This window comes from Pseudomonas sp. F-14 TE3482 (assembly GCF_053629455.1).
The window spans coordinates 4,203,067-4,318,409 of sequence record NZ_JBRJII010000001.1; the positions used below are offsets into that span (position 1 = coordinate 4,203,067).

Annotated in this window: 84 protein-coding genes and 7 pseudogenes (2 of these 91 only partly in view); 40 read left to right on the top strand and 51 right to left on the bottom strand. The window is 58.0% G+C overall.

What is annotated here, in order from left to right:
• The 4 genes from AB7M26_RS19050 to AB7M26_RS19065 all read left to right on the top strand — a co-directional run.
• Nucleotides 1–19: the 3' portion of a TonB-dependent siderophore receptor gene (locus AB7M26_RS19050; RefSeq protein ID WP_123494994.1), read on the top strand. The gene continues 2,210 nt to the left of window position 1, outside the view; only the last 19 of its 2,229 coding nucleotides appear in the window; its start codon lies off the left edge, out of view; its stop codon occupies nucleotides 17–19.
• 89 nt (nucleotides 20–108) lie between these two features.
• On the top strand, nucleotides 109–420 hold the full coding sequence (locus AB7M26_RS19055; protein ID WP_123494993.1) for a hypothetical protein: 312 nt from the start codon (nucleotides 109–111) through the stop codon (nucleotides 418–420).
• Nucleotides 420–1,967, top strand: a complete 1,548-nt coding sequence (locus tag AB7M26_RS19060) for a PepSY-associated TM helix domain-containing protein (RefSeq protein WP_123494991.1) — start codon at nucleotides 420–422, stop codon at nucleotides 1,965–1,967. The genes AB7M26_RS19055 and AB7M26_RS19060 overlap by 1 nt, the downstream gene beginning before the upstream one ends.
• Nucleotides 1,960–2,271: a DUF3325 family protein gene (locus AB7M26_RS19065; RefSeq protein WP_123494990.1), complete on the top strand. Its 312-nt coding sequence runs from the start codon at nucleotides 1,960–1,962 to the stop codon at nucleotides 2,269–2,271. The genes AB7M26_RS19060 and AB7M26_RS19065 overlap by 8 nt, the downstream gene beginning before the upstream one ends.
• 49 nt (nucleotides 2,272–2,320) lie before the next feature.
• Here the strand turns inward: AB7M26_RS19065 and AB7M26_RS19070 are convergent, their stop codons facing one another.
• From AB7M26_RS19070 to AB7M26_RS19095, 6 genes are read right to left on the bottom strand one after another with little or no spacing between them, the layout of a single operon-like run.
• On the bottom strand, nucleotides 2,321–6,952 hold the full coding sequence (locus AB7M26_RS19070) for a non-ribosomal peptide synthetase (RefSeq protein WP_123494989.1): 4,632 nt from the start codon (nucleotides 6,950–6,952) through the stop codon (nucleotides 2,321–2,323).
• 57 nt (nucleotides 6,953–7,009) lie between these two features.
• Nucleotides 7,010–8,065, bottom strand: coding sequence for a TauD/TfdA family dioxygenase (locus AB7M26_RS19075; protein WP_007895666.1), 1,056 nt, complete (start codon nucleotides 8,063–8,065; stop codon nucleotides 7,010–7,012).
• A 3-nt stretch (nucleotides 8,066–8,068) separates the two neighbouring features.
• Entirely contained in the window at nucleotides 8,069–12,835 is a 4,767-nt protein-coding gene (locus tag AB7M26_RS19080; protein ID WP_429385758.1) for an amino acid adenylation domain-containing protein, read from the bottom strand.
• A gap of 23 nt (nucleotides 12,836–12,858) precedes the next feature.
• Complete coding sequence (locus tag AB7M26_RS19085) at nucleotides 12,859–15,975, bottom strand: non-ribosomal peptide synthetase (RefSeq protein WP_123494987.1); 3,117 nt, start codon at nucleotides 15,973–15,975, stop codon at nucleotides 12,859–12,861.
• Nucleotides 15,976–15,983: 8 nt separating this feature from the next.
• Entirely contained in the window at nucleotides 15,984–24,914 is an 8,931-nt protein-coding gene (locus tag AB7M26_RS19090) for a non-ribosomal peptide synthetase (RefSeq protein WP_123494986.1), read from the bottom strand.
• Nucleotide 24,915: 1 nt separating this feature from the next.
• The gene (locus tag AB7M26_RS19095; protein ID WP_123494985.1) at nucleotides 24,916–25,902 is read right to left on the bottom strand and encodes a TauD/TfdA family dioxygenase; all 987 of its coding nucleotides are present in this window, start codon (nucleotides 25,900–25,902) and stop codon (nucleotides 24,916–24,918) included.
• 200 nt (nucleotides 25,903–26,102) lie between these two features.
• On the opposite strand from AB7M26_RS19095, the gene AB7M26_RS19100 reads away from it, so the two are divergent.
• From AB7M26_RS19100 to AB7M26_RS19120, 5 genes are all read left to right on the top strand, one after another.
• Complete coding sequence (locus AB7M26_RS19100; protein ID WP_007895672.1) at nucleotides 26,103–26,318, top strand: MbtH family protein; 216 nt, start codon at nucleotides 26,103–26,105, stop codon at nucleotides 26,316–26,318.
• A 26-nt stretch (nucleotides 26,319–26,344) separates the two neighbouring features.
• Entirely contained in the window at nucleotides 26,345–27,763 is a 1,419-nt protein-coding gene (locus AB7M26_RS19105; RefSeq protein ID WP_123494984.1) for a diaminobutyrate--2-oxoglutarate transaminase, read from the top strand.
• An 841-nt stretch (nucleotides 27,764–28,604) separates the two neighbouring features.
• Complete coding sequence (locus tag AB7M26_RS19110) at nucleotides 28,605–29,225, top strand: TetR/AcrR family transcriptional regulator (RefSeq protein WP_123494982.1); 621 nt, start codon at nucleotides 28,605–28,607, stop codon at nucleotides 29,223–29,225.
• A 488-nt stretch (nucleotides 29,226–29,713) separates the two neighbouring features.
• Nucleotides 29,714–30,253 (top strand): thioesterase family protein, encoded by a 540-nt coding sequence (locus tag AB7M26_RS19115; protein ID WP_368731956.1) that lies wholly within the window; start codon nucleotides 29,714–29,716, stop codon nucleotides 30,251–30,253.
• Nucleotides 30,254–30,305: 52 nt separating this feature from the next.
• Complete coding sequence (locus AB7M26_RS19120; protein WP_123494981.1) at nucleotides 30,306–31,577, top strand: OmpP1/FadL family transporter; 1,272 nt, start codon at nucleotides 30,306–30,308, stop codon at nucleotides 31,575–31,577.
• Nucleotides 31,578–31,634: 57 nt separating this feature from the next.
• Here the strand turns inward: AB7M26_RS19120 and AB7M26_RS19125 are convergent, their stop codons facing one another.
• Entirely contained in the window at nucleotides 31,635–32,420 is a 786-nt protein-coding gene (locus AB7M26_RS19125; protein WP_123494980.1) for an SDR family NAD(P)-dependent oxidoreductase, read from the bottom strand.
• 74 nt (nucleotides 32,421–32,494) lie between these two features.
• Nucleotides 32,495–33,958, bottom strand: coding sequence for an efflux transporter outer membrane subunit (locus AB7M26_RS19130; RefSeq protein ID WP_123494979.1), 1,464 nt, complete (start codon nucleotides 33,956–33,958; stop codon nucleotides 32,495–32,497).
• A gap of 218 nt (nucleotides 33,959–34,176) precedes the next feature.
• On the opposite strand from AB7M26_RS19130, the gene AB7M26_RS19135 reads away from it, so the two are divergent.
• The 4 genes and pseudogenes from AB7M26_RS19135 to AB7M26_RS19150 all read left to right on the top strand — a co-directional run.
• Nucleotides 34,177–35,286, top strand: coding sequence for an efflux RND transporter periplasmic adaptor subunit (locus AB7M26_RS19135; RefSeq protein ID WP_123494978.1), 1,110 nt, complete (start codon nucleotides 34,177–34,179; stop codon nucleotides 35,284–35,286).
• Nucleotides 35,283–38,363: an efflux RND transporter permease subunit gene (locus tag AB7M26_RS19140; protein ID WP_123494977.1), complete on the top strand. Its 3,081-nt coding sequence runs from the start codon at nucleotides 35,283–35,285 to the stop codon at nucleotides 38,361–38,363. Before AB7M26_RS19135 ends, AB7M26_RS19140 begins: the two co-directional genes overlap by 4 nt.
• Nucleotides 38,364–38,402: 39 nt before the next feature.
• Nucleotides 38,403–38,747, top strand: a pseudogene (locus tag AB7M26_RS19145) (beta-ketoacyl synthase N-terminal-like domain-containing protein); the annotation flags it as partial.
• A 39-nt stretch (nucleotides 38,748–38,786) separates the two neighbouring features.
• Nucleotides 38,787–38,953: pseudogene (locus AB7M26_RS19150) on the top strand (ExbD/TolR family protein); the annotation flags it as partial.
• A 172-nt stretch (nucleotides 38,954–39,125) separates the two neighbouring features.
• Here AB7M26_RS19150 and AB7M26_RS19155 read toward each other — a convergent pair.
• Together AB7M26_RS19155 and AB7M26_RS19160 are read right to left on the bottom strand one after the other, a co-directional pair.
• Nucleotides 39,126–39,341: a hypothetical protein gene (locus AB7M26_RS19155; RefSeq protein WP_123494975.1), complete on the bottom strand. Its 216-nt coding sequence runs from the start codon at nucleotides 39,339–39,341 to the stop codon at nucleotides 39,126–39,128.
• A 132-nt stretch (nucleotides 39,342–39,473) separates the two neighbouring features.
• Entirely contained in the window at nucleotides 39,474–40,355 is an 882-nt protein-coding gene (locus AB7M26_RS19160; RefSeq protein ID WP_123494974.1) for an EamA family transporter, read from the bottom strand.
• Nucleotides 40,356–40,471: 116 nt separating this feature from the next.
• Between AB7M26_RS19160 and AB7M26_RS19165 the strand changes: the two genes are divergently transcribed.
• Nucleotides 40,472–41,299, top strand: coding sequence for an AraC family transcriptional regulator (locus tag AB7M26_RS19165; RefSeq protein ID WP_123494973.1), 828 nt, complete (start codon nucleotides 40,472–40,474; stop codon nucleotides 41,297–41,299).
• 337 nt (nucleotides 41,300–41,636) lie between these two features.
• Here the strand turns inward: AB7M26_RS19165 and AB7M26_RS19170 are convergent.
• The 6 genes and pseudogenes from AB7M26_RS19170 to AB7M26_RS19195 all read right to left on the bottom strand — a co-directional run.
• A pseudogene (locus AB7M26_RS19170) lies at nucleotides 41,637–41,735 on the bottom strand (methyltransferase domain-containing protein); the annotation flags it as partial.
• 56 nt (nucleotides 41,736–41,791) lie between these two features.
• Entirely contained in the window at nucleotides 41,792–42,730 is a 939-nt protein-coding gene (locus AB7M26_RS19175; protein WP_123494972.1) for a carbohydrate kinase family protein, read from the bottom strand.
• Nucleotides 42,731–42,857: 127 nt separating this feature from the next.
• Nucleotides 42,858–43,496, bottom strand: a complete 639-nt coding sequence (locus AB7M26_RS19180; protein WP_008145810.1) for a nucleoside/nucleotide kinase family protein — start codon at nucleotides 43,494–43,496, stop codon at nucleotides 42,858–42,860.
• 190 nt (nucleotides 43,497–43,686) lie between these two features.
• Nucleotides 43,687–44,613, bottom strand: coding sequence for an ABC transporter substrate-binding protein (locus AB7M26_RS19185; RefSeq protein ID WP_123494971.1), 927 nt, complete (start codon nucleotides 44,611–44,613; stop codon nucleotides 43,687–43,689).
• 43 nt (nucleotides 44,614–44,656) lie between these two features.
• Nucleotides 44,657–45,679, bottom strand: a complete 1,023-nt coding sequence (locus AB7M26_RS19190) for an ABC transporter permease subunit (RefSeq protein ID WP_123494970.1) — start codon at nucleotides 45,677–45,679, stop codon at nucleotides 44,657–44,659.
• The gene (locus AB7M26_RS19195) at nucleotides 45,676–47,235 is read right to left on the bottom strand and encodes a sugar ABC transporter ATP-binding protein (protein WP_123494969.1); all 1,560 of its coding nucleotides are present in this window, start codon (nucleotides 47,233–47,235) and stop codon (nucleotides 45,676–45,678) included. Before AB7M26_RS19195 ends, AB7M26_RS19190 begins: the two co-directional genes overlap by 4 nt.
• 517 nt (nucleotides 47,236–47,752) lie before the next feature.
• Between AB7M26_RS19195 and AB7M26_RS19200 the strand changes: the two genes are divergently transcribed.
• The 3 genes from AB7M26_RS19200 to AB7M26_RS19210 all read left to right on the top strand — a co-directional run bounded on the left by AB7M26_RS19200 (nucleotide 47,753) and on the right by AB7M26_RS19210 (nucleotide 52,300).
• Nucleotides 47,753–48,763: a LacI family DNA-binding transcriptional regulator gene (locus AB7M26_RS19200; RefSeq protein WP_008073818.1), complete on the top strand. Its 1,011-nt coding sequence runs from the start codon at nucleotides 47,753–47,755 to the stop codon at nucleotides 48,761–48,763.
• A 414-nt stretch (nucleotides 48,764–49,177) separates the two neighbouring features.
• Nucleotides 49,178–50,842: a glucose-6-phosphate isomerase gene (pgi, locus tag AB7M26_RS19205; RefSeq protein ID WP_123494968.1), complete on the top strand. Its 1,665-nt coding sequence runs from the start codon at nucleotides 49,178–49,180 to the stop codon at nucleotides 50,840–50,842.
• 231 nt (nucleotides 50,843–51,073) lie between these two features.
• Nucleotides 51,074–52,300, top strand: a complete 1,227-nt coding sequence (locus tag AB7M26_RS19210; protein ID WP_123494967.1) for a maltoporin — start codon at nucleotides 51,074–51,076, stop codon at nucleotides 52,298–52,300.
• 327 nt (nucleotides 52,301–52,627) lie between these two features.
• Here AB7M26_RS19210 and AB7M26_RS19215 read toward each other — a convergent pair whose 3' ends face one another.
• Nucleotides 52,628–53,551 (bottom strand): LysR family transcriptional regulator, encoded by a 924-nt coding sequence (locus AB7M26_RS19215; RefSeq protein WP_123494966.1) that lies wholly within the window; start codon nucleotides 53,549–53,551, stop codon nucleotides 52,628–52,630.
• A gap of 271 nt (nucleotides 53,552–53,822) precedes the next feature.
• Between AB7M26_RS19215 and AB7M26_RS19220 the strand changes: the two genes are divergently transcribed.
• Together AB7M26_RS19220 and AB7M26_RS19225 are read left to right on the top strand one after the other, a co-directional pair.
• The gene (locus AB7M26_RS19220; RefSeq protein WP_123494964.1) at nucleotides 53,823–54,383 is read left to right on the top strand and encodes an ester cyclase; all 561 of its coding nucleotides are present in this window, start codon (nucleotides 53,823–53,825) and stop codon (nucleotides 54,381–54,383) included.
• Between the two features lie 13 nt (nucleotides 54,384–54,396).
• Complete coding sequence (locus tag AB7M26_RS19225; protein WP_123494963.1) at nucleotides 54,397–55,434, top strand: polysaccharide deacetylase family protein; 1,038 nt, start codon at nucleotides 54,397–54,399, stop codon at nucleotides 55,432–55,434.
• A gap of 3 nt (nucleotides 55,435–55,437) precedes the next feature.
• Here AB7M26_RS19225 and AB7M26_RS19230 read toward each other — a convergent pair.
• Nucleotides 55,438–55,693: pseudogene (locus AB7M26_RS19230) on the bottom strand (beta-propeller fold lactonase family protein); the annotation flags it as partial.
• A gap of 31 nt (nucleotides 55,694–55,724) precedes the next feature.
• Nucleotides 55,725–56,099 (bottom strand): winged helix-turn-helix transcriptional regulator, encoded by a 375-nt coding sequence (locus AB7M26_RS19235; RefSeq protein WP_123494962.1) that lies wholly within the window; start codon nucleotides 56,097–56,099, stop codon nucleotides 55,725–55,727.
• A gap of 102 nt (nucleotides 56,100–56,201) precedes the next feature.
• On the opposite strand from AB7M26_RS19235, the gene AB7M26_RS19240 reads away from it, so the two are divergent.
• Nucleotides 56,202–57,320, top strand: coding sequence for an NADH:flavin oxidoreductase (locus AB7M26_RS19240; RefSeq protein WP_123494961.1), 1,119 nt, complete (start codon nucleotides 56,202–56,204; stop codon nucleotides 57,318–57,320).
• A 476-nt stretch (nucleotides 57,321–57,796) separates the two neighbouring features.
• Here the strand turns inward: AB7M26_RS19240 and AB7M26_RS19245 are convergent, their stop codons facing one another.
• The 19 genes and pseudogenes from AB7M26_RS19245 to AB7M26_RS19335 all read right to left on the bottom strand — a co-directional run bounded on the left by AB7M26_RS19245 (nucleotide 57,797) and on the right by AB7M26_RS19335 (nucleotide 80,018).
• Entirely contained in the window at nucleotides 57,797–58,957 is a 1,161-nt protein-coding gene (locus AB7M26_RS19245; protein WP_123494960.1) for an alginate O-acetyltransferase AlgX-related protein, read from the bottom strand.
• Nucleotides 58,957–60,366 carry an MBOAT family O-acyltransferase gene (locus tag AB7M26_RS19250; RefSeq protein ID WP_123494959.1) on the bottom strand — a complete coding sequence of 470 codons (1,410 nt, stop codon included), beginning with the start codon at nucleotides 60,364–60,366 and terminating at the stop codon, nucleotides 58,957–58,959. The genes AB7M26_RS19245 and AB7M26_RS19250 overlap by 1 nt, the downstream gene beginning before the upstream one ends.
• Before the next feature lie 18 nt (nucleotides 60,367–60,384).
• On the bottom strand, nucleotides 60,385–61,059 hold the full coding sequence (locus AB7M26_RS19255) for an alginate O-acetyltransferase AlgF (protein WP_123494958.1): 675 nt from the start codon (nucleotides 61,057–61,059) through the stop codon (nucleotides 60,385–60,387).
• On the bottom strand, nucleotides 61,056–61,724 hold the full coding sequence (locus AB7M26_RS19260; protein ID WP_095631972.1) for an SGNH/GDSL hydrolase family protein: 669 nt from the start codon (nucleotides 61,722–61,724) through the stop codon (nucleotides 61,056–61,058). The genes AB7M26_RS19255 and AB7M26_RS19260 overlap by 4 nt, the downstream gene beginning before the upstream one ends.
• A 17-nt stretch (nucleotides 61,725–61,741) precedes the next feature.
• Complete coding sequence (locus tag AB7M26_RS19265; RefSeq protein ID WP_429376168.1) at nucleotides 61,742–65,602, bottom strand: cellulose biosynthesis protein BcsC; 3,861 nt, start codon at nucleotides 65,600–65,602, stop codon at nucleotides 61,742–61,744.
• Entirely contained in the window at nucleotides 65,578–66,819 is a 1,242-nt protein-coding gene (gene bcsZ / locus AB7M26_RS19270) for a cellulose synthase complex periplasmic endoglucanase BcsZ (protein ID WP_123494956.1), read from the bottom strand. The genes AB7M26_RS19265 and bcsZ overlap by 25 nt, the downstream gene beginning before the upstream one ends.
• Nucleotides 66,820–66,826: 7 nt before the next feature.
• Nucleotides 66,827–69,085, bottom strand: coding sequence for a cellulose biosynthesis cyclic di-GMP-binding regulatory protein BcsB (gene bcsB / locus AB7M26_RS19275; RefSeq protein ID WP_123494955.1), 2,259 nt, complete (start codon nucleotides 69,083–69,085; stop codon nucleotides 66,827–66,829).
• Nucleotides 69,086–69,126: 41 nt separating this feature from the next.
• Nucleotides 69,127–71,358, bottom strand: coding sequence for a UDP-forming cellulose synthase catalytic subunit (bcsA, locus tag AB7M26_RS19280; RefSeq protein WP_123494953.1), 2,232 nt, complete (start codon nucleotides 71,356–71,358; stop codon nucleotides 69,127–69,129).
• Complete coding sequence (gene bcsQ, locus AB7M26_RS19285; protein WP_429385769.1) at nucleotides 71,355–72,485, bottom strand: cellulose biosynthesis protein BcsQ; 1,131 nt, start codon at nucleotides 72,483–72,485, stop codon at nucleotides 71,355–71,357. Before bcsQ ends, bcsA begins: the two co-directional genes overlap by 4 nt.
• Before the next feature lie 584 nt (nucleotides 72,486–73,069).
• Nucleotides 73,070–73,288, bottom strand: coding sequence for a hypothetical protein (locus tag AB7M26_RS19290; protein WP_123494950.1), 219 nt, complete (start codon nucleotides 73,286–73,288; stop codon nucleotides 73,070–73,072).
• A 332-nt stretch (nucleotides 73,289–73,620) separates the two neighbouring features.
• Nucleotides 73,621–74,997: an NfeD family protein gene (locus tag AB7M26_RS19295; RefSeq protein WP_123494949.1), complete on the bottom strand. Its 1,377-nt coding sequence runs from the start codon at nucleotides 74,995–74,997 to the stop codon at nucleotides 73,621–73,623.
• Nucleotides 74,998–75,284: 287 nt separating this feature from the next.
• On the bottom strand, nucleotides 75,285–75,629 hold the full coding sequence (locus AB7M26_RS19300) for a cupin domain-containing protein (protein WP_123494948.1): 345 nt from the start codon (nucleotides 75,627–75,629) through the stop codon (nucleotides 75,285–75,287).
• A gap of 34 nt (nucleotides 75,630–75,663) precedes the next feature.
• A pseudogene (locus AB7M26_RS19305) lies at nucleotides 75,664–75,887 on the bottom strand (RHS repeat-associated core domain-containing protein); the annotation flags it as partial.
• Nucleotides 75,888–75,907: 20 nt separating this feature from the next.
• Nucleotides 75,908–77,197 (bottom strand): OprD family porin, encoded by a 1,290-nt coding sequence (locus AB7M26_RS19310; RefSeq protein WP_123494947.1) that lies wholly within the window; start codon nucleotides 77,195–77,197, stop codon nucleotides 75,908–75,910.
• Nucleotides 77,198–77,332: 135 nt separating this feature from the next.
• A complete protein-coding gene (locus AB7M26_RS19315; protein WP_123494945.1) occupies nucleotides 77,333–78,337 on the bottom strand; it encodes an MBL fold metallo-hydrolase in 1,005 nt (334 codons plus the stop codon).
• A gap of 71 nt (nucleotides 78,338–78,408) precedes the next feature.
• Nucleotides 78,409–79,062 carry a hydrolase gene (locus AB7M26_RS19320; protein ID WP_008075462.1) on the bottom strand — a complete coding sequence of 218 codons (654 nt, stop codon included), beginning with the start codon at nucleotides 79,060–79,062 and terminating at the stop codon, nucleotides 78,409–78,411.
• Between the two features lie 357 nt (nucleotides 79,063–79,419).
• Nucleotides 79,420–79,551: a response regulator gene (locus AB7M26_RS19325; RefSeq protein ID WP_259698672.1), complete on the bottom strand. Its 132-nt coding sequence runs from the start codon at nucleotides 79,549–79,551 to the stop codon at nucleotides 79,420–79,422.
• Nucleotides 79,532–79,852: a response regulator transcription factor gene (locus AB7M26_RS19330; protein ID WP_429385773.1), complete on the bottom strand. Its 321-nt coding sequence runs from the start codon at nucleotides 79,850–79,852 to the stop codon at nucleotides 79,532–79,534. The genes AB7M26_RS19325 and AB7M26_RS19330 overlap by 20 nt, the downstream gene beginning before the upstream one ends.
• Nucleotides 79,734–80,018 carry a response regulator transcription factor gene (locus tag AB7M26_RS19335; protein WP_259698670.1) on the bottom strand — a complete coding sequence of 95 codons (285 nt, stop codon included), beginning with the start codon at nucleotides 80,016–80,018 and terminating at the stop codon, nucleotides 79,734–79,736. The genes AB7M26_RS19330 and AB7M26_RS19335 overlap by 119 nt, the downstream gene beginning before the upstream one ends.
• A 121-nt stretch (nucleotides 80,019–80,139) precedes the next feature.
• Between AB7M26_RS19335 and AB7M26_RS19340 the strand changes: the two genes are divergently transcribed.
• A complete protein-coding gene (locus AB7M26_RS19340; protein ID WP_008075467.1) occupies nucleotides 80,140–80,838 on the top strand; it encodes a hypothetical protein in 699 nt (232 codons plus the stop codon).
• Between the two features lie 360 nt (nucleotides 80,839–81,198).
• Entirely contained in the window at nucleotides 81,199–81,978 is a 780-nt protein-coding gene (locus AB7M26_RS19345; protein WP_123494944.1) for an SDR family NAD(P)-dependent oxidoreductase, read from the top strand.
• 229 nt (nucleotides 81,979–82,207) lie between these two features.
• Here the strand turns inward: AB7M26_RS19345 and AB7M26_RS19350 are convergent, their stop codons facing one another.
• A complete protein-coding gene (locus AB7M26_RS19350) occupies nucleotides 82,208–82,822 on the bottom strand; it encodes an alpha/beta fold hydrolase (RefSeq protein ID WP_123494943.1) in 615 nt (204 codons plus the stop codon).
• A 165-nt stretch (nucleotides 82,823–82,987) separates the two neighbouring features.
• Between AB7M26_RS19350 and AB7M26_RS19355 the strand changes: the two are divergent.
• Nucleotides 82,988–83,197, top strand: a pseudogene (locus AB7M26_RS19355) (IS66 family transposase); the annotation flags it as partial.
• Nucleotides 83,198–83,235: 38 nt separating this feature from the next.
• Here the strand turns inward: AB7M26_RS19355 and AB7M26_RS19360 are convergent.
• Nucleotides 83,236–83,718, bottom strand: coding sequence for a GNAT family N-acetyltransferase (locus AB7M26_RS19360; RefSeq protein WP_032830703.1), 483 nt, complete (start codon nucleotides 83,716–83,718; stop codon nucleotides 83,236–83,238).
• Nucleotides 83,719–84,062: 344 nt separating this feature from the next.
• On the bottom strand, nucleotides 84,063–84,452 hold the full coding sequence (locus tag AB7M26_RS19365; protein WP_123494942.1) for a MerR family transcriptional regulator: 390 nt from the start codon (nucleotides 84,450–84,452) through the stop codon (nucleotides 84,063–84,065).
• Nucleotides 84,453–84,526: 74 nt separating this feature from the next.
• Between AB7M26_RS19365 and AB7M26_RS19370 the strand changes: the two genes are divergently transcribed.
• Entirely contained in the window at nucleotides 84,527–85,606 is a 1,080-nt protein-coding gene (locus AB7M26_RS19370; RefSeq protein ID WP_429385776.1) for an SDR family oxidoreductase, read from the top strand.
• A gap of 167 nt (nucleotides 85,607–85,773) precedes the next feature.
• On the top strand, nucleotides 85,774–86,673 hold the full coding sequence (locus AB7M26_RS19375; RefSeq protein WP_123494940.1) for a DMT family transporter: 900 nt from the start codon (nucleotides 85,774–85,776) through the stop codon (nucleotides 86,671–86,673).
• A gap of 117 nt (nucleotides 86,674–86,790) precedes the next feature.
• Here the strand turns inward: AB7M26_RS19375 and AB7M26_RS19380 are convergent, their stop codons facing one another.
• Nucleotides 86,791–89,214 carry a spermidine synthase gene (locus AB7M26_RS19380; protein WP_429385778.1) on the bottom strand — a complete coding sequence of 808 codons (2,424 nt, stop codon included), beginning with the start codon at nucleotides 89,212–89,214 and terminating at the stop codon, nucleotides 86,791–86,793.
• Nucleotides 89,215–89,216: 2 nt separating this feature from the next.
• Nucleotides 89,217–89,960 carry a protein-L-isoaspartate(D-aspartate) O-methyltransferase gene (locus AB7M26_RS19385; RefSeq protein ID WP_429385780.1) on the bottom strand — a complete coding sequence of 248 codons (744 nt, stop codon included), beginning with the start codon at nucleotides 89,958–89,960 and terminating at the stop codon, nucleotides 89,217–89,219.
• 468 nt (nucleotides 89,961–90,428) lie between these two features.
• Here AB7M26_RS19385 and AB7M26_RS19390 point away from each other — a divergent pair, with 468 nt between their 5' ends.
• The 5 genes from AB7M26_RS19390 to AB7M26_RS19410 all read left to right on the top strand — a co-directional run bounded on the left by AB7M26_RS19390 (nucleotide 90,429) and on the right by AB7M26_RS19410 (nucleotide 92,750).
• Nucleotides 90,429–90,902 (top strand): carboxymuconolactone decarboxylase family protein, encoded by a 474-nt coding sequence (locus AB7M26_RS19390; protein ID WP_123494938.1) that lies wholly within the window; start codon nucleotides 90,429–90,431, stop codon nucleotides 90,900–90,902.
• Between the two features lie 46 nt (nucleotides 90,903–90,948).
• Nucleotides 90,949–91,038 carry a MerR family DNA-binding transcriptional regulator gene (locus tag AB7M26_RS19395; protein ID WP_429385782.1) on the top strand — a complete coding sequence of 30 codons (90 nt, stop codon included), beginning with the start codon at nucleotides 90,949–90,951 and terminating at the stop codon, nucleotides 91,036–91,038.
• 51 nt (nucleotides 91,039–91,089) lie between these two features.
• Nucleotides 91,090–91,326 (top strand): MerR family DNA-binding protein, encoded by a 237-nt coding sequence (locus tag AB7M26_RS19400; protein ID WP_429385784.1) that lies wholly within the window; start codon nucleotides 91,090–91,092, stop codon nucleotides 91,324–91,326.
• Nucleotides 91,327–91,364: 38 nt separating this feature from the next.
• A complete protein-coding gene (locus AB7M26_RS19405; protein WP_123494935.1) occupies nucleotides 91,365–91,934 on the top strand; it encodes a hypothetical protein in 570 nt (189 codons plus the stop codon).
• Nucleotides 91,935–92,084: 150 nt separating this feature from the next.
• Nucleotides 92,085–92,750, top strand: a complete 666-nt coding sequence (locus tag AB7M26_RS19410; protein ID WP_429385786.1) for a hypothetical protein — start codon at nucleotides 92,085–92,087, stop codon at nucleotides 92,748–92,750.
• Between the two features lie 359 nt (nucleotides 92,751–93,109).
• Here AB7M26_RS19410 and AB7M26_RS19415 read toward each other — a convergent pair whose 3' ends face one another.
• Both AB7M26_RS19415 and AB7M26_RS19420 read right to left on the bottom strand, forming a co-directional pair.
• Entirely contained in the window at nucleotides 93,110–93,289 is a 180-nt protein-coding gene (locus AB7M26_RS19415; protein WP_259698667.1) for a hypothetical protein, read from the bottom strand.
• A gap of 86 nt (nucleotides 93,290–93,375) precedes the next feature.
• A complete protein-coding gene (locus tag AB7M26_RS19420) occupies nucleotides 93,376–94,245 on the bottom strand; it encodes a LysR family transcriptional regulator (RefSeq protein WP_123494933.1) in 870 nt (289 codons plus the stop codon).
• A gap of 143 nt (nucleotides 94,246–94,388) precedes the next feature.
• Between AB7M26_RS19420 and AB7M26_RS19425 the strand changes: the two genes are divergently transcribed.
• Together AB7M26_RS19425 and AB7M26_RS19430 are read left to right on the top strand one after the other, a co-directional pair.
• Nucleotides 94,389–95,243 carry a hypothetical protein gene (locus AB7M26_RS19425; protein ID WP_259698666.1) on the top strand — a complete coding sequence of 285 codons (855 nt, stop codon included), beginning with the start codon at nucleotides 94,389–94,391 and terminating at the stop codon, nucleotides 95,241–95,243.
• Between the two features lie 270 nt (nucleotides 95,244–95,513).
• The gene (locus AB7M26_RS19430; RefSeq protein ID WP_123494932.1) at nucleotides 95,514–96,281 is read left to right on the top strand and encodes a sulfite exporter TauE/SafE family protein; all 768 of its coding nucleotides are present in this window, start codon (nucleotides 95,514–95,516) and stop codon (nucleotides 96,279–96,281) included.
• Nucleotides 96,282–96,832: 551 nt separating this feature from the next.
• Here AB7M26_RS19430 and AB7M26_RS19435 read toward each other — a convergent pair.
• Nucleotides 96,833–98,270, bottom strand: a pseudogene (locus AB7M26_RS19435) (IS1182 family transposase).
• A gap of 244 nt (nucleotides 98,271–98,514) precedes the next feature.
• Here AB7M26_RS19435 and AB7M26_RS19440 point away from each other — a divergent pair.
• A complete protein-coding gene (locus tag AB7M26_RS19440; RefSeq protein WP_185022077.1) occupies nucleotides 98,515–98,835 on the top strand; it encodes a hypothetical protein in 321 nt (106 codons plus the stop codon).
• 366 nt (nucleotides 98,836–99,201) lie between these two features.
• A complete protein-coding gene (locus AB7M26_RS19445) occupies nucleotides 99,202–100,569 on the top strand; it encodes a tetratricopeptide repeat protein (RefSeq protein WP_185022075.1) in 1,368 nt (455 codons plus the stop codon).
• 869 nt (nucleotides 100,570–101,438) lie between these two features.
• On the opposite strand, the gene AB7M26_RS19450 is transcribed toward AB7M26_RS19445, so the two are convergent.
• Nucleotides 101,439–102,572 (bottom strand): aminotransferase class V-fold PLP-dependent enzyme, encoded by a 1,134-nt coding sequence (locus tag AB7M26_RS19450; protein ID WP_123494930.1) that lies wholly within the window; start codon nucleotides 102,570–102,572, stop codon nucleotides 101,439–101,441.
• 219 nt (nucleotides 102,573–102,791) lie between these two features.
• Nucleotides 102,792–103,652, bottom strand: coding sequence for a LysR family transcriptional regulator (locus tag AB7M26_RS19455; protein WP_123494929.1), 861 nt, complete (start codon nucleotides 103,650–103,652; stop codon nucleotides 102,792–102,794).
• 191 nt (nucleotides 103,653–103,843) lie between these two features.
• Here AB7M26_RS19455 and AB7M26_RS19460 point away from each other — a divergent pair, with 191 nt between their 5' ends.
• Nucleotides 103,844–105,370, top strand: coding sequence for an MFS transporter (locus AB7M26_RS19460; RefSeq protein ID WP_123494927.1), 1,527 nt, complete (start codon nucleotides 103,844–103,846; stop codon nucleotides 105,368–105,370).
• A 244-nt stretch (nucleotides 105,371–105,614) separates the two neighbouring features.
• Here AB7M26_RS19460 and AB7M26_RS19465 read toward each other — a convergent pair whose 3' ends face one another.
• The gene (locus tag AB7M26_RS19465; protein WP_429385790.1) at nucleotides 105,615–106,037 is read right to left on the bottom strand and encodes a hypothetical protein; all 423 of its coding nucleotides are present in this window, start codon (nucleotides 106,035–106,037) and stop codon (nucleotides 105,615–105,617) included.
• Between the two features lie 1,274 nt (nucleotides 106,038–107,311).
• On the opposite strand from AB7M26_RS19465, the gene AB7M26_RS19470 reads away from it, so the two are divergent.
• Nucleotides 107,312–108,076, top strand: coding sequence for a tetratricopeptide repeat protein (locus AB7M26_RS19470; protein WP_123494924.1), 765 nt, complete (start codon nucleotides 107,312–107,314; stop codon nucleotides 108,074–108,076).
• 248 nt (nucleotides 108,077–108,324) lie between these two features.
• Here the strand turns inward: AB7M26_RS19470 and AB7M26_RS19475 are convergent, their stop codons facing one another.
• Entirely contained in the window at nucleotides 108,325–109,014 is a 690-nt protein-coding gene (locus AB7M26_RS19475; protein WP_123494923.1) for an SOS response-associated peptidase family protein, read from the bottom strand.
• A 430-nt stretch (nucleotides 109,015–109,444) separates the two neighbouring features.
• Here AB7M26_RS19475 and gabP point away from each other — a divergent pair, with 430 nt between their 5' ends.
• From gabP to AB7M26_RS19495, 4 genes are all read left to right on the top strand, one after another.
• Nucleotides 109,445–110,851 (top strand): GABA permease, encoded by a 1,407-nt coding sequence (gene gabP, locus AB7M26_RS19480; protein ID WP_123494922.1) that lies wholly within the window; start codon nucleotides 109,445–109,447, stop codon nucleotides 110,849–110,851.
• Between the two features lie 112 nt (nucleotides 110,852–110,963).
• Nucleotides 110,964–112,055, top strand: coding sequence for a choline metabolism transcriptional regulator GbdR (gene gbdR / locus AB7M26_RS19485; RefSeq protein ID WP_123494921.1), 1,092 nt, complete (start codon nucleotides 110,964–110,966; stop codon nucleotides 112,053–112,055).
• Nucleotides 112,056–112,292: 237 nt separating this feature from the next.
• Nucleotides 112,293–113,390 (top strand): carboxynorspermidine decarboxylase, encoded by a 1,098-nt coding sequence (gene nspC, locus AB7M26_RS19490; RefSeq protein WP_123495401.1) that lies wholly within the window; start codon nucleotides 112,293–112,295, stop codon nucleotides 113,388–113,390.
• A gap of 27 nt (nucleotides 113,391–113,417) precedes the next feature.
• Nucleotides 113,418–114,653: a saccharopine dehydrogenase family protein gene (locus tag AB7M26_RS19495; RefSeq protein ID WP_033036557.1), complete on the top strand. Its 1,236-nt coding sequence runs from the start codon at nucleotides 113,418–113,420 to the stop codon at nucleotides 114,651–114,653.
• Nucleotides 114,654–114,774: 121 nt separating this feature from the next.
• Here the strand turns inward: AB7M26_RS19495 and AB7M26_RS19500 are convergent, their stop codons facing one another.
• Nucleotides 114,775–115,343, bottom strand: the 3' portion of a protein-coding gene (locus tag AB7M26_RS19500) for a TetR/AcrR family transcriptional regulator (protein ID WP_123494919.1). It continues 85 nt past the right edge of the window; the window shows 569 of its 654 coding nt (coding positions 86–654); the start codon falls outside the window, past its right edge — the gene reads right to left on this strand; its stop codon occupies nucleotides 114,775–114,777.

Below are 115,343 nucleotides of genomic sequence, written 5' to 3' on the forward strand. Positions count from 1 at the left end.
ATTGCGCGCCAAGTTCTGATCGGGACGGCCTGAAACAAGCTCGGCATACTTCGGTATGCCGGGCTTTTGTCGTTATCGGGCAGTTACATGAGTGGTCAAGGAGGGTGGGTGAGGCATCGATCTGTAAAACAGAACAAAAAGCCGCTGGATCGACAGCGAGCGGTGTGGCTGGTGCTGGCTTTGTTGATCGGCTATCTGTTCATCTGGGCACTGACGACTCTGTCGGGGCTGAGTCTGTTGCAGCTGGGCCTGCAGCGAAGTGAAGCGGTGCTGATCAGTACGATGGCGGGTTTTGTGATCTACCCGTTGTTGGTGCTCTGGTTATTCTGCGCCCGACGCGCAAGGCGCAATGGCGTGCTGGTGGCTGGCGCATCGATGCTGTTGCTCGGGATGGTTCATTATCTGGTGGGAGGAACCTGATGTTCGACAGTGCTCGTCAGTCCATGCTGTGGCTGCACCGGTTCATCGGGGTCGGTTTTTCCGGGCTGTTATTGATTGCTTTTTTCATGGGCAGCCTGGCGGTGTATGACCGTGAGCTGGACAGCTGGATGCTGCCGCAAACCCGTCTGGCGCCTACCGATGCGCCGATATCCCTGGACCGGCGCGTGGTGCCTCATGTCGCGGGCTTGAGCGAGGGCAAACCGCTCATGCAGTGGTACGTCGAATTGCCCGATGCGCGTCGACCGCTGCTGCGTTTTCAAGCCTGGCCCCTTGAGGGCGATGGCTACAGTCGATTTCTCGCTCCGACGGGTGATCAGGTCTTGCCTGAAGCCGGCAGTCGCGGCGGTGATTTTTTCTATCGACTGCATTACACCTTGAACATAACCACCTGGAGCGCCGGTGCCCGCTTGCTCGGTCTGGCGGCCATGTTGGGGTTGATGGCGTTGATTGTCGGCGTTTGCATCCATGCCCGACTGTTCCAGGATCTGTTTACCTTGCGCGTCGACAAGTCGCCAAGGCGCTTACTGGACCTTCACAACCTCACGGGGGTTTTCGCCCTGCCTTTTCATTTCGTCATCATGCTGACCGGCTTGCTGATTCTGTTCCCGCTGTATTTGCCTGCCAGCGTCCTGGCGGTGTATCAGCAGCAGGCCGATCAGTTCGGTGCCGAAGCCAGCGCGGCGTATCGCCGGGAAGCTTCAGGCAAGCCGGGGCTTCTGGCGTCGCTCGATCAGATGATGGAGCAAGCCCGATTGCACTGGGGTAACGGCGAGCCTACGTTCGTCAGGGTCTGGCACCCGGGGGACGCCAATGCCTACGTTGAGATCAGTCGCTCTGCCGGTGACCGTCTAAGCAAGGATGAGCAGACCTTGTATTTCGACGGTGCCAGCGCCAGCCTGCTGCACGAATCTCGATTGCCTGCCGCCGCCGGGACCTTCAAGTTTCTGGCGGGTTTGCATGTCACACACTTTCAGCAGCCATGGTTGCGTGCCTTGTATTTTCTCGCCGGTTTGAGTGGTTGCGTGATGCTGGGCAGCGGTCTGCTGTACTGGCTGGAGAAGCGCCGCCTGCAAAGCGCCAATGGGCAGTGGGGCGTGGCGTCGATGACGCTGTTTACCAGCGCACTGATCACCGGGATGCCGCTGGCCACCTTGGCCATGCTCGTCGCCAATCGCTGGCTGCCGGTCGAACTGAGCGCGCGAGCCGATTGGGAAATTCAGGTGTTCTACGGGGCCTGGCTGTTGGCGACTGCGCATGCCGCGCAGGCTGTCTGGCGCTCGCCGCAACGACGCGCGCCGTGGGCGATGCACTGTCTGGCGATCAGTGTGTTGGCAGTGCTGGCGGTGATCTCCAATGCCTGGAGCACCGGCGATCATCCATGGCAAGCCATCAAGCAAGGCTACACGGCGGTGGCGGGGGTGGACCTGGCGCTGTTAGCGGTTGCGCTGCTTGCGGCACGCATTGGCTGGCGTTTGCGCAGTCGCGCTGGCGTAGTGGTTGCGCTCGGTGAGGTGAAGAATGGCTGATGGATTGTCGAGCCTGATGGTGTTGATCTTGCAGGGGGTGGGGCTTAGCACGCTAGCGCTGAGTCAGATCGTTCATTGGCGCAAGGTCATGGTGGGTGAACCATTCCCCGGACCCCGAGCGTTGCGCTGGGCTGCGCTACTGGCGTTGACCCTGGGGTTGGTGTTGAGCCAGGCCGTTCTGGGTGTCGCCATGGGCACGGTCTTCTGGTTTTTGGCGCTGGTGCCTTGCGGCATGGTCGTGACGCTGCTGCTGTGCTGGCGTGGTTCGTGGCTACGCGGGTTGGGGCGCTTGTTCAGGGCTTGAGGCCTTGCGCAAGTTGGCAGGCCCCGGGCCATTCCCCGGGGCCTGTTATTCAGCCAGCCACCGCTTTGGCGTAACGGCTCAAGACATTGGCCAGATCAGCCAGTATCGGGTTCAGGAACACCAGGTGAGCGGGGATTTTCGTGCCCCACTGTTCCTGTAGCCGAGCGCACAACAACACTGCCTTGAGCGAGCTGCCACCGGCTTCGAAGAAGTTTGCCTGCTCGTCCAGATCGGTGTGTTCAAGCACCTCCTGCAAGGCGTCGAAAACCTGCGTTCGGGCGTCCGCCAGAGGCTCGACCTGTGGCCGGTTCATCGGTTTGAGCTGCTGCAACAGCGTTTCGAAGGACGGCGATGTCTGGCCCAGGACGGTATCGATCAAGGCGCGGAAATCTTCGCTCAACGCCACGATGCTGTCGTGCTCGAACAGATCGGTGCTGTAGGTGAACGTCGCGATCAGCCCTTGCTCACGCTCGCTGATGTCCAGCATCAGGTCAAAGAGGGTACTGCGCTTGCCATTGTCTTCCCTGACCGGCTCGATCCTCAAATCGCCAAACTCGGAGGAGGTAAGAATGCGTTCGCGATGCAGATCGAACATTACCTGGACCAACGGCGCACTGTGTTGTTGAGCACTGGGCAGTGCTTGCAGCAGTTGTTCGAACGGTAGGTCCTGATTGGCGTGAGCCGTCAGCAGGTTGTCCCGGACCTGTTTGAGTACATTGTCGAATCCCGGGTTGCCCGCCAGGTCCGTACGCAAGGCCAGGGTATTGACGAAGAAACCGATCAAGCCCTCCAGCTCCTGGCGATGGCGATTGGCGATAGGAATGCCGATCCGTATGGCCTGCTGCGCGCTATGGCCGGCCAGCAGCACGTTGAACACGGCCAGCAGCGTCATGAACAGGGTCGCGCCCTGTTCCCGGCTGTAGGCGTGCAGCGCTTGCGTGATCTCCAGGCCCAGTTCGAAAGTGTATTCAGCACCCCGATGACTGGGCAGCGCCGGACGCAGCAACATGCAAGGCAGTTGCAAGAGCGTTCGGTCGGCGCCCAGGTGTTGCAGCCAGAAATCCAGTTGCGGCTTGAGCACGTCGTGATTGAGTTCACGGCGTTGCCATTGGGCGAAGTCCGCGTACTGCAAGGTTTGCCCGATCAAGGGCGAAGGCTGCCCTTTGCTCAATGCGGTGTAGAGCTGGGTCAATTCACGGGTGAACACACGCATCGACCAGCCATCGAAGACGATGTGGTGCAAGGTCAGCCAAAGTACATGCTCCTGGGCAGACAGCCGAACCAGGCCTGCGCGGATCAAAGGCCCCTGCGCCAGATCGAACGGGTGGGCGGCCTGGGCCCGGAGTTCGGAGTGCAGGTGTTGATGCCGATCACTTTCGCCCAGATGACTCAGGTCAATCAATGGCAGCGTGAAACCCTGCGCTACGCTGATGCGCTGCACCGGTTGATTGTTTTCCAGTGTGAAAGTGGTGCGCAGAGCATCATGGCGTTGCAGCAGTAGCGCAAAACTGCGCTCCAGCGCCAACACGTCCAGGTCGCCGTGCAGGCGCACCGATTCGGGCACGTTGTAAGTGGTACTTCCCGGGTGCAGGCGATCGAACAGCCAGAGCCGTTCCTGGGCGTACGACATCGCCGTTGAAGGCAGGCGGTGTTGGGCCGTGATGGGCGGCAACGTCGAGGCATCGGCTTTTGGCAGCGCCTGGTCAATGAATTCGCCCAGCGTCGGATGCTGGAACAGGGCACGTACCGGCACTTCCAGCCCCAGGCTGCTGCGCAGTCGCGACACCAGTCGGGTCGCGGTCAGGGAATGGCCGCCCAGTTCGAAAAAGTTATCGTCCAGGCCGACACGCTCCACCCCCAGCACTTGCGTCCACAGCGCGGCCAGCAATTGCTCGCGTTCGTTGCGTGGCGCCCGGTAGCTGAGCTGGCGCTCGCGGGCGGGCGCCGGTAATGCCTTGCGGTCCAGCTTGCCGTTAGGGGTCAAGGGAAATGCCGACAGCATCACATAGGCGTTTGGCAGCATGTAGTCCGGCAATTGCGTGCCCAGATATTCGCGCAACGCGGTGGCGCCAGGGCATACCTCGCGCGCCACCAAATAAGCGACCAGCTCCGTATCGCCCACTTCGTTCGGGCGGGCGATGACGGCGGCTTCCCGTATCCCGGGATGGCTCAGCAGGAGGGCTTCGATTTCCCCCAGTTCAATCCGGAAGCCGCGAATTTTCACTTGGTCGTCGACACGACCGAGGAACTCGATGTCGCCATGGGGATTGACCCTGCCGATATCGCCGCTGCGATACCAACTGCTACCTTGGGGATCGAGCGGGTTGCTCAAGAAGCGTTCGGCGGTCAGGTCAGGTCGTCCCAGATAGCCCTGGGTAATGCCTGCGCCACTGAGGTAGATTTCACCTGCCACGCCGGCCGCCACCGGGCGCATCTGCTCGTCGAGTACGAACACCTGCATATTGGCGATGGCCTTGCCGATCGGCAGCACACCGTGTTCGTCGCCCCGGGCGCGATAGTAACTGCACCATACGGTGCCTTCGGTCGGACCGTACTCGTTGTATAGCTGGGCGTGCTCGCATTGCTCGCGATGATGTCGGGCGAGGGCGGCCGGACAGGCTTCGCCGGCGACGATGGCGCAGCGCAGGCTGCCTAACTGGTCGGCTGCCTGTTCCAGTACCTGGGCGTAGAGCGACGGCAACATCAAGGTGTGGCTGATGCGCTGGGTTGCGATCAAGCGGCCCAAGGCCAATGCATCCTGTGCCTGGTCGACCTGCGGCAGGCACAGTCGACCGCCACGGCCAAGGGTCCAGAAAAGACCGGCCACCGAACTGTCGAACGCCAATCCGGACACCAGCAGGAAAGACTCCAGGGGATCTTCATAGGCCAACTGGCGCGCCGATGTCGAATGCACGGCATTGCGATGAGTCACCATGACCCCTTTCGGGCGCCCCGTGGAGCCCGAGGTGAAAATCAGATAGGCCAAGGTGTCGGCATCACTGATGGGTTCGGGACGCTGATCGAAGGCGCTGTCGCTACCCGGCAGGTCGAGCCACACCGTTTCGTAGTTGCCCCTGGGCAAGCGCGTTTGCAGGCGAGTCAGGCTCAGCAGCAGTGGGGCCGCGGTCTGCTCGAGCATGTCGCTCAGGCGTTCGGCGGGGTACGTCGGGTCCAGTGGCAAGTAAGCGCCGCCCGCTTTGAGAATGCCCAGGATGCCGACGAGGGCTTCACTGCAACGCTCGATGAACAACCCCACCGGCTGCCCGGCCGTCAAGCCCGCTTGGCGCAGTCGATGCGCCACCTGGTTGGCCTGGCGCTCCAGCGTTTGATAACTCAGGTGAACATCACCGTGGGTAACGGCGATGGCGTCAGGTTGTGCGTCGACCTGTTGCTCGAACAGATGGTGCAACAACGTCGGGGCCGCCATCTGCGTAGCGGTCTGGTTCAAGGCCGCCAGCCAATCCTGATGAGCACGACTGATACCGTTGGCATCGCTCAATGGTTGCGAACTGGCAGCGCTGGCCTGCACGCACAGGGTCAGGTACTGATCGAGCAACAAACGGGCGGCGTCGACGTCCAGCGCCGAGGCGTCGAAGTGCAGGCGAAAATCAAACCCTTGCGCGTGTTCGGTGACGTCCAGCAGCAGTGCATGCGGGCATTCTTCGCCTTCCAGTGCCTGTACCGTCCAGGCCGAGGGCGCGGGTTTGCGCAAGCGAAAGCCGAACGGCGTTTCTACCGATTGAGCGGGCCACGATTCTTGCCAGGTGTTGGCCTCGGTCAACAACGAGGAAAACTCACCGAGCAGGCCGGCCAGCGACTGACTGTCGTCGAAGGTCAGCAGCAGCGGCAGGCGCTTGGCGTAGGGGCCCATCGCCGTTGCCGTGGCGCTGTTGCGGCCTTGATGTTCCCAGCCGAGCAGAACCTGAGGCTGACCCAGATGGCGTCTGAGCAGCACCGCCCAGCATACGCCGAACAGATTCTGCGCCGGGGTATCAAGGCCGGCGAGGGCGCTGCTGAGTCGGTCTTGAAAATCCGCGTCCAGAGTCTGTTCGACCTGGGTCATTTGCCGTTCGCCAGAGGTCGTGGCGCGCTGGAACGGATGCAGTACCGTTAGCAGTTCCGGCGCCTGTTGGCGCTGCCAGAAGGCGCGCCCGGCGTCGCTGTCGCTGCCGCTGGTGTATTCGAACTGCCACTCGGCGAAGTCGGCAAACTGGACGGCGTCTTCCGTCAGCTCACTGCCCAGATAAAGCGCTTGCCACTCCAACAGCAGGCGTTCCAGTGTGGTGACGTCAGCATTGGCGGCAGGCAGCGCGACCAGCAGGGTGGATGGCAGCAGGGCAACGGCCAGGGCCGGTGGCGTGGCCTGGCTCAAGACGTCACGCAGTGCCGGTTTCAAGTCGCCGACAGAAGACTCGGGCGCAATGATTTCCCGCCAGTCAATGTCGATGTGTTCGGCGATCACCTGCACCGGCAATTCCATGCCGGGCGCGGCCACCAGACGGGTGCGCAGAATTTCGTGGCGCTCCAGCACTTGCTCCAGGGCCGAGCGCAGGCGTGCGCTGTCGATAGCGTCAGGCAAGGCCAGGGTCAGGAACCGGACAGCGCTGCGATCAGTGGCGCGCGACCAGTACAGGTTTTGTTGCAGGGCGGGGCGAAAACCCTCTAAGGCATTGCTGGACATAGGATTGAGGCCTTGAAAAATAAGGGGCAAGTCAGGGACGTCGAACGGGCGAGCGGTTCAGGGCTTGAGCGCCACGTCTGTGCTGTTCAGTGCTTCGGCCATGGAGACCAGGATGCGTCTGGGGCCGTTGTATTCGTTGCGCGCATGCACCGAGAGCATGTTGTCGAGCAACAACACATCGCCGCGTTGCCAACTGAACTCGATCATGTTTTGCAGGTACACGGCGCGCAGATGCTCCAGCACCTCGGGCTCGATCGGGCTGCCGTCGCCATAAAAAGTGTTCTGCGGCAGATCGTCGGCATCGGCGAAGTCAGCCTGCAGTGCGTCACCGACGCTGGCCGGCAGCGTGCTGACGTGGAAAAACGTGGCATGGTTGAACCAGAGGATTTCGTCGGTGCGCGGATGACGGACCAACGCCGGGCCGACCTGGCGCGTGCGCAGGCGATTGTTGTCTTTCCATTGCGTCTGGATGCCGACACTGGCGCAGTAGGCCTCGACCTGCGCCCGGTCCTCGGTCTGAAACACGGTTTGCCAGGGCAGGCCAAAGCCGTCTCCGTAGTTGCGCACGTACATGATGCCCAGGCGGGCGAAGCGTTCGCGTACCTGCGGATCGATGCCACGGGTAATGGCGCGGGTATCGCCGATCGGCGTTTCACCACGCCATTGCGGGGCGACGTCGCACCACAGGAAAATCTTCAACGGGAACACCGGTGAGTAAGAGTGTTCATTGTGCGGGAAAATGCGCTGGTCTTGCGGGTAGTCGGTGGAGGTGTAGATGTTCAGGCGTGGATCGACCTGCGTCCTCGGCGAGGCCCTGAATTTGTACTCCAGCGCACCGCCCGACAACGAGCTGATGCATTGGTCGAAGGCCGTGGCATTGTCGACCTGGAAATTACGAAACAGCAATGCGCCGTGTTCCAGGAGTTTGCGCTCGATCAGTTCCCGTTGCCGCTGCGCCCAGGCGATCAGGCTGACACCGGGGCTGGCGGGTTCGCACAGCAATGTGTAGTTCTGACCGTCATTGAGCGGCTTGAATGTGACCAGTGCGTCTTCATCCAGGCGAATCGGCTTGCGGCGCATGCCGCCCAAGGTAGGTGTCGCGGGACCATTCATGTCTTATCCCTCCATAGAGTCAGTGGTAAATCGAGTACGCCGACGTGCGCTGCCCAACCGTGCCAGGCTCTGCTCGTTGCGTGCGCTCAGATGCTTCATGCGTTGTTCATGCGTTTGCCGTTTCAGGTCCTGGGCGAGGTCGTCGATCAGTCGCTCCGGGTCCGTGACGACGTGCTCCAGCAGCGTGCTGAAGGCATTGGCGAAAGCCTCGGCCGTTGTCGCGTCGAACAAGTCGGTGCTGTATTTGAGGGTGCAGGCCAGGGCGCCCCGGTCTTCTTCCACGGTGAGGTGCAGGTCCAGTTGTGACTGGCCGTGCTCGATGCGCTCGGGCAGAACTTCCAGCCCCGGCATTTGCAGCACGCTTGCCGGTTGGTTCTGCAGCACCAGCTTGACCTGGAACAACGGGTTGTAAGCGAGGCTGCGCGGCGGGTTGAGCGCTTCAACCAGCTTGTTGAAAGGCAACTCCTGATGTTTGAAAGCGTCCAGTACCTGGGGGCGCAGGCGCTGGATCAACCCGCTGAACGTCGGGTTGCCGGTCAGATCGCCGCGCAGGGCCAACTGATTGATGAAAAAGCCGATAAGCCCTTCGGTTTCCGCGCGGTTGCGGTTGGCTACGTCGGTGCCGATCACCGGATACTGGCGACCGCTTTGGGCATACAGGCACACCTGCAAAGCCCCCAGCAAGCCCATGAACAAGGTCGCCCCGTTGGTCAGGCAAAGCTGTTTCAGGGCTTGGGTGGTGGGCTCGCCAATCTGGAACGACCAGCGTGCACCTTGTCCGCTCATGGCCGCCGGGCGCGGCCTGTCACTGAGCAGGTCCAGCGGCGGCTGAGGTTCGCCAAGCGCCTGCTTCCAGTAGCCAAGCTGACGCTCAAGCATCGGCTCATCCAGGTATCGCTGCTGCCAGGCTGCATAGTCGCAGTACTGGATGGGCAATGGCGCCAGCGTTGGAGTTTCACCACTCAGGGCGGTGCGATAGAGGTGAGTCAATTCGCTCACCAGCAGGCCCATGGACCAACCGTCGGAAACGATATGGTGCAACACCAGCAACAGCAGGTGCTCATTGTCCCGCAGCTTGATCACATGCAAACGCAGCAACGGAGACTGGCGCAGATCGATAGGGCGTGTCGCCAGGTCGATCAACAACCGTCGTGCCGCGTTTTCGGATGCTTCGACAGGCAGGGCGCTGAGGTCATGCAATGGCATCGGCAGATCGATATCTGCCTGCACTTGAACGAAGAGTTCCGCGTCCCGTTCGTGGAAGCTGCTGCGCAATGCTTCATGGCGCTGCACCAACCCCCGGAATGCCTGATGCAACGCGTCGATCTCCAGGTGACCGCGCAAGCGCGCCGCGCTGGGGATGTGGTACGCCGCGCTCTCGGGTTGCATGGCCTGCACCAGCCACATTCCTTGTTGTGCGTGGGACAGCAACCGCCGGCCATGAGACGGGACAGGGGCGGGCCCTATTGGTTGCTCGTTGCTGGCCTCGGCCCTGGACAGCGCAAGCGCCAATTGCGCGATGGTCGGTGCTTCGAAAAGCGCCCGCAGGGGCAGTTCGATGTTCAGTGTCAGGCGAATTCGCGTGACCAGTTGAGCGGCCAGCAACGAGTGCCCACCCAGGGCGAAAAAGTTGTCGTGCAGGTCTATGGATTCCAGCCCGAGTACTTCTTGCCAGAGCATCAGCAACTGCTTCTCCTGCGGGGTATCTGGCCCTCGCACCTGTGTGGCTTGCAGCGAATAATCGGGGGCCGGCAGCGCCGCTCTGTTGAGCTTGCCACCCGGGGTCAGCGGTATGTGCTCAAGGGAGACGAAGGCGGACGGCACCATGTAGTCAGGCAAGTGTTCGGCAATGTGTTCGCGCAAGGCGGTGAGTGCCAAGGGTTCTGCCTGGTAAACCACATAGGCGACCAGGCGACGATCGCCAGGCCGGTCCTCACGCACGATCACCAAGGCCTGGCGTACCTCTGGATGACTCTGCAAGCGTGATTCGATCTCGCCCAATTCAATACGAAAGCCCCGCAGCTTGACCTGTTGGTCGATCCGGCCGAGGTATTCGTAGGTGCCGTTGGGCAAGCGCCGCACCCGATCACCGGTGCGGTACAGGCGGCTGCCCGGCGGGCCGAACGGGTCGGGGCAGAAGCGTTCGGCAGTCAGCCCCGGAACGTCGTGATAACCGCGGGACAACAATGAGCCGCCAATGCACAGCTCCCCGGGCACACCGGCAGGCGCGAGGTTGTCATCGCGGTCGAGCAGGTAATAGGCGCGGCCGTGCAAGGGGGCGCCGATCGGCATTTGCAGTGGCAAGTGTTCACTGGCCAGCAGTTCGGTGCAGTCCTCAATACTCGACACCACGGTGATCTCCGTGGGGCCGTAGATATTCAGCAGCCGGACATGACTCAGCCCGGCCTTGCGCCAGGCGTTGAGCCCTTCGGGAGGCATGGCTTCGCCACCGACGCTGACCAGACGCAGGGTACCGTAGGCGTTAGCCGGGTCCAGGGCGAAATCCTGGGCCAGTTGGTACCAATAGGCGGTGGTCAGGCAGGCTGCCACGGTGATGCCATGGCGATACAGTCGGGCGAGGAATTCGCGGCTGTCCCATAACTCGGGGCCGCGCACGACCAGGCTGGCGCCGCATACCAGTGGAGGAAACAGCTGATCGACGAAACCATCGAAGTTGAACGTGGAGAACTGCAACACCCGATCTTCGGCGCTGACACCGTAATAGGTGCGAGCGACTTCGGTATAACCGGCCAGTGAACGGTGAGTGACCGCGACACCCTTGGGCTTGCCCGTGGAGCCGGAGGTGTAGATGACATAGGCCAGTTGTTCGCGATGCACAGTCCGGCCCGCCATGACGGGTTGAAGTCCAGGCATTGGCGGGAGTGCGCAGACGTCCAGGCACGGCCGTTGATAAGGCTTGACCACCGGCGCTGTGGACGCGTCGACCAACACCAGGCGAATGTCGGCATCGTCGATCATGTGAGCCAGGCGTTCGGCTGGAAATTGTGGGTCCAGCGGCACAAAGGCAAGCCCTGCTTTCAATGTGCCGAACACTGCCGCGATGATGTCCAGCCCCCGGGGCAGGCACAGCCCGATGCGCGCTTCCGGTGGCAGGTCGAGCGCCAGCAGATGTTGGGCAATATGGTCAGCCCGGCGTTGCAGTTCGGCGTAGGTCCAAGTCTGGTCATCGTGGATCAGCGCCAGGCTGTCCGGGGTTTTCGACGCTTGCGCCGCCAGTCGCAGATGGACCATTTCGGGCAGTGACGAAAGCGGCAATGAAGCCTGGCACTGCGCCAACAGACGCTGCTCGGCTTCGGCGTCGCGTATCGGCAGATGACCGATCATGCCGTCGGGAGCCTGTACCAGGCCCTGCAAAAGGGCGCCGTAAGCCCGACCATGGTTGACGATGCTGTCATGTTCGAATAGATCGCCATTGTAGGTGAAGCACACCTCAAGCCGGTCGCTGCGCTCCGACACGTTGAGCACCAGGTCCAGTTGCGCGGTCATCTGCTGGCGTTCGATTTCCTCGATCTCAAGTCCTGGCAGTTGCAGGCGACGCGGCGCGTGATCGTCGAGCAGGTTGAACATCACCTGAAACAAGGGGGAGTGGGAAAGATGGCGTTCAGGTTCGAGTGCCTGGACCAGTCGCTCGAAGGGCAGTTGCTGATGTTCCAGGGCACTGCGCCGCACGTTGTTGACGTCGTCCATCACCTCATTGAAGGTGCGCCGGCCGTTGAGTTCGCAGCGCATGACCAGGGTGTTGATGAAGCAGCCGATCAACCCTTCGGTTTCCACACGTGTGCGGTTGGCCACTGGCACGCCGACACGCAGGTCGGTCTGGCCGCTTAGGCGATACAGCAGAACGTTGAAGGCGCTCAACAAAACCGTGAACAATGTGGTGCCGCGCGCTTTCGCAAGCTCTCGCAAACCTTCGGTCAATGTCGGGTCGACGCTGAGATAATGGCGGGCGCCACGACCGCTTGAATGTTTCTGGCGAGGACGGTCGGTCGGCAGTTCCAGCAGGGGTTGTTCCCCCGCCAGATGTTTGCGCCAATAGTTCAGTTCCGAAGCCAGTGCGCTGTCACTCAGGCAGGTCTGTTGCCACAACGCATAGTCGGCATATTGGACCGGCAACGCGGGCAGTTGCGCCTCAATGCCTTCCAGGGCGGCGCTGTAGAACGCGCTCAGTTCCTTGACCAGGATCCCCAGGGACCAGCCGTCAGCGACGATATGTTGTGCGGTCAGGATCAGCACATGCTCGTCGTCGCTGAGTTTTACCAGCAGGCAGCGCAGTGGCGCCTGTTGCAGGTCGAAGGTGCGGTTGGTTTCGCTATCGATCAGGTGTTGCAGGCGTGATTCGCGATCGCTGTCGGGTTCATCTGAAAGATCGATCAGCGACAGCGCCAATGGCAACTGCTCGTGAATGATCTGATGCGCCTTGCCCTCGGCTTCGTGAAACGTGCTGCGCAAAATCCCATGCCGTGCCACCAGTTGATCGAAGCCGTGTTGCAAGGCGCCGATGTTGAGTGCACCACGCAAGCGCAATGCGGCTGGCATGTTGTAGGCGCTGCTGTCGGGGTCGAGACGGTGGAGAAACCACAGGCGCTGCTGGGCCCAGGACAGCGGGCGCGGCCCCTCGTCAGGAGACGGGACAATCGGCAAGCGATTGAGTTGTATGCCTTGCGCCGCCAGTGCCGCGGCAAACGCTTCGCGTTTGTGGGGCGTGAGCCTGGCGATGCGCTCTGCCAGTTGATGCGGGTTGATTTCCATAGCGTGATTGCGTCCTGGGGTCATCAGACAGAAGGGCTGGCGGATTTGGCGCGTGCCTGCAAGGCGGCGCGTTCCTCGGGCGACATCGCGGCCAGGGTGCGGCGCAGCTCGGCGATTTTCAGCAGTCGCCCCGGCTGGCTTTCCTGGGTGCGCAACGCCTGCGCCAATGTCGCGATGCTCGGGTTGTCGAACACCAGCCCCGGCGGTACTTCCAGTTGCAACAGGCTGCGCAGGCGCGTGCAGAGTTTGATGACCATCAAGGAATGGCCGCCCAGATCGAACAGGCTGTCGGTGATGCTCAGGCTGTCGCGCTCCAGCAGTTCCTGGTAAAGATCTGCCAGCAGGGCTTCGAGTGCATCCCTTGGCGCGAGCTCGACTCGGCGTTCAGTCAGGCTATCGGGTGTGGGCAGTGCGGCGTAATTGACCTTACCGTTGGCCAGGCGCGGCAACGCCTGCACGCGCAGCACTTGCGAAGGGGTCAGGTAGTCGGGCAACGACGTGCGCAACTCGGCGAGCAAGTCAGCGTTTTCACGGTTGCTGACGGCGTAGGCCAGTAACTTGCCGCCCGTGAAATGCACCACTGCCTGACTGACGCCGGCCAGCTTCAGGAGGGCCGCCTCCAATTCACCGGGTTCGACGCGAAAGCCGCGAACCTTGATCTGCTGATCGCTGCGGCCCGCCAGGTGCAAGCGCCCGTTGGGCGACAGCCGTGCCAGGTCTCCCGTGCGATACAGGCGTTGGCCGGGGGTGAATGGATCGTCGATAAACGCATCAGACGCTCGGTTCAGATAACCACGGCTGACTTGCGCGCCGCCCAGATACACCTCACCCAGGGCACCCAGCGGCGCGGGTTGCAGACCTGCCGGGGTCTGCTCGAGGACATAGGCGCGGGTGTTTGCCAGTGCCTGTTCCAGGGCCAGCGGTGCAGTGCTTTCGAACTCCTGGCTGAGACTGAACAGTACGCCGACCGTGGTTTCGGTCGGGCCGTAGTGATTGTGTACCCGGCTATTGGGGGCCACTTGCTGGATGCGTTGGCGCAGTGCGCCCGGGCAAGGTTCGCCACCCAATATCACGACATCCGGCAAGACACTGGCCTGGTCTTCGAGCAGAGCCGCCAGGTGTGACGGAACGATTTTCAGGCAGTCGATACGTTGATCGCGAACATAACGCGCGAATGCGCTGGCATCGCGGCTGGCTTCGTCACTGGCCAGCACCATGCAGGCACCGTTCCATAGCGCGCCGTACAGCGTGGTATTGCCCAGGTCCGCAGCCACCGAGGAAATCAGCGCGAAGCGTTTGCAATGGGCCAGGTCCAGCGCTTCGCTGACCGCCGCGGTGTAGTTGAGCAAATGACCGTGTTCGATGATCACGCCCTTGGGTTCACCGCTGGTGCCAGAGGTATAGAGCAGATAAGCCGTGTCGTTGAGCGAGATGTTATCTGTCGAAGGCACAGCGACAATCGCCGAGTCTTGCAGCTCGGAGATGCTCACGCCCTGGGCAGAGCCGATGAGCAGTTGCGGCTGCGCATCGCCGAGGATTTTTTCCAGGCGAGCGGCCGGCCAGGTCGGGTCCAGAGGGATGTAGGCAGCACCGGCTCGCAGCACCGCGAACAGACCCAGCAGCAAGTCCGCCGAGCGTGGCAGCAGCAGGGCCACTTTCGACTCACGGCCAATACCTCGTGCGCACAAGGCGCCGGCCAACTGCTCGACTTGTTCGTGCAGTTGTCGATAGCTCAAGGTTTGGCTGTCGACCTGCAAGGCCGGTGCATCCGGCGTGTTGTGCGCCCAGTGGAGCAGTCGCTGAGGCAGTGTCCGGGAACCGAAGTCGCGGCTGGGGCCGCACAACTGGAATTGGCGGGCCCGATGCTCGGCGTTGCTCAGCGGCAGCTCGAGCATGGTGCGGGTGTTCAGCCCTTCGGGCAAGGCACGTAGCAGGCAGTTGTATTGCTCCAACAAGCATTGCAGCGCTTCGTCGCCATAGTGCGCGCCGGGCGCCTGGACGCTGACTGTCAGCCCCGGACCGTGCTCATCCAGCACGACTTGCAGCGCCAGCTCGAAGCATGAATCGACACCGGGCAGCGTATCGACTTGCCAGCGCAGGCCTGCGTTGTCGATGTCCTGGCAGTGGCTTGCCAGGTTGAAACCGACTTTGCGATGGCGGGTATGGGCCGGGTCGGCGACGCTCCAGTATTCCTGTTGTTGAGTGTGTTCGTTGAGTTGACTGGCCAGGCTTTGCAGCCACTGGTCGAACGTGCCGTTCAGGTCGGGTTTGAGCACCAGCGGCAGGATTTTTTCATAGACACCGATTCCGTTGGCCAGGGTGTCGTAGTCGACACGGCAATCTTGTTGCCAGCCGGCGGTGTACACCGAATGCCCGCCAACACGTGCCAACAGTAACCACCACGCCGCTTGCAGCACTGTCCCCAGCGGTTGCTGGCATTGATCGGCGAGTTGCTGCAGTGCGTGATGCAATTCGACGGGCAGGCGTTGACTCACCATCGGGAGGCTACGCTGCCCCATCGGCTCGTGACGCGACCCCAGGTGCATCGGTGGCGTGTCCGCAAGTTTCAGCGCGGCCCAGTAGGCGCGACCGTTCAGGGCTTCGTCATCGGCATCAAGGTCGTTGCGCCATTCCACGTACTGCGAGTACTGGAACGCTTCCTCCTGCACGGTAGCGGGGCGTGCGTAGAGTTCGGCCAATTCACTGAACAGATTTTGCAGGCTGAGCCGGTCGCTGGCACAGGCAGCGACCAGCAGGTCTAGGCGCCATTGGGCCGGTGCCAACTGACGCAAGATGCCGCGAACCAGGCAACCGCTTTCAATGGCAAACGGCGCTTCAAGCAGCGCAGCGCTTTGCTGTTGCTGCTCGGTGTCGGACAAACCAGCCTCCAGAACATGCCATTGCAGCGCAGGCGCCACGACGTGCTGGCGCAGGCTTCGATACAGGCTCGAAGGACGCAGCGCCGTGCGCAGGCTGGTATGGCGCTCGATCACTTGCAGCAACGCTTTATGCAGCTGCCCTGGGTGCAGCAGGCCTTCAAGGGTCATGCCCAGATGCACGGACGGGCGGCTGCTTTGCAAGGCGACGGACTGCTCCGCGCTGAGGGGCAGATCGTGGTTCGCTTCCTGGTTATTGCACATGGTAGGGCTCAATCCTGCAGTTCCATTGCGTTGTTGTAATTGGCCAGGCGAGCCGGCTCATGCAGATCCCCCATGGCGACGACAATTTTTCGCGGGCCCTCAAAGGGGTCACGGGCGTGAGCGGCCAGCAAGTTATCGAGCATGATCACATCGCCCTGTTGCCAGTCGAAACGCACCGCGCATTCTTCGTAGAGCCGACCTATCAGCGACATCGTTTCGTGGTCGATGGGGCTGCCATCACCGAAATACACCTGGCGTGGCATACGTTCCTGACCGACCATTCGCAGCAAGTCTTCGCGTACCTGAGGGTCCAGGCAAAAGGTGTGGTGCAGTTGAATCTGATTGAAGAAGCTGCGCTCGCCACTCAGCGGGTGGTGGATCACCGCCGGGCAACGGGTGCGGGTTTGCAGCTCATCATTGGCCAGCCAGTGGAACTCGGTACCGCTGGACCGGCACTGGGCCTCAACCTCGTCGCGATCTTCGGTCTTGAAGAATTCCCGCCAGTTGACATCAAGGCGCTCGGTGAACGTACGCACATAAAGCAACCCTTTGCTTTCGAACCTTTCGGCCAGGGCTGTCGGCAAGCGACGGTACAATTCGCGGCAGTCAACGATGGGCGTCGCACCACCCACAGGCGAAGGTTGTTCACAAAAGAACCATTGTTTGCGTGGAGAGCGGGGCAGGTGCGAGCTCTCGTTGTGGAACAGGATCATCTCCCGCTCGGGATAAGGCGTGGAACGGTAGATATTGCGTCCACCTTCCTTCTTCGGCAGGTCGCCATAGCCACCGAACAGACCGGGATGGATGGCCTCGGCGAAGGCTTCGAAGGCCTTGGCGTCGTCCAGGGCAAAGCCGCGAAACAGCAGGCCGGCGTGCTGGCACAGCAGGGTATCGATCAGGTCCCGGGAGCTTTGCGCCCATCCCACTGGATCCAGGTCCGGCACACAGGGTTCGATCATCAAGGGGAATTCCCGTCCCGGCAGCAGCGCGGCGGTCCGGATCAGCGGCTTGGGCGTTGTGGCGCGGGCCGGCATCTTTTTCAACTTGTCGAGTTTGCTCGATGGCGAGGGCGAATTAGCCAAGGCAGATGACTCCACAGAGGGCAATGTGATGGTGAAATGAGTGAGGGGGGCAAGGGGCTGCTCGACGACTTGTTGCAGCAGACTCAGCCAGGCACGGATCAAGGTCTCGATACGTTCGCCCTTGAACAGTGCGCGGGCGTAGACCCAGTCGCCGCGCATGACATCGCCCTGGCGCTCAAGGAACAGCGCCATGTCGAACTTGCTGGTGCGTTCCGCCGGGGGTAGCTGGTGCACTTCCAGACCGGGGATGGCAAATTCAGCCTGGGGCGTGTTCTGCAGGACGAACAGGGCTTGCACCAAGGGGTTGCGGCTGCGTTCGCGGGGCACTTGCAAGGCTTCGACAATACGATCGAACGGCAGCGCCTGATGCTCGAAGGCTTGCAGGCAGGTGTCGCGGGTACGGCCCAGGAAATCGCTGAAGCGCTCGTTGCTCATTCGACGCGAGCGCAGCGGCAGGACGTTGACGAAGAAGCCGATCAAACCTTCAAGGCTGGCGTCGTCGCGACCGGCGACGTCAGTGCCCAGTAACAGCTCATCTTTGCCAGTCAAGTGATGCAGCAGCAATTCGAAGGTGCTGAGCAGCACCATATACAGGGTGACCCCTTCAGCCAGGGCCAGTGCATCGAGGCGTGCCAGCAGTGGCGCGGGAATTTCCAGGGCTTTGGCTGCGCCCCGTGCATCGGCCTGGGCCGGGCGCGGCCAATCTGTGGGTAGCGCGAGTACGTGTGGCGCACCGCGCAGCTGTTCCTGCCAGAAGGTCACTTCGTTATCGAGGCTTGGACCTTGCAGGCACTCACGCTGCCAGTGCGCATAGTCTGCGTATTGCACCGGCAATGAAGCCAGTTGCGGGGCTTTGCCGGCCTGGAGCGCGGTATAGACATGACTGAGCTCATTGATCAGTACGCCGACCGACCAGCCGTCAGCGACCATATGATGCAAGCCCAGGAACAACAGGTGCTGATGCTCGTCGAGCTTGAGTACCCGCGCGCGGATTAAGGGCACCTGTGCCAGGTCGAAGGGGCGTCGCAGGTTGTCCAGGCTTTCCTGATCGGCCACGGCCTGGCGCTGCCCGGCATCGAGATGCGAGACATCGCGCAGCGGCACGTCCATTTCAAGGTGCGTCGCGATCAAGGACACTGGTTCGCCGTCGATGTCCGAATAGGCGGTCCGCAGGACCTCATGACGGTTTAGCAGGGCATTGAAAGTAGCGCGCAGGACGTTCATGTCCAGCGCACCTTGCAGGCTAAGGGTGGCGGCCATGTTGTAGGCCGCTGATGGCCCGTGCAGGCGATCGATCATCCACAGACGATGTTGGCTCAGGGACAGAGGCATGTGCACCTGGCGCTCGACGGGGCGCAACACTGGCGCGCTGGCGGCGTTAACCGGTTGTGCCGACAGGGCGTCCAGGCACTGCGCCTGTTGCCACAGTAGCGGCGCATCGAAAACACTGCGCAGCGCCAGCTCCAGGCCGCAACGTTGGCGAATGCGGGCGATCAGGCGGGTAGCCAGGAGTGAGTGCCCACCGGCTTCAAAGAAATGACTGTTGCGTCCCAGTGTCTGGGGCGGCAGCAGCGCCGCCCATAGTTCGGCCAGCAAGTGTTCGTTGGCGCTGCTCGGGGGATCGACCTCGATGCTGTCCAGTGTGGGTGTCGGCAGGGCCTTGCGATCGATTTTGCCGTTGGCGTTCTGTGGCCAGCTGTCCATCTGCACCCACAGGGAGGGCACCATGTAAGCGGGTAAACCGTCGCGGACGAACTGGGCCAGCGCGGCATCAGTGAGTGCGTGCCCGTGACGACCCTGCCAATAGCCCACCAGCATCTCGCTGCTGCCCAATCGTTGCAGGCTCACCATGGCGCGAAGGATGTCTGGATGACGCTCCAGATGCGCTTCGATTTCTCCCGGTTCGATGCGGAAGCCTCGCAGTTTGAGCTGGAAATCCTTGCGTCCGAAATACTGCAACACGCCGTCGTCACCCCAGCGCGCCAGATCGCCGCTCAGGTAAAGACGACTGCCTGCCTCGCCGAACGGATTGGGAATGAAGCTGGCGGCGGTGCGCGAGGGGTCCGCCAAATAGCCGCGACTGACGCCGATGCCGCCGATGGCCAGTTCGCCGACCACGCCTTTGGGCAGCGGTTGAAGGTCGTGGCCCAGAACGTACAGTTCGGCATTGGCGGTGGGCCGGCCGATCGCCACACTGGTGCCTTGATCGGGCGCGTTGCGCAATGGCTGGAAGGCCACGTCATCCGAACACTCGGCTGGACCATAGGCGTTCATCAATGGAATGTGCGGGTAATGGCTGAACCATTGCTGGGTGGTTGCCACCGGCAGCGCTTCACCGGTGGGCAGCACCCAACGCAGATCCGGCAATGACACCGGCTGGTCGGCCTGGCTTTCCAGCATCGCCTGTAACAACGCCGGTACCGGCTCAAACAGGCTGACGTGGCGCGTGCGCAGGACCTGGAGCAGTGCCTGGGGATCACGTACGACGCTGTCACTGATGATCTCCACGCAAGCGCCGAACAGCGGTGCGGTGAGGGCTTGCCAGACAGAAATATCAAAACAGGCCGGTGCGGTCTGGGCGATCACATCGTTCTGGTTCAGACCCAGCGGTTCCAGCTTGGCCAACATGTTGTTGAGCATGCCGGCGCGAGTGACCATCACGCCCTTGGGCTGACCGGTGGAGCCGGAGGTGAACAGCACGTAGGCCAGTTGATCCTGACGTGCCGGTTGTTGCGGCAGACGTCCAACGGTACTCATTTCCACCAGGTCGTGCGGCAGGGCGTGTTTGCCCTGATAGACCGAAGCCAGGCGCTCTGCGTACTCGGGTGTGCAGATCACCATCGGCTGCTCAAGCCGCGCCAGCACCTGTTGCCAGCGCGCCGGGGGTTGAGAGGGTTCCAGCGCCAGCCAGGCACAGCCTGCGCGCAAGGTCGCGACCATCAGGCATAACCAGTCGATGCCCCGGTCGGCGAGCAAGGCGATCGGCTGGTCGGGTTGCGCACCCAATGCCTGGAGACCACGGGCCATGACTTCCGAGCGTTGCCAGAGTTGGGCATACGTCAGGGACTGATCGGCACAACGTGCGACCAATCGCTGAGGGTGGGCGGCCACCTGGGCGGCCACCCGTTGCTCCCAACTGTCTTCGAGGCTGTAATCGGCCCGATGGGTTCCCCAGTCAAGCAGGTGCGCGCGTTCGTCGGCGGTCATGATCGACAGCTGCTCGAGACGGGTGTCGGGCGCGGTATCCATGGCGATCAGGAGCCGGTGCAAATGATCGATCAGTGTCTGTAGCGATTCGACCGGCATGCGTCGGTTGTCGGCGCTGAAAAGCACCTCCAGGCGGCGTCCGGGCAGGGCTTCGACCGTGAGGCCGTAGCTGGTCTGCTCAAGGTTATCCATGACCTTGAGCGTCAATTCACCGGATTGCAGTTGCCGCTCACTGAGGGCCGGCAGATTCTGGAACACCAGCAGCGTGTCGAACAGTCCGGCGCCTCGTGAGTGCTGCTGGAGGATTTCGGCCAGCGGCGTTTGCTCATGTTCGCGCATTGCGACGCTGATTGCCTGGACCTGATGCAGGTAGTCGCCCAAGGTCAATCCGGAGTCAACCTGCAAACGCAACGGCAGTGTGTTGATGAAGACGCCGAGCATCTGCCCGGCATCTGGCAGGTCACCCGGCCGCCCGCTGCTGGTGACACCGAACATGACGTCAGGCTGGTTGTTATAACGCGCAAGCAGCAAACCCCAGGCTGCCTGTACCAGCGTGTTGAGGGTGACTCGGGTGTTTTTCCCGAGGTTGTTCAACGCTGTGGTTTGCGCTTCGCTCAGTTGCAGATTGCGGGTGTAGTAAACCGCCGTTGCCGCGCTTTCCGTAGCGTTCAGGACGGGCAGGGACCCTGCGCCTTCGAAACTTGCCAGGTGCTGCTGCCAGTAGGTCTGGCTCTGGGCTTGCGGTTGCGCAGCGAGCCAGTCGATATAGTCGCGGTAGGGTGGCCGGGTGTTGACCGCAATGCCGTTGTAACGGGCAAGTATCTCTTCCATCAACATCACCGAACTCCAGCCATCGGCGATCAGGTGATGGCGGCTCCAGACCAGCCATGTACGTTGCTCGTCGAGGTGGATCAGCGCGATGCGTTGCAAGGGCGGGCGCTGCGGATCGAAACCCAGCGCACGGTCAGCCTGGCAGTAATCGGCCATGGCTTGCTGGCGTTGGGTCTCATCGAGTGTGCTCCAGTCCAGTTGTTGTACCGGCAAGTGCAGGTCGCGATAGATCCCTTGCAGGGGTTCCTCCAGGCCCTGCCAGAGGATCCCGGTACGCATCAATGGATGCGCGGCGAAGGTATCGCGCCACGCGGCCAGATATCGCGCGGGCTCCAGCGGGCCTTGCAATTCGGCTTGCAGCTGGTTGACATAAACGCCATTGCCGCCCTCCAGCAGGCTGTGGAACAACAGCCCTTTTTGCAGCGGCGAAAGCGGATAGGCATCCTCCAGTTCGGTACCGGCCAGGGCGTCGAGCGCCTCGCGTTCGATAGGGCTAAGGGAGAAAACCGCCGGTGGATTTGCCGGTGCTTGAGGCGCCGCAGGTGCCACCGCCGGTTCGCGGCGACTGAGCAGGCTGGCCAGCGCTTCGATGCGCGGGTGGGCGAAAAGCTCTTTTGGACTGAATCGCAGGCCTTGCTTGCGTGCCTTTGCAATCAACTGCAGGGCAATGATCGAGTCCCCGCCAACGGCGAAGAAATCATCCTCGCGGCCAAGGTCGGTGCATTGCAGGACGTCACGCCACAGGGCAGTTAATTGCGCTTCCAACTGCTTGAGGGGTGAATCCAGCGTGGCAGCCAGTTGGGCAATGGTGGGGTGCGCGAAGAAATGTTTGGGGGTGAACTTGAGTTGTGCCTTGCGCGCGCCGGCGATCAATTGCAGGGCCAGGATCGAGTCGCCGCCCAAGGCGAAGAAGTCATCGTGGATCGACAGCGAGGACTTGCCGAGCAGGGCGCACCACAGTTCCATCAACAACGCCTCGACCGGATCGCGGGGGGCTATGTCCAGGGTGTTTTGTCGCTGACTCTGTTCCGGGGTGGGCAGGTTGTGTCGATCGACTTTACCGTTTGCCAGGCGTGGCAGTTCGGTCAGTTCGACATACAGGCTCGGTAACATCGGCTCAGGCAGTTGCGCCGCCAGTTGTCGGCGCAACTGTTCGCGATCCATCCCGGTGTCCGGCACCAGGTAAGCGATCAGTTTTGCGGCATCGTTGTCGCCCAATGTCCGGGCCACCACGACCGCCTCGCGCACGCCATCACAGGCCCTGAGACATGCTTCGATTTCCCCTGGCTCAACGCGAAAGCCACGGATCTTCACTTGATCATCAATACGTCCAAGGAACTCTACGACGCCTGAAGGCAGCAGTCGCGCGCGGTCACCGGTGCGATAAAGGCGTTGACCCGAACCACTGAGCGGATTGGGGATGAACCGCTCGGCGGTGAGACCGGGTTGCCCCAGGTAACCATCGGCAACACCCGCGCCACCGATATAGAGCTCGCCGGCGCAGCCCAGTGGCATCGGGTCCAGGTAGCGATCGAGCACGTGAACGTTGACATTGGCCAGTGGCGCGCCAATCGGCGCAAAACCTGAAAAGGTATCGTCGGACTCGTTCACTGGTTGGGTCAGGCAACCGACGGTGGTTTCCGTGGGGCCGTAGTGGTTGACGATCCGGCAGCCCGGCGACAACGCTTGGAGGCGCTTTACCAGCGTCAGGTCCAGGCCTTCGCCGCCCAGCACCAGGCATTGGCGCGGTAGCAGGCGCTGTGGGTCGGCGACCGCGAGCAGGGCGTTAAGGTGCGAAGGTACGATCTTCAGGCAATCGACTGGCGCGGCGGCCAGGCTTTGCGCCAACTCTTCGGGGTCAGCGGCCAGTTGCTCATCGATCAGGCGCAGGGTTCGTCCGGTCAACAGCGCGCCAAACCAGGCGGTGTAGCCCAGGTCCGCGGCCACGCTGGCCAAGGCTGTCAGGCTGGCGTCTTCGCTCAGTGCCAGACTCTGCATCACCCCGTCGACGTAGTGAATCAGGTTGCCCTGGGTCACGCGCACGGCTTTTGGCGTGCCTGTGGAGCCTGAGGTGTAAATCAGGTAGGCCAGTTGTTGAGGGTGGGCAGGCGCGGCATTCATGGGTGCGATGCCTGTGCCTTGGGTCAGGCAGCGCACGGTTTGATCGGGGCCGATCAGTACGCTGGCAGCGCTGTTATCGAGCAACTGCTGACGTCGTGACTCAGGCAATGCCGGGTCCAGACACAGATAAGCCGCGCCCAGTTTCCAGCTGGCCAGCATGGCCGTCATCAGTGTGCGGCCCCGGGGCAGGACCAAGGCGACGATTTGGCCTGGGCCTGTTCCGGCGCTACGCAGCTGTTGTGCCAATGCTTCGGCCGCTTGGTCGAGCTGGGCGTAAGTGAGCGAGCCGTTGGCATCGCTCAGGGCGGTTCGATCACAATGCGTGCGAACCTGGTGTTCGAACGCTTCGACAGCGGTTGCAAAGGCAGGTTGGCTGTTCAACCCCAGACAGCGCGATGCTGTTGAGGGCGGACAGGCCGGCAGGTCGCTGACCCGCGCCTCGGGCATCTGCTGAGCCTCGCCGGCAAACCAGACGAAATCTTCGGCCAGACGGGTGATACGCTGCACATCGAACAGATCGGTGCGATAGCGCCATTGCGCCAGCAATTGGACACCGTCGTCCTGCCAGCGCAGATTGAGGTCATTGGCCGCGCCGCGTTGGGTGAACAGATGCTCTTGCACGCTGTATTCGCCGAACTGCTCGTCGCGACGGCTGGGCATGTACGTCAGCATGCAGCGAAACAACGGGCCGTTGCCGACGTCTTCCTGCATACGCACCGCTGGATAACGGCGATGACGCAAGCCTTCACGCATTTGTTGCGCGATGTCGCGCAAACAATCGGTCAGGGTCGGGTTGTGCTCGAAACGGGCGCGTAGCGGCAGGCTGTTGAGCGTAAAGCCCATCAGGTTTTTGTATTTGGCTTTGTGCCGGTCCATGGTCGGCGTACCGATCAGGAAGTCGTCCTGATCGCTGCAGCGATGCATGAACACCTGAAACAGCCCGGCCAGTAACACAAACAGGCTGACATTGTGAGTATCGGCCATTGTTCGCAGATGGCTGCTCTGGGACTTACTGAGCAGTAATTCGAATTCGTCGCCTTCGTAGTCTGGGGTGCGCGGGCGAGGGCGGTCCGGTGTCAACTCCAGGGCTGCAGGGGGCCCGCTGAGTTGCGCCTGCCAGTAACTGGCCAGGGACGCGAGCTTGCTGTCTTCCAGCAACTCACGGTGATCGTTCAACCATTCGAAATACAGGCCTGGTTCTGGCAAGACCAGCGGTTCGCCAGTGACTTGGGCATGGTAGGCGGCGAAGGTCAGCTTGAGCATCCATTCAACGCTCAGGAAGTCGCCGCTGATGTGGTGCGCCGCCATGCATAAATAAAGTCGACCTTGATTGCGCAGCAGCCGCAAGCGACAGATGTTTGCCGATGCGAGGTCGAACGGCTGGTCGGCATGATGCTCGATCCACGCCTTGACCCCTGCCGCATCGAGGTCGTCGAGGTGCTCCCAGGTTGCACTGACCCGGATCTGTTCGGGACGCAACATCCACAGTTGCCCATCCACTTCCCGATAGCCGCAATGCAACGTTTCGCAGTGTTCGACGACGCGTGTGAAGGCCGCGCACAGTGTTGCGGCGTCCAGGTCCGCCCGCAGCTCGCGAGCGGCAACCATGTTGTAGGCATGACTGGCCGGGTTGAGTTGGTGAAACTGCCATAGAGCCTGCTGACCGGGGCTGGCCAGGTGTAAGGGGGTGGACGTCATGTCAGTTTTGCTCCTGGGCAGGTTCGGCCATGGCGACGATCACTTGTCGGGGCCCTTTGAAGCTGGCGCGCCCATGGGCGACCAGCATGTTGTCGAGCATCAGGACGTCGCCTTTTTCCCAAGGGAAATAAACGCTGTTTTCGGCCAGCACCCCACGAATTTCCTCCAGTGCACTTTCTTCCAGCTCAGTACCGTCGCCGTAATAGACATTGCGGGGCAGATCGAGCGGATCATCATCGACAACCGCCATGAGGCTTTCACGAATCGCCGGCGCAAGATTGGAGACGTGGAACAAGTGCGCCTGGTTGAACCAGACCCACGCCTGGGTTTTCGGATGACGGGCAACGGCCTGGCATATCTGGCGGGTGCGCAGTTCGCCATCGTCTTTCCATTCGAACGCAATGCGATTGGCCCGGCAGTAGGCCTCGGCCACCGCAGGGTCCTCAGTGTTGAAGGCCTGCTCCCAGGACAAGTCCAGGCCGTTGCCATAATTGCGCACGTACATCAGGCGTTTATCACTGAAGCGCTGGCGTAAGGCGGGATCGAGCTGCTGGAAGATGCGACGACTGTCGGCAATAGGTGTTTCGCCACCCTCGACACTGGGCTGGACGCAATGGAACCAGATCTTCAGAGGCCATTGCAGGGTGTAGGACTGCTCATTGTGCAGGGGAATGGTTTGATGGGCGGGGTATTCGGTAGAAGTGTAGACACCTTGCTCGATCGCTTTACGAGGTGTCGAGCCGAATTCGTAATTGAGTAACTCATGGCCAAAACCGCGAGCCAGATCTTGAAAGGCATGTTCCCCGAGAACGTCGAACCCGCGCAGAAGCAGCGCGCCGGCCTTGTGCAATTGATCCTCAACCAACGCGTGAAGCTCGCCCAGGCACGGGCGTGTGCGCTCGAGCGGTTCAACCAGCAGTGGCAACGTTTTGTGCACCAGAAGTGGGCGCACGGATAACCCTGTTGCGTGCTCGACTTCCCGTCCCATGCGCTTGCTCCTTCTATTCGGTCATGTGTCAAAACGCCACTTTGCAGTGCGTTTTCTTGAGGCGAGAAATACTATCCGATACTACTGACAGTTGTTAATAATATTTATTAACATTCGCATTATTGATTTTTGGCTGCCAGAATCATCCGCTCTCGCAGTCGTCAGGCTTCATTGGATAACCCTCATACAAGGAACTGGGAATGAGTTGGGACAATGCTGAAAGCGGTTTTATCGTGGTGGTCAATCACGAGGAGCAGTATTCGATCTGGCCGGATTACAAGGCGCTACCCGAGGGCTGGCGTGCGGCCGGCCAGCAAGGCAACAAGGCGCAATGCCTGGCCTGGATCGAGGAGCAATGGACGGACATGCGTCCGCTCAGTTTGCGTATGGCCCTGCAAGCCACCCCACAGCGCTGAACGCTCGCCTATACAAGGACATTCGTATGGAAAGTCTTCACCGCTGGACTGACTCCGGCTCGATTTTTACCCTCGAACATTTCCGCCAGCAGCCACCGCGTGAGTTCAAGCCGGACGACCTGCTTGAACGCCAGGCCGTTCGCGAATCCAATGCCCGCTCTTATCCAAGACGTATTCCGTTGGCCCTTAAAGAAGCCCATGGACTCTATGTGCTCGACACGCGCGGCCAGGTGTTCATGGATTGTCTGGCCGGGGCCGGGACACTGGCGCTCGGTCACAACCATCCGGTGACCATCGATGCAATGCGAGCAACGCTCGATTCCGGCTTGCCCTTACACACACTCGACCTGACCACCCCCGTCAAGGATGCGTTTGTCGAGGCCCTGTTCGCGGCATTGCCGCCGGCGTTCGCTGCGCAAGCACGCATTCAATTCTGTGGGCCGACGGGGGCTGACGGGATTGAAGCGGCCCTCAAGCTCGCGAAGATCGCGACGGGTCGCAAGGGCATCTTCTGCTTCTCCGGTGGTTATCACGGTATGACTCAAGGTGCATTGAGCCTGATGGGCAATCTGGGGCCCAAGCAATTGCCCGGCTCGCTGATGGCCGACGTGCAAGTGTTGCCCTATCCCTATGACTACCGCTGCCCATTCAATATTGGCGGCGAGGCGAGTATCGATGCAGGGCTGAGTTACATCGAGCAATTGTTGACGGACCCCGAATCCGGAGTCCTTCCACCCGCTGCGGTTGTGGTGGAGGTGGTACAAGGGGAAGGCGGCGTGATTCCAGCGCCGGCTCGCTGGCTTCAGGGGGTGCGCAAGCTGACCCAGCAGCATGGTGTCGCGTTGATCGTCGATGAAGTCCAGACCGGATTAGGCCGTACCGGACGCATGTTCGCGTTTGAACATGCCGGGATCGAACCCGACATCCTGGTCCTCTCCAAAGCCATCGGCGGTGGTCTTCCGTTGTCGGTCATGGTTTACCGTGAAGCCTTGGACCTCTGGAAACCGGGGGCCCACGCAGGTACTTTCCGCGGCAACCAGATGGCCATGGCCGCGGGTACGGCAACATTGCGCTATATCCAGGAACAAGGCCTCGCGTCCCACGCCGAGGTCATGGGCGAGCGCTTGATGACTCAGCTTCGGCAGATTCAGCGTGATTACCCGTGCATCGGGCAGGTTCGCGGACGTGGCCTGATGGTGGGTGTCGAAATCGTCTCGACGGCAGCTCAAGGCGCGCGTGTGGCACCGGCCGACGGCGTGATGGCAAAGGCCATTCAACAGCAATGCCTGCGAGAGGGCGTCATTATTGAACTGGGTGGGCGCCACGGGGCTGTCGTACGGTTCTTGCCGCCGTTAACAATCCAGGCTGCCGAGATTGATCTGCTGGTAGAGAAGTTTCAGTTCGCGTTGGGTAATGCATGCCTTGATTCGGAGCTTAGGGGCTGAGCCAGACCCATCACGGCGGATTTTCTCAGAAGGCCCGCGCAAAAGGCGAGTGGCTGGTCAAGCTTCCGGACGTCTTCTCGACCAAGGGCGCAATGGCTATTGGCACGGCTGTCTGTACTGGCGCTGGAACATGGAGGTCTCACCTGCCGCAGGAACCTGGAACTGAATCGCCGTCGGCGTCACATGCGCTGACGTTTCGATGGGTTGGCGCAGCTTGATTACCATTCCTCCGTTTGGCTATGGGCAGACCCCGGTGCGTGCCTTGGATAATTCCATTTTTTGCTCTTGATGCACCCAAAAAACAAGTCCAGAATCAAGTCCATTCCTACTTCAGGAATATAATAAATTCCTTAAATTTCAATGGGTCGGACGCCAGATGCGAGTCTCGTTTCCCGCTCCAAATATTGCGCTACAGAGTTCCACTGAATTCTGTAAGCGATTGAAATCAGGACCTTCGGGTCCTTTTTTCGTCCCGGCGGGAACCACTGAAATCCAGCACCATCCAGTGCGTTTAAGTCCAGGATTAAGTCCAGGATTCTGATGCGTACGGAGTCGGTTTGTTGCTGGAGCAGTTTGTGTACCGAGATGAGTGTCCGGCCCTGACTCTGTTCAGGAACTCGCGATGGCGCTCTCGGAAATGTCGATTCGGCACGCCCAAATCACTGGTATTGACCGGTGACAGTGACGGCCTCACGCTCAATGTGACGGCCAGCGGTGGTGTACCCTATCCATATGCCGACATAGCAAGGCCAGCATGCTTACGTCTGGCATGGCGGCGTGTGACTATGCTATAAATAAGTCACAAGTTGTCAACCACCTTTGGGGTGCGTAAGCTACAGGAATGAACCATCCACCAATTTCTTCGCCCGGCGCCCGGGGCCCAGCTGATCACGACATTCGAGACCAGATTGTCGCGGCGGCCAATGAGCACTTCAGCCAATACGGTTACAGCAAAACCACGGTTTCCGACTTGGCCAAAGCCATCGGGTTTTCCAAGGCTTACATCTACAAGTTCTTCGATTCCAAGCAAGCGATTGGTGAGGCCATTTGCTCAAGCTGCCTGGCACAAATCGTCGCAGCCGTGGAGCAGGCTATCAGCGAAGAGGGGATTTCTTCGACAGAACGCTTTCGTCGCTTGGTCAAGACCCTTATCACTACGGGCTTGGACCTGTTTTTTAACGACCGCAAGCTCTATGATATCGCTGCATTCGCCGCCTCGGAGCGTTGGCCCAGCTCGCTGGTGTATGACGCACGGATCAAGCAGTTTGTAGTACAGGTTGTGCGCGAAGGGCGCGAAAGTGGAGAGTTTGAGCGCAAGACTCCCCTGGATGAAACCGTAGAAGCGATACACCTGACCCTTCGGCCTTTCGTCAATCCTCTGTTGCTCCAGCATAGCCTTGATCACGTCGAGGTCGCGCCGACGCTTACCTCGAACCTCATCCTGCGTAGCCTTATGCCCTGAGTGTGGCTGCAGTGATGCAGCCACACCAATCTAAATAACTTTTTTGCATTTGGTTTGCATCTGGCTTTCTAGTTTCCATTTGCTCAAATTGTGACTAATGACACAAAAGGTCACATGAATAAATATGGCGCATCGGCTTTTGAGGGATTGCCATGAACATGCGTCGGCATCGACATTTTTCCGATTCCATTCCATTCCATTCCGATTCCGTCTTCGAGTACGCGTTCAGTGCGCAGGGTGGGCGTTGATATGACGAGCTTTGCTTAGGTGCTGGCGCAATTTGATCCGGGCGTGCCGTTTGTTTCTCCGTCCAATTGGCAGCAGGGCCGGACGATTTTTGGCGGCCTGTCGGCGGCGTTGTCGTTGGAGGCGGTTCTTCGCGAGCGCCCGCAGGGCTTTCCTCCATCAAGTCGGCGCAAGTGTCATTCATAGGTCCGGTCACGCAGCCCCAGGTGTTCAATACAAGCGTGTTGCGCCAAGGGCGATCCGTGACTTCGGTATCGGTCGACTGCAAGTCGGGCGATGAACTGGCGTTGCGCACGACCTTGCTGTTCGCTCAACCACGAGCCAGCAAAATTACCCATGAGGCGTGGGGATGCCCGTTGGTAGAGGGGCCGTCGCGGTACAGCACGCTGGAGCTGGACAACAGCTTTGCGCCTGCCTGCGCGTTCAACTTCGAGATGCGTCCCGCGGGCGGCTCACTGCCGGTATCCGGTGCGGAAAATCCCGAGTTGCTGATGTGGGTCCGTCACCTCGATGCCCAGGGGGTTGACCCGGCGGTGGCCCTGATCGCCCTCGCTGACAGTCTGCCGCCTGCCGCTATGACGTGCTTTATAGAGCCTGCCGCCATCAGCTCGGCTTCCTGGACAATCGATCTGCCGCAGCCCGCCGTGGCCGGCGAATGGTTTCTCATCAGTTCCTTCAGCCAACAGGCCTTGGAGGGCTACTCGTTACAGGATATGGAGATCTGGGACGAAAGCGGTCGGCGGGTGCTTTGGGCGCGCCAGACCGTGGCGATTTTTGCCTAGTACAAAAACAAACTGTTCCACCACCTCTGCAATTGTTCCTCGAGTCCTAATAATGAAAAGAATCTTGCTCAAGACCCCCGTGAGTCTCGCCGTTGCGCTTGCATCATCCCAAGTGTTTGCCAGCGGCTTTGCGCTGAACGAACAAAGCATCAGCGGGATGGGGTCGGGATTCGCCGGCCGCTCTTCCTCGGCTGAAGATGCGAGCACCGTCTTCGGCAATCCGGCGGGCATGTCTCGCTTGAAGAAAGAGCAGGTCAGCCTCGGCGCTGCGACGCTGTTTGCCAAGAGCGATATCAGCCAGACACGCAGCACTTTCGGCGGCCAGGAAGACGGTGACATGGTGCCGACCACCACGGTGCCGATGGGTTACTACGTCAAGCCGGTGGATGAGCACTGGGCCGTCGGCGTTGGCTTTTATGTGCCGTTTGGTCTGATCACCGATTATGGCAGCGACTTTGCCGGGCGTTACTACGGCAACAAAAGCGAAGTGACGACGCTGACCTTCCAGCCCACCGTCAGCTATGCCTTCAACGACAAGGTGTCGATTGGGTTCGGTCCGACCATCAACCGGATCAGCGGTGAGATCTCCGGGATGGTGCCCAATCCTTTGAGCCCCGGCAGCAACGATGGGAAGCTGAAAAGCAACGGCGATGACACGGCGCTCGGCTTCAATGCCGGCATCCTGGTGCAGGCCACGGACCAGACCCGCCTGGGGCTGACTTATCACTCCAAGGTCAGTTATCACCTGGACGCCAAGTCCAAGCTCACTGGCGGGATTTTCAGTGTAGTGGGGGTCAGCGGGCGTAGCTATGACGCGTCGCTGGATGTGGACCTCCCGGAGTCGGTTGATCTCTCGCTCACCCATCAGCTCAATGATGACTGGACCCTTTATCTGGGAAGCACCTGGACACGCTGGAGTCGCTTCAAGGAGCTGACCATCGAGAACTCAGGCTTGCCTGCGCTGCTGAGCGGCGCGCTGGGTACTGTCAGAGAAGAACAGAACTGGCATGACACCTGGGGCCATGCAATCGGCGCGGCGTATAAGCTGAACGATCAGTGGGTGCTGCGCGCAGGCTTGTCGGTCGATCAGTCGCCGGCCAACAACACCAACCGTGGGCCTCGGATTCCAACCGGTGACCGCACAGTGCTCAGCTTCGGTGCCGGCTGGACGCCGGTACAGGATGTAACGATCGACCTGGCTTATTCCTACTTGCAGGAAGAGAGCGTGCGGGTCAACGAAACCTCTGCGACCCGTGGTGCGTACAGTTCCAAATACCGCAACAGTGCCAGCGGTTTCGGTACCTCAATCAGCTATCACTTCTAACGCGACATGCCGTGTGCCGGGAGCTTGTGCGGCTCCCGGTCCCTTGCAATATCCCGCTCATGCACCCATGACATTCGCCATCAGGCGTTGGTGCAGCCAGCGTGGCGTGGCCCAGGTCAACACCGTGAGCGCCTTGTTGCCGAAACCGGGTACTACACTCATGCGTCCGGCTTGCAGCGCGCGGATGCCGGCGCGAACCACCGGTTGAGGTTGCATCATCACCATTTTCAGCGCTGGGGTAAGTTTCTGACTGGCGCTTTGGACAAACCCGGTGTCGGACAGGCCCGGGCACAGTGCGGTCACGACGACACCATCGCCCTTGAGTTCCTGATGCAGCGCCTCGGAGAAGCGAAGCACGTAGGCCTTAGCCGCTGAATAGACCGCGAAATTCTTCACGCCTTGGTAAGACAGCAGGCTTGCGATGTGCAGGATGTGCCCGCGATGCCGGGGGCGCATGTCTGCGGCGAAGAGACGAGTCATGGTGGTCAGGCCAGCGATGTCTAGATCGATCATTGCCAGGGACTGGTCAAGGGAATGATCCAGGAAAGGGCCCTGCAATCCATGGCCGGCGTTGTTGATGAGCACATCAATCGCAATGCGGCGCCGGGTCAGCCGTTCGTGTAGCTCGATAATCGCCGGGATCGAAGACAGGTCTACCTGCTCGACGATGACCTCAATGCCGAAGCGCTCGCGCAGCTGGGCCGACAGCGCTTCAAGCCTGTCCAGCCTGCGGGCTACTAGAACGAGGGACTTTCCCTGTGCTGCGTATTGCCGGGCGAACTCCTCGCCAAAGCCGCTGGAGGCGCCCGTGATGAGCACCCAGGAATTCTCGTTGGTTTTCATGTTGCTGGACTCCGGTTTTAAAGATTGAAAACAACAGTGACGGGGCCAAGTGAACGGCTGGTGTTCATGTCCGGTCATCGGCTCGCTACAGGCTGTGGTGGCTGCGGCGCTTGCCAGCCGCCACCGAGGGCCTTGAATGCCGCGACCGCTGCGCGCGCCGATTCGGTCCGTGCTTGTGCCCGGGCATCGGATGCCTGGAGCAGCGTCTCATCGGTGTTGAGGACGTCGATCAGGCTGGCCGTACCTTTCTGATAAGCAATAAAGGACGACTGGCGCGCCTCGCTCAATGACGCTTCGCCTGCGGTGAGCGTGGTGGCCTGGGATTCTCGGTTCACTAGGGCGGAGAACGCGTTCTCGACATCCTCGGTGGCCCGTAGTGCAGACTGACGATAGGCGGCCAGCGCTTCAGCTTCCTGTCCCTTGGCCTGGTCGATCTGGGCGTTGATCCGGCCAAAGTCGAACAGCCTCCAGCGCAGACCCAGCGCGCCCGACGCCTGGCTGGCGCCGCCTGAGAACAGGTGCCCGGCCGATACGGCGGTGGCACTGCCGAGCAACGCACTGAGGGAAAATTTCGGGTAGTACTCGGCGATGGCCTCGCCGATGCGGGCATTGGAGGAAGCGAGGCGGCGCTCGGCGACGATGAGGTCCGGCCGGCGGCGCAATAGGTCAGCCGGCGTCCCCATCCCGGTAATTTGTGGAGGCAGCGGAATGCTGCCGGTCTCGGCCAGTTGCTGGCGATGGGTGCCCGGCGGTGTGCCGAGCATGACATCCAATGCATTCATGGCGGCATCCAGGCCGGTCTGCAGGACTGGCACCGTTGCCTGGACCTGAGCAAGCGCGCCCTCGGTCTGGCGGATCTGATAGCTGGCGGCGAGGCCTTTGCTGTAGAGCAGCTGGACTTTCTCCAGCAAGTCCTGCTGGGTCTTGACCTGGCGGTTCGCAATGTCCAGCCGCGCCTGCAATCCGCGCAGGGTGATGTAGATGTCAGCAGTCTGCGCGGCGACGGCCAGTCTCGTGGCGGCGGCACCGGCCTCGGAGGCTTGGTACTCAGCTAGTGCGGCTTCGCGTCCGCGTCGCAGGCCACCAAAGACATCCAGTTCCCAGCTCGCGCCTAGGTCCAGCTCGTAGGCGTTTCCGTACCGATCAGAGCCGGGCGTCGAATCGAGCACCTGGCCCAGCGGCGTCTCGACGGATTGATAGGCGCGTGCGGCCTGGCCACTGATATTTCCCGAGGGCAGCAGGGCGGCATTGGCCGCGCCAAGGCCGGCCCGGGCCTGGGCAACGCGCGCTGATGCCTGGACAAGGTCGAGGTTCTGTTCCAGGGCCTTGGCGATGAAATCGCTCAACACCGGGTCGCCAAAACCCTCCCACCAGGTTATGAGGGTGGCCTGTGATACGCCGCTCCTTTGCTCGATAGAAGACTGGCCCAGGAAACGATCCGAAAGCGCAGCGTCCGGGCGCTGGTAGTCCGGACCGACCGCGCAGCCGGCCATCAAGCTGGCGCCTACTAATAAAACAAAGGGGCGGAGGGGTGACATTAAGGTTTCCTCGGGATCGACATTGGTGACCATACTATAGTATGGTCACAAGCTGTCAATTGGTGATGAATACTACTGTATGGATCAAAGTCCCAATGTTTACTGAAGATTATCCGGGCATCAAGCTGACTGAAAACAAAATTAGTTGGTGACCGTTGACAGTATTGGTCACGAGCGCAAGAATGGGCTCCCAGTCCTCTGCTCAATAAAGGGAACCTATGCTCCGGCTCCGACCTTTCACCCTGGCCGCTTGCTTGTTGCCTCTCGTCCTTACGGCGTGTGGCGACTCATCCACTGCCATCGATCCGCGCACGCTTGCCCCTTTGGTGAGGGTCGCGCAAGTGCAGGGGGCGTCCGCCAGCGCTCGCTCTTTCACCGGTGTTGTGGCGGCGCGGGTCCAGAGCGACCTGGGCTTTCGCGTTTCCGGCAAGGTGCTGGAGCGGGTGGTGGATGCCGGCCAGACCGTTAAAAAGGGCCAGCCTTTGATGCGCCTGGACCCGATCGACCTGGGATTGCAGGCGCGAGCCCAGCAAGAAGCCGTCACGGCCGCCCGCGCCCGGGCCAAGCAGACTGCGGATGACGAGGCGCGGTATCGCGAGCTGGTGGCCGCCGGGGCGATTTCGGCGTCGGGCTACGACCAGATCAAAGCCGCAGCCGATACCGCCAAGGCCCAACTCAGCGCTGCCGAGGCGCAAGCTGATGTGGCCCGCAATGCATCCGGGTACGCGGTGCTCCTCGCCGACGCCGACGGCGTGGTGATGGACACGCTGGCCGAGCCGGGGCAGGTCGTCAGCCCCGGGCAACCCGTGGTTCGACTGGCGCGAGCCGGGCAGCGCGAAGCCGTCGTGCAACTGCCCGAGACCCTGCGGCCAGCCGTCGGGTCCAGCGCGCAGGCGACGCTGTACGGCAGCACCAGCGGGGCCGTCACCGCGAAACTGAGGTTGCTTTCCGATTCGGCTGACCGGGTGACCCGCACCTTTGAAGCGCGCTATGTGCTGGAAGGCGCCCTGGCCAACGCACCGCTGGGCTCGACCGTCACACTGCGCATCGCCGAAGGCGCGACCCAGGGGCAGGTGGTGCAGGTGCCGATTGCTGCGTTGTACGACCCGGGCAATGGCACCGGCGTGTGGGCCATCGACGGCGAACCGGCAAAAGTCACCTGGCGTGCGGTGCAGGTCCTGGGTTTGAGCGACGACACTGCGCGCGTCACAGGTCGTCTCAACGTTGGCGAACAGATCATCGGCCTGGGCGCACATCTGCTGCGTGAAGGCGAGTCAGTCAGGCTGCTTCCACAAAACGATGTGAAGGTCGCCGGGAGCCGCCAATGAGCCTCAATCTTTCGGCCCTCGCTGTACGCGAGCGCTCCATCACGGTGTTTCTGATTTTTCTGATTGCTGTCGCCGGGACCTTGGCCTTCTTCAAGCTGGGCCGCGCGGAGGATCCGCCGTTCACGGTCAAACAACTGACCGTCATCACGGCCTGGCCGGGCGCGACGGCGCAGGAGATGCAGGACCAGGTGGCCGAGCCCCTGGAGAAACGCCTGCAAGAATTGAAATGGTATGACCGCACGGAAACTTACACCCGTCCGGGTCTGGCTTTCACCATGGTCTCGCTGCTGGACCGCACGCCGCCTTCCCAGGTGCAGGAAGAGTTTTATCAGGCGCGCAAGAAGCTTGACGACGAAGCGACTAAGTTGCCGGCGGGTGTGATCGGGCCATTGGTCAACGACGAGTACTCGGACGTGACATTCGCGCTTTTCGCCCTCAAGGCCAAGGGCGAGCCGCAGCGGTTGTTGGTGCGTGATGCCGAGGTCTTGCGCCAGCGCCTGTTGCACGTGGCAGGGGTGAAAAAGGTCAACATCATCGGCGAGCAGGCCGAGCGCATTTTCATCTCTTTTTCCCACGACCGGCTGGCGACCCTGGGCGTTTCCCCTCAGGACATTTTCGCCGCACTGAACAGCCAGAACGTGCTCACACCCGCCGGTTCCATCGAAACCAATGGACCACAGGTCTTCCTGCGGGTGGACGGCGCCTTCGACAAGCTGGAGAAAATCCGAGACACGCCGCTGGCCATCCAGGGCCGCACCTTGAAGCTCTCGGACGTGGCGACGGTTGAGCGCGGCTATGAGGATCCGGCCACCTTCCTGGTGCGCAACAACGGCGAAGAGGCGTTGTTGCTGGGCGTGATCATGCGCGAAGGCTGGAACGGCCTTGACCTGGGCAAGGCGCTCGATGCAGAAACAAGCAAGATCAATGAAGGCATGCCGCTGGGCATGACACTGACCAAAGTCACTGACCAAGCGGTGAACATCAATTCGGCGGTTGACGAGTTCATGGTCAAGTTCTTCGTCGCCTTGCTGGTGGTGATGGTCGTCTGCTTTATCAGCATGGGCTGGCATGTCGGGATCGTGGTTGCGGCGGCTGTGCCGTTGACCCTGGCCATCGTGTTTGTGGTAATGGCAGCCACCGGGAAAAACTTTGACCGGATCACCCTGGGTTCGTTGATCCTGGCCCTCGGGCTGCTGGTGGACGACGCCATCATCGCCATTGAAATGATGGTGGTGAAAATGGAGGAGGGCTACGACCGGATCAAGGCCTCCGCGTATGCCTGGAGCCACACGGCCGCACCGATGCTGTCCGGTACGCTGGTGACCGCGATCGGCTTCATGCCCAACGGCTTCGCCCAGTCCACCGCCGGCGAGTACACCAGCAACATGTTCTGGATCGTCGGCATCGCCCTGATCGCCTCTTGGGTGGTCGCGGTGGCATTCACCCCTTACCTGGGGGTGAAAATGTTGCCGAACATCAAGAAGGTCGAAGGCGGGCATGCGGCCATCTACGACACTCCGCGCTACAACCGCTTCCGTCGGATCCTGACGCGTGTGATCGCGCGCAAATGGCTGGTGGCCGGCACGGTTATCACGTTGTTTGTCGTGGCCATCCTGGGCATGGGCCTGGTGAAGAAACAGTTCTTCCCCACCTCGGATCGCCCCGAGGTGATGATTGAAGTGCAGATGCCCTATGGCACCTCCATCGAGCAGACCAGCGCCACCACCGCCAAGGTCGAGGCGTGGCTGCAAAAACAGGCGGAAGCCAAAATCATCACGGCTTACATCGGGCAGGGCGCGCCGCGCTTCTTCCTGGCAATCGCGCCGGAACTGCCGGATCCATCGTTCGCCAAGATCGTGGTGCTGACAGATAACCAGGAAGCACGGGAAACCCTCAAGCTCCGTCTGCGCGAAGCGGTCGCCGAAGGGCTCGCTCCGGAGGCCCGGGTCAGGGCAACGCAGATTGTCTTCGGTCCGTATTCACCATTCCCGGTGGCTTACCGAGTAATGGGGCCTGACCCGTCGAAACTGCGGGAGATCGCAGCTCGCGTACAGGACGTCATGCAAGCCAGCCCGATGATGAGGACCGTCAACACCGACTGGGGCTCGCTGGCGCCGACGCTGCATTTCAATCTGGATCAGGACCGCTTGCAGGCGGTAGGGCTGACCTCCAGTGCCGTTGCCCAGCAACTGCAATTCCTGCTGGCCGGGGTGCCGATCACGGCGGTTCGCGAGGACATCCGTTCGGTGCAGGTGGTGGGACGCGCCGCCGGCGATATCCGCCTTGATCCGGGCCGGATCGAAGGTTTTACCCTGGTGGGTGCGGCGGGGCAGCGTATCCCCTTGTCCCAGGTCGGCGAGGTGGACGTGCGCATGGAGGATCCGATCCTTCGCCGGCGTGACCGGACTCCGACCATCATGGTGCGCGGCGACATCGCCGAAGGCCTGCAACCGCCGGATGTATCGACAGCCGTCATCAAGCAGCTGCAACCGATCATCGACACGTTGCCCGATGGCTATCGGATCGAGCAGGCGGGGGCCATCGAGGAATCCGGCAAAGCCGGCCAGGCCATCGTGCCACTGGTGCCGATCATGGTGGCCCTGACGCTGCTGATCATCATCGTCCAGGTGCGTTCGATCTCGGCCATGATCATGGTGTTCTTCACCGCGCCGCTGGGGTTGATCGGCGTGGTGCCGACGCTGCTGATTTTCCATCAGCCGTTCGGTATCAACGCCCTGGTGGGGCTGATCGCGTTGTCGGGGATTCTGATGCGCAACACGCTGATCCTGATTGGGCAGATCCATCAGAACGCCGAGGAGGGGCTGGACCCGTTCCACGCTGTCATCGAAGCCACCGTGCAACGGGCGCGTCCGGTGCTGCTGACGGCTATGGCGGCGATCCTGGCGTTTATCCCGCTGACCCATTCGGTTTTCTGGGGAACGCTGGCCTACACCCTGATCGGCGGCACGTTTGTCGGAACCATCATGACGCTGGTGTTCCTGCCGGCGATGTATTCCATCTGGTTCAAGATCCGTCCGGTCAAGGCCGTGCAAACTGAAACAGTAAAGCTGGCATAAGCGATCGATCACTTGCCGCTCCAGTGAGCGTCTACAGAAATGAAGAGGTTTTCTATAAGTACTCCAGCAGGTCAAACGCGCATCGTAGTCACGGGCGTCGGCGTCGTCGGTCCCCTGGGTTGTGGCGTAGAGGACGTCTGGAAACGGCTGCTGGCCGGACGTTCCGGCATTCGTAGCCTGCCCGAAGTATTCGCCGAGGGCACCGGTGTCGCGGTCGGCGGCCAAGTGCCGACGCTGGAAGACGATGCCGTTGCCGGTTACGACCCGGAGCGCTTCATCGCCCCCAAGGACCGCAAGAAATTGGATCACTTCATCGAGTTCGCCTTGGTGGCGGCGCAAGAGGCCCTGGATCAGGCAGGCTGGCATCCGACTGAAGCCGCCGACCTCGACGACTTTGCCCACGACTTCTATAGCCTGGCGCAAGAGGAGGATCTGCTCGAGTTCAATCTGCAGACGGCCAAGGCGAAAAACCTGATGTGCGCGTGCAGCTGCAGGCGGACAAGGGGGTGAATTATGGCGAAGTCGCGCGGGCGATGGCCTCGATCGAGCGGGCTGGGATTACCAAGCTGTCGGTGATTACGGCGAAATAGGATTCGGGTTTATTGCATTGGATGTGGGGCGGTGAATGATGGGGGAGGCTGCGAGGCTCAACTGAGGTCTTAGTTCTTCAAGTGGAGTTGGTGTCACCGTCAGCTGAAGCGTCGCCATCTAGCCTGTTCATCGCACCACCCAACGAACGAGATTGAAAGTGGTGGATGTGGGTCATGCGAGCTTGATGGCTCCGCCTTGGATATCGTCCCGCGCCATTCGCAAGTCATTGGCGTCTTGGTTGAGCCGATGAATGAGGTTGAGTAATCGTTGGCGCAACACCTCGTCTTGGAGCTGCTCAGTAGCACGCATCACATCAAGCGCCGCTGCCTCATTGTTGGTGGCAACAGCGTCGAGTAGTTTGCGCATGCTTCTTGATGGCCGATTCATCTCCAACCCTCCTAGGTTTCGGTGACGCGAATCATATGGCCGAAATGTTTCGTTAGTGTTTCAGTTCACGAACTTGGTTTTGAATCACCGGCTCCGGTCGTACCACATCAACTTCGTCGCAAGTATCGCGTATCAGAGGCCACGATGGCGTACCAGCAGGACACGTCCTGGCCTTGAACCAACGGCAAGCGCAAACAGAATCAATGCGATGGAGGTCCAGCCTGAGGCGCTGGGGCGTTGGCCTAGGATGAAAATGGAGCTGACGATGCCAAACACGGGAATCAGCAGCGACAGCGGCGCCACCCGCGATGCAGGGTACTCACGCAATAGCAGGTTCCATCCCCAGTAGCAGAAGAGCGTGGCGCCGTAGACCTGGAAAGCTAGTGAAAATGTCGTAACCGCATTCAAATGTGAAGGCAAGGTTATAAATGGAGCCGCGCCATGCAACAGCCAAGTCATCAGAAATAGCGGAATGGGTGGAAACAAGCTGGCCCACACCACGAAGGCGAAAATCTGGTGCACCTTCGATACTTTGATCACGACATTGCCAATGCTCCATGCCACAGCGCTAACGATCACTAATGCGAAACCGATCATGGTGGCCTCACCGGGACTGCCCAGCAGGATGCCAATCAGCCCTATCGCAGCCAGCACGATGCCGAATAATTGAGGCATTGATAGGCTTTCACGGAACAACAGCACACCCCAACCGAGCGTGAAGAATGCGCTGAACTGGATTAGGAGCGAGGCACTACCGGGTGGCACACCCAGTGCGATACCCAGGTTGATCAAGGCCCACATCGCTACGCCGAAGATCAATCCATAGGCCGCAAGCCAGCGGAAGGCAACTTGCGGACGCTTCACGAAAAACACCCAGGGTAAGGCGGCCAGCGTGAAGCGAATCGCAGTCAACAGCAGGGGGTCAATATCGGTAAGACCGAGTTTTGTAATGGGGAAGTTCAATCCCCAAACGGCCGTCACCAAGACGGCAAGCAACAAGTGTTTTTTCTGCATGGTTCGCGTGTCTTTCCCTAAATAGTGAGTTTTAAATGCTCTGTACCTCTGGGAATATGCAAGAAATCGGAATGGCCCGCCTTCAGGCGGGGGCCAAATATCATTAAAATCAGGCCATGCAAACAACAGCGCTAGATCCCTACCAAAACATACCGCGCGATGCTGTCGTGACCGTAAGCGACTATGCAGACGGTGAGCTGTTCCCGTCGCACATCCATCAGCGTGGACAATTCGCTTATGCCGCACGCGGTGTCATCACTATATTCACCGACGAAGGCAACTGGGTCGTTCCGCCCCTGCGCGGCATATGGGTACCGTCCCAGCGACCTCACGCTATGCAAATGCGTGGCCCTGTCACGATGCTCAACACCTATATCCGCAAACAGGCTGCGCAGCGCCTGGGGCTACCGGCTCATTGCCAGGTTTTCGACGTATCGCCGCTACTGCGGCAATTGTTGGAGAAAGCCATCGATATTCCCGCGCGCTATGACAAAAGTGGACGCGATGGCTATCTGATGGGTTTGTTGCTGCACGAGATTGCCGGGATGCCTGCGCTATCGCTCAATGCGCCATTACCGACTGAACCTCGTCTTGCTCGGGTATGCCGCGATTTCTTGGCCCACCCTTCGCTGGAGATCGGCATCGATGACATGGCGCAGCGCACCGGAATGAGCCGCCGCACCTTTACCCGCCACTTTCGACTGCAAGCTGGCATCAGCTATATCGAATGGAGACAACAAGCTTGTCTGCTTGCGGCAGTTGTTCGACTTGGAAACGGCCAGTCTGTTACGCAGGTCGCAATAGAGTTGGGGTATAGCAGCTCAAGTGCATTCGCAACGGTATTCAAGCGTGTACTGGGTGAAGTGCCCAGTCGATATGTCTCAGAACAAAAGGTGTCGGTGTCCAAATTCGACCAGAAATACAGCGCGCCGCCATCACCTTAGTGCTGGAATCTGGAATCGAACAACGCGAGACGTTAACGACAGCGGAAAAATGTCGGACCTGGTTCAAGCCATTATTCCGATACGCCTTGGTGAAGGTTGAGGGGCTTGACCAAAGTTCCGCGTCGGACCTTGATGTGGTAGCGCCCCAAGCCCCCTGTCACACAATCCCCCCCTTTCTCCGTATGAACGAGTTGCCTGCGCCCAGGGTTTTCCCGAAACATTGCGCAACCTCATAGAGGTATCGCCCACCGCCGACCTGACTGACCTTACATTCGACAAATCACCTTCATCCATACGAGACGGAGATTGTACGGTGGTCCTCGCGCTGTCTCGACCAGGTCGCGTCGCCATCTACGCCGATCACTTTGATAGTCCGTTCAGCCAGCGCCCGCAACAGCCAGCCTTCGCCACAGCCCAAGTCAAGCGGCGGTGGGGGGGGGGGCGCTTGCTCGCGAAAACTGCAATGCCCGCGATACAGATTCTGACCAGATATCAATCCAACTGATGCCGATAAGGCAAGTCCGGCCCGGTCTTGCCGCAGGTCAGGGCGGCAGCGCTGACGGCGAAGGAGAGCATCGCGTCGATCTGTTCGCGACTCAAGCGCTGCAAACCTTCCACCGAATCCAGCTGCTGTTCGGTCAGCCAGGCGATCAACGCCGCTTGGAAGGTGTCGCCGGCGCCCACGGTATCAGCCATCACCACTGCGCAGGCCGGCGCCGACCAACTGCCATGGCGGCGGCTGAATACCGTTGCTCCCTGGCCGCCACGGGTGAGGAATACCAGCTGGCAGCGGTGTTCCAGCCAGCCATGGATCACGCTCTGCGGATCACGCTCGGGGTAGAGCAGGTTCAGGTCCTCGTCGCTGACCTTGATAAGGTCGGCATGTTCGACCAGAGTGTTGATGCGTTCGCGCCACAGTTCGATATTCGGTTGCGGGTTGAGTCGCACGTTGGGGTCGAGGCTGATCAGGCGTTTGCCGCTTTCCCGGCGAACCAGGGCCAGCAGGGTGTCGGCAATCGGCTGCACCACCAGCGAGAACGAGCCGATATGCAACCCACGCACCTCAGCGCCTAACTCAGGTAAATGCCCCGGCAACAGCTGGCGATCGGCACAGCCTTCGCCTCGGAAACTGTAATGCGGCGAGCCGTCGGCACCGACGGCGACCATCGCCAGGGTGGTCGGTGCGTCGAAGTCCTGCAGGTAGTCCGGGCGCACGCCTTCCTCCTGCAGCACTTGCTGTAAACGCCGGCCGAGGTAGTCGCTGGACAGCCCGGCAAACAGCGCGACGTCGATGCCCAGACGGCGCAAGCCGACCGCGACGTTAAACGGCGAACCACCGGCAATCGCTTTGTAGTTCACTTTTGAAGCTTGAGCGTTGACGTCGTTTTCACTGAAGAAGTCGAACAGCGCTTCACCACATACCAGATACATAGTCATTCGCTCTTTAAAGGTTCGCTACAAGTTATTGATAGCGTTCGTAGGCCTGTTAGCGTTAAAAAGCTAGCCAAGCAAAGTTGGTTAACGCGTGATTCTTTCTCAAAAGAGAGGAAGTGGGATCTTAATTTGTGATCGTGAAGTCAGCGATATTGCTGGCCGAAATCACAATGTCGGCATTCGGAAGGTCGTTGCGATGAACCTTTTCATAGGAAGTAGCCTCATCGAAACCCAATGATCGCCATCGATCAAGCAGGCGCGCTTCCAGGGTTCTGCGGTCAGCCTGCAGCATTATGGTGGCGTCAAAACAGTCTCTTAAGGACGACCATGGGGCGAGGTCTAATAGAAGGTAGTTTCCTTCCACGATGAGATATTTCACGTCAGAGGGAATCAACTGTCCTGCAGCACGGGATATCTCCAGGATTCGATCGAATACCGGAACGGCAATCACTGGTTCGTTGTTCGCACGAAGCCTCAGCAGCAGACTCCTGAAGCCACCCACATCGAATGTATCAGGTGAGCCCTTACGATCCAAAAGGTTCAAGGATCCAAGAACCGCGTCATCGTAATGAAAGCCATCCCCGGGAACGACAACTGCGCTCCCCGGCATAACGCTATTAAGAGCCTCTACCAAGGCCTGAGAAACGGTGGACTTACCGGCACCAGGCGGCCCCGCTAGCGCAACGACAATTCGATTACCAGACAGAGCCTTAACGTAGTTGAGTAGCTCTGTGCTTACTATTGTGTTTGTTTTGGTGAACATGCCAAATCTCTCCTCAGCAGCCGTCGCTCAGGTTTCCCGTAGGTTCGTCCCTTTAGGGATTTTCATGCCGTTCGGCCGCTGCGAGCACCTCGCAGCAGCCATTCCCCGCATGACAGAGGTGGCTAGAAACCCCTATGTCATTTGACTCAACCCCTCAGTGGTCAGTTGGTCAGTGGTCAGTGGTCAGTGGTCAGTGGTCAGCTTGCCAGCCTTTGTACTCCATGACATTGGCTCGTGTTACCAGTGAGGGTTGAAGCAGTACCGTTGTGCGTTCCAGCGATTTGCCATTCAGCAGGTCGTTGCCCATCGTTACGGCCTGTTGTGCCTGGCCCCAAGGGGACTGAGAGGCGGATGCCTGGATCTGTGTATCGCTTTTGAGCGCAGTCTCTATATCGGGAGCCCCATCCACCGAGGCGATAATGATGCCTTTGCGCTTGAGTTGTTTTGCTGCCAGGTCTGCACCTATGGCCTGGGGATCATTGATCGCGAACACCGCGTCGACTTTTGCAAAGCGAGTCAAGTCGCCTTGCATCACGCTGTAGCCACCTTCACGCGAGCCTTTGGCATCCTGATTATCAGACAGTATCTTGATATCGGGTGCCTGCGCGAAAACACTCTTACAGCCATTGACTCGGTCCAGGACTGCTGAGGTCTGCGTACCATTCTGGATAATAACGTTACCCTTGCCACCCAGTTTCTCAGAGATGTACTGACATACAATCCTGCCGGCTTCGACGTTATCGGTCTGTACCGTGGCGTTGGCACCTTGCACCATGACATCTACGCCCACAACCACTATGCCTGCCTTCCTTGCTTTAGCAATCGCAGGCGCAATTGCTACAGGGTCGACGGCGTTGACAAGAATCAAGTCTACGCCCGAAGAAATGAAGTTATCGATTTGAGTGAACTGCTTATTCAAATCGTAATCTGCCGACACTGAGATAAATTTTGCGGCTGGATTGATATGCAGTGCCTCGGCTTTGGCGCCATCTACCATCGCTACAAAATAAGGATTACCCAGCGAGCCAACAGTTATCCCAACGGATTTCAACTCTCGCGCTTGAGCGCTGCTAAATGCCAGTAGTGTACAAACAGCGGTAAATATTATTTTTTTCATGATAACTGTCTCTTGTTATTGGAGTGTGGGGGTTATATATGATTCAGGTTCGTGCACCTGACTGCCGAAAGCGATCGAGGGCTACCGCGCCGATGATGACAACACCTTTGATAATGTATTGCCAGATATCCGAAACTCCCAGCAATATCAGGCCATTGGAAAGTGTAGCGATAATCAGGGCGCCAATTAGCGTACCGACGATAGTGCCGACGCCTCCTGTAAAGCGCGTGCCTCCCAGAATAACGGCGGCGATAGCGTCGAGTTCATAAGACTGTCCCATTTGCAGTCCGTTAGCAGCCATCAGTCGAGCGGAAGTCATGATAGCCCCCACACCGGCCAACAAACCGGATAGGGCATAAGCAAATAACAGGACTTTCCAGACTTTGATTCCCGACAACCGTGCGGCCTCAGGATTACCGCCCACTGCGTAAATCTGTACGCCTAACACCGTACGTCGAAGAATAAGCCACGAAAGAGTAACCACGACTACCGCGATTACAACCAGCCATGGCACCCCGAACAACGTATCGTTTCCAATGTAAGCAAAGGACAGGTCAGGATTGAAAACCGTTTTGTCTTCGCCGATGAGGCGTGCGATTCCACGCATCGCAGTCAATCCGCCTAGCGTGACGATAAATGCCGGTAGCTTTCCAAAAGCGACCAATACACCATTGACGAGCCCTAGTAGCAGTCCGACTCCAAGCCCCGCAGCGATGGCCAGGGGAGCAAACCCCGGAACTTGCGATACCAATAGCGCCACTACTGCGGAAACAGCCAGAATCGAACCAACCGAAAGGTCGATTCCACCTGTCAAAATCACGAAAGTCAGACCTGACGCCAATACCACATTGATAGAGGCTTGCTGACTGATGATCGAGAAATTCTGAACCGAGAAAAAGCTCTCGCTCATCAGGCCAAAGCCCACACAAAGGAGTAACAGTACGGGCAGCATGCCCGCCACTCTCATTAGTTGGTGCATTTTATCCTGGGTGGAAGCTCCGGCGATGCTTCGTACACCAGGCGTGGTGAAGTCACTTGCTACTTTGCTTTGCAGTGGGGAAGTCATTGGACTAAGTCTCCGTTGGCTAGAGTCAACCTGTCGCTGCCTGTGGCAGACGCGATAATGGCTTCAGGTGTGATATCAAGACCGCTGTGGCCACCGAGTTCGGTGACAAGTTTACCTTCACACATGACCAATACACGGTCGGCAATTCCAACGATTTCTGGTAGTTCACTTGAAATTATCACTACGCAAACGCCGGATGCTGCTAATGCATTGATGATTTTATATATTTCTGATTTAGCCCCAATGTCGACACCCGATGTAGGCTCGTCGAGGAACAATACTCTGGGCTTCATCTCCAGCAGACGAGCCAACAAAACTTTTTGCTGGTTGCCTCCGGACAGTGCTCCAACATTGATATCTGAAGACGCTTTGATATTGAGTGCCTGGATTGCTTGTTCGGTACGTCCAGTTCCGGCCGTTCGGTCCACGAACCCCGCAAGTCGAGCATCACTTCCCACAACACATACATTGATATTGTCGTGGACACTCATGTCGAGAAAAAGGCCCAGTGCTTTGCGGTCTTCTGTCAGATAGACGATGCCTGCGTTACCTGCATCGCGAGGAGAGCGTATGACTACAACTTCGCCATCCATCTCAATCTTTCCGCCTGAGTACGCATCGACGCCTGCGATTAATCGGGCAAGTTCGGTTCTTCCAGAACCCACCAGTCCTGCAATCCCGAGAATTTCGCCGGCATACAGATCGAAACTGCAATCCTGAATTTTGAAGTCATCTGTAAGATTGCGAACACGTAGTATCGGTTGCTCGTAAGAGCACAAAGGACGCTCATGGGCGTAGAAGCCGGAAACATCGCGGCCAACCATCATCCGGACCAGGGTTTCAGCTGACAGCGTGACGCGATCCAGCGAACCAACGTAATGACCGTCCCGGAGCACCGAAACAAAGTCGGACAATGCGTATATCTCGGCCATTCGATGGCTGATATAGATGATCGCGACGCCATCATCACGTAGCTGGCGAATCAATGTAAAAAGACTTTCGGTCTCTTTTGTGGATAGCGGCGTTGTAGGCTCGTCCATCACCAGGATTCGCGTATCGGCATGAATTGCACGCGCGATTTCAACAAGTTGTTGGTCCGCAATCGACAAAGTACCGACCAGTGCGTGCGGATCAAATGTGACGCCAAGCCGCTTTAGTACTACGAGCGCACCTTCGGTCATTGCCTTGCGGTTTATAACCCCGCATCGTCGAATCTCTCTACCCAGGTAGATGTTCTCCACCACGCTCATATTCGCGCACAAGCTGAGCTCTTGATAGATGACGGATATGCCATGGCGCTTCGCATCGTTCACACCATAGTTTCGAATATCACATCCGTCGATTCGAATAGTGCCACTGTCGGCGACATAGGCCCCCGATAGTATTTTCATCAGAGTGGATTTTCCGGCGCCGTTTTCGCCCATTAGCGCGTGGATTTGTCCAGGGAAAATACTGAGGTCAATGTCATGCAGGACGCGCACCCCATTGAATGATTTCGAGATGGAATGCATTTCCAATAGGGCAGGAGGGGGGCTTTCAGATCCAGTGCTCAGCATAGCTGTTAACTCCTTATCTACCGATTTGAGAAGCAGTTGAAACCTCTCATCGGTGTTCTTGTTCGAGCAACATAGTCGAAAGGAAAGCGCTTGCGCAAGCGCTTTCCTTTTCGTTCGGGGAATTCTCCAAAAAGCACTTCCATGTCCATCCCCTAGGGAAGCCCCGACCAAAGAGGACATGAATAGGATGTTAGAAAAGCGCTTGCGCAAGCGCTTTCGTCTCGGCTATGCTTTTTTCAACAAGCGCTGCTGCGTCCATTAATTGGTTCGCAGGACGATCGCTACGATAATAAAAAGGAGTGCCCGGCTATGCTGCATGGCGGATTCCAGCATCTCGATTCACAGACTTCAGATGTGCTGCGCACCTCGGTGGGTCTTTCACGAAATTGCGGGTTCGTCCCGGCATCAATTCCGAGAGCCATCGACGCATTTTCTCGCCGTGAGCTTTACAATAGGTAGCAACTGGACATGAGTTCAGCGCTATCCATCAAATCACGTGAGAAAGGAGTGATACACAGTGGGCGCAAAGATGAGCGATGTCGCGAGAGCCGCGAACGTATCAATGTCTACGGTATCTCATGTACTCAACGGTACTCGTAAAGTACATCCTGACACCGTCCGTAGTGTGAATCAGGCTGTAGAGTCCGTAGGCTATATTCGAAACTCACTCGCTCGGTCTCTGGCTCGTTCCTCTTCGGGTTCGGGTGCTATCGGCGTGGCGATTGCTACGCTTTCAAACTATTATTTCAGTGAAACAGTACGAGCCATCGAAGCGGCGTGCGCGAAAAGCGGTTTGATGATGATACTGGTCAATACGCAAAGAGATCCGGAACAGGAACTTAAAGCGGTCAAGGCACTGCATGAGCGACGTGTTGACGGGATTGTACTCGCCTCGGAATATGATCCGGAAAATCGGGTATTTAATTACTTAAAAGCCAACAAAATACCCACGGTTCTCATCGATCGACTTCTCTCGACGTCTTTCGATCAGGTAGGGGTAGAGAATAAGCACTCATCTCAAGAGTTGATTGCACATTTGATTAAGCTGGGTCATCGGCGTATCGGGATGGTATCCGGACGATTGACTCAGTCTTCTTCTCATGAGCGAATTGACGGCTACCGTGCGGCTTTAGCTGACGCTGGAATTGAGTACGAAGATCAATTGGTTTGCTGTGGTGAATCGGCGATTGCACCGGCAATGGAAGCCACGCGCCGTTTGCTATCGCTAGAGCACCCGCCCACCGCAATAATGACTGCAAACAACTTGATGACCATTGGTGCAATGCAGGCTCTTCGTGAAGCGGGGCTTGAGGTGCCAAAGGATATCGCGCTGGTTGGCTTTGACGATTTCGACTGGGCGGATGCTTTTAGCCCAAGACTGACAGTTGTAGCGCAACCTCTCGAGGAACTCGGAGCCCAGGCTGTGAAGCTTTTATTGAAGCGTATCAAGCAACCTGAGGGTAGACGTCAGACTATTAGATTGAAACCCTCTTTAATCCAGCGAGATTCTTGCGGCGCTCCAAAATGACTGTACTCAGGGTTTCGTCCTGAGGATCTAGCGGTGCAGACGTGAATTATTTGATGCTTGTCCACGTCTCGCCGTCTGGATAATTTTGAAACTAAATGACTGGCACCTGGTTTCCACTTGTCGTGCACGGATATGCATGTTTGCAGTGTTTTCTGCTTGAGTGCCCCCGCGTTCGGTTTTGTTTTCTTCAGGTTTCAATGATTTCGTTATAGAGATAGACATTTATTTGAATCGCGATGGAGAACGCTGGCCCTCGCGGGAGTAAATCCGATAATGGGTCGTAACTGCACAATGCAGGGCTTATTCCTGTGATGGCGCTTCTGCGTTTGCAGAATTACAAAACGCCCACATTTGAATGGCAAGAAAAGAGTTGATTGAGACGGCACAAGCCGTATTGGCGAAGAAGGGCTGAGCATGAATAACTACAACAAAACGAATGATGTGACTGCACTGCCGGCATGGCGCAATCTGCTCGACCATCGGGAGAGCATGAAAAATTTTAGTATGCGCGATGCCTTTCGAGATAACAGTAAACGCTTTCAAGACTTTTCCTTGGCGGGCTGCGGGCTTTTTTTGGATTACTCCAAAAACCTCATCACTCACGAAACGCGTTCATTGCTTGTAAACCTTGCTCGCGAGGCAGGCGTGGAACAGGCCGCGCGTGCCATGTTCAGTGGAGAGAAAATCAACTGCTCCGAAGGGCGCCCAGTGCTGCATACGGCGCTGCGGCGACCAGTGGGGGACGCTTTGATGGTCGATGGTCGCAACTTGATGCGCGATGTGCATGGAGCCCTGGCGCAGATGACTGACGTTGTGAGTCGTATCCATAACCATCTGTGGCGTGGTTACAACGACAAGGTCATCACCGATGTCGTAAACATTGGTATTGGTGGCTCATTTCTGGGCCCGGAGCTTGTCTCTGAGGCGCTGGCGCCTTTTGCTCGGCATGGGGTGCGGTGCCATTATCTAGCTAATATCGACGGCAGTGAGTTCCGAGAGGTTACAGCCGAACTGAACGTAGAAACAACGCTGTTCATCATCTCCAGCAAAACCTTCGGTACTCTTGAAACCTTGAAGAATGCACAAGCTTCTCGTAGCTGGTACTTGGCTAAGGGCGGAACGGAAGAGAAGCTATATCGCCATTTCATTGCAGTGACCAGTAATCGCCAGGCAGCGCTGGATTTCGGTATCCGTGAAGCAAACATTTTTCCTATGTGGGACTGGGTCGGTGGCCGTTACTCACTATGGTCTGCAATTGGCCTGCCGATTGCGCTGGCCATTGGCATCGCTAACTTCAAGGAACTGCTATCCGGCGCGTACGCTATGGATCAGCATTTCCTGAACGAACCATTGGAACAGAACCTTCCTGTTCTTTTAGCAGTACTCGGCGTTTGGTATCACAATTTTTGGGGTGCGCAAAGCTATGCTTTCTTGCCCTATGACCATTACCTGCGCAACTTCGTTAAGCATCTGCAGCAGATGGACATGGAGTCAAATGGCAAAAGTGTTCGTCATGATGGCACGTCAGTGACTTGCACCACGGGCCCGGTAATCTGGGGCGGCGTGGGGTGTAACGGACAGCACGCTTACCACCAGTTGCTGCATCAGGGAACGCCTCTGATTCCAGCTGACTTCATTGTGCCTGTGGTCAGCCACAATCCAGTGGCTGATCATCAGGAATGGCTGTACGCCAATTGCTTGTCTCAAAGCCAAGCGCTGATGTGGGGCAAAACCCGCAGTGAAGCTGAGGCAGAGCTAAAAGCCAAAGGCCTTTCATCCAGTGAGATTGAACGACTGGCACCGCATAAAGTGATCCCCGGTAACCGGCCAAGCAATACAGTTGCTCTTGAGATCATCAATCCACATAGCCTTGGTGCGCTGATCGCCCTTTATGAGCACAAGGTCTTTGTCCAGGGCGTAATTTGGGGAGTCAATTCGTTTGATCAATGGGGCGTGGAACTGGGCAAGGAGCTAAGTAACAACGTCCATAGCCTCCTGACTCGCTATGACGCGCAACCGGCTGATGATTCCTCGACGCAGGGTCTTATAGATTTCTTCCGAGGACGTCATCGGGGGTAGAGCCTTATAAGATTGGACGGGACTAATGCCTTATCGTTAGCTCGTCTGGTCACTTTGCGCCGGCAATGCCTGGATTCTTCTCATTGGTTCAGCGGTGCCTTTTCTATTCGATTTAACTTGGTATTTCCCTTTCGAGAACCGGTGCGTGGGAGTTAACCGCGTACTTTGATTAAAAGCGTGCTGTTCGCGTCGGCCTTATCCAATAAATATAACAAACAAAAGGTGTTATGAATGAACGTTAAAACTCTCAGCGCAGTTCTGGGTGCGTCCTTTGCTGTCGGCTTTTTGCCCGTTGACGCGTATTCAACAGACTTCAGTGGTTATTTCAGAACCGGAGTTGGAGATTCGACTCAAGGAGGGAAACAGTCGTGTTTTCAGCTACCGGGCGCGCAATCCAAATACCGTCTTGGCAACGAATGTGAGCAATATCTGGAGCTGGATTTGCGCCAGGATCTGCTTTCACTGGACGACGGCTCGGTGGTCAGCGTGGAAGGCATGGCACAGTTTTATAACGAGTATGGCCATGAACCAAAATTTGACGGGGAGCACGGCTATACGCGGATGAGTCAGCTCTACGCTGAATGGAGCAAGATGCCGGCATTGAATGGCGGTTCTTTCTGGGCGGGCCGTCGTTACTACAACCGAAACGACATCAATATTTCCGACTACTTCTACTGGAACCAAAGCTCAACAGGCTTTGGGTTCGACCAGGTCGCATTGGGAGATCTGAAATACAGCTACGTGTTCTCACGCAAGGACAACGTCTTCCAAAAGGATTTTGTTACCCGTCATGATGTGACCGTCAGCGGATTCAACACAAATCCCGGTGGCGAGGTTCAACTGGGCGTCAGTTATCTGGACAAGCCGAGCCGCGAGAATGCTCATCAGGGCTGGTCGGTGGTTGCCCAGCACAAGCAGGTCGCGTTTCTTGGCGGAGTCAACAAGTTCGCTGTTCAATACGGCCGAGGGCCGGGCACCGCATTGGGCTACACCGGTGATACCACGTTGGATGAGAGCAACAAGAGCTGGCGGCTCGTGGAGTTTTTCGACTGGCAAATGACTCATGCTTTTAGTGGTCAAGTTGAATTGGTCTATCAAAAAGACACGCGCCCTGATGGTGATGATCAGAACTGGTTATCCATTGGTGTTCGGCCAATTTATGCGTTCACGGACCAGTTCAAGTTGATCACCGAAGTTGGGCGCGACCAGGTTGAAGCTGCAGACGGTACCCGAAAACTCACTAAGTACACCATCGCGCCTACCTGGTCACCGAAGGGCCCGGGATTCTGGGACAGGCCGGAATTTCGTCTGTATTACACCTATGCTACCTGGAACAAGGCTGCGCAACGCGCCGCCAGCTTGCAATCTCCGGGATCGGCGTTGTCTGATACCGGTGCGTTTGGTACAGACCTGCAAGGCTCCAACGTAGGTGTTCAGATCGAGTATTGGTGGAAATAAATCCTGAAATGACAGGGCTGACAATCAGCCCTGACCTGCTTCAACAACTGCGGATAGCGAGGGCAATCCAACGCTTCCTCTCAAACAGGAAGGGAGTGGTGAACCGCGAGAGGAAGTGAGCGAGTCAGAGGGTGCTGAACGTTGTGACGTTCAGCACCATACTCGATCGAACATTGTTGAAGCTGTTTCAGGCGAGTCACTCAGAGTGAGAGACAACGTCACCATCCTTTTATCCGGTGATCGAGTTTGTAATTGCGCACTGATGCACCGGCGCGAAAGTCACCTAGGCCGCCGCTTCGTCGCTTCTTGCAGCTACATTCGAATGTATCAGCTCAAATATTCGTCCAGGTTGCTGGATTCTTCTGCAAAGCGCTCGATCAGAAATTCGAGAAGGGCGCGTACGCGAGGTGCCATATACCGGTTACGTTGATATAGGGCATGTACCGGCGCGTCCTCAGACCGCCACTGCGGCAATAGAATCTTCAAGCGTCCTGCTCGTAGGTCTGCGCCAATATCCCACATCGATTTCATTGCAATGCCGTAACCGTGAACCGCCCACTCTCGAGCGACCGCGCCATCATTCGTCTCGCGAGCGTTTGCAAGCGGGACCCTATAACTTTCGACTTTGTCATTTCGGGTAAAGCGCCAGTCGTTTGCAGGCCCGGCGACAGAGTTAAGGACAATGCAGTCGAAACGTTCCAAATCCCGTGGATGTTCGGGTGCGCCGTGTTTTGCCAGATATCGAGGCGATGCACACAGCACGCGCCGATTGGGTGCCAGGGGGCGGGCAACGAAGGAACTGTCCGGCGGCACGCCAAATCGGATGGCAAGATCAATATCGTCTTGCAACAAATTCGACAGCGAATCCGACAGCACCAGCGCGAACCTCACCTCAGGGTATTGCGTGTTGAACTGGTCAAGCCAGCTCTTTAGCACGTTGCGACCGAAATCCGAGGTTGCGGAAATTCGCATCTTGCCACCCACAACGCTTTTCCCAGCTTGGAGAAAGGCATTGCCATCGTCGAGTGCCTGAAGTGCCTGCTGGCAATAGGACAAATACGTCCGCCCTTCATCCGTCAAGCGCAGGTGGCGTGTCGTGCGCTCGAACAGGCGCGTATGCAACACAGATTCGAGCTTAACCAGGCGCGCACTCGCGGCAGCGGGAGATAGCCCGAGCTTGCGGCCTGCAGCCGACAATCCACCGAGATTTGCAGCTTCGACAAACAGCCTGATGTCGCCTAGGTAGTCCATGATATTTCGAAGTTTTTTGAAAGTTATTCAAATAATACGTCAATTATCAAATTGAAGAGAGCTATGCAAAATGGCGGCATGAAAAAACAGCCAGAGTCTCGTCATGAAGCTTGACCATGCAACGATCGTCACCGGAGACCTCGAAGGCGCATCCGGCGTCGTCATCGAACTGGTCACCGATCAGCAATCAGTCATCCCCTGAGCAGCCGAGCCTTTATCAAACGGCGGTTCGACCGTGTATCCCTCATTACCTATCGATTGGAGAATCCTCATGTCGCTTTTGCCTGTTGCGCGCCTGACCCGCGCAAGTTGTTGGTTACTCACTTCCCTGGTCACCGTCGCGCTGACCCCCGTCTTCGCCGCGACCGATTCGCTCGTCCAGCCCCGCACTGTGATCGTCGACCATAGTCTTGCGAAAACACAGGTCGAGGCGCAGATCCTGGCCGCACGCCGCTATGGCACGTTCTGGACCACCGGCGACGAAGCTCTCGCGCGCGCCGCCCTGGCACCCGACTTCAAGGATTCAACACTGCCGCCAGGTCGCCCCCAAGGCATCACCGGGCCGATCGCGGCATCGAAAACGATGCATGCGGCTATTCCCGATATCCAGTGTGAAGTGGAGCAGATGATGGTGGTTGGCGACCGAGTCATCGCTCATTTGCGTTTCACCGGCCACTTTACCGGCCAGTTCAAGAACGTCCAGGGCAGAGGGCAGCCGATCGACTTCATCGCGACCGATATTTATCGCGTCGTCGAAGGTCGCATCGCTGAGAACTGGCATCTCGAAGACAATCTGACCCTGCTGCAACAGCTCGGCTTGATTGCCAAGTAAGGAGATTGCACTGATGAACATTGACCATGAACCCATTGCTGACGGCCCGAATACATCGGAGCAAGTCAGCCGCCGGACGTTTCTCAATCGAGCCGGGGCGGCAGCAGGCGTCCTTGCTGCGAGTGCGGTGTTCCCTGCTACCGCAGCCGCGCAAGCTGCACCCTCCACGTCAAAGCTCGTGGCTACGCCACGCCATGGTCAGTTCTGGCCTGACGGCATTCGGCTGGTCATTTCCATTTCCATGCAATTTGAGGCGGGTGGACAGCCGTCCAAAGGTACGGACAGTCCTTTCCCCAAGGTAGATTTTCCGCCAGACATTCCATCGGATCTAGCAGCCAATACCTGGTTCGCCTACGGTTATCGCGAGGGAATTCCACGCATGCTCGATCTGTGGGATCGCCACCATGTCAAGGTGACCTCGCACATGATCGGGGAGGCCGCTCGGCGGCATCCCGAAATCGCAAGAGAGATCGTTGCGCGCGGCCATGAAGCGGCCGGACACGGTCCTCGCTGGAGCTCCCAGTATGCGATGAGCCGCGAGGAGGAGAAGCAGTTCCTCATCCAGGCAGCCAGCATGGTCGAAGAAGTCACAGGCCAGCGACCGATAGGCTACAACTGCAACTGGCTGCGGCGTGGTCCGAACACGTTGTCGCTGCTACAAGAGTTGGGCTACGTCTACCACATCGACGATCTGAGTCGCGATGAGCCTTTCATCGAACAGGTCAACGGCAAGGACTTCGTCGTGGTGCCATATACACTGCGCAACAATGACATCCTGCTAATCGAAGGCCGCAACTATTCGCCGACCCAGTTCCTGGAGCAGATCAAGCTGGATTTCGATCAACTCTACGAAGAAGCCGGCACACGCCGCCGCATGATGTCGGTCAGCGCTCATGACCGCATCAGCGGCTCGCCGCAGATGGTGAGGGTCTGGGACGAGTTTCTGCGTTACGCCAAGAGCCGGCCGGGGGTCGCATTCATGCGCAAGGACGAGATTGCACGCTACATCCAGAACAGCCCGCTGACTCCGCGCGAAGCTGAAACACTATAAAAACAAGCTTTCTGCCAGCGGCGCTTTGGACAGCGGAGTCAAATGACCGCTCTTGGGATCTATACGGTAGCCCAGCACCTGAAACGGCTTGACCCGCAAGGCGGCAAACAACACTTTGCCGTCGGGGGTGATGGCCATGGGGTGACCTGATCACCGGCGTTGACCGTTCAATCAGGCTCAGCGCGCCGTTGTGCAGTCCGGCGCGCTGAAAAATCTCAGCTTTAGATGGTGACGAATATTCTGCGTTGCAGGGTGGCAGCGGCGGCGAGTCAATAAAAAGACTCGCATCGTCAGCTTCCCTCCGCGGCCTCATCAAACTTCAACCGGGCAGCTTCAACCTCAGGCAATTTGTCGAGCGTCCATTTATGCAATTCGCGAAATGGCTGCTGCAGTGTTAGACCAAGTGGGGTGATCTCATACTGCACTGCCACGGGCGAGAACGAGATGATCTGGCGCGAGACGAGACCATTTCGTTCCAACCGCCGTAGGGACTGTGTAAGTGCCTTCTGAGTGACGCCCTCCAGGCGACGCCTGATGGCGTTAAAACGGTGCGGCCCGTCATCAAGTACCGCCAGAACCATCATCGACCACTTGTCTGCGATTTGGTCGAACAGCGCCCGGCTTGGGCACTCCGACGAAAAACATTGCGGCTTTAATTCCAGCATCGAAGTTTCCTCATGTATACCTAGGCGACTCTAGGTGCCTAATTGACATTAGGTCTACAAAATATACTTATGTGACTTCCAAAAGCAAATGGAGTCCATCCAATGTCAAAGCTTGATACCAGCGGTTTATTTCGTCCTCTTTCCATCCGATCGCTTGAACTGAAAAACCGGATTGTCATGGCGCCGATGACGCGTCTGTTCTCACCCGAAGGCGTCCCGGGTGAAGCGAGCGCTGCCTATTACCGGCGGCGGGCAGAGGGAGGTGTCGGGCTGATTTTGTCGGAAGGCACCGTGGTTGATCGCCCAGCATCACGCAATGATTCCGGCATCCCTTTTTTTCACGGCGAAGCGGCGCTGGCGGGGTGGAAAAACGTGATCGATGCGGTCCACAACGCTGGCGGGCGCATGGCACCGCAGATCTGGCACACCGGTGCCACGCGTTACATCAACGACTGGGAGCCTGATGCGCCAGTGGAAAGCCCGTCGGGCCTTGATTCGCCAGGTGACCTGCGTGGTGTGGCGATGAGTGAAGAGGACATTGCCGACACGGTAGCAGCGTTCGCCAAGGCCGCAGCGGATGCCAAACGACTGGGCTTCGATACCGTTGAGATCCACGGAGCCCATGGTTATCTGATCGATCAGTTTTTCTGGTCTGGTACCAATCTGCGCACCGACCGCTACGGCGGCCCGACAATCAAGGAACGCTCGCGCTTTGCCAGCGAGATCGTATCTGCTGTTCGTCATGCTGTTGGCCCTGAATTCCCGATCATCATGCGCGTCAGCCAGTGGAAGCAACAGGACTACGGCGTACGCGTCGCTGAAACACCAGCTGTGATGGAAGACTGGCTGCTGCCATTGGTCGAGGCCGGTGTCGACGTCCTGCACTGCTCGCAGCGACGTTTCTGGGAACCTGAGTTTCCCGAAATTGACGGTGAGAACGGGCTGAACTGCGCGGGCTGGGCGAAGAAAGTCACTGGAGCCACAACCATTAGCGTCGGTTCGGTTGGGCTAGATAATGATGTTACTAATGCCTTCGCCGGCAAGGGATCAACCCCTGCGAGTTTGGATCGGCTTGTCGAGCGCATGGAGCGCGAAGAGTTTGATCTGATCGCTGTAGGGCGTGTTCTGCTAAGTGACAAGGATTGGGCAACCAAGGTGGAAAATGGCGATTACGCAGATCTGAAGGGCTTCAATCCGGCATCTTTAGCCGAATTGGTTTGAGCCTTATTACGGAGTATGGAAAGTGTAATGTTACAAAGGTTTTAGCCTGAAGAAATCAGAGGTCTCGCCTCGGATTTTGCGAGGTCGAGTCGTAATCTGTTGTTGAGTGCGCCCTGACTGTTTCAATGACCGAACATGTTAAGGCCACTCAACCCCCACGCAAACAGGATTGCGTTGCAGTGTGGCCCGGGAGTTTATACGCAGGCTACACAGCGTCGCTAATTAATGTAGCGCTAGATTCTTCATGGCGCGAGTGGGCACCGTGTCATGGCGTCCATGTTTGTGCGTCGCGGGGCATCCACCAATTGGAGCTGCAAGGCTGCGGCGAAAAATGCATCGGCGACTAGGCTAGCGGAGCAGGCAAGCCGAGATGGACTGTATAAAACTCGTGGCTTTCCTCAGCATTCATATTGCTCGTCGAGGCTGGCACGAAGCGCGGGCCCGAACGCTTCGGGTCCTGGTCAGCGGGGCGTCAGCTACTCGCTGGTGACTTTAAAATCAGAGGCAATGGGGTCGATGTAAGCCGACTGCAGGTCCCGCTCCGGGATCTCCCAGATGATTTGCTTGGGCGGCGTTTCTTTGTAGGCCGGGTTGTTGAGGTAGCTGTTTGCCGCGCCAGAGAACGCTCCGCCGTCTTTGGCGAAGTTACCCACGGGGGCGCCCAGTGCCTGCTGCAGAAACCCTGCAAAGTTGGAGTTGCGCGAGAATGAGGTGCCGATGAGCGCGGTGTTGGGGAGATCGGCATCGCCAAAGAGGTCTGCCTCAGTATCAGGGCTGTCGGCTGACGCAACGGGAAGTTCGTGGGTGCTGGTTTGGGCGACCATTTCGGGTGCGGGTTGCCAGTTAAGCGGCAGCCAGTCGATGCCCGCCAGATGGACCAGATCGCCAGGTCGCACCGCGAGCGGGGCATGACTTTCGTTGAATGACCTGCGTGGCGTTGCGCTGATGCCCAGGGTCTTCAGGCGCTGGGTGATGGCGTCGGCCGCCGCCTTCGCGCCGGATTCGCTCCAGTGCGTATCGGTGCGCAACCAGGCACTGGCCCCCAGTGGCATCAGCGCACCGGTGAGGTCCAGATTCGGCACGCCACCCACATCTAATTTCGAGGCCCAGGTCTGTATGCGCCCTTCGAGAACGGCTGGACGGTGCAGTGCGCAACGCTGCCCGGAAGCGATGCGGCTCTTGTCTGGAACGATGACCACCAGCAGGCTGATGTCACGTTGGGAGAGCTGCTGCTTCAGATCAATCACTGCCTGGACTTTGGCATCGGCATTGCGCTGCGCTTGATCATTGACCTTGAGCTCATCGGCCAAAAACAACCAGTCAGTACAACCCGAGCGAACCCTCGGCCCGGTGTCACCGAGGAGCAGCCAACTGGCACCGCGCTCCAGCTCGGCGAAGGTCGTGGGGAGTTGAGCGTTCGACAGTTCCTTGGCGATCCGATGCGTGATATCGCCGTCAAGAATCTGCGGGGGCAGCACTTTATCGGGTAGCGAGATTTGCCCTGAGACAATCAGACGGCCAGAGGACAGCAGTCCGACGAACAGGAATATCAGCAGCGCCACGCCTGCCAACCGACTGCTGCGTGTCGCCAAATCATCTGGCGGAGTGGGGGGCGGGGTGTGCTTTAGGTTCGTCATCAGAATTGGAAGTACAGGAAGGGTACGGTTTCGCGACTGGCGATCAGTGCGAACGACAGCATTAAACCGGCGATGGGCCAAAGAGCGGCAGTGTAAAACGCAATGCCGCCCAGTTGTTTCTCACAGTAAGGGCGCAGCAGCGGTGCAACGATTCCGAACACACCCAGCAAGCCCGCAAGGCCGTGTACCGGACGCAGGGTCGCGGACAGTTCATCACCGAGGGCGATGCCCTGCAGGCCGAACTGTCCGGCATACAGACGTAGCGCGCTGTGAAAGTCGGGGGCGCGGAACAGTGTCCAGGCCAGGCAAACGAACAGCAGTGTCAGCCCATGGGAAAGCACCGGCGGTACCGGGGACAGGGTAGAGCTGTTCCAGGCACGATTCACACACAACGCAATGCCATGGGCGCTGCCCCACAGCAGATAATTCCAGCTATCGCCACCGTGCCAGAGGCCGGCGATGGCCATGATCAGGAACAGGTTGCGATAGGTCTTCCAGGTGCCGTTGCGATTGCCACCCAGCGAAATATAGAGATAGTCACGTAACCAGCTGGACAGCGAGAGGTGCCAACGACGCCAGAAGTCCTGGATGCTGTTGGCCAGATACGGACGGTCGAAGTTCTCGGGAAAGTGAAAACCCAGCATCAGCCCCAGCCCAATCGCCATGGCACTGTAGCCGGCGAAGTCGAAGAACAGTTGCAGGGAATAGGCAAGGCAGCCAACCCAGGCGTCGGAGAAGCTGGGGCTTGGCAAACTGAACGCCACATCGACCACCGGCGACAGGGTGTCGGCCACCAGCACCTTCATGCTCATCCCTACCATGAACCGGCGTGCGCCCAGCGAGAAATTCTGCAGGTTGAAGTGACGCTGATTCAACTCACGCCGAACCCAGTCATAGCGAATGATGGGGCCGGCGACCGAGTGGCCGAACATCGAAATATAGGTGGCGTAATTAATAAAGCTGCGTTCGACCGGCACGGTGCGGCGGTGTACATCCACCAGATAGGAAATCGCCTGCAATACGATAAACGATAGCCCGGCCGGCATGATGACCCGCTGCCAGTCCAGCGGCATGGCGCCATACCAGGTGACGGCATCGATCAACGTGCCGGCGACAATGTTGGCGTATTTGTACCAGCACAGCACCGCCGTGTTGAGCACGATCAGCATCACCAGTAGCCGCACGCGGCCCTTGCCTTTTTCCCGCGAGGCGTCAATCAGCAAACCGCCGACCCACGCCGTGATCGTCAGCACCACATGCACTGCGAGGAACCGGGGGCTCAACCAGCCATAGAACAGCCAGCTGCCGATCAGTAGCGTGACGTTGCGCCAGGCGGCTGGGCACACTGCATAAGTGCACAAGAACAGCGGCAGGAACAACGTAAGAAACTCGAGAGAGGCAAAAACCATGGTGGTGGCGCGATCCGATCAGTGGGCCAGGACGTCAGTTGCGAGCAACAGGTGCGGACCCTTTGCGCCAGGTAGCAGCACAACGCTGTAGCGCTCGCCGGCCTTGAGCTGGCCCAGGTCAAGCGGGGCACCGACGTTGGTTTGGGCGCAGACCAATTGAACCGACAGGCTGACCGGGTTGATCGCACGACGTTGCACGCTGCCGTCGGCCACCTCCTTGAACAGGTCGGCGTTCTTCCCCGCAGCGCGCAAACCGGCCTGGGTGCACGCTGGATCGGCGCTGATAAATGCCAGCGAGGCTCTCAGGCTATTGAAGTCGTCGGGTTGCTCACGGATGACGACCTGGCGGATACCTTGAGCGCTGTCTGGCAAAGCGATCACGCTCGCGAATTCGCCTGCTGCCACCTGGATGTCCAGTGGCTGGCTTTTGCCGTTGCGTTCCAGGGTGCCCTTGATCGGCTGGTTGGCGGGCACGGGCAGGTAGTCGGACACGGCATTCGAGCCTTCCAGTTTGAGGCTGGCTCGAGAGCCTTCGGCCAGCAGCTGCAACGGTTGGTCAGCAGCGTTGATAAAGCGCAGGAAGGCCGAGTCCTGATCCGGGCCTGTCGGGTACAGGGCAATGTCGGCGGCCTGGGCGTGCAGGCTCAGCATCAAGGGCGCGAACAGCGCCCAGCCACATGCGGATCGGCTCATTTACCGGCTCCTGTGCTGCTGACGGTGTTGGCGGGCAGTTTGGCCAACGCACCGCCAATCGCAGTGCCCCATGCTTGATAACCGGCGACGGTGAAGTGTTGCCCATCGGTGGTGATCCACTGCCCGGGTTTGGAGAGCGTCAGCGAATCGATGTAGGTGCAAGGCGCCACGTTCGCGGCCAAAAACTGCGACATCAACTGGGTGCGGGCATCATTCTTCTGGTACATGCCACCGGCTTTGCCCCAGGCCGGGCCCACCCAGGCGCAACGGGTCCCGGTGGCCGCGATGGCCTTGGCCAGGCCGGTGACGCTTTGCCATGCCCAGGCCTTCGGAAACACTGGTTTGTCATAGGACGCCATGGTGTCGCCGATGACCAGTACCACCAGGTCGGGTTTGTCGGCGGCGATCAGGTCCTGGATCGGTGTGGTGGTTGCCTCGCGTCCTTTGATCACGATCTTGTCGTTGCCTTTGCGCTCGGCGCCGCAGTCGACCTTTTTGCTGATCAGCCAATCGCTGGCGCTGGCACCGCAGGCACCGATGGAATGAACCAGGGCGCCTTGGCGAGTCAGGTTGTCGTGCAGCGGCTCCAGCAAATGGTCCGCGAGGCTCATATGGCTCTCCCCAAGAACAAGGAGGGACAGGCCGGCAAGGGCAGAAGTGGGCATCGAAAACTCCAGAATGATCAGTTGGAATAAGGCGAGGTGTACGGGCTGACCGGCAGGCTCATGGGGCCGCTGATATCTTCGAACTGGTAGCGCAAAGACAGGGCGCCGCTGAGTTGTTGGTAGTCGTGGGCGTTGTCCAAGCCCAGATTGGCGCCCAGCAGGAAGTTCGAAGCGACCTTGTATTCAGCCGCCGCGGCGACGCTGTAGCCGATCCCGGTTTTGTTTTGCCCTTCGTAGCGCAGCCCCGAGGCCGCTTGCAGGGCTTTGTCGTTGGGGAAATAGTCAGCGCTGTCCTGCTCGAAATGCTGCACGCCGACCGAGCCTTTGACTTGATACGTCAAGCGCCCGGTGCGTTGTGCCCAGGTCACCGGAATGCCCAGGGCGAAGAACGTCTGCGGGCTGAAATAGCCGCCGTGGCCATAGGTGAAATAGTCCTGATTGTTGGCGTAGCTGATGCCGGTCATGCTCAGGCCGACGGTCAGCTTGCTATCCGTTGCATTTTGCAGGTACCAGTAGACACCGCTGCCCAGCTCACTGCGGCTGTTGGACTCGACATGGTTGCCCAACAGCTGGTGCCAGGAGGCGTAGCCATAGGCGCCGACTTCGTTGTCGTCAAAGCTCAACTGGCCACGCCCGCCGTTGGCGGTCACGCCGCCCCAGGACTGCCCGCTGCGTTTGTCCGTGGTGCCGGCAAACGAGGTGACGCTGTCAGTCACCGGACGCCGGGAAACGCTCACGCCGTAACGGACATTAGAGGAGTCGCTCACGGGGCGATCAATGCTGATGCCGCCAGTGGCGGTGGTGTATTTGAAGCCGAGCGGGGTGGTGCCCAGATCAGCTTTGAACCCATCCGCAGGCCGTTGAATAGCGACGGAAAGGCCGACACCCTCGGCTTTTTGCGAGCCGACACCGTCGCTCTGCGCACCGCTCCCAAAGCGCGACAGTGCATCGCCGCTGACACTGCCAGCGTTCAGCGAGACGGGCGTCACGCGCAGGGCGACGCGGCTTTCATCCAGCGGGATATTGATTTCCAGCGGTGTTTCAACATCGGTCAGTTTGCTCAACCCCGACTCACTGTTGTTGCTGCGAATGCTCACGCCCTGGGTGACGTAGGCGCTGCGCTCCTGAAGGATTCTATTCAGCGCCAGTTGCGCGGGGCTGATGTCCTCGCTCACCAGTGCTGCGCGCGGCAGCTGCGACTCGAATCGATTGCTTGCCTGCTGTGGCCGTGGCGGGGCGTCGATGCCAAAAGGGGTGTGAGACCTCACGCTGCCCGGCATCTCCTGAACCGGTGGCGGGATCGCTGCCAGCAAGGTGTCGCGACTGACCTCGCTACGTGGACCCGAAATCCCGGCAAAAGGGTTGGGCGCCACCGTCGAGCCGGCCAGTTGGCCTCCCTGGCTCCTGCGTTTCTCGCTCTGTTCAATGGCCACCGCTTTGCGCAGCAGATCGGTCGCCGTGCCGGTCTGGCCCATGTTCTGGTAGCGGCGGGCGGCCTCTGTCAGCGTTTGAGGGTTGCCGGATTCAGTCTTGAGCAGCTGTTGCAGCGCCTGTTCGGCAAAGGCCGTGTCCTGTGCCAACACCGCCGCGTCGGCAGCACCCAATAGCAGTTGCGGGTCGTTTGGCTGACGTTGTAACAGTGGTTTGTAAAGTTCGAGGGCTTTTGCCGTGTCGCCGTTGGCCGAGTACATCCGCGCCAATGCCGCGACGGCCGCGCTGTCACCGGGACGTTGTGCCAGTGCGGGTGCTAGCGTGTCATAAGCGCTGGCCAGATTGCCTCGTTCACGCAACTGGTCAGCCTGGCGGATGCGATAGCGATAGAGCAGGTCGTCGAAACGCTTGCGAGCCGGCGCATTCAAGGGCCTGTTCTGAAGGTCGCGCAGAATCTCGTTGACCTGTGCGTCTTCTCCGGTTTTAAGCAGGACCGCGGCGTATTGCAGGATGAAGTCTGCCGAGGGTGCCGTGGTGTTTTGCAACTGACCGCGCATGAGGGCCAGCGCACGGGTTGGTTCGCCGATGTCGACATAGGCCGAGGCCAGGTTCGCCGTGCGATCTGGACTGTTGTTGGCCGTCGGCTGAATACGATCGAGCAAGGTCAGGGCTTCCTGGCGCTGGCCGCGCTTGCCCAACTCGATCGCTTGGCTGAGTTGCAGGTTGAGGCTGACATCAGCGGCCAGCGCGTCCATGTCCGGGGTGCGCTGGTCGGGGCGCAAGCGTCCCAACGTTGTCTGGGCGGCTTTCCACTCACCCATCTGCACCGAGAGCAAGGCGCTGACGTAAAGCGCATCGGCATTGTCGGGGCGGGCCTGGAGCATGGCGTTGATCAGGTCCCGAGCCTTTTGCGGTTCGCCCATCGCCAGGTTCAGGCGGGCCAGGGCGAAACGTGTCCAGATGTTGTCCGGCTCAACGCGCAGCGCGTCTTGCAAGGCGTTGCGCGCCGCGGGCAGGTCGTTGCGTTGTTCGGCGAGGGCGGCCAGTTGCGTCGCGCGCAAGGCTTGCAGGCGTGCGGACTGGCCGATCTTTGCCTGTCCGGTGGCGGGCAGGCTGTTGATCAGTTGAAGGGCTTCATCGTTCTTGCCGCTCTTGAGCAGCACATTAACCAGCCCTTCCTGTGCTTGAGGGTCGTCGCGGCGCTGGTTCAAAATCTGCCGATAGTTGCGCTGAGCGTCATCGAACTGGCCCGCGTTGGCCTGAATATCCGCCAAGGCGAGGCGAGCATCCACCCCGTTTGGATTCAGCCGCAGCGCCTGGTTGACCAAGACCTGTGCCTGGGCTGTCTGGCCTTTGGCCTGGGCGTCGCGGGCCTGCTGCAATGCTGACCAGTAGCGCACTTCGTTCAGCGCAACTTGCCAGCGGCTGCCGTCGTTTTGTCGTGTGGCCTGACTCAAGAGCTTTTCCGCTTCGGCCAGTCGGTGTTGCTGCTGGCGAATAACCCCAAGGCCGCCCAGCGCGTCAGCATCGTCGGGCCGGCTTTTCAAGCGTGCTTGAAAAGCCTGTTCGGCGGTGGCCTGATCGCCTTCTTTGAGCGCCTTCAGGCCGCGCGCGACTTCGGCAGGCGGTTGCCATTCCTTGCTGGCCGTCGTTGCCACCTGTTGCTTGCCCTTGTTCATCTGCGCCCGGATTTCCACGTCATCCGGATGCGTCTTGAGGTACGCCTCGAACAACGGCACTTGTGCCGGATTGGGCGGACCGATCCAGGTCAGCGCCAGGCGCCAGCTTTCGTCGGCATCACCGGCAATGTCGGCACGCTGGGTCAGCGCGGCCAGGGCGCGAATACCCTCGGCACGGCTGTCTTCACGGCGCACCAGATGCTTGGCGTAAAACAGCGCGACGATCGAGTCGTTGGGCATCTCACGTTGCAGGCGCTCAAATCCGCTGCGTGCTTCAGCCCATTCAGCCTGATTGAAGGCAAGGTTGTTGTAATACTCGCGGCCGATCGTGCCTTGAGGTGGACGGCCATCGAACAGCGAGCGAAACACTGCAGTTGCCTTGTCACGCTCACCGGCATCGACGAGGCGCCGAGCCTCGTCCAGACGCTGCTGGTTCTGCGGTTGGGCCACATTGATGTCCTGCGCCAATTGCAGTGCCTGCCGAGGCGGTGGCTGGATGGCCTGCAAGCGGGCGAGGTATTGCTGTGCCTGTTGTGGCTTGCCCTGTTGCACGCCGATCAAGCCCAGGCCATACAGTGCGTCAACCTGGGCCGGGTCCAGCAGCAGGACTTTGAGCCAGACTTCCGCAGCGCGTTGAGGGTTTTTGTGCAACTGCCAGTACTGCCCTTGCTCGACGAGTAATGCCTGTGGTGTCGGACTTTGAGCGTGTGCAGCAGCCGTCCATGCGCTCATGACGGCGATGGCTAGCGTGCGGTGGTGCGCGTGCATGCGGTCTCCCAGGAGAGTTTCAGCGTTCCGTCTTCCCGGAATCGGTAATGTTTATCTGCCCATCCGAGGGCGAACAGGCTGAGCATGAAGTTGTAGTAACGCGGTGGACCGGCTTCGCCATCAGGCCTGGCCAGTGCCTCGTGCAAGGCGAGCTCCACCCGGCGTCGTTGCTGATCGGCCAACCCGGGTTGGCCCTTGGCCTCAAGGTAGGGAATCAGTGCCGCCCAGAATCCGAACGGGCTCTGACCCTGAACAGTGCCATGGAGAACCTGGACTGTTTCTGGGGGAGAACCCGTTGCGACAGTGCTGCGGGCCATGCCGTCCAGCCGTTTGAGCAGGCGCGCTGCCAGCAGTTCGGAGGTATCGCTCATGCCCAGCCAGAGGTACACGCGAATGGCATCGTAGCTGCCCGTGTCGCCGTGGATCGGGTCGCTTGTGAAGGCACCCGATTGCGCTGAAGTGCCTTGATAACCGACCCAGTCAGCGACGAAACCGTGGCGGCTTGATTGGGCAATCATCATCGCGGTGTTGTTGGCAATCGCTTGCCAGGGCCCGGAGGGTGCTTCCTTGGCCAGCCGTCGTAACAGTGGCAGTGGCAGGTAGCTGGGGTTCAGGCGCCAGAGAGCGTCCGGCTGGACGAAGCCTTGTGGTCCAGGCAACACCATCGGGCCCAGCCCGGGGAGCTTGACGACCAATTGCGCTTCAATTGTCGCCATCAGGTGCAGGGCGTCCTGGTGATAGTCCGGCCGATGCCACAGGCGTGCGGCTTCGAGCAAGGTGTAGGCGATCCACAGGTCGGCGTCGGCGGCCGAATTGGCGTCTTGCAGGCGCCACTGACCGTCCGTGCCTTGCCCCCATAACCAGCCCGGCAGGCGTGTGGCGGTGGCGGAGCCTGCGAGGTTGGCTGAGGTCCAGCGCCAGAGTTTGTCAAAGCGTGGCTGATCGTTGCCGATCAGTGCGAAGAGCATGCCGTAGGACTGCCCTTCAGAGGTGCTGTGATTGTTTTCCTGGCTCGATTCCAGAACCCGGCCGTCGGCCTGGACGAAGCGCGTTGCATAGGTTTGCCACAGTGGCCAGGCTGGCGACTCACAGGATTTCCCGGCCGCTATCGCAGGCGCCAGCAGGGCAAGCGCAAGCACAGCGCTCAACCTGCGCGTGTTACCGCGCAGGCACTGGCGAAGTGAAACACCTCGGCGGCTCATGGACGACACAGGCATGCGCGACTCATTGACCAAGACGACGTTTGGCCCGTAAGCGCAGGGCCAGGTAGGCCATCGAAGCAAGCAGCAGGATCCCGAGGAGCGTGAACAGCATGAGCGCCATTACGTTTTGCGAGAGGTACCACTGCAGATAGCGCAATGGGCCCAAGCTCCCGACGTAGTAATCCTGCTCGGCAACCAGCGATTCGACATGCTTGCCCCTGACCACCACCAGACTGCCTTGCAACTCGCGGGCGTTTTCTTCGCTGCTGAGCAGGGCGTTGGTTACGTCGGCCAAGCCGTTGGGCCTTGCGCTGGCGATAAACACCACACTGCGGCCACTCTTGAGCGGCGATTCGAATCCAGTCAGATAAGCACTGCCGTCGTCAGCGGCGAACCTGAAGCTGCTGCGCGCTTCACGCAGATTGGTTTTCGTATCCGGGCTGATCCAGTTGCGCACACGCAAGGGCAGGTCAGACAGTTCAAAGTACTGCGCAGCCTCTTCGCCCTTGGCCGGCAGCAGGCTTTGCCATTGCGCAAGCAGCGGCTGATTGTTGCCCGAGGCGAGTACCAGCAAATCCCGGTCGCTTTGCTCGGCCACCTGGTCGGCGTGGACCACCTTCACGCCGGTGGCCGGATAACCGGTGGAATCGCCGAAGCGGCCCAGGAGGGTCAGGTAGGCGCTCAGATCGGCCGGGCCTGGCTCGTTGGGCAGGATCACCGATGTTTCAGAGAGGTCGGCCATACGAGTGAACGGGAAGCCACTGTCCTTGAACACCCCAAGGTTGGGCATGGCCATGAAATGTTCGTATTGGCTGAGGTCCAGGGTCGAGTCCGGGTCGATGACACCGCGCATGTTGTCGATGATGATGTCGCGGCATTCGCCCTGTTTGATGTAGTCATACATGAAGCGAAATTGCAGGCGTGATTGCAGCGCTACGGAATTGAGCGGCAACAGCATCCGGGACGTACGGGCCAGACTGTCATCGGTTTTGAGCATCGCCAGCAGACTGTCGCTGTTGCCGAGTTTCTCGATAGAAGGCAGATCGATCGACTTGATGAAGGTGTCGTTGAAGTTGACCAGCAACGAGGAATTGGTGGAGACCGGTTGCGGTGTATAGCGGTATTTCAGGTCAAGTTGCGCACCGGGCTCACGCCAGTTGAACAGGTCGGGTGGCAAGCGCAGCGCAACCGTCATTTGTCCCGGGTTATAACCCGACACATTGAGCTCTGCGGGCGTCGCCAGTTCACCCAGGCGAACCGGCCGATCGGAAGGCAGCCAGTTAGGCGCGTCATACGGTCGGCGTGGCTTGAGCGAGTCGATCCGGTCGATCACTACGCTCTGCCCGGAAAAGGCCGAGCCACCGAGGGCCAGCGCTGTGGCGGCGACCTTGAGATCGGCGCCATCGCGCCCGGAGACGATCAACAGTTTGCCCTGAGCATCATTGGGGTTGCTCACGAGTGTCAATGTCGGCCCCGTGGCCTCTTTGATCGGTAAGCCACTCAAGGCCGTTGATTCGCTGCCGCTGACAAACACCACGGCGTTGCCGTTGGCCGGCAGGCTGGTGAGGCTGGCGGGGAAGGTGGCGCCGCGGTAGCTGGCCAGGGCGCCAAACCAGGACGACAGGATACCGGCGGCCTCAAGCTCAGGGCCGCCCGGGCGCGCGGCGAACACGAAGGGCAACTTCAGGGGCGAGGCGTCTCGACGATCGAACAAGGGCAGCGGCAGGGCGGACAGGTCGTTGGGCTGTTTAATCGAGGACACCTGGAGGCTCAGCTGGCTCTCGTTGCCGATCCGGGCCCATAGGCTGGAGTGCAAAGGGTCTTCACATTGCATCGTGTAGTGACCGATGAACTGCAGGCTGAGCCGGTTGAATTCGGTGATGGTCTGCGGCGGAATCTGCACGGTCCGGGTCTGCAATTTACCGGCCTCTTCCTTCGGCAGGGGCAGGCTGGCGGCCACTTGATCGTTGACCAGCACATTGATTTGCGAAAGGTCGGCCAGCAGCGCCGGTGAGTAGCTGTACTGCAGCGTGACCTGCGCAGCCGTGACGACTTCATCGGCGCGCACATCGAAGTTCACACTGTCGGTAGCCTCCACGCCTTTAAGGGTCATCGAATAGCTTTTGCCCAGCTCCTTGAGGGTGCGGGTATAGCTGTTGCCCGGGGCATCGGTCCCGGGCAACGCTGTAACCGGCATCATCGCCGGTTCTGTGGCGTTGATTTGGGCGGCAGCACTCAATACCCAGCCGCTCCAGCCCACTAGCGAGCAGGTGATCAGCATGAGTGAGCGACGAGGAAGAAAGGTCCGGCGAATGGAAGGCTTCAAGATCGTTGCGTGTCCGCGGTGGAGTCGATGGGTGATGGAGTGTTCGGGCGTTTGCGCAGCAGCGCCTGGCTGTCCTTTAGGGTTGCTACGAACAAGCGCAGGATGGCGCGAAAGCCAATGCTGCTGACCTCGCGCAACGCCGACATGGGCGCGTCGAGGCGGCCGTTACCCCACGTGTTGGCCCAAGTATCGGCCCGTGAAAAGGTCAGTCGCACCAGCTCACTTTGCTGGCGCAGGGTCAAAGCCTCGAATTGCACGCCCGCCACGTTGTCGTTGCTGAAGACTGTTTTGGCGGGAAAGAGGCTTGAGGGCGGTGTGCGCAGAATGCACAGTCGCAGCTTCTCATTGACACTGAGCAGAACCTGCGGTGGCAGTGCCAGACCCACGCCGTTTTGTGAGAAGTCCCGGGTTACGCAATCGAACCAGGTGCCGTCTTCGCGATAGATGCGCACGGGCAGATCCGCGGGCACTCTGGGTTCGTTGCGTACCTGAGAGGATTCAGTGGCTACCGCCACGGCAGTGCTGACGATGACGATGTTGTACACGGTCCAGGCCAGGTTGATCAGCAGGGTAGTGGCCTCGGCCGAATCACTTCCGATCAGTTTCACCACGCCGATCGCCAGACCGATCATGTTCAAGGTCAGCAGGACGATGTAAGGCCGCGCGAGCTTCCAGTTGAAATAGTCCTTATCGAGGGTGCCGCCTTTGTCGGTCACGTTGAACTTGCCCAGCGAAGGGCTGATCAGGGCCAACAGCACCGGTCGCATGATGTACCAGGCCAATACCGACTCATACACTTCGTTCCAGAACGAATGGCGGAAGCGTCCCTGGATGCTGGAGTTGGTCAGGCTGGAATGGAAAATATGCGGCAGTACATAGACCGTGACCATCAATGCCGAGGCATGGAAAATCTGCGCGTCGAAAAACAGGTAGGCCAAGGGGGCGGTCAAGAACACCAGGCGGGGCAGGCTGTAGAAAAAGTGCATCATGGCGTTGAGGTAGCAGATGCGCTGCCCCAGGTTCAGTCCTTTGCCAAACAACGGATTGTCGGTCCGAAAAATCTGCGCCATGCCCCGCGCCCAGCGTATGCGTTGGCTGATGTGTCGGGAAAGACTTTCGGTGGCCAGTCCCGCCGCTTGTGGAACGGCGAGGTAAGCGGTATTGAAACCACGGCGATTGAGCTTGAGTGCCGTGTGCGCATCCTCGGTCACGGTTTCGGTGGCGATGCCGCCGACTTCCAGCAAATGAGTCCGCCGAATGACCGCGCAGGAGCCACAGAAGAAGGCCGCGTTCCACAGGTCGTTGCCGTCCTGCACCAGGCCGTAGAACAGCTCACCTTCATTGGGTACCGAGCGAAAGGTATCGAGGTTTTTTTCGAACGGATCGGGTGAATAGAAAAAGTGCGGCGTTTGCAGCAACGCCAGGTTCGGGTCCTTTAAAAACCAGCCCATGGTGATCTGCAGGAAGGAGCGGGTGGGCACGTGGTCGGCGTCGAATATGGCAATGAACTCGCCATCGGTGACTTTGAGTGCCTCATTGAGGTTGCCGGCCTTGGCATGTTGATTGTTGTCGCGGGTGATGTAGTTGACACCAATCTGCTCACAGAAAACCTTGAATTCCTCGCGGCGTCCGTCATCGAGCATGTGTACCCGCAGTTTGCCCTCGGGCCAGTCAATGGCTTGAGCGGCGAGCACCACCAGTTTGACGATACCCAATGATTCGTTATAGGTAGGAATGAAGACGTCTACCGTTGGCCATTCTGCGGGCGGCTGTTGCAGAAACTGCGGTTTGCGGTGCAGCGGCCAGGCGGTCTGTACATAGCCGAAGACCAGGACGAGCAAGGCATACAGTTCGGCCAGCACCAGCCCGTAGCCAAATACGGCATCCTGCCAATTTTCGAAGTTCAGGGTGTCGGACAGGCGCCAGTACATGTAACGCAACGAAGCGATCAGCGAGAGAGTGATCAGGGTCAGGATCGCCAGACGCCCGGCTTGCTTGCGGATGACCAGGCTGGCGGCAAAACAGACGGCGGCAAACGCTGCCTGGGAATACAGATTCAGCGGCGCAGTGAGGATGCCCAGCACCAACAATGCCGCGATCAGCCCGGCTGAGATCTTCAGGCTTTGGCGCCAACGCACGGGCCATCGACTGACGCGATCCTGGAAAGTATCCAGTAGCCCCTGCAACCGCCACGTCTTTGGAGGTAGCTGATTCAGCTGGGCGGTCATGGCGTGCCCTGCTGGTTGGTAGCATCCGCGAAAAGCAGGGCATGGACCGCGCCTGACAGCGAAAGAATGTCCTGACAGCCAATGCTCAAAGGCGCGTACTGGAGGAGGTCCCGACCATAGGCCAGCGACTCGTTGAACTGGTGATCGAGACGAATCGTCCCGATCAGGTCAGCGCCGAGCCGCCGCACAAACAGCACACCCATGTCCCTGCTGAACGAACGCGAGTCATCCCGTTGGTTGAGCACATACCGGTGCCGTTGCGCGCGTCGTCGGGTGGTTTCCAGCCACTGGGTCATGGTGTCCAGCGCCAGGTAGGAGGCCGCGTCGGCCACCGTCATCACCAGCACCAGATCGGCGGCGTCGAGCGCCTGTTGCGAATAGACGGTCGCACCCGAAGGCGTGTCCAGGATCACGGTATCGTTTTCGCTGAGATTCATTGACGCAAGGTGCTGATTCAACCAGTCAGAGTCTTCAAGCATCAACTGCCTGAGCAAGCGGCGATCGTTCATATCGCCAGTGCCGAAGGGCAGGCACTCACTGTCGCTAAAGCCCGGCAGGCGATGAGCGCCCCAGTTTGCGCCTTGCTCTTTGAGCTGGATCAACCCGGGAACCTGCCTGGTGATACCCAAGTGGCTGGACAGCGCGTTCTGAGGGTCCAGATCAATCGCGATGGTGCGCCCGCCAGGGCGCCGAAGTGTTTTTGCCAGGCCAGCGGCGACGGTGCTTTTACCCACCCCACCGTTCGCCGAAACGATAGCAATGACCTTCGCCTTGGTCCGCTTGCGAGTCGTTTCTGGCAGACCGTCTCGACGAACCTGATTGAGTTCACGCAACAGGTCGCTCAATCGCTGACGGTCACCCGTAGCAGAACTCGCGGGTGGCTCGGTCAGGGGATGGGATTTGGGCGCGCCAATCAATAAAGAAGGCTGTGGCTCGTCCACTAAAAACATAGTGGGCGTTGGCGTTGATGTTGGGGGAGGCAAGGCTATCGACGGTTCAGGCTCAGCCAGTACAGGTGTAATCGGGTCGTCTTTGAAATCTTTATAGTTTGGTTGTATTTCCTGGTAACTCTGCGCATTGGCGCCAAAACGTGTAAAGAGTTTCGTAATATCGTCAACATATTTCATGCGTTGTACCAGGAATGAAATAACTCAGAAACTCAGCATTCCATTAACTTAACAAAGTTTATGTGTCGTCTTGGCGTTGGCAGAGTGCCATTAATCTAGGGTGCCGGCGTCTGGGTGTCAATGATTGTTATAAAAAGTCAGCGAGGTCTGTTAATGTTAATTTGAGTGTTATTAAGATGTTATGTTATTCGTGGGAAGTGTGGAGTGTTAGATTGCGCCTGATAATGACGGTTCGGTGGCTGTGTGATGTGGTGATGGGTAATAGGCGTGTTTTTTCGGGGGTGGCGCTATGGAGTGTTGATCGCCTTCAATGATTTGATGCAGGGTTATGCATTAAATAAGTTGGCTGATGTATTTGAAAGGGGTAGTGACGATTTCAAAAATCTTTATATATCTTGAAAACAAATCCATTCTGCTTCAGGAATAAAAGAAGCTCCTTGGGTTTCAATATGTCGGACGCTAGATGGGAGTTTCGTTTCCCGCTCCAAGCATTAAAAAATGGATCTCTAAAAAGAGGTCCATTTTTTTGTCTAAAGAAAAGTCTTTCTTTGGCTTTTCCCGCCTTTCCATTGGGGCTGCCTTGATCAATGTGGGCCTTGGGCCCTCAGCTTGGCCAAGCCCTGTTTGATGTGTCCGGCGTTTTCACCGATCGTTTGAAGCGCGCTGCGGACGTTGTCGCCAGCCGCGGCATGACCTTGTTTCTCAACCAGTGAGGTCAGCTCCATCAGCGCAGCCTCCAGGGCAAGTTGGTTGAGATGCAGGCGTTCAAGATCATCGGCGAGAGAGTATTCAGGGTAGGGCATCGCTTCGACTCCATTCGAGGGAGTGGAAAGCTTAGCAGCGGGAATGGCTGACAACAAAAAGCCCGCGCATGGCGGGCTCTCTGTATGGGGTCAAATCCTTTTGTCCGTTCAATCTGCGCTCCGTAATGTGAGCACTTCGTGAAAAGCATGTCGCTGGAACGAAAAAAACCGACACTTGGCCGAGCGCTCTGTCGATGGGGCCAAATCCTTTTGGCTGACCGCATTGTGCAGGGTGGGTGTGACGAAGGCATGACAGGGCGGATACGAAAACGCGGGTAAAAGCCCGCAGAAGGCGGGCCTTCGGACGGCAGGACTGGCAGCACGAACACGCATCAATCTCCTCGCGATGGCGTTTCCTCCAGCGCAACGACCTCCAGCATCACGCCCGTGCGCGCCACCACCCGGACCTGCTGGCCCAGGTGCAGGGGCGAGCGACTCTGTACTTGCCATCTTTCGCCCTGCAATTGCACCCAGCCGCTCATCGGCAAACCCGGCAGCAGTCCCGTCACCGTGGCCTGGCTGCCGACCAAGCCCGCATCGCCGCTGACCAAGGCACGGCGTCTGGCCTTGAGCGCCACGCCGACCAGCGTCATCAGCAACAGGGCGCTGATCAGTGCCATGCCGATGATCAGCGTCAACGGAATGCCGAAGCCCGGTACATCGGTGTCCATCAAAATCACTGCGCCCACTACAAAAGCAACCACCCCGCCGAAGCCGATTACACCGAAACTCGGTAGAAACGCCTCGGCGATCATGAAGGCGATCCCTAGCAGGATCAGTCCGACCCCGGCGTAATTCACGGGCAACAGTTGTAGGGCATACAGCCCCAGCAACAGGCAGATGCCACCGAGCACCCCACCAACGCCCGACCCTGGGTTCATGAATTCGAAGATCAAGCCATAGACCCCGAACATGATCAGCAGCAACGCTACGCTGGGGTTAGTGATCACCGCCAGCAGTTGTGTGCGCCAATCAGGCGCATGGTCGATGAGTGCAGCCCCGGCGGTGTTCAGCTTCAACATTTGACCAGAGACATTCAGGCTCTTGCCGTCCAGTTGCTTGAGCAGGTCTGCCACGTCATTGGCCACATAATCGACCACCTTGAGTTTTAGCGCTTCGTGGGCCGACAGGCTAAGCGATTCACGTACCGCTTGTTCGGCCCAGTCGGCATTGCGTCCACGTAGTTGCGCAAGGCCACGGATGTAAGCCGCCGCATCGTTGATCTGTTTTCGAGTCAAGGCATCTTGCGGCTCACGCGCAGAATCCTTGTCGGTGGTGGGTGGGCCCGGCGATTCGGGCGCGGTCCCGGGCAGGCCGCCGATCTGCACCGGTGTAGCAGCGCCCAGATTGGTGCCGGGAGTCATCGCGGCAATGTGGCTGGCATACAAAATATAGGTGCCGGCGCTGGCCGCACGTGCGCCACTGGGGGCGACGAAACTTGCCACTGGCAAGGGGCTGGCCAGAATCGCCTTAATAATCAAGCGCATCGAGGTGTCCAGCCCGCCGGGGGTGTCGAGGCTGATGACCACCAACTGCGCGCCCTCGGTCACCGCACGCGCCAAGCCGCGCTCCACGTAGTCGGCACTGGCCGGACCGATAGCATCGTTGACGGTCAGTACCACGACACTGCCTGCCGCCATCGTCGAACCCGTCGGTAACCCGATCAGTATGATTAGCAAGAGCAGGCGGCACCACCAGTGACTGTTCACGGGACCTCCAGTTGCGGGTATGACAGCCTACAACCCTCACTCAAAGCGTAGTTGAGTCAGTCATGGGTGATGCAGGCGCGGAGGTTAGTCCATTGCCTATGGAGATAGGGACGATTCTGAACATTTCGAACGACATGCCCTGTCGTCATTGGTTGGCAGGTCAATCAGAGTGATCAGGTTGCTAGTGAACCGTCAGAATCCCGGGTCATATCGGTGATCCGGCCCATTGGCGCATCAGTTTGGCGTTGAGTCGCGTATCAGGCCTGACCGTGTTGTCGGGCCTGAGCTTACGGTTGCCTGACAATATCGACCGAGATCTCCACCGCCGCAATCGTGCCTCTGTTCTCAAGCCAGTGTGTGGTGTTCCTATCCTCGGGCCAGCCCACTCCCGACCCATAGTCCGTGGCGACTCCATTTCGATGGTCAGTGATCGTTCCTTGCAGTATGTAGACGGTGCCTGGTCTGTCCTTATGGTTGTGAATCGGCCCGAAGACGCCTCCAGGCTCGATGGTCACCATACGCATTCTAAGTTGGCGCCCTGCCATGCCCTCGATCTCAGGGCCGAGGTCTACCGTTGCAAGTAACTTCACCGCAACACCTTTGGTCTCAGGTGCCTCCTGTTCGTTGCTCATCGTGCTCTCCTCTCTGCCTGACTAGAAGTACACATCCCAAAAGGTGTAATCGGTCGCCTTTGACGTTGGCCAGGTTCGCGGTTGGTTGTTCGCCTTGGCCGAGGAGGTTGCCTGCCGGGCCATGGACGAAGCTTTCCGGGGTGGCGCCACGGACGTTGATCAGGCGGTCGAGCGGATCGTAGTGATAGCTGGGTTGCCTTTGCGGCTGTCGTCGATACCGGCAAGGTTGCCGTTGGCGTCGTAAGTATAGCGGCGCTGGGGGCTAATACCTTGAAGGCTCAAAGCGATCCCAGCTTGAGCGGGTACTCAATAACCACATAAACCCGATCGATGTCATCGCCGGCCTGAGCGTTATTTGCTCGATGCGTCACATGGGACAGCTGCACGGACAAGTCCTTGGCCGGGCCTGACTGCACGATGTAGCGCAGGTCTATATCGCGTTCCCAATGCCGACCGCCATCCCCTTGTTGAGGTTGGTAATCGCCAGTGCGCGGGTCGAACGGGTTATAAGCGCCGCCCTTGGGTGCCTGGGTACCGTCGATGCCACGCCCGGTCACGTAGCGGGCCATGAATTTCAAGCCGGGCAGGCCGAAAGTGCCGAGGTCGAAGTCGTAGCGCACCTGCCAGGAGCGTTCATGGGGGCCGTTGAAATCAGCGTACTTGATCGAGTTGGCCAGGTAGATGGAATCACCACCGACGAAGTCGAAGGGTGTGTCGCCGTTGATTTTTTGATAGGCGAGGGTGAAGGCTTGGGCTCCGGTGGTGTATTTGCCCGACAGGCTGTAGGCGCTGTTATCGATCGCTCCTGCCACGGCCTCGCCATAGTCCTGAGTGTGGTAAAGATTGCCGTCGAGGAAAAAACCGGACTGTTTCAGGTGCAGGTTGGCGTAGTACTGACGCCAGGTGTCGCTCAGTTGCGACGCATAAAAGGCACCGCCCACTGGGCGATCTTCGAACAGGCTGGCCCCGATAAAATCGATGCCGCCCGTACCGGTGCTCACACCGTAGCCGGAAAAGTCGCCCTTGCTGGTGGACGCATCCAGATTCTTGAAAGCAGTGAAGTGACCGGCCACCAGATGCACATCATCGATTTCACGGCTGTCGATCAACAAGCCCGTGGCGTATTCCGGTTGCAGGCGTTTGTCGGCCGTGTCGAAGACCGGCGTTTCCACAGTCATTTCACCGAACGCCAGGAGGGTGCGAGAGACTCGCAACTTCAGGGCTCCACCACCACTGGAGTAGTTGTCTTCGCTGCGTCCGTCATGATCCACAGGCAACAATCCCGTTCCGGAATGCCCCTTGCCGCCGTCCAGTTTCAAGCCGAGAAATCCATGGGCGTCGATACCCACTCCAATCATGCCAGGGGTGAACCCGGATTCGAACGAGGTGATGAAACCCTGAGCCCATTCCTGTTTGTAACTCTTGTCTGTCGGCGAGGGCGATCGATAGTCATTGTTGAGGTAAAAGTTTCGGCTGAGCACCTCAAGCGTCGACCCTGCCAGCAAACCTTGTGCGGTGTGTGCGGACTCAGCGGCTATCGCGGTTCCGGCTGTACTGGTGAGCAACATGCCCAACCATAAGGGCGCCCAAGGTCCGGTCGCATTGAGATTTTTGGATGCATATATCTGCACTGCACACGGACCTTTATATGCAGGGCGGGAGTGGGAACTCCCGCGGTGAAGTCGGATTATGTCCAGGGGGGATCACTGGATCAGCGGAACATTTTTCGGTCGCTGGTAAGGACCGTATTCGACGGGCACCCAGGCGAAGGCTTTTTCGCGACCGCTGATATGCCCGATACCAGGGAAGGGCAAGTGAGCACCAGCAACCCAGGTACGGTCATGAGCGACCTGTTTGAACAGTTTTTCACGCGTCACGACGGCCTGTTTACCCTGGACATCGAAGCCGATGCTCACTTCTGGATGCTGGAACTGCACGGCGAAGCTGTGGACCAGGTCACCCATGAACAGAATGCTCTGGCCGTTGGAGCTGAACGTGTAACCACTGCTGCCGGGTGTATGGCCGGGCAGGCTGACCGCGGTCACGCCGGGCACCAGCGACTGCTCGGGGGTGAAGGTTTTGAACCGGTGGACGGCGACATAGGGGGCCACCGATTTACGGGCGACCTCGAAGAAGCCACGGGCGTCTTTTGGGGCCTTGTCCAGGTTTTCCTGGCTGAGCCAGTAATCGGCCTCCGGTTTCGCTGCATACACGGTGGCGTTGGCGAACACCGGCTCGTCCTTGGTATTGATCAGGCCGCAGACATGATCGACATGCATATGGGTGAGCAACACGGTATCCACTTGCTCAGGTTGGTAACCGGCAGCGCGGATGTTGTCGGGCAGCCAGCCCGCGGTTCCGCCGAAACAAGCACCGGCACCGGCATCCACCAGCACCAGGTTTTTACCGGTGTTGATCAGGAATGCGTTGAACGCGGTCGGCATGCCGGGGGTAAAAATGAACTTGCGTTCAAGCATGGCACGAATGTCTTTCTGCGAAAGGCCTTTGAGCAGCGTCGGCCCGAGGTCGCTGTAGCCATCGAACAACGCGGTAACTTCGTACTCACCCACCGCCAGGCGCTGATAGCCGGGGGCCTGGGTTTGCAGTAGCGGCGGTGGCGCCGCCTGGGCTTGATTGCCTGCAAGCGTGAGACCCAGGGCCATCAGTGAGCCCTTGAAGCAGGAGGGGAGGTGTTTGAGAAGACTCATGGCTTGCGTCCTGGTTGCAATGAGAAAGGCGTGAAAAAGCGGCTACGCCTGTGCGCAGCCGCTGTCATTGCTCAATGGCCTTCAGAGGCCTGGAACATGGTTTTGGCGTAGATCAGCCCCAGGCCGTAGGCGCCGCCATTGGCGATCGAAGTCTTGACGGTTTCCTCGTAGGTTTCGCTGCGAGCCCAGTCACGTTGCAGCTCCAGCAGATATTGCAGTGCTGTCATTGGGCGGGCGCCGATTTGGATCATGCGTTGCACGGCCATTTCATGGGCTTCAATGGAGACATCGCCACAGGCATCGGCGATGAAGTACACCTCAAAGCCTTGATCGATAGCTGACAGCGCCGGGCCGACGATGCACACGGAGGTCCACAGACCGGCGAGGACGATTTTCTGTTTTCCGAAGGCGTTGACTTCTACGGCGATGCGTTCGTCTTCCCAGGTGTTCATGCTGGTGCGGTCGATCACTTTGTGGTCCGGAAACACTGACTTGATCTCGTCGAAGATCGGGCCGGAAAAGCTTTTTTCGGCAACGGTGGTGAGGATGGTCGACACTTCGAAGCCCCGGGCGGCCTTGGCTACCAGCGCGGCGTTGTTACGCAGGGTCACAGCATCAATCGACTTGGTCGCGAAGGACATTTGCGACTGATGGTCGATCATGATCAAGGTATGGTCAGTTGGGGTAAGAAGGGTTTTGCCTGGAGCTGCTTTTGCGAGGGCCATGATATTTTTCCTTAAGTATTGGCGAGGGGTATTTGGGTTGCTCGACGACAAGTGCCGTTGAGCTGATGAAAAAGTCATCGGGCCTTTCGTGGGGAAATGGTCACACAATCCACAAGGCCGAGATTGAACAGGTGTGCTGTGGTTTGGGATGTTTGTGCGATAGCGCGTGGTTTTCTCGATAAGACAGCGGAACGCTTATCGGGTGACGGCAGCGATGGGCGTCACTTGACGACTGCAGATGAGGGGAAATGATTCATGCTCAGTGATGTGGGCCTGTAGCGGCCTGAATTGTGGTGCTGTCGAATGGTTACGGCACAGATGAGGGCGCGAGCACTGGCCGTGTTTATCCTGATGACTCTAGTGCCGGGGTTGAAGCGCCATCTCGACAGCAGTCAACAACGCATCGCCGCTGAAGGGTTTGCGCAGACATTCACTGGCGCCGTAGCGGCTGGATTCAGTCAGTGTCGCTTCATCCCAGTATGCCGACATGCATATCACCGGAAACTAGGCTGACCAGGCTGACCAGGCTGACCAGGCTGACCAGCGAACGCGTCTGCATCTTCTCCATGATGTGTTTGCGGTGGACCTTGGCGGTGACTTCACTGGTGCCTAGCCGGTTGGCGATGTGCTTGTTGGACAGCCCTGCGACAATCAGCGGCAGTACTTCGCGCTCACGGGGTGTCAACAGGACGGCTCTTTGACGGGCGCTCTGAATGTGTTGCCATTGCTCGAACGCCGTCGCTGCACGCTGACGGGTGGTGTGCAGGATGTCCAGCAACCTGGTCGTCATTAAACGGTTTGGTCAGGAATTCCACCGCTCCCGCTTTCATGGCTTGCACCGACATTGGGATGGTGCCGAAACCGGTCATGAAAATGACCGGCCACGGATGCCCGCGTTGTCCGAGCGTCGATTGCAGTTCCAGCCCTGTCGCCTCAGGCAGGCTTATGTCCAGCAACAGGCAAGCGGGGCCGATGTTGAGATCAGCGTCAAGTAACTCCTATCTCGGCGCTCACCCCTTCAGAATTTCCTGCCGGTGACGACAAACTCCGCACATTCCTTTGGGTCGTGAGTTGTTCATGAAGAAGATTGCTGTCCTGATGTTTGCCGTTCTTTTCCTTGCCGGATGTGCCAACCAGAAATTCAAGCCCGAATACCGTACCCAGATCCACACGGTAAAGATTCTCCCGGTTGCATGGAAGCCCAAGGAAATGAGTTACATGGGACGTGAACAGGCATGGGGCGCTGCATTGGGCGCAGGTGTCGGTGCTGGCGTAGGGATGGCAGCTGGTGCATCGAACCTGACCAAGGCTGCTTTGGGAGGGGCTGGATTTGCCGCAGGTCTGAAGGCAGGTGACCTGGCTTCGATGTCGACGGTTGATGCGATTTTGTACAACATGGAAACAGCGGATATCAATCTGGGCGAGTTGGTCAAAAAGAGTTTCGAGGAGCAATTGACCGCCACCGGCCGTTTCAAGATCGTGGGTGAAAACGAACCGGCCGATGCGCAGATCGAATTGACCGTCCTGAACTGGGGTTTCGCACTGACTCAAGGCTTCAGCAGTGTGGTCTATCCGACGATTGCCGTGAGTGCTGTCATGAAACGCGGCGAGGAACTAATCTGGCAGCGCAATGAACCGATCACCGCATTCAACGGCGCCAATACCTATGGCTATACGCCGTTGCGCTATCGCACTGAACCGGAGTTGCTGCGTACTGCGTTGACGGGCGTTTCGCAAATCGTAGATAGCTATCTGGTCAAAAACTTGAACGAGTGATCGCCGGTCTGATTGCATCCATGTTCAAGTGTTTTATCGCCTGACGGATAATCGGCAGCTTTAATCGCGTGGAGATAGGGAAGAACCAGTCCGCTCTGAGACACGGATAGCCGTTGCAGGTCAGCCAGTGTCATCGGGATATCCTTGTGTCATGCGTTCGTTGTTGCGTGTGGAGCCTGAGTAGTTCATGAGGTAAAGGCCTACTCGACTGAGCGCGCATACAGGCTATCAATGCATCACAGTATCGTCAGCTTCGGCCGAATGCTGCCGCTCACAATCTTTAGTGCATCGATGCGGGCGGCTAGCATCTACTCTGGACTGTCAGACAGTACTTCCTGTGTAACCCTGTGGAGCATTGCAATGTTCAAAAACCGGAGTGGTCAGGTCGCATTGGTCAGTGGAGCTGGCAGCGAACATGGGATTGGTCTCGCCATCGCGCGACGGCTTGGGGACTCGGGCGCAAAGCTGATCATCACCGGCAGCAGTGCCCGTATCCATGATCGCGTCGCGCAACTGACCGCGGCAGGTTACGAGGTGCAAGGACGCGTTGCAGATCTCACTCAGCCGGCTCAGGTCGTCGAACTGGTGACTTGGGCGGAATCGCTATGGGGGCGAATCGATGTACTCGTGAACAACGCCGGTATGGCGATTCAGGGTGAAGCCGAAACGTTTTCTGAAGTGGCCAATATGAGCGTCGATATGTGGAACACTTCGATTGCCCGTAATCTGACCACTGTATTTTTGCTGACCCGCGCTGTGTTGCCGGGGATGCAGAATCGTCGTTACGGACGCATCGTCCATATCAGTTCTACGACCGGCACCCGCGTCAGCAACCCTGGCGAGGCCGCGTATGCGGCGGCGAAAGCGGGGATTGTGGGGATGAACATGAGCTTGGCGCTGGAAGTCGCACCATACGGCATCACCGTGAACTCTGTTGCCCCTGGGTGGATCGCGACGCAGTCCAGCACAGCTGAGGAAATGACCGCAGCGCAGTATGTTCCCGTCGGGCGTGCCGGTAGACCAGAGGAGGTCGCTGCGGCGGTAGCTTTTCTTGCTTCTCCAGAGTCCAGCTACATTACGGGCGAGCTTCTCGTGGTCGACGGGGGCAACTGCCTCTCTGAGAACAAAAGCCCCCGTTGAGGGCAGGGGAGCTTAAGTCTGCAGTTTGAGGAAGCGATATTTGAATACCGGCGCCGCCAAGTAAAGAGATGTGAAAGGCTAGTGTGCTTTGATTTTTTTTTATCTCTACGCGGTTTGCGCAGAGTATCCGGCGAGGTTAGAGCGATATGCCTCCGGTTGTTTGTCCACCAGGTCTTGAAACGCACGGTGTCGCACAATCAGTCCGACGCGGTGGCAACAAGTGTTCCGCTTACCAGCAGGCCAGATGTCTCTCGATCAACCTCGCCACTTCGGCTGCGTGAGTAAAGCCCAGATTGTGATCGGCACCAGGGAAAACGTGTAGTTCAGCACGAGGTAACAGTTGAGCAAGGCGCTGGCCGACGCGAACGGGGCTGATCGGATCAGAATCTCCCCAGAGGAGCAGGACTGGCATGCGCAACTCGATCAACCGGAGCGTGAGGTCGGTGCGGTCGTCGAGAAACCAACTCGGCAGTGTCGGGTTGGTGGCAGCAAAATCCGGGCGCCAGTCTTGCGCGCCCAGAGCAGACATATCCACCCCGCCAGAGGTGACGGTCAGCGTCAGGTGCGTGATCAGCTCAGGGCGTTCAAGCGCTGCAAGCACAGCGACTATGCCGCCCATGGACTGTGCCACCAGCGCTGTGGGCCGATCGATCTCGGCCAGCACGCGAGCCACCATATCATGCATGCCTGTCACGCTAGGCAACGGCGGAGTGTCTCCAAAGCCGGGCCAGCCGATGTGGATCTGCTGCGCCGGGTGGGCCAAGCGCTCAGCAACCGGATGCCAAAACCGGGTGTTACCAGAGGCTCCGGGCAGGAAGAGGAGTTTGGCGGGGGATGCGATCACAGGTTCGGTCCTTGAAGGTGGGATTGAAAGAGTCAGCAGGAGGAAAAAATGGATGCCACGAGGTTCGATGATCACTTTGGAACGAGAGCCGCCGGTAGTGAAGGGCAACTCGTGGCCCAAAGCAGACATCATGTGTCTAGCAAATCTGGAGCAATTCACTGATGTGAAAATCAAATCCGGCCATGGGCTTCCGGGCGTTCAAACTGGCTATTCGCCAGCTCCTTACGCAGCGGTAAACGAGCGGCGGCGATCATGAGCTTGATCCAGTCTGAGCGGCTGAATGGTCATGATCTGAAGGATGTTCTCACGCGCCTGCCGACGCAGCGGGCGAATGAGGTTACCGACCTACTGCCGCACAGGTGGATGCCCATCTAACGGTGTAACCTCTGACGGGGCACCGTATCAAGATTTGCCTAGTCGCCCAAATTAACGGCATTACCGTTAATCCGGACATAATAATTATCGAATTCACCGCTTTCGACGAACACAAAGCCATGGCGAGTGTAAAAACGATTTGAAGCGCTTTCCTTGAGAGCACCAACCTTGATGGGACGCCCGATCTCATCAGCCTCTCTGAAAATCTGAGTAAGAACTTCAGAACCGATTCCTGCTCCTTGAGCACTGGGTATCACATACAAGTGGTCAAGCAGAAGCTCGCTCTGATGGTCTTTGATAACGACAAAACCGACCAGATCACCTGATACTTCTATGCGGCGTGTGCTGTTAGCGTCGAACCCACCAAGAAATCGTTCGCGCGCACGATCTGGGTTAAATCGTCCAAGCCGTTCAAGGCTCTCGCGCATGGCCTCAATCCTGATGGCTACCAGATCTTCCAGGTCGTTATTGGAAGCTGCGCATAAAACGACAGCGGAGTTTTGATCAGCGGAGGCTGGCATAACAAGCACCCTAAACATGGCCGGTCAGTCATTATAGAAAACAGAATCCGCATAACCACTACTGCTTCGGTTCAATGGAGGCGATGGCTCCATATCAGCTTCAGGGGATGTGTTCGCCGGAGCGCTTACTGCGTATTTAAGGGGCGTGTTCACGCGACTGCCGATGCGGCGGCCGAGCGAGATTATCGAGTAGCTGCCGCGTAGACGGGCGCCCGTTTAACCACGCAAGGTCTGTTGGGCGGACGCTTACTGTCCAGGGCCAGGCCAGAAGGTTTTAGAAAATGCGTAAGGGGGGCTTGAAACTGGAAGCAGGCTGCAGCTTCCGTTTTCTAGATGCTGACAGTTCAGTTTGAAGAGTTGTTCAGCTGCTGAAGCTCAAGTTGCTTGGCAGCACTGGCTTCGAGGTTTGCACGCTCTTCATCCAGATACCGATAAATGCTTTGGAGGTTGGCGATTTTCTGTTTGATCTCTGCCATCTTCTTTTCAATCAGCTTAGCGCCGTCAGCACAATCGATCAGCTTGTTCCGCTGCGCATCCAGAATCTCGCCTATTTCCCCCAGGGAAAACCCCATGCTTTGCGCGCGCTGGATAAAGTCCAGATCCTGCAGAGTTTGCGTTGTGTAAACGCGATATTTGTTAGTTTGCCGCAGCGGTGAGATCAGGCCGATTTGCTCGTAGTAACGCAGCGTATGGCGGCTGGCGCCGCTGCGGGCCTCGAGTTCGCCGATTTTCATGAAAACACCGCTTGACTATAGAGTTGGGTCGATAGTTTACGCTTGATTTCTCACCTTAAACAAGGAGCAGGGAAATGAGCGTGGAGTGCTTTGTCACGGGGGGTACCGGCTTCGTCGGTCAACATTTGGTGGCGTACTTGAGTGCAAAAGGTCACACCATTCGGGTGTTGATGCGTCGCCCAGAGCGACTAGCTGCACTGCGGGAGCAAGTCGATAATTTGGGAGGGTGCGCAACCCGGGTATTTGCCGTAGCTGGCGATCTGGAACGGGACAACCTCGGGCTGAGTCTTGCTGACCGAGAAGTGCTAAGGCACGCCAGAGTCATATTCCACCTGGGCGCCCACTTCGCATGGGGGCTTTCAGTGGAGCATTCTCGTGCAGTGAATGTGGAAGGGGCAAAGCGCGTGGCGCTGTTGGCGGCTGAGCAAAAAAGCCGTTTAGTGATGATCGGCGGCTACATGCTGAAAAATCATGAACATCTGCAACGCATCGGAATTGATCCTCGTCATCCGGAGTTGACGAATTGGCCTGCCGTCTACCGACATGTCGGTGGTTACGAGGGAAGCAAGCTGGAGGCGCATTTTGCGACCCTGGAGGTCATGTCCGCCAAGGGCGGGGAGATTACCGTCGTCCACCCTGCGACGGTCTGTGGCCACAGCCGCACGGGGCATATCCTTGACGGTCAGCCGCTGGTGGAGCTGATACGCAACCTTGTGCAGGGAAAGCTGACTGCAGTGCCCGGTACCGCCGAGCACTGGCTGCCACTGGTCACCGTGGATTACCTGGTTGAGCTGGTGGCAGTTTGTGCTTTTGATCCTGCCATGGTGGGCCAGGAACTGCTGGCGCTTGATGACCAAACTCCAAACTTGCGAGAACTCCTGGTACAGGTGGCACAACCTTTGGGCTTAAAGTCTCCCAAGCATCACATTTCACTCCGATTGCTGAAGTTGCTACTGAGTATTCCTCCCGTCGCGTGGTTTTTGAATACAAAACCCGAAGCCTTGGACTTTATCCAGACCACTCGTTTTGATACAGCGGCGGTCGAGCAATTTGCCAACAGTCATGGAATAGCCAAACCGGATATACGTCAGTCTTTGCAGCACACTGCAGCGTTCGTCAACTCATATTGCATAGCCAAGGGCCAGGCCCTCTGACTTCTCCCTTGGCGGCGACAAGAAGGCGAATAGCATCCTACTGGGCGATCCAGCTTATGCCACAATAAATACTGGGGTTGGTGGGATCTTCGTCTCCTCAAACTTTGCGCCGTCGATATAGGGCGGCATTCTATCGAACGACAATTCAGCGACAGGGATCGTCATCAATGCAATCTACTTTCAGCAAAGGCGTCATATTTGCACTCTCCGCTGCGGCACTGAATGCAACGATCGGTGTACTCAGCAAAATACTCATGAGTAATGGTTTCACCGCTAGCAGTGTCGCTGTCATCAAGACCGTACTGGGTTGCGCGCTGCTCTCGATCTTATTGTTTTTCCTCAAGCGCCCGGCGGCGTCGACCAAATGGACTCAGGCGGCTATCTGCGCATTCCTTGGCATCTTTGTGCTGTTCCATTTCGAAACGTCCGCCTATCGACACTACGCTGCGGCAGGTGTGGTGGTGGTGCTGATGGCCAGTGCCTCAATTTCCTCGATCATTCTGGGGCGCATTTTCCTCAAGGATGCCATCACCGCGAACGCTACCGTTGGTGCCGCACTGGCTATCGCTGGGATCTCGGTGATCTTCGGCGGCGACCTGCAGCAGGGCTTTACCCTGCAAGGTGCTGCGCTCGCCTCCATGGCCGGCTCCGGCTATGGGGCCTTTTCGGTTGCCATGAAGCGTATGGGGGTGTCTGGGGGGCTGCACTTCACCCGACAATTGTTGTTCTTTGGCAGCCTGTACTTGCTGATGCCGGCTGCGGCCGATGGTTTCGCGATGGGCGAGCTGTCGCCGCTGGCGATCGCCGCACTGCTGGCGCTGGCCACGCTGCCGACAATCCTGGGCTTCTTCTGCACCACCAAGGCCATCGAGTATCTCAAGCCATCCCAAGTGCAAGCGCTGGAGCTGACCGAGCCACTGTTCGCCGCGCTGCTGGCGTTTGTGGCGCTCAACGAAGTACCGCGCGAAAGCCTGTACGCGGGAGCGGCACTGATCATCGTCGGTCTGTGTTTCTCCAATGAACTAATCCGCTTGGGCAGCAAAGCATCCGTCCCTTCGACCGAGTGAGCTATTTTCCACCACCGGCGGCTATGGGATGAAAGTCACCTCTGACGACTCGACGACGTTCCAATAGGCCATTGGTCTCACCAGGGGCTGTTGACGTTTCGCTGCGAACCGCCGCGATCAGGGAAATGCGACCGCCGCCGCGAGATACAGCAGTAACGCCAGCAGCAACACCACGGTGAAGCCCAGGTGGATCGCCAGCAGGGTCGCCAGCACGGCCGCCACCACCGATACGCTGGCGTTGACGCCCCAGGCGATCGGCACCAGTGCTTCGGCGCGCGCGGAGATGCGCGCGAGTCCGAGTGGAAACGGCATGCCCATGGCGAACGCCAGCGGCGCTACCAGCGCGGCGCAGATGCCGAACCTGGCGAGGGTCCGCACCGGCGCCAGCAGCTGGAACAACGGGGGCAGGGCGATCAGGTAGAGCAGGGCGATCACGCAGATCGCCAGGACTGGCCGCACGAGCGGATGACGGGGCCCCACACCCGTTCCAATGTCCCCCCGCCGGCGGCCGGAGTAACGGCTGCCGAGGCCAGCGAAGATCAGGAACGCGCTGAGCGTTACCGCCACCGAATACAACGGGTGGCTGAGGAAAAGGGTGAACTTCTGGATGAAGGCGATTTCCACGAACATGAAGGCGAAGCCAATGGCGGCGAAGTAGGACACGACCCTAAGTTCGAACCTGGCCAAAGCCGCATTCTGAGAGCGCCGCCGCGCCACCCATAGCGGCGCCAGGATCAGCAGCACGGCGGCCACGCTGGACTGCAGCAGCGTGGCGATCAGCACCGGATAGCCCCACTCCAGCATTGACAGGCCGCCCTGTTCCTTCAGCGCCAGCAGTTCCTGCAGCGAGCGCCACTTGAAGAAATGGAAGAAATACGGCCGGTCATCCATGGTCGGACGCACGTCGAACTTGTAGCGTGCCAGGAACTCCGCGCGCTCGCCGGACAGCAGGGCCTGCGCCGCTTCGAAGAACCAGGGCCGGTCGAGCAGGTTGTAGCGGTTCGCCTCGGCCACGGTCATCCCGGGGTAGTAGGCCAGGTCGAAGGAGCGCGCTCGGCAGAACTCCCTCAGCACGGCGATGCCAGCGTCGTCGAAATCCCTGTTGCTGACCAGCAGCGTCGCGGTCTTCCAGCCGCGGATCATGACGATGCGGCGCGCCGCGCTGGCCTGCCCGTCGCGCTCGATGGCTGCGGCCGCGGTGGCCAGCAGCCTGGGAACATCGCGGGGCGGCAGGGTGACCCAGCGGGTGATGGCCAACAGGCCACCGGGCGCGAGATGGCGCAGGTACTCGGCGAAGGCGTCCACCGTGTACAGGTAGTTCTCGGACAGCGCATGCAGGCCGCCCGAGGCGGTGCCGAAGGAGTCCAGCAGGGCGATCTGGATCAGCTCGTAGGGTTCGCTGCGCGAAGCAACCAGGCCGCGCGCCTCGCCGATCAGCACACGGACGTTGGGTGCGCTGTACGGCTTGCCGGAGAAGTCGGCGAAGCGGCGCTGGACCAGATCGATCACCTGCGGGTTCAGTTCGATGGCATCCACCGCGCTGGCGCCGTGGTAGATCGCCTGCAGCACATCGGCACCGGCGCCGCTGCCCAGCACCAGCACGCGGGGTTGCCGCAGCAGGTGATAGGGCAGAGCCGAGGTCAGGTAGTCCAAGTAGGCGAGCGGTTCGCGGCGCCCGTCATAGCGGTTCAGCACGGAAAGGCCGTCGCCGTCGGTGAAGATGGCCAGTTGCGCGGGCGGTTCTTGCGTCGCGTTGAGACTCAGACCCGGCGCGTGGTGCAGGGGAATGGTCGGGCTGTCGACGACCGTGAGCAGGCCCAGCGGACTCCAGGTCTGGGCGATTGCGTACGCATCCTTGATACGCAGCGTCTGGCTCAGTTCCTTGTACTCGGAGGGCGACAGGGCGATCCAGCGCTCGGGCACGCCGGCAGGCACCGCGACTGCCGCCGCCAGCAGCAACGGCGCGAGCCAGTGCCTATGCCTCGTGCAAGCCATGGCGGCCAGCGCCCCGGCGGCGATGCCGGTGCCGCCCAGCAGCCGCAGCGCATCGACGGGCGTCAAGGCGAACAGCGCGGCGACGATTGCCAGGCTGCCCACGCCGGCGCCGAGAATATCGAAGGCGTAGATCCGATGAATCTGTTCTTGAAAGCAGGTGAAGGTCAGGCAGATGCACACCGCCGCGCAGAAGAACGGCACGAACAGCAGCAGGTAGATCATCAGCAGGCGCGCCGACTGCCGCGCGTCCCAGAGGATCTCGAGGGGATTGAACGGAACCTGCTGGGCCAGGCTGAAGCAGGCGATGGCGCTCAGCCCGAACAGCACCGCGCCGCTGATGAACACGCCGTGGAAGCGCGGCGCCAGGACAGGCCGCGCCAGCGCCACGGCGGTGCCGGCGGCGCCGTAGCCGAGCAGCGCGACGCTGATCATCATGTAGGCGAAATGGTGCCACTGGATGATCGAAAGCAGCCGCAGCAGCAGCACCTCATAGCCGAGCGCGGAGGCCGACAGCAGCGCCAGGGCGAGCAGCGGCGGCGAATGCATGCTCAATCGCCTCCGGCCAGAGGCACGAAGCGCACAGGCAGCACCTGCCGGGTGGACACGCTGCCATCGCCGGCCTTCTCGATCAGCAGCAGGTACTGGATCATGAACGGCGCGCCGACCGGGATTACCATCCGTCCGCCGGCCTTGAGTTGGGCGATCAGTGGCGGCGGCACATGGCTGGCGGCGGCAGTGACGAGGATGGCGTCATAAGGTCCGTGCTCGGGCCAGCCGTGGTATCCATCACCCAGCCGGGTCTGCACGTTCGCATATCCCAGCCGGCCCAGGCGCTCACCGGCCTGCACTGCCAGCGGCTCGATGATCTCCATCGTGTAGACCGCCTGCGCCAGCTCGGCGAGGATCGCCGCCTGGTAGCCCGAGCCAGTGCCGATCTCGAGTACCACGTCGCCGGGCCCGACCTGCGTCAGGTCGGTCATCAGGGCGACGATGTAAGGCTGGGAGATGGTCTGGCCGTAGCCGATCGGCAGCGGGCGATTCTCGTAGGCGTAGGGCACCTCGTCGGGCGGGACGAACTTATGTCTTGGCACCTTGGCCATCGCGGCCATCACCGGCGCGGCAAACTCGACCCTGCCGGTTTCGTCGCGGGTGACGGACGACATGCTGGTGATCTCCCGCACCATGGCGTCGCGCAACGGCGCGAACGGATCGTCGGCATGCAGGCCGGCGGATGCCAGCGCCAGAGCGATGGCAGGCGCCAGGATGCGCGTCAGGAGCATCACCGGCTTCACAATGACTCCTCCGCCTGAGGAATAGTCGAATCGTATGGCCGGCGGGCTGGCTCGGCAAGCCCGGGGGCGCTGATACAAAATTGAATGCGATTTGTCAGCTAGTGGCCGATTTTGTTGAAAAAGTCGGTCCTTCGAGACTGCCCGCATACTGACTGCTGAAAAAAGCCTTTTTGCGCGCAGCTACGCGAAATCTGAGCCCGAAACTCTCTCAAGCGTGTACTTTCCTGACGTGGAAACCAGGGCCGACTTTTTCAACAGAGTCGGCCGTTTTCTGCCTGTCGTGAGCTGCTGAAAACGGCCAGAAGCGGACGCTTAGCGTACAGAAAACAAGCTCATCCCCTTTAGCTGCAGTCCCCTTTAGCTGAAAGCACCTAGTGCTTGACTTAGAGCGCGCTCTAACCAATAGCCTTCTTGTTGCACCGCCAAAACGTCCAGGTACGTTGCGCGGCTTAAACTAGGAGATAGGTCATGGCATTAAAAAAACTTAGCTTTGTAACCGGGCTCGTGCTTTCAGCATTCGCAATTCCGGTGTCGGCAACTGAACCGGATAGTCGACGAGTGAAAGGGATAGAGACCTTGGAAAGAATCACTGGGGCCGCTGGTAACACCGTGGTCAACTCGCTTAGCGATATCTCGCCCGAGCTAGGTGATTGGATAGTCGATTTCGCCTATGGTGATGTGTTTTCCAGGCCTGTTATCGCTCTGTGCACACGCGAGCTGGCAACCATCTCGGCCCTCACCGCATTGGGGAACGCGCAACCTCAACTCACGGTGCATATAGAGGGGGCGCTGAATGTTGGTTGCAAACCTGAGGAAATCGTTGAAATCATCATCCAGATGGCAGTGTATGCGGGCTTTCCAAGCGCGTTAAATGGCATCAGCGCAGCGCGGGAAGTGTTTGCCAAACGAGGCATCAAAATTGTTGCCGCAGTTCCCGAGTGAACGGGACCACTGAATTACCTAACACTGATGGCTAAGGATTGCGCTTATGAACACCTACCAGACGATTGACCAGGTCGCCAAGCGCACCGGCCTCACGGCCTATACCCTGCGCTACTACGAACGCATCGGCCTGTAGGCACCTGTCGCCCGTGCGGCCGGCGGACAACGGCTTTATGCGCCGACTGATATGGCGTGGCTGGAGTTTCTGCTGCGTTTACGCACCACTCACATGACCATCGGCAAAATGCAAGCATTCGCCAAGCTGCGCAGCACCGGGGATTCAACGGTTGCCGAACGCCGCCAGATGCTGGAAAGCCATTTACAGGATGTACAGGCCGAAGTTGTTGCCATGCAAGCGGCCGTTGTTGCACTGCAAGTCAAGATTGACCATTACCGCGTGCTTGAGGCTAAGGAGAATGTTTAGCTCCTGCTCAAAGGGGCTCACCGTAAAGCGGTCCGTTCATGCAGAAGCCTGATGGCTTGGATCGACTCCTAGCAGACTCACAGTACAAGAGCGTTCCCCTAATCTACGCTATTCCAGCAAGCACGATGCTGAAAGCGAGGATAGGAATGACAGTCCGCCGTAGAGATGATCTTACCTATTCAATCCTGCTGATCACTCCCGTTCTCCTTTACACAAGCATGGGGGCCGATCCGCTGTACACAGGCATTTGGTACCTCGTCGGAGTCCCGGTGGCGGCGCTAGTACCGGGTTTGATCCTGCGAGCACCCGCGTTGTTTCTGTCCGGAACGACAGCCGCAGCGGTAGCTACTCTATTGATCTACATGAAAATCATGTCCAGCCTGGAGCGCACCGAGGGGTTGATTGCGCTTGGACATGTATTCTCCGTGCCCGGCATGTTGGTTGGCGCAGGCGTGTCGGCTTGGCTCTTGAGGTTCCGCGTAAAAGCAAGCTTGCCGTGGATCGTCGCAGGTGTTGGTTTTCTAGGAGCTGCTTTGGGATTCATGGTCGCCCAGATGATTGTGTGCGCCACTCTGATGTACTGCGGTGCATTGTCGCTCGGGGTATAAAGTTGGAACCGAATGCCCGCTTTTGGCTGTGGATTCAACGGATTACTACCTATCGCGAAGGGCTTAATCGGCCAGAAGCAGACACAAAGTTAGAAATGAATCTATCCTTTTTTTGTCATTTTTTTCTGCTATATGCATGTCGGAGTTGCCATGAGGAAAATTCATGCTGCCAGTTTCGCGCTGTTTCTTGTTTTATGTGGAGTGAGGGTGGCCAGCGCTGAATCAACATTCTCCTTTGAGTCAGCGGAAACGCTCGATGACATGTCATCTCTGATCAGATCGAAAACACCACTGGGATCTTCTCGCGAGAATGTCCGGAAAATTTTCGTGGAAGAGGGGCGCGCAACGCTAAAGGTCAAAAAGGATGACTCTAGTGTCGAGAAATATATCTACGATATTGATTTATGCCATTACTACATTTGGCGGTGGAATATCTCGTTCGATTACGACGGCACTGATCAATTGCGCCAAGCATATGTAAATGGAAATACTGTTTTCCCGCACGGCAATCCAAAGAAGGTCATTCCGAAGTTTGCGGAAGAAGGAAAAAAGGCGTCGATATATCGGATGCAACGCCCTAGGGCCGAAGCATACAAGGGCGAGAGTTCGCTGGTATTTTTGCTCTTTGATCGCGACAGCGACCCCAGCACCACTGATGATCAAGCCCTTATTGGCGCTGGTCCTAGCCGAGCCGATCCAATTAATATGGGCAAACTGGTCACCTATACAGACGTCGAGCCCTGGCGCTCTATTTTCGACTTCGATGCCGCTGACCGCATCGTGCCTTATCAAGGTAATTGCAATACGTCCAGGTAGCCTGGATATCCGGATGGTGGAAAACCGCCAGTACCTTCCGCCAACGACATCTTTGGGTTGTGGGTTTCGGTCAGTCGCGATAGACAGAAATCGGCCAGAAGCGGTCGTTCGACAGTTGATCAAGGGTGCTTATCCATCAAGAGTCCAGGGGCGTTCAAGACCTTGCATAAAAAGACCAGTGCTCGACGGAAAACCGGGTAGCAATCGTAATAAGGTAAATTTCGAGCGAAGCCCAGAAAAATTCGAAGAGGTGACTAGATCATCGAGCGTTTGATGTCACCAGTGTTCAGGCAGTGGTTCACCTGCCTGGCACAAACGAAACGACCAGATCTGGCCGTGATGACTGGATTCCCAACATCCTAGATCGTCTTCGATTGCGGCGGTGTAAATACTAGACTCTTCCCCAGTTCACGCAGGGACGCCTGACCCGCTGTTTCTACCTTTTCAATGGCTCCCTTCACCAGTTGCATATCCCAACCTTGAGGATGAAGGAGCAAAGGATCGTAGGGCGCTGAGTAAAAAAAAGAACTACTGAGCATGAAAGCCTCCTTTTCAGTAATGAAGGCCCGCTCTCATACTTTTTCAGAGTTTTACGTAACGGATATAGGCATGGATCATGCTTGAATCACAGGTGTTTAAACTCTTCTTTCAGTAGCTCGGCAAACTTATCTTTTGCACGATGAAATCCAACGTTTTTGTTCGATATGAAATAATTTTGCACAGGTAGTAAATCTTCAAACATATATTCACTTATACTTCCGATTCGCTTGAACTGTTCAAACACACCTTTAGGAACTAACGACACGCCTGCCCCGGAACTTACGCAGCCAAGGATGGTGCCATAACTGGCTATGCTTGTTATGGGGCTTGATACTTCATGCCTCTCCAGCCAACTGACCAACGTTTTCCTGTAAGGGCATCCTTCAGGCCACATGAATATATCGGTGCCACTCAAATCTTGCGGCTCATCTATCCGCCCCGCAACCGGAGAGGCGATCAATACTAGCTCCTCCTTGTAAATCTCAATGCTTTCAAGATCCGGATGCTCAGGCCTGACAGCGATGATTGCTCCATCCAGTTCATGGCTGACCACATCGTTTGATAATTGCGACCAATCCCCCGTACTAAACTGCATTTGCACAGAAGGATAGAGCTGATGGAACTTTGACAACAGCTTGGGCAACCTGCCTGTGGCGGATGACTCTATAGCGCCAATTTTCAAGTTTCCCGATGGTGCTGCGGCAGGATCGAGGGCTCTTTGTGATTCGTCACACAAAGACAGGATCTTGTTAACGTAGCCAAGAAACAACCGCCCGGAAGGGCTGATTACAAGCCCCCTGCCTTTCCTTATAAATAACGAGACCCCGAGCTCTCTCTCTAAAAGCTTGATTCTGTTTGTGATGTTTGACGGAACACAGTGCAACAGTTCAGAGGCGCGGATAATGCTTCCTTGATCGGCCACTGTTTTGAAAATCTTTAACTGAGACAACTCCATGTCATTGCTCACCAAAAGTGAATAGTGACATCACTATAAGTCACTTGTTGCAAGTGTTCAACTGGTTTAATTTTTTAGATTCTGATTCCGTGCAGTGCATTTTAACTAACAATCCGATCGGTCTTTATGGAGAGAGGCAAATCATGAACTCGGCATCGCCGCAAATTCGTTACGAGACATTTGAGTACAAGTCTATGCAAGAGCTTGGTGAAATTTTTATTGATGCGCTACCAAAGCACATGCGGAATTTAAAAATTCCCGGCCGAGCTATATTTGAAAATGACCGGAGGCAGCCTATATTAGCGCAGATCACGCAAATAGCCGAACTTCAGGATGCGATGTTTGAGGTGCTTAATCATCCGATTACGCAAGAAGCTCAGTTCCATAGTGAAAATGCCTTTCGAGCTCTTCTGGAAAAACCAACGGTAGACTCGACTGTTCTGAGGTTTTTTAATGGGTGGAATGAAACCCATAAAACTACCAGCTTGGTCTCGGCTAAAATTATCATGCGGCTATCAGCAGATGTGATCTCTGTGCCTGCCGAAAAACTAGTTGGCTATCACCACGTCATGGCGCATATGCATGAAGTCGCGAAGGATGATTTTGGGCTTGGCCATCCAGGCCACGATGGTATGTACGGCTACATGACCGCAGCGTTTGGCGCCACAGCCTGGGTTGAAGATAATTATAAAATACGCGAATGTAACGAATTTTCAGAATTTCTATACAACATCGGCGTAGCAGAACATAAGGCCGCTTTGAATTCAGTCGAGCATAAAGAGTCAATCATGGAGGCGATGATGGTTTCTATCGCTTCAGAGCTTTGGAATGGTCGGGAGTACAACTTCATTGCACAACACATAGAGGACAAGTTACTCACCCTCAACCCTTCTCTGAGAACGAACGCTCAGAGTTTGCGTAACGCTAAAGGATATGTGATGGGGCATTCTGGTGAAGTGGAAAACAAGCATGGCTTGCATGCTTTAGCTGCGGCATAAGCATTTGGTCGAACAGCTGATATATCTTTCAAGTTGGGAAAGCTTAAAGGAATTATGCTCAAATACAATGACAGAGTAGGAAGCGCTTTTGCGGCTATGCACCACGCCCTGATTTCATAGGGCCAGGTTCTATAGTCCGGGGAATATATCGATTATCTTTCTTCAATCAAGCCGTAGGCTAATCGGTATATTTCGAAAAATGTAGAACTCAAACGAAGAGGTGTGTCATGGTCTTTTGTGGGCAATTTAGATTCCGAAAGGATCCATCATATGTATTTTGAACAAGCTTTGCTCGCGCTAGGCTTTTTTGCCTTTTGCGGCGGCTTGATAGATGCTGCAGTGGGTGGAGGCGGGCTTGTACAACTGCCGGCACTTTTACATGCCTTCCCTCAGCAAAGCCTGGCTACTGTTTTTGGGACTAATAAACTGGCTGTTTTGGCGGGCAATTTATCTTCCATATCCAGCTATGTAAAGCGAATAAAAATCATGTGGAAGTTGATGCTTCCCACCATGCTTTCCGCATTTGTATTTTCCTTTCTTGGTGCCTTCTCAGTATCTATCGTGCCAAAAAAACTGATGGAGCTTGTTGTTTTTCTCATCCTGATAGCCATGGCCATTTATACGTTTACGGAAAAAAAATTAGGCTTGGTGGATTCTAATAAACACTTCGGCTCGAAGGAGATTATATTAGGGGTTTTTTTTGGGGGGCTCATTGGTTTCTATGATGGTGTCTTTGGACCTGGTAGCGGCAGCCTTCTGCTTTTTATATTTGTCAAATTCTTTGGCTTCGATTTTTTAAACGCATCAGCCTCTGCAAAACTGGTTAATTTGGGTACGTTTAGCGCAGCGCTTATGTTTTTTATTCCGTCTGGCAACGTCTTATGGGCTGTCGGCGGTGTAGTTGCTCTGTGCAATATGGCAGGTTCTCTCACCGGTGTTTTCTTGGCACTCCGTTACGGAAGCGGCTTTATCAGGATATTTTTCCTGGTTCTGCTTTTATTTTTGATAGGCAGAATGGGGTTATCGCTATTTTCGTAGGGATAAGCTTAAGCTTTTGTCCCTGCGGGCCAGCCACTTGCTTTGAGTAATCTCCCATACTTCCAAAAAACAAGGTTTTGTCTGACTGGGCGCCGAGGACTGAAATGATCTACGCCGTATTTGCGAGTACGCGTGGGATGCTGCCGTCGATGTGGATGCTGATTGATTTTATGGTGGAGCAATTCAAGTTGCTGGATGACGACGAAGGGAGGTTAGCGAGTGGGCTTGCGAAGGCCAAGCCCGGCGATGTGTGGGAAAGTTCTGAGGTTGTGGTTTTCCGATTGATACTACGTGGTTGCTTTTCGCTAAGGCGTGTAAGTCGCAAATGGCTGCTTTTTTGGGCTAAATTCAGCCCTTGGCGAGCGTCAGCTTTGGGTCCAGGCTGTGTGAAAACGCACTAAATACGTCGAAAACTGAAAGTCGCGATGGTACCAGTGGAATCAGCGGACGGAAGCGCGAATTTCCTTGATCAGTTGCATAGGCGTTCGTATTGCCGTTTGGGCCGCGTCAGCGACCCAAACAGTCGCTCACGAACGGCCAAGCGGCTTGGTTCACGCCCTGATCGCCTCAAGCAGTCCTACGATGCCGAAGATGCTCATCATTCGTTTGAGGTTGTAGGCGAGCACATGAAGGCTCATCTCAGTGCTCACCCTCGGCAGGGTTTTGGTCAGGAAGTGGGTACTTCCCATCCAGTACTTGAGCGTTCCGAAAGGATGTTCAACAGTCTGGCGGCGAACCTTCATCTTCCCGGGGTCATGTTCTAGCCGAACCTGCATCGCGTCGACTACAGCCTCATGTTCCCAGCGCTTCACACGGCGCTCCTTACCCGTCGTACATTGCTTTTGCATTGAGCAGGACTGGCAGCCCGAGAAGTAGCAACAATGCAATAACATGCCGTCTTCCATCGACGAATGCCGCCGGGTCAGTAACTCCCCCGCAGGGCATCGATACTCGTCCGACGCCGCAAGATAGATGAAGTCCTGCTTACCAAATCGGCCTTCGGCTTTGCTACCAGATGTGAGGGGGTTCGGTACGAAGGTAGTGATGCCGGCTTGCTCGCAAGCAAGGATTTCCAGACCTTTGTAATAGCCTCGGTCGGCCACCACCGTTAGCGATTCAGCCTCGATTTCTTCACGCGCTTGGTTCGCCATATTGCTCAGTTGCCCACGATCATTACCAACGTTGGTCACCTCATGGGCAACGATCAGATGGTGTCTGTCGTCGACAGCTGTTTGTACGGTTGTAGCCAACCGTTCCGGTGCCTCGGACGCTCGTAGCCATTGAGCGTGCATCTGGGTCTGTGAGGGAGATCTGCTGGTCTGGACTTTCGTGGAGTTGCGCCTCGATGTCCTTGAGTGTCTGCATCTGCTTTTTCAGTGTTTCTATCTTTTCTTTAAGCCGCTCTGCTTTGGCCTCGGCCACTTCGGGCGTTGCCCGATCCGCCGAATCCATCGCCGCCAGATAGCGATCAATGCTCTGCTCGATCTGCTGCATGCGTGCCTTCACCTTGCTCTGAGTGAAGTTGCGGTCGCGATTATTGACGGCTTTGAATTTGCTGCCGTCGATGGCGATGATCGATTGGGAGAAGAGATTGAGGTTGCGGCAAAGCACTACGAACTGGCGGCATACGCTGCGAATGGCTTTGCCGTTGTCTTTGCGAAAGTCGGCAATGGTTTTGAAGTCCGGGGCCAAACGCCCCGTTAGCCACATCAACTCGACGTTGCGCTCGGCCTCACGCTCAAGCCGGCGGCTGGACTGAATCCGATTGAGATAGCCGTAGATATAGATCTTTAGCAAGACCGCTGGATGATAGGCCGGACGACCCGTTGCAGCAGGATCGACGCCCTCAAACCCAAGTGCCCCCAAGTCGAGTTCATCGACGAAAACGTCGACCACTCGGACTGGATTTTCTTCGGTTACGTAATCGTCCAGGCACTCTGGCAGCAGCGTCACTTGCGTCCGAGCCTCACCTTCAATAAATCGCTTCATGATCGCCCTCGATACGATCTAGACGATCAAAAGATTAGACAAACACTGGCGTTTTCACCCGGTCTGCTCGACTGCTGCCTGTCATGAAAAGCCGTTTCGATCTAAACAACCCCCGTCATCGTCTCTAGAGCGATGTTCGGTCGACACCTTGTACAATCTCGCTTGTTACAAAACCCACCCCGCTGATACGGTGGGCTATGGGAAAGCTTGCCCGCGTAGTGTCTTTTATTGCAGAGGTGGTGAGATGAGCGTGAGACCCATGCTTGGTATGTGGGTGGTGGCTGCAATTAGCTCAGTCATGTTGACACCAGCGTCAGCGGATCACTGGCGAGGCGGACGCGAGGGTGGCGAGTGGAAGGACGAATACAGGGATGGGCCATGCAAGGTAAAGATCGAATCCAAAGACGATGAATACAAGGAAGAGATCAAATGCCCGAATGGCCGCGGCGCCAGTTGGCGTCGCGGCGAGTGGAATGACGAATTCCGGGAGCACGGCTGCAAGGTCAAGATTGAAGCCAAGCGAGATGAGTACAAGAAAGAGATCAAGTGCGATGGCGATGATTGATCGGTTGCTCGGGCGCCGCGTGAAACGGCGTAGTCAGCGCGATTAGGCGACAGGCAGAAAACGGCCGATTCTGTTGAAAAAGTCGGTTTGCCCAAAACGCTCGAATATTGATGGGTGAAAACACCTCTTTTGCACGCTGCTACGTGAAATCCGAGTCCTGAACCTTCTGCGCAAAACACAGATTTCAATCTCAGGCGCGTACTTTCTGCCGTGGAAACCGAAGCCGACTTTTTCAACAGAATCGGCCAGAAGCAGCCATTCACGTTTCGTCGGAAAAGTGTCTCTGAGCCAAATTCGGGGAGACAATCGAGAGCGATCTTCACATCTCGATCATTTATGCCCTCAGGGCGTGGTCAGGAGGAAACCATGAGCAAACGCGACAAGCGTGGCAATCCTGTTTCCTATGGCTCGCAGGAGGCAATCGATGCTCTGGATAGAGCTTGCGACTTGCTGCATGCCTACCAGGCCGATCCTCTGGCTGCGGCTGACAAAATTATCGCGGAGCACCCGGATTTTGCGCTGGCCTACGCCTTTCGTGCTGGCGCGATTGCGACTGCGACCGACAAAGCGTTTGACTCAGAGCTGTTCAAGAGCTTGGACGTGGCAGAGCAGTTGGCACCGAAAGCGAATGATCGCGAGCGGCAGCATATCCATGCACTACGCGCTTGGTTCGACGGCGACTGGGAGCGGGCAATCGAAATCTGGGGGCGTGTTTCGATCGAGCACCCCCGCGATCTGCTGGCATTGCAATTCGCCCATTTGGGCGACTTCTATCTAGGTTACTCGCACATGCTACGTGATCGCGTGGCTCGTGTGATGCCGCGCTGGGATAACCAGATTCCTGGCTTTGGCTTTGTGAAAGGGATGTATGCCTTTGGCCTGGAAGAGGCAGGGGATTATCGGCAGGCCGAAGAGCAGGGGCGCGAGGCTGTTGCCTTGAACCCGCAGGATGGTTGGGCAGTGCATGCCGTCACTCATGTCATGGAAATGCAGGGCCGTAGCGAAGAGGGGGCTAAGTACCTTTCATCCAGCGCCAATGCTTGGGCTCCCAATAGCATGTTTGCCTTCCATTTGTGGTGGCACAAAGCGCTATTCCTCCTTGAGGCAAATGACGTGGCTGGCGCGCTTCGTCTCTTTGATGAGGACATTTCAGCGGGTGGATTTGGTCAAGCGCTTGAGCTACTTGATGGATCAGCGCTGCTCTGGAGACTCTCCCTGCTCGGTCATGACGTTGGAGATCGGTGGAAAGGACTGGCCAAAAAATGGGAGTCCCGTTGTGAAGACGGCTTCTACGCCTTTAACGACGTGAACGCGATGATGTCATTCGTGGGTACTGGAAACAGTCGCGCACAAGCTCAGCAGTTGGATGCCCTGAAGCGGGCCGCTGCTGGCAGTGGTACCAAAGCCATGATGAGTAGAGAGATTGGTGTGCCAGCGTGCGAAGGGTTGGTGGCGTTTGGTCGTGGGGATTACTCCCAAGCTATAGCTTCGTTGATGCCGCTACGCGCCAAAGCTAACCGCTTCGGCGGTAGTCACGCGCAGCGTGATATCTTCTCATGGACGCTGACCGAAGCAGCTATTCGCCTTGGCAACCGCGCACTTGCCGAGGCACTGGTTGCCGAGCGCCTTGCATTAAAGCCTGAGAGCCCGATCAACCGCGCCTGGAAAATGCGCGCTGGCCAATTACAGTCGCTGCCTGCGGGATACCGTCTACTACAGGACGACGCTTACTGATGACTGCTATGGGTCGTTTTGCGCCAGTCACGACAGGCAGAAAACGGCCAAAACCGGTCACTCACAAAATAGACTCTCTCGGTGGACCAGCTCACAGTGTTGCGCATCGTAGCGGCGATCCGGCTTACTATCGAACGCAGAAAGACAAACGAGGACATATCGATTGAACGCCGTAAGCGAATTTGAAGATTGGCTAGTAAATGATCTGGCTCGCTCCGAAAAGGACGAATGGTGTTTGACTAATGCCAGAGAGGAGATCGTAACGAGGCTGAAACCGGACGAAGCTTATGCTGCCCTCGTAAGCGCGCTTGAGCTCACGGAAAAGCAAGACAGTCCATTCTACTTTGCGAACTGTTGCTGGTTTGTCCTTGCTCTGGCTCGCAAAGCTGACACAACGCAGTTCCCTTCAGACGCATTTTCAATTATCCCCACTCTCGAATCCAAAGCCAGGCTGCTGTGTGAACAGCATGCACTCGAAGGAGTGTTCACGTGGTTTCGTATTAACCCTTGGACAGCCTATTGAAGTTGAAACCATAGGACGTAATACGTCATGCTTTCCAAGCAAAAAAAACACATCTGGCTTTGCTTGTTTTTTCTTTTCCCAAAGGGCCGCTTTGGGTCGATTCAAGTCATACAGCCGCCAATCATCCGCCCCGTGAAAGGCTTCGTTGGAAACCTTTTCTGATAGCGCTGAAGGACGCACGTGTCAGTAAGACGCGTGCACGGGCTTTCCCTTATGGTTTTAACATGACGTCCGGGCGACCAGCGTCATATTCGTCGAAGATCAGCGCCATCGGCCAGCAGTGCCCAGGGCTGGATGCCTTCCCAGAATTCACAAGTTCGGTATGTGCTGCGGGCAAGATGAGGGCTTAGTTAGCCATCACCTCGTCCAGTGCCTGCTCGAGGGTGCTGACCGTGCGCTCGATATTGTGCAGTTTTTCGAGTCCGAACAGACCGATGCGGAAGGTCTGGAAGTCGGCCGGCTCGTCGCATTGCAACGGCACTCCGGCGGCGATCTGTAGGCCATGGTTGGCAAATTTCTTACCGCTCTTGATGTCGGCATCGTCGGTGTAGCTCACCACTACGCCAGGGGCCTGAAAGCCGGCTGCGGCCACGCTTTTGATGCCTTTGCCGGTCAACATTGCGCGCACCCGATCGCCCAGAGCCTGTTGTTCGCCGCGGACTTTGTCGAAACCGTAGGCTTGCGTCTCTTTCATCACGTCGTTAAATCGTGCGAGGGAATCGCTGGGCATGGTCGCATGGTAGGCATGTCCGCCCTGTTCGTAGGCCTGCATGATCTGAAGCCACTTTTTCAGGTCGCAGGCGAAGCTGCTGCTATGCGTCTGTTCGATGCGCTCGAGGGCCAAAGAACTGAGCATCACCAGGGCGCAGCAAGGGGAGGCGCTCCAGCCTTTCTGCGGTGCGCTGATCAGCAGGTCGACTGCGCATTTCTGCATATCAACCCAAAGCGTGCCTGAGGCGATGCAGTCCAGCACGAACAGGCCACCCACCGCATGCACGGCGTCGCCAACGGCCCGCAGGTACTCGTCGGGCAGGATAATCCCTGATGAGGTTTCAACGTGGGGGGCGAAGACAATCTGCGGCTTCTGCGCGTGAATGGCTGCCAGCACTTCGTCCAGAGGGGGTGGGGCGTAGGCAGCCTGGCGACCAGTGTCGACCGGTCGGGCTTTCAGCACCATGGTGGCCGCCGGGATGTCGCCCATCTCAAGGATCTGGCTCCAGCGATAACTGAACCAGCCGTTGCGTATCACCAGGCATTGCTGGTCAGTGGCAAACTGTCGCGCCACCGCTTCCATGCCGAATGTGCCGCTGCCCGGGACCACCGCAACAGCCTGGGCGTTGTAGACCTGTTTCAGGGTCCTGGAAATGTTCTTCATCACGCCTTGAAATGACTGCGACATGTGGTTGAGCGAGCGGTCGGTGTAGACCACTGAGTACTCGAGCAGCCCCTCGGGATCGATACTGGGATATAGCTTTGACATGGGGTGACTCCTTTGGCAGAGATCTCAGTGGTATCGACCCTGCCCTAAGCCTTGGCAAATGACAAGATTGCTCGGGATTGAATTGCGACTTTTGTCGAGCGGGTTTTTACACACTCTGGGCCGATCGCTGCCTGTCACGACCGGCCGGAAATGATCCAAAGAAACCATTCGCAATCAACAGGGCACTTATCCTGGAATGCCAATGGCAGTCCGCTTGTTCTAGATCAATGGCGACTCAGACATCTCCACCAGCAGTTGTCCAAATGCATTGGCCGCGGGCGTCTTTCCCGTGACACTCCATATAAGTCTGAAATCAGCATCCAGCAGCGGTGGCAGGCCATATTGACCGTCAATCACCACCATACCGGGCTCTAGGTCGCCCAGCGGTAGAGCGGTGACGGCAAGCCCCGCCAGTACCGCCGCCCGCAGTCCTTGTTGACTTGGAGAGGTAAAGGCGACCCGCCAATCCACGGTGGAACTCTCCAACGCTTCTACGGCCACCTGGCGGTGCAAGCAGGGCGCTGGTGCAAACGCCAGCGGCAAAGGGGCATCGCCGGTAAAGTCGAAACTATGCGCAGCGGCCCAGACAAACCGGGTTTCGCGCAGCACGGCACCGCCGGCCTGGCTGCCCGGCAATGCCATGACCACGGCCAGATCGAGCCCATCGGCATCGACCTGCGCGCGCAGATCGAGGTAGGTGCCGACGGTTACATCCAGACGTACGGCGGGAAATTGTCTGGCGAACCGAGTCAGTAACGGTGGCAGGCCGTCGCCGATAAAGTTTTCTGGCACACCGAAACGCACGGCCCCGGATACCGGCGACGCTTCGAAACGCCGGGAGAGGGCGTCTTGTGCTCTGAGGATTTGTTCGGCATGGCGCAGAAAATCTTCGCCATCTTCTGTCAGCGTCAAACGTCGAGTGGTGCGTATCAGCAGCGCGGTACCGGCCTGTTCTTCCAAACGCCGGATCTGATGACTGATCGCTGACTGGCTCAAGTGCAGCCGCTCTGCGGCACGAGTGAAACTACCGGTCTCCTTGATCGCGACAAAAGCACGCAATAGAGCTGGGTCGAAGTCCATTAAGTCAACTCATGACGAATATTAATAAAACTTACGAAATTAAATCATTTCTGTCATTTTTTAATTACTTCCAGAATGCGGCCGGTCACTTGGAGTTATGTCTGGTGACGCTGGCGAGGCTATCGGGTCTCCCCCTGACGATGTTCAGAGCGGTCTTGCCAGTGCCCATCAACTTGATCTGGAAGATCACGATGCAGTTCTCTTCTTCGCAAAAAGATGCTTTCACAATAGCTGCTGTTTGCCTGGCCTCGCTGATGTTCGGCCTGGAAATCTCGAGCGTACCGGCAATCCTGCCCACTCTTGAATCGGTTTTGCGCAGCGATTTCAAAGATATGCAGTGGATCATGAATGCCTACACTATCGCCTGCACCACGGTGCTGATGGCCACCGGCACACTGGCGGATCGGTATGGGCGCAAGCGGGTGTTTGTCATCAGCCTGGTGCTTTTCGGCATTACCTCACTGGGCTGTGGATGGGCGCAAAGCGCTAGCGTGTTGATCGCAAGCCGATTCCTGCAAGGTATGTCCGGTGGTGCCATGCTGATCTGTCAGGTGGCAGTGCTGTCTCACCGATTCCAGTCGGGAGCTGCGCGTGGCAAAGCTTTCAGTGCCTGGGGGATCGTGTTCGGCATCGGTTTGGGGTTCGGTCCGATTATTGGCGCAGTTATCGTGGCGTTGTCGAGTTGGGAATGGGTGTTCCTGGTGCATGCACCCATTGCGGTGCTTGCGCTGGTGCTGGTAATCGCCGGTGTCGACGAATCACGCGATCCGCAGCGTCGCAGGCTGGATGTGTTGGGCATTATTTCGTTATCGCTGGCAGTGTTAGGTCTTTCCTGGTTCATCACTCAGGGAGCGGGGGTGGGTTTCTCCAGCGGTTCGGCCATTGCCAGCCTGGTTGTGGCGATGGTCAGCTTCATCGTCTTTGTCGTCGCGCAGCAACGCTATGTCGATCCGATGTTCGACTTCTCTGTATTCCGGATCCGCCGCTTCTCGGGTGCCTTGCTAGGGTCGGCAGGCATGAACTTCAGCTTCTGGCCATTCATGATTTACCTGCCTCTGTACTTTCAAAATAGCCTGGGCTACCCCAGTGTCGGCACCGGCCTGGCACTGCTGGCCTATACGCTGCCGACGCTGGTTGTCCCCCCGTTAGGCGAACGGCTGGCGCTGCGCTATCGACCTGACGTGGTGATTCCCGCAGGCTTGTTCACCATAGGTCTGGGGTTCCTGCTGATGAAATGGGGCAGCAGTGTCACGCAGGCCAGCTGGTTGACAATGCTTCCAGGCTGCCTGATTGCCGGGATCGGACTGGGGCTGACCAATACGCCGGTTACCAATACCACCACCGGATCGGTGCCCAGTGAGCGTGCTGGCATGGCATCGGGCATCGATATCAGCGCTCGTATGATCAGTCTTGCCATCAACATCGCGCTTATGGGATTCATCTTGGTGGAAGGCATCCTGTCTTCCCTGCGCAATCAGTTAAATGGCTCGCCCGATGATGTGCAACTACGGTTGCTGGCGGAGAATATTTCGGCCGGCAACACTGCTGTGTTGGCGCAGACTGGCCAGGGGACTACGATTTCGGTCGATGTCGCCAGCGCAGCTTTGGCGCACGGGTTTGGCTGGGTGATGCTGTATGGCGGTATTGCTGCGTGGGTGCTAGTGGCGGCGAGTTGCCTGGTCTTTCGTTCGAGCAAAGCCGTTCCTTCTCAGCAGTGACTGTAATTTGAAGGACCGCTTTTGGCCGATTCTGTTGAAAAAGTCGGTTTGCCCAAGCTGCCTGATCATTTACTGGTGAAAACGCCTTTTTTGCACACTGCCAAGTGAAATCCGGGCCGGAAACCTCCGCCAAAAGTAAAGATTTCAATCTCGGACGCGTACTTTTTGCTGGGCAAACCAAGGCCGACTTTTGCACATTCAGTTGCTGCTTTTGAAGGAGGCGGTCAATTTCCATTTTCATCCCTCAGGCTTCATCCGCTGCCGATCCCGTGCGGTCAGTGCATGAGCTCTCTACAAGTAGCGGATTAGGTTCGGCAAAGTAAGCGGTTGTTGGCATTTCTTCAGCGAAAAAGCCTTCGAAAACCATCTTGAATCTTTCACGAAAATCGTAAACCTGGGTCCTTCTGAGATTTCGAATCTTGAAGCGATCCTTGCGATCGAAGTGGCATCCAAATAGCAGAAAGCAATCGCTGAATATTTCGAATACTCTCTGAGAAAGCTCTTGGGTGAAGCTTGCTTCTATTGCCAGTTGGTACAGTGCCCACTCCAGTAACCAGTATTCGTCGTGAACCCAGGTTTCTGCTTCGTGCAATCGTCCTATGAATGATCTTTCATCGTACGCTTCGCACCCAACAAAGTTTCTGGCAATTACAGAATGTGCATCCATAGAAGTGGTTCCCTACTCGAATATGTCGATAGCCTAGCGAGCGGGTGAAACTCAAACAAATAGATTCGTAATTGAGATCATTAATCACAGCGGACGTCCGTATATGGGTATGGATTGCAGCCTGTCACGAAGGGCAGCAACCGACCCAAAGTGTGTAAAAACGCTTCGCCAAAATTGAAGTGTGCGCGTCTACGTTAAATCTGAAATTTATCGACACGTCAGCAGATATGGATTTAGCGTAGAAGCGCGATTCCGAGTCCAGTTTTGAGTACCTGCGCTCAAAAACGTTTTTACACACCCTCGGTCCATTGCGGACGGTCTGACTTCACTTGGGAAGCGCCGAACAAACATCCGATTCGTAGCTCGTCGACGTAGGCGAGCACTGCTATTTCGGACCGATTTGAGTCTTGGTTTTGCAGGCTGGCAGTATCGCCCCGTGTTGCAGGTGGATTGTTCCAGGGCTTCGCACTAGCGACGATAGTAACCGTGAGCGTCCTTGTAACGGTGCCGCATGGCCCGGTCCTGGTGGCGCTCCCAATCACGATGGCGTTCAGCTTCTCGGCGGGCTTGCTCTCTACGCCACTGATCTCTGCGCCAGTCGTCTCGGCGCCAATTGTCCCTACGATCATGCCAACGGCCGTCATGCCAGTATCGGTCGTCATGGGCAAGCAACGGCCCTGGCTGCTTGCCGGCCATACTCGCCAAGGTCGGCCAAGGGTTGCCGGCGGCCTGGACAGGAGCCTGTACGGCTGGGGCTTCAGTTGCGAAAACAGGGGTTGAGGTCTTCATCTGTGTGGCTGATGCCGAGCCCACTGCCGCGAACGCGAAAAGGCCGAAGAGCACCATCCGTGGGACATGGAATTTCATGAGCGAAGACAACCTCTGATTGACAAATGGGGCGTGTGGCCATCTGGCGGCGGGAAGCCTGCGGAGGGGGGGCTTACCTGGCGAATGTACCTATCCACATAGACCGATAAATAGGGAAAAGTTCTAGGGAGCCGTTGCTTAAATAGCCAACGCTCTCAGTATTCGACCATTTTTGAAGTTTGCTTTCTCGATGCTCACTTCTGGCCGTTTTCTGCTCTGCGCGAAGTGCAGCAATAGCTCATGCTTAGATGTCGGGATGGTAAAAAATGATGCTGGTTGCGACGGCCGTTGCCGCAGGAACTTCAGGGTATTGGCCAGGTCAATAGCGGCCCGGTATTGGATTGCCGAGCAGCACTGTGGTCTGTTTTACGGCAGTGCCCTCCAAATTCACTCGAGTCCGCCCCCTGATGCCAACCAAGAGTTTTTTGCCGGGTCTCATTCTGGTGTTCTGCGCCGTCACGTCGCTTTGTTCGTTTGCTGCCGAGCGAAGAGCGCCCGCGCAAAGCAACAGCGCATCAACGACCCTGATCGAAACCGCCTCGCGGCAGTATGAAAATGGCCAACTGGATCAGGCCGCTGCCACGCTGGAGCGTGCCCTGCATATCCAGCCGAACAATCCCGCGACGCTGCATTATCTCGGTGTGTTGCGTCTTCAGCAGGGGCAGTACCAGCAGGCTGAAACCTTGGCGGTGCGCTCGAACATGCGGGTGGGTCGCAACGTCGAATTGCGCAACCGCAACTTCCAATTGATCCAGGCGGCGCAGCAGGCCCAGTCTTCGAGTACCCCACCCAATACCAAAGAGAACCTGGTCGCAGTACAGAAGGGGTTGGCAGAGGAGAGCCAAAGGCGCCGCGAAGCGGAAATGGCGGTTGTTGAGCAATCCACTCAGAACACTGGGCGCGACGCTGACAACTTCACTCGCGTAGAGGCAAATCGGGTTTCGGATACACCGATGGCTGGCAGAGCCGGGCCCGAAGGACAATTGCAAATGGCTAATGTCGAGCCAGAGCCTTCGTACGGTGAGGTTGAGATTCCCCGTGGCCATATGCCGCCTCCGGGTAAATGCCGAATCTGGTTTCCTGATCGTCCGCCGGGGCATCAGCCTGCACCGGGCAAATGCAAGAAGCTGCGATATCGGGTTCCGTCAGGGGCCTACCTGGTGCATGGCTGAGTTTCTGGTGTCCCGGGTCGACTGACTGTTTCGGCTCGTTTTTCAGCTGGTGGAGCGGCTTACTATCAGGATGTCCCCTATGCGGTAGCTGATAAGCGCGTAGTTACAGCTCCAGGTGCTGCTCCGGTCAGTTTCATGGCTAAAATCTTGTGCACCTTGGGTATAAGTGACGAAAACCTCAAAGCCTACTTGGCAATGCACGCTGCCGAGCACTACCAGATGCGATAGTTTATAGAATCAGCAGGAACTCAGATAAGCGGATCGCTGGGATTGATCAGGCCGCTTTGCTGGTTGCGGATATCACCGATAGCGCGGTCGACCCTGAACCACTCGAAAGCCTCCGGCGGTTCCCACTGTAATAGCATTATTTGCTCCGCGCGCTTTTCCGAGGTTGCTGGGCTCAGCCATTCCCGCGACAGTTCGGGATTGAGCGTTACTGGCTGCCAGTCGTGTATATCCACCACGCCGCCCTTGCTGTCGGCGCTGATGAACACGAAGCCGTCATGCGCTTCCGGTGCATGCTCGGCGGTGGGGTACTGGCCTATCGCGGTGCAGAAGATTGGAGCGCGATCCTTGCGCCGGATCAGATAAGGCTGTGTTTTCGCTCCACCTTCGTCCACCCATTCAAACCAGTTGTCGATCGCGATGATCGCCCGATGCGGCCATATCGTTCTGAAGAATGGATTATGGGCAACTCCGTCTACTCGGACCTTGATCGGCGCGGCATGCTCCATTGCCCAGCGTGGCCGCCATCCCCAGCGCACCCTGTCGGCTCGCATAAACTGACCTTCTTGGTGGAAGAGGGCGAGCTGAGCGGATGGAGCGACGTTGTAGAGCTCTAAAGGCTGGTCTCCTGCATAGTTGATCAATGCGTTTGGAATGTTGAGCGCCGCGACAAAGTCATGAATGCCTCGGTACTGGGAAAGACGTCCGCACATAGTTGGAAGCCTCCGGTTGTGTTTTCAGCGTAGTCCAGAAGCTGGCGGCTTGATGAGGAAACCTTGTCTCAGTGTCGACCCGAACATCGGTTTGGGGTGTGGCGCGCACTGAGCCATAGGCCGATTCCTATATTGCTGAGTGGCAATGGCCAGCTTCGGTCTCTTTTTTTCGGGTAATGCACCACACGCGATACGCGCAACGCGTGTCGAAATCAGACTCGTCAGTGGCGCACTCGGGCTACTGGCTTCCAAGTCAAGACGCGTAAGGTGGCGCGTCACTTCATGGTCGGGTGCGGCTGTGATGCTTGATTTAGAAACTCCGGAGCGTTGAGGTGCGCCGCGTTCGAGACGCGGCAACAGGGAAAAATGATGATCGCCTGACCCTCAGTCAGTACGCCTAACGTCGATCACCAGAGAACAAAAAAAAACAATGAATAACCTGAACTCCAGAGATTCGAACGGTCAGTTGGCGCAGGGTTTCAAACCGCGTCACGTCACAATGCTTTCTATCGCGGGGATTATCGGCGCAGGTTTGTTTGTTGGCTCCGGACATGCCATCGCTGCGGCGGGGCCGGCGGTATTGCTGGCTTATCTGTTTTCCGGCCTTTTGGTCGTTCTGGTCATGCGCATGCTGGGCGAAATGGCGGTTGCCAACCCGGACACCGGATCTTTCTCTACCTACGCCGACCAGGCAATCGGGCGTTGGGCAGGCTTCACCATCGGCTGGCTCTATTGGTGGTTCTGGGTGCTGGTGATACCCATCGAGGCGCTCGCGGCCGGGCATGTATTGAACCAATGGTTCCCGCAGATCGATACCTGGTTGTTTGCCTTGACGTCGATCATCCTGTTGGTCGTGACTAACCTGTTCAGCGTGTCCAAATACGGCGAGTTCGAATTCTGGTTTGCGATGGCCAAGGTCGTGGCGATCATCGGCTTTATCGGTCTTGGTTTTGCGGTGTTGATGGGTTGGATTCCTGAGCGCGAAGCCAGCGGGTTGAGTCGACTTATGGAGGAACATGGCGGTTTCGCGCCCAACGGTTTGTCCGCGGTTGTGGGGGCATTCATCACCATCATGTTCAGCTTCATCGGTACAGAAGCGGTGACCATTGCCGCTGCCGAATCCAGCAACCCGGCGCAGAACATCGCCAAAGCCACACGCTCGGTGATCTGGCGGATCGGGGTGTTCTACCTGCTGTCCATTTTCGTGGTCATTTCCGTGGTGCCCTGGAATGATCCGTTGCTGGCGTCGGTGGGCTCTTATCAGCGAGCGTTGGAGCTGATGAACATTCCCCATGCCAAGTTAATGGTAGATGTGGTGGTGTTGATTGCCGTGGCCAGCTGCATGAACTCGTCGATCTATATTGCCTCGCGCATGTTGTTTTCGCTGGGCAAGCGCGGTGATGCACCGAAGCCGCTGAAGGTGACGTCGTCGTGTGGCGTGCCGAGGGCTGCAGTGATCGCCAGCACCGTACTGGGAGCCGGCGTGACCTTGTTCAGCTACTTCATGCCCGCCGGACTGTTTCAGTTCCTGCTCGCCAGCTCCGGCGCCATTGCCTTGCTGGTGTACCTGGCTATCGCAGTGTCGCAACTGCGCATGCGCAAGATTCTGCGGCGGCAGAATGTCACGCTGACCTTCAAAATGTGGTTGTTCCCCTGGCTTACCTGGTTGGTCATCGCCTTCATCTGCGCAGCGTTGGCGGTGATGATGGTGACGCCCGAGCACCGTATGGAAGTTTCTTCGACCATCGGTCTGGCGCTGGTGATTTCCTTTATCGGCCTTGTGACCGCGCGTCAGCATGGGCAGCCGCGCAGTGCAGTGTCGGCGGAAAGTGCATAGCAGCCATATCAGCATAAACCTGCTTGCGATCTTTTCAGTGCGCCAGCAGTGGCGGGGCGGTTAACGCCGCCAGCGCCACGGGCCATTACCGCTCACTGCGAGAAAAACATCGATGGCATACAACACCTCCAAGGCCATTCCTCTGCAAACCATTGGTTTTTTGCTGCTGGACCAGTTCACGCTGATCTCTTTGGCATCTGCCATTGAGCCTCTGCGAATGGCCAATCAGTTGACCGGACAAGAGCTGTACCGCTGGCACACCTTCAGCTTGGGGGGCGAGCGGGTGTGGGCGAGCGATGGCATGCCGATCACTCCGGATGCGGCGATCAATAACGCACCGATACTGGATACCGTGATCGTCTGCGGTGGCATTGGCATTCAAAGCGCGGTGACCCGGGAGCACGTTACCTGGTTGCGAGCCCAGGCGCGGCGCGCGAAGCGGATAGGGGGCGTGTGCACAGGGAGTTGGGCCTTGGCCCAGGCAGGCTTGCTCGATGGCTTCGATTGCAGCGTGCACTGGGAGTTTCTGGCGGCCATGCAGGAAGCTTTTCCGCGAGTGAACCTCAGCTCCAGTCTATTCACCCTTGACCGAGACCGCTTCACCAGCTCCGGTGGCACCGCGCCAATGGACATGATGCTGCACCTGATCAGTCGCGATCATGGTCATGAACTGTCAGCGGCCATCTCCGACATGTTCGTCTACGAGCGAATCCGCAACGAACAAGATCATCAACGGGTGCCCCTTAAACACATGCTCGGTACCCACCAACCGAAATTGCAGGAAATCGTCGCCTTGATGGAGGCCAATCTGGAAGAGCCGATCGACCTCGACGAACTGGCTAACTATGTCAGTTTGTCCCGTCGACAGCTGGAGCGGTTATTCCAGAAATACCTGCATTCCTCCCCATCACGCTACTACCTCAAGCTGCGTCTGATCCGCGCTCGTCAGTTACTCAAGCAAACGCCGATTTCGATAGTAGAGTTGTCGGTGGTGTGTGGCTTTGTGTCCACACCCCATTTTTCAAAGTGCTATCGCGAGTATTTCGGCATTCCACCCAGCGATGAGCGCTTGGCGACGCAAACGCAACCGCAAGTGACATCAAGGCCGGTTGTACAGGCATTGCCAATGGCAAGGCCGATGAGTTTGCTGGATCAGGCTCGTGATGAATCAACGTTCGCCAGTATCAAAATTCTGAAACCCTGAACGATCCGGTACGCAATAAAGTCAGCATCTGAAACCGAAATAGCGTCGATACTTCCCGAGCGATGAAGTATCGCATTGTGTTCGAGAAAGCAGCCGCCGTTTGAGCTGCCGCTGACGCTGGTTTCTGGATCCAATCAAGGACGGCTCGGCAAACTGCGCTCTCTGCTCTTTCGATAAGTTGCCAGTGAAGGCACAATGCGCATCCTTTTTTTGGCTGGCCTTGCCGGAGGCCTCGAAATGATCAAGACGCCGTACTACCTCATCGACAAACAAAAGCTGCTGGCGAACATGCAGAAGATCGCTTATGTGCGCGAACAGTCCGGGGCCAAGGCCCTGCTGGCACTCAAGTGCTTCGCCACCTGGTCAGTGTTCGACCTGATGCAGCAATACATGGACGGCACTACGTCGTCGTCGCTCTACGAGCTCAAGCTCGGTCGACAGAAGTTCGCTGGCGAGACCCATGCCTACAGCGTGGCCTGGGCCGACGACGAGATCGAGGAGATGCTCGACAACTGCGACAAGATCATCTTCAACTCCATCGGTCAGCTGCAGCGCTACGCCGAGGCTTCAGCCGGCAAGGTGCGCGGTCTGCGGGTCAATCCGCAGGTGAGCAGCTCGGATTACCTGCTGGCCGATCCGGCGCGGCCGTTCAGCCGTCTGGGTGAGTGGGATCCGGTGAAGATCGAGCAAGTCATCGAGCAAATCTCGGGTTTCATGTTCCACAACAACTGCGAGAACGCCGACTTCGGCCTGTTCGACCAAATGTTGAGCACCATCGAAGAGCGGTTCGGCCATCTGCTGCACAAGGTCGACTGGGTCAGCCTGGGCGGCGGCATTCACTTCACCGGTGAAGGCTACGCGATCGACGAGTTCTGCGCGCGGCTCAAGGCCTTCTCGCAGAAATACGGTGTGCAGGTCTACCTGGAGCCGGGCGAAGCCGCCATTACTCAGAGCGCCTCGCTGGAAGTCACCGTGCTCGACACTCTCTACAATGGCAAGCACCTGGCCGTCGTGGACAGCTCCATCGAGGCGCATATGCTCGATCTGCTGATCTATCGCCTGAATGCCAAGCTGGCGCCCAGCGCGGGCGAACACACCTACATGGTGTGCGGCAAATCCTGCCTGGCCGGCGACATTTTCGGCGAGTATCAATTTGATCGTCCCTTGGCCATCGGTGATCGGCTGTCGTTCGTCGACGCGGCGGGTTACACCATGGTCAAGAAGAACTGGTTCAACGGCCTGAAAATGCCGTCCATCGTAGTGAAACAACTCGACGGTAGTGTCGAGTTGGTTCGTGAGTTTGGTTTCAACGACTACATGTCCAGCCTTTCGTAAGCTGGCAGAGAAGGAGAGAGAGAAAAATTGAAGAAGAACGTGCTTATCATTGGTGCAGGAGGTGTCGCCAAGGTGGTGGCCCACAAGTGCGCGCAGCACAACGATGAACTCGGTCGTATTGCTATCGCGTCGCGCAACATCTCCAAATGCCAGGCCATCATCGATAGCGTCAAGGCCAAGGGCAGCCTCAAAGAGCCCGCCGACATCAAAGCCTTCTCGCTGAACGCTATGGATGTCGAGGCGACCAAGGCGCTGATCCGCGAAACCGGATCGCAGATCGTCATCAACGTTGGTTCTGCCTTCCTCAACATGTCGGTGCTGCGTGCCTGCATCGATACCGGCGTGGCCTACCTGGACACCGCCATTCACGAAGAACCGGGCAAAATCTGCGAGACGCCGCCCTGGTACGGCAACTACGAGTGGAAGCACCTCGAGGAATGCAAAGAGAAGAACATCACCGCGATCCTCGGTGTGGGCTTCGACCCGGGTGTGGTCAACGCCTATGCAGCGTTGGCGCAACAACAGTATTTCGACCGTATTGATTCGATCGACATTCTCGACGTCAATGCCGGCTCCCATGGCAAGTATTTCGCCACCAATTTCGATCCGGAAATCAACTTCCGCGAATTCACCGGACAAGTGTGGAGCTGGCAGAACAGTCAGTGGACCAGCAACACTATGTTCGAAGTCAAACGCACCGATGACCTGCCAGTCGTAGGGGCGCAGAACCTGTACCTGACCGGCCACGATGAAGTGCACTCCCTGTCCAAGAACCTCGGCGTGCCCAACGTGCGTTTCTGGATGAGCTTTGGCGAGCACTACATCAATGTGTTCACCGTACTCAAGAACCTCGGCCTGCTCTCCGAGCAACCGGTCAAAACCGCTGAAGGCCTGGAAGTCGTGCCGCTGAAAGTGGTCAAGGCCGTGCTCCCTGATCCGAGCTCGCTGGCGCCCGGCTACACCGGCAAGACTTGCATCGGTGACCTGGTCAAAGGCACCAAGGATGGCCAGCCGCGCGAAGTGTTCATCTACAACGTCGCCGACCACGAAGAAGCCTTTGCCGAAACCGACAGCCAGGGCATTTCCTATACCGCTGGCGTGCCACCTGTGGCGGCCGCCCTGTTGGTCGCCCGTGGCGAATGGGATGTGCAACGCATGGCCAACGTCGAGGAGCTACCGGCCGAGCCGTTCCTCAAGGCGCTGGATGTGATGGGTCTGCCGACCCGCATCAAGGACGAGAATGGAGACCGTCCCTGGAGCTGAAACGCCTGAGGCGTGCGAAATACAGGTGAATCTTGTATTTCGCTCCAAACACAAAAACGCCGCTCATTGAGCGGCGTTTTTGTTTGTGCGTCATCTGTTGTGCCAATCCCGGTGCGGGATTTTATTGCATGGGCTCTTGCGACCGTGGATACACGTCCTGTTTTTTGATCACACTGGCCAGGCGCGGCTTATCACCTGGCGCCAGTAATCGCTCGATGGCACCACTCACCATGTTTTCCAGCAGATTATCGCGCTCTTGTTCATCCAGCGAATAGTGCGTCAGCCAACTGGGCGCGCTGTTGAGCAGGGCGGCAATGGCATGACCGACGGCCAACACGCCCTGTTCACTGAACCGGGGGCGGATGCGCAGTATCAGCAGCAACTTGCGTTCGTACTGCTCGCGCAGCTGCCGGACCCGTTGCTGCTGCTCTTCATTCAGGCAGCCGCTGTCGCGCTCCACCAGACGAAAATGCCAGGGCATTTCCTGATGTAGATTCAGGTGCGCGCGAATCAATTGATTGAGTCTGTCGCGTTTTGCCGGGGCCGTTTGTTCGATGCGCCCCAAAGTGGCCAGCAGCTCTTCGTAAAACTCCTCAATCAGGTCGAGCAGCAGGTGCTGCTTGCTGGGGTAATGGTGATACAGCGAGCCTGGAGCGAGCCCCAGGCAGGTCGCGAGCTCACGCATGCCGA

What these genes read in the sequence shown, in the direction of transcription:
- AB7M26_RS19060 (WP_123494991.1), top strand. Translation starts at nt 420, where the DNA reads ATGTTCGACAGTGCTCGTCAGTCCATGCTGTGGCTGCACCGGTTCATC.
- AB7M26_RS19065 (WP_123494990.1), top strand. Translation starts at nt 1,960, where the DNA reads ATGGCTGATGGATTGTCGAGCCTGATGGTGTTGATCTTGCAGGGGGTG.
- AB7M26_RS19070 (WP_123494989.1), bottom strand. Translation starts at nt 6,952, where the DNA reads ATGTCCAGCAATGCCTTAGAGGGTTTTCGCCCCGCCCTGCAACAAAAC.
- AB7M26_RS19075 (WP_007895666.1), bottom strand. Translation starts at nt 8,065, where the DNA reads ATGAATGGTCCCGCGACACCTACCTTGGGCGGCATGCGCCGCAAGCCG.
- AB7M26_RS19080 (WP_429385758.1), bottom strand. Translation starts at nt 12,835, where the DNA reads ATGGAAATCAACCCGCATCAACTGGCAGAGCGCATCGCCAGGCTCACG.
- AB7M26_RS19085 (WP_123494987.1), bottom strand. Translation starts at nt 15,975, where the DNA reads ATGTGCAATAACCAGGAAGCGAACCACGATCTGCCCCTCAGCGCGGAG.
- AB7M26_RS19090 (WP_123494986.1), bottom strand. Translation starts at nt 24,914, where the DNA reads ATGACGTCCACCCCCTTACACCTGGCCAGCCCCGGTCAGCAGGCTCTA.
- AB7M26_RS19095 (WP_123494985.1), bottom strand. Translation starts at nt 25,902, where the DNA reads ATGGGACGGGAAGTCGAGCACGCAACAGGGTTATCCGTGCGCCCACTT.
- AB7M26_RS19100 (WP_007895672.1), top strand. Translation starts at nt 26,103, where the DNA reads ATGAGTTGGGACAATGCTGAAAGCGGTTTTATCGTGGTGGTCAATCAC.
- AB7M26_RS19105 (WP_123494984.1), top strand. Translation starts at nt 26,345, where the DNA reads ATGGAAAGTCTTCACCGCTGGACTGACTCCGGCTCGATTTTTACCCTC.
- AB7M26_RS19110 (WP_123494982.1), top strand. Translation starts at nt 28,605, where the DNA reads ATGAACCATCCACCAATTTCTTCGCCCGGCGCCCGGGGCCCAGCTGAT.
- AB7M26_RS19120 (WP_123494981.1), top strand. Translation starts at nt 30,306, where the DNA reads ATGAAAAGAATCTTGCTCAAGACCCCCGTGAGTCTCGCCGTTGCGCTT.
- AB7M26_RS19125 (WP_123494980.1), bottom strand. Translation starts at nt 32,420, where the DNA reads ATGAAAACCAACGAGAATTCCTGGGTGCTCATCACGGGCGCCTCCAGC.
- AB7M26_RS19130 (WP_123494979.1), bottom strand. Translation starts at nt 33,958, where the DNA reads ATGTCACCCCTCCGCCCCTTTGTTTTATTAGTAGGCGCCAGCTTGATG.
- AB7M26_RS19135 (WP_123494978.1), top strand. Translation starts at nt 34,177, where the DNA reads ATGCTCCGGCTCCGACCTTTCACCCTGGCCGCTTGCTTGTTGCCTCTC.
- AB7M26_RS19140 (WP_123494977.1), top strand. Translation starts at nt 35,283, where the DNA reads ATGAGCCTCAATCTTTCGGCCCTCGCTGTACGCGAGCGCTCCATCACG.
- AB7M26_RS19155 (WP_123494975.1), bottom strand. Translation starts at nt 39,341, where the DNA reads ATGAATCGGCCATCAAGAAGCATGCGCAAACTACTCGACGCTGTTGCC.
- AB7M26_RS19160 (WP_123494974.1), bottom strand. Translation starts at nt 40,355, where the DNA reads ATGCAGAAAAAACACTTGTTGCTTGCCGTCTTGGTGACGGCCGTTTGG.
- AB7M26_RS19165 (WP_123494973.1), top strand. Translation starts at nt 40,472, where the DNA reads ATGCAAACAACAGCGCTAGATCCCTACCAAAACATACCGCGCGATGCT.
- AB7M26_RS19175 (WP_123494972.1), bottom strand. Translation starts at nt 42,730, where the DNA reads ATGTATCTGGTATGTGGTGAAGCGCTGTTCGACTTCTTCAGTGAAAAC.
- AB7M26_RS19180 (WP_008145810.1), bottom strand. Translation starts at nt 43,496, where the DNA reads ATGTTCACCAAAACAAACACAATAGTAAGCACAGAGCTACTCAACTAC.
- AB7M26_RS19185 (WP_123494971.1), bottom strand. Translation starts at nt 44,613, where the DNA reads ATGAAAAAAATAATATTTACCGCTGTTTGTACACTACTGGCATTTAGC.
- AB7M26_RS19190 (WP_123494970.1), bottom strand. Translation starts at nt 45,679, where the DNA reads ATGACTTCCCCACTGCAAAGCAAAGTAGCAAGTGACTTCACCACGCCT.
- AB7M26_RS19195 (WP_123494969.1), bottom strand. Translation starts at nt 47,235, where the DNA reads ATGCTGAGCACTGGATCTGAAAGCCCCCCTCCTGCCCTATTGGAAATG.
- pgi (WP_123494968.1), top strand. Translation starts at nt 49,178, where the DNA reads ATGAATAACTACAACAAAACGAATGATGTGACTGCACTGCCGGCATGG.
- AB7M26_RS19210 (WP_123494967.1), top strand. Translation starts at nt 51,074, where the DNA reads ATGAACGTTAAAACTCTCAGCGCAGTTCTGGGTGCGTCCTTTGCTGTC.
- AB7M26_RS19215 (WP_123494966.1), bottom strand. Translation starts at nt 53,551, where the DNA reads ATGGACTACCTAGGCGACATCAGGCTGTTTGTCGAAGCTGCAAATCTC.
- AB7M26_RS19220 (WP_123494964.1), top strand. Translation starts at nt 53,823, where the DNA reads ATGTCGCTTTTGCCTGTTGCGCGCCTGACCCGCGCAAGTTGTTGGTTA.
- AB7M26_RS19225 (WP_123494963.1), top strand. Translation starts at nt 54,397, where the DNA reads ATGAACATTGACCATGAACCCATTGCTGACGGCCCGAATACATCGGAG.
- AB7M26_RS19235 (WP_123494962.1), bottom strand. Translation starts at nt 56,099, where the DNA reads ATGCTGGAATTAAAGCCGCAATGTTTTTCGTCGGAGTGCCCAAGCCGG.
- AB7M26_RS19240 (WP_123494961.1), top strand. Translation starts at nt 56,202, where the DNA reads ATGTCAAAGCTTGATACCAGCGGTTTATTTCGTCCTCTTTCCATCCGA.
- AB7M26_RS19245 (WP_123494960.1), bottom strand. Translation starts at nt 58,957, where the DNA reads ATGACGAACCTAAAGCACACCCCGCCCCCCACTCCGCCAGATGATTTG.
- AB7M26_RS19250 (WP_123494959.1), bottom strand. Translation starts at nt 60,366, where the DNA reads ATGGTTTTTGCCTCTCTCGAGTTTCTTACGTTGTTCCTGCCGCTGTTC.
- AB7M26_RS19255 (WP_123494958.1), bottom strand. Translation starts at nt 61,059, where the DNA reads ATGAGCCGATCCGCATGTGGCTGGGCGCTGTTCGCGCCCTTGATGCTG.
- AB7M26_RS19260 (WP_095631972.1), bottom strand. Translation starts at nt 61,724, where the DNA reads ATGCCCACTTCTGCCCTTGCCGGCCTGTCCCTCCTTGTTCTTGGGGAG.
- AB7M26_RS19265 (WP_429376168.1), bottom strand. Translation starts at nt 65,602, where the DNA reads ATGCACGCGCACCACCGCACGCTAGCCATCGCCGTCATGAGCGCATGG.
- bcsZ (WP_123494956.1), bottom strand. Translation starts at nt 66,819, where the DNA reads ATGCCTGTGTCGTCCATGAGCCGCCGAGGTGTTTCACTTCGCCAGTGC.
- bcsB (WP_123494955.1), bottom strand. Translation starts at nt 69,085, where the DNA reads ATGCTGATCACCTGCTCGCTAGTGGGCTGGAGCGGCTGGGTATTGAGT.
- bcsA (WP_123494953.1), bottom strand. Translation starts at nt 71,358, where the DNA reads ATGACCGCCCAGCTGAATCAGCTACCTCCAAAGACGTGGCGGTTGCAG.
- bcsQ (WP_429385769.1), bottom strand. Translation starts at nt 72,485, where the DNA reads ATGAAATATGTTGACGATATTACGAAACTCTTTACACGTTTTGGCGCC.
- AB7M26_RS19290 (WP_123494950.1), bottom strand. Translation starts at nt 73,288, where the DNA reads ATGCCCTACCCTGAATACTCTCTCGCCGATGATCTTGAACGCCTGCAT.
- AB7M26_RS19300 (WP_123494948.1), bottom strand. Translation starts at nt 75,629, where the DNA reads ATGAGCAACGAACAGGAGGCACCTGAGACCAAAGGTGTTGCGGTGAAG.
- AB7M26_RS19310 (WP_123494947.1), bottom strand. Translation starts at nt 77,197, where the DNA reads ATGTTGCTCACCAGTACAGCCGGAACCGCGATAGCCGCTGAGTCCGCA.
- AB7M26_RS19315 (WP_123494945.1), bottom strand. Translation starts at nt 78,337, where the DNA reads ATGAGTCTTCTCAAACACCTCCCCTCCTGCTTCAAGGGCTCACTGATG.
- AB7M26_RS19320 (WP_008075462.1), bottom strand. Translation starts at nt 79,062, where the DNA reads ATGGCCCTCGCAAAAGCAGCTCCAGGCAAAACCCTTCTTACCCCAACT.
- AB7M26_RS19325 (WP_259698672.1), bottom strand. Translation starts at nt 79,551, where the DNA reads ATGTCGGCATACTGGGATGAAGCGACACTGACTGAATCCAGCCGCTAC.
- AB7M26_RS19330 (WP_429385773.1), bottom strand. Translation starts at nt 79,852, where the DNA reads ATGACGACCAGGTTGCTGGACATCCTGCACACCACCCGTCAGCGTGCA.
- AB7M26_RS19340 (WP_008075467.1), top strand. Translation starts at nt 80,140, where the DNA reads ATGAAGAAGATTGCTGTCCTGATGTTTGCCGTTCTTTTCCTTGCCGGA.
- AB7M26_RS19345 (WP_123494944.1), top strand. Translation starts at nt 81,199, where the DNA reads ATGTTCAAAAACCGGAGTGGTCAGGTCGCATTGGTCAGTGGAGCTGGC.
- AB7M26_RS19360 (WP_032830703.1), bottom strand. Translation starts at nt 83,718, where the DNA reads ATGCCAGCCTCCGCTGATCAAAACTCCGCTGTCGTTTTATGCGCAGCT.
- AB7M26_RS19365 (WP_123494942.1), bottom strand. Translation starts at nt 84,452, where the DNA reads ATGAAAATCGGCGAACTCGAGGCCCGCAGCGGCGCCAGCCGCCATACG.
- AB7M26_RS19370 (WP_429385776.1), top strand. Translation starts at nt 84,527, where the DNA reads ATGAGCGTGGAGTGCTTTGTCACGGGGGGTACCGGCTTCGTCGGTCAA.
- AB7M26_RS19375 (WP_123494940.1), top strand. Translation starts at nt 85,774, where the DNA reads ATGCAATCTACTTTCAGCAAAGGCGTCATATTTGCACTCTCCGCTGCG.
- AB7M26_RS19380 (WP_429385778.1), bottom strand. Translation starts at nt 89,214, where the DNA reads ATGCATTCGCCGCCGCTGCTCGCCCTGGCGCTGCTGTCGGCCTCCGCG.
- AB7M26_RS19390 (WP_123494938.1), top strand. Translation starts at nt 90,429, where the DNA reads ATGGCATTAAAAAAACTTAGCTTTGTAACCGGGCTCGTGCTTTCAGCA.
- AB7M26_RS19395 (WP_429385782.1), top strand. Translation starts at nt 90,949, where the DNA reads ATGAACACCTACCAGACGATTGACCAGGTCGCCAAGCGCACCGGCCTC.
- AB7M26_RS19400 (WP_429385784.1), top strand. Translation starts at nt 91,090, where the DNA reads ATGGCGTGGCTGGAGTTTCTGCTGCGTTTACGCACCACTCACATGACC.
- AB7M26_RS19405 (WP_123494935.1), top strand. Translation starts at nt 91,365, where the DNA reads ATGCAGAAGCCTGATGGCTTGGATCGACTCCTAGCAGACTCACAGTAC.
- AB7M26_RS19410 (WP_429385786.1), top strand. Translation starts at nt 92,085, where the DNA reads ATGAGGAAAATTCATGCTGCCAGTTTCGCGCTGTTTCTTGTTTTATGT.
- AB7M26_RS19415 (WP_259698667.1), bottom strand. Translation starts at nt 93,289, where the DNA reads ATGCTCAGTAGTTCTTTTTTTTACTCAGCGCCCTACGATCCTTTGCTC.
- AB7M26_RS19420 (WP_123494933.1), bottom strand. Translation starts at nt 94,245, where the DNA reads ATGGAGTTGTCTCAGTTAAAGATTTTCAAAACAGTGGCCGATCAAGGA.
- AB7M26_RS19425 (WP_259698666.1), top strand. Translation starts at nt 94,389, where the DNA reads ATGAACTCGGCATCGCCGCAAATTCGTTACGAGACATTTGAGTACAAG.
- AB7M26_RS19430 (WP_123494932.1), top strand. Translation starts at nt 95,514, where the DNA reads ATGTATTTTGAACAAGCTTTGCTCGCGCTAGGCTTTTTTGCCTTTTGC.
- AB7M26_RS19440 (WP_185022077.1), top strand. Translation starts at nt 98,515, where the DNA reads ATGAGCGTGAGACCCATGCTTGGTATGTGGGTGGTGGCTGCAATTAGC.
- AB7M26_RS19445 (WP_185022075.1), top strand. Translation starts at nt 99,202, where the DNA reads ATGAGCAAACGCGACAAGCGTGGCAATCCTGTTTCCTATGGCTCGCAG.
- AB7M26_RS19450 (WP_123494930.1), bottom strand. Translation starts at nt 102,572, where the DNA reads ATGTCAAAGCTATATCCCAGTATCGATCCCGAGGGGCTGCTCGAGTAC.
- AB7M26_RS19455 (WP_123494929.1), bottom strand. Translation starts at nt 103,652, where the DNA reads ATGGACTTCGACCCAGCTCTATTGCGTGCTTTTGTCGCGATCAAGGAG.
- AB7M26_RS19460 (WP_123494927.1), top strand. Translation starts at nt 103,844, where the DNA reads ATGCAGTTCTCTTCTTCGCAAAAAGATGCTTTCACAATAGCTGCTGTT.
- AB7M26_RS19465 (WP_429385790.1), bottom strand. Translation starts at nt 106,037, where the DNA reads ATGGATGCACATTCTGTAATTGCCAGAAACTTTGTTGGGTGCGAAGCG.
- AB7M26_RS19470 (WP_123494924.1), top strand. Translation starts at nt 107,312, where the DNA reads ATGCCAACCAAGAGTTTTTTGCCGGGTCTCATTCTGGTGTTCTGCGCC.
- AB7M26_RS19475 (WP_123494923.1), bottom strand. Translation starts at nt 109,014, where the DNA reads ATGTGCGGACGTCTTTCCCAGTACCGAGGCATTCATGACTTTGTCGCG.
- gabP (WP_123494922.1), top strand. Translation starts at nt 109,445, where the DNA reads ATGAATAACCTGAACTCCAGAGATTCGAACGGTCAGTTGGCGCAGGGT.
- gbdR (WP_123494921.1), top strand. Translation starts at nt 110,964, where the DNA reads ATGGCATACAACACCTCCAAGGCCATTCCTCTGCAAACCATTGGTTTT.
- nspC (WP_123495401.1), top strand. Translation starts at nt 112,293, where the DNA reads ATGATCAAGACGCCGTACTACCTCATCGACAAACAAAAGCTGCTGGCG.